Below are 115,343 nucleotides of genomic sequence, written 5' to 3' on the forward strand. Positions count from 1 at the left end.
CATCTTGTCGAACACGGTCGGACGGCCTTCCGGGTCGTCACGGGTGCAGATTTCGCCATCGGGCTTGTTGTACATGATGACGCGGCGTACCGATTCGGCAGCCTCTTCACGCTTGATGACCTTGCCATCAATGGTGATTGCATCGTGCAGGTCGACGCGCTGGCCAAGGGTGGCTTCAACGCCGTTGACCTTGATGCGCTTCTGGGTGATCCAGGCTTCGACGTCGCGGCGCGAGCCCACGCCGATACGTGCCAGCACCTTTTGCAGTTTTTCGCCTGCTGGGCCGATTTCCTGGCTGTCGTTCTGGTCTTTGTCGTTCATCTTAAGCACCTCCCGGTGGGTCGATTCAGGCGTGGCCTGAAGAGTGTTGAAAGCGGGGCTTTGGCCGAATACGTCGGCAAAGGGTCGCGAATCATACGCGCATGCTGCGCGTTGCGCATCAGAGACTAGTCGATAAGCGCCAGGTCAGTGGTCTTTCCGCCGACCGGTGGTGCCCATCCTGTAGGAGCGAGCTTGCTCGCGAAAAACGCAAGAACACCGCCCCCCCAGATTCCCCGCGTTTTCGTTGACGATCTTCGCGAGCAAGCTCGCTCCTACAGGGGGATCGCGTCAGTCTTCTAGCTGGCGTCGCTCGTTCTCGATGGCTTCGGCCAGCGCGCGGGCTTCGTCTTCTTCATCGCTCAACGGCGGTTGTTCGAGGGCGGCGACGGCGGCCAGGAGTTTTTCCCGGGCTTCGGCGACGCCGAGGATGTCTTCCTCGGCCTCGGCCTCTGCTTCAGGTTCAGGTTCAGGTTCAGGTTCAGGTTCAATTTCGACTTCGACCACCGGCTCGGTTTCGACGTTTACCTGGGCGTCCGGTTCGGATGCGCCGTCACGCAACAAGTCGTCGAAGTCGGTCTTGATGCCCTGCTCCATGTCGTCCAGTTCCAGCAACAGGGTGTGGAAGCTGGTTTCGTCCTTTGGCTCCTCCGGCTCGGCGGTGGCATCGGCCAGTTCCTGCAGGCTGGCCGGAACCGGCACGTCGTCGAACTCGAGCACCGGCTCGGCTTCCATCTCGCGCAGTTCGGCGAGCGGCGGCAAGTCGTCGAGGTTTTTCAGATTGAAGTGGTCGAGGAATGCCTTGGTAGTGGCGAACATCGCCGGCTTGCCGGGCACATCGCGGTAGCCAACGATGCGAATCCACTCGCGCTCCAGCAGCGTCTTGACGATATGGCTGTTGACCGCCACGCCGCGCACGTCTTCGATTTCGCCCCGGGTAATCGGCTGGCGATAGGCAATCAGCGCCATGGTCTCGAGCATCGCACGGGAATAGCGCTGCGGGCGTTCTTCCCACAAGCGGCCGACCCACGGGGAAAACTGCTCACGGATCTGCAGGCGGTAACCCGACGCCACTTCGCGCAGTTCAAAGGCGCGGCCATCGCAGGACTTGCGCAAAATCTCCAGCGCCTTTTTGAAGACCGGGGGCTCAGGGCGCTCGGCTTCTTCAAAGAGTTCGAACAGGCGCTCCAGAGATTGCGGCTTACCCGAGGCCAGGAGAAAGGCCTCCAGCAACGGGGCCAGTTCGCGGGGTTCAGTCAGATTCATCGATTCAGCTCTTTATTCGGCTCGCGCCCGCACGTGGATAGCCGCAAAAGGCTCATTCTGGACCAACTCGACCAAGGACTCCTTGACCAGTTCGAGGATCGCCATAAAGGTCACCACCACCCCCAGGCGCCCTTCTTCGGCTGTGAACAGCTCGACAAACGGCACGAAGCCACCGCCCTTGAGGCGTTCGAGCACGTCGCTCATGCGCTCGCGGGTCGACAGGGCCTCGCGGCTGACCTGGTGGTGTTCAAACATATCGCCACGGCGCAGCACCTCGGCCATGGACATCAGTAACTCTTCCAGGCTCACGTCCGGCAGCAATTTGCGCGCTCGGGCCTCCGGGGCGTCGAGCTTGGGCACCAGCACATCGCGGCCCACGCGGCTGAGGCCGTCGATGCCTTCGGCGGCGGCCTTGAAGCGTTCGTACTCCTGCAAGCGGCGGATCAGTTCGGCACGCGGGTCGTCTTCTTCAGCCTCGACGGTTTCCGAACGCGGCAGCAGCATGCGCGACTTGATCTCGGCGAGCATGGCAGCCATCACCAGGTACTCGGCGGCCAACTCCAGGCGCACCGACTGCATCAGCTCGACATAGCCCATGTACTGGCGGGTGATTTCCGCCACCGGAATGTCGAGGATGTTGATGTTCTGCTTGCGGATCAGGTACAGCAGCAAGTCCAGCGGGCCTTCGAAGGCGTCGAGGAAGACTTCCAGGGCGTCCGGCGGGATGTACAGGTCCAGCGGCATTTCCATGACCGCCTGGCCGTACACCATGGCGAACGGCAGTTCCTGTTGGGCGCCGGCCTGGCTGTCGACGGTTTCCACGGCCGACATTCAGGCCTCGACCATAAACGGAGTCGGGTCACCGCAGCCGACACGCACCACTTCCGGCTCGCCGTCGGCCAGGTTGATCACGGTGGAGGCTTTGTTGCCGCCATAACCACCGTCAATGATCAGGTCGACGTGTTTTTCCAACAGGCGGCGCATTTCGTAGGGGTCGTATAGCGGCTCGGCTTCGCCGGGCAGGATCAACGACACGCTCATCAACGGCTCACCCAGCTCGGCCAGCAGGGCCAGGGCAATGGGATGTTCCGGCACGCGCAGGCCGATGGTGCGCTTCTTGGGGTGCAGCAGCAGGCGCGGCACTTCGCGGGTGGCGTTGAGGATAAAGGTGTAGGGCCCCGGCGTGTGGGCCTTGAGCAGGCGGAAGGTGCCGGTGTCGACCTTGGCGAACAGGCCCAATTGGGACAGGTCGCTGCAAATCAGTGCGAAGTTGTGGTTCTTGTCCAGGCCCCGCAGGCGCCGGACACGCTCGACCGCGTTCTTGTCGCCAATCTGGCAACCAATGGCGTAGGACGAATCCGTTGGATAGATCACCACGCCGCCGGCGCGGATGATCTCCACAGCCTGCTTGATCAGGCGCGCCTGGGGATTTTCCGGATGAATCTGGAAGAATTGACTCACGTGTTCTACCTGTTCAGACGGTGGCAGTAATGGGGTCATGCTTGAATCGCCCCCACAAGAGCGGCAAGTCTTCCGGGACGGGGCGATACTCGCCAATCTCGGACCAGCCGCCTGGGCCATGAAAGTCACTGCCGGCACTGACCAGCAGACCAAATTCGCGGGCAAGAATCGCCAGGCTGCCAACCTGTTCGGCGGGTTGATGCCCGTTAACCACTTCAATCGCGTGGCCGCCCGCACCAATATAGTCGCCAATCAGCTTGCGGCGCTTGCTGCGGGTGAAATCGTAATGCCAGGGATGTGCCAGGCTGACCCAGGCCCCGGAGGCCCGCAGGGTCTCGACGGTGTCTTCCAGGGTTGGCCAGTGTTGCTTGACGTCGCCCAACTTGCCGGCGCCCAGCCATTTGCGAAAAGCTTCGGCGCGATCCCTGACAAACCCTTCACGCACCATCCAGTCGGCAAAATGCGGACGGGCCGGCGCGTTGCCGCTGTCACCCAGTTCCTGCTGGATGGCCCGGGCGCCGTCGAGGGCGTTGGCCATGCCTTTAAGGCCGAGCTTGCGACTTATTTCTTCGGACCGCAGCCAACGGCCATCGTGCAATTGGGCGATGGCCTCGACCAGCGCAGGGGCTTTTTGATCGAAGCCATAGCCCAGCACATGAATGGTGGCGCCCCCCCAGGTGCAGGACAATTCCACGCCGTTGACCAGTTGCATGCCCAGGGCATGCGCCGTCTCGCGGGCTTCATCGAGGCCTTCGAGGGTGTCGTGGTCGGTCAACGATAGGACTCGCACGCCTTTTTCAAACGCACGCGCAACCAGTACCGCGGGCGCCAGGGCGCCGTCGGAGGCCGTGCTGTGGCAGTGCAAATCAACATTCACGGGGGAGTGTAACCTCAAGTCAGCTGGCGCTTTCGCTACCAAGGATGTTTGTTATTATGCCGCCACATCCAGCTTCTGGCTCTTACTGTGAAACAATTCATCGACTTCATCCCGCTGTTGCTGTTTTTCATCGTTTACAAACTCGACCCCAGGGTCATCGATCTCGCCGGCCATGAGCTGACCGTCGGAGGCATCTACAGCGCCACCGCGGTGCTGATCATCAGCTCCATTGTGGTCTACGGCGCCATCTTCATCTCCCAGCGCAAGCTGGAAAAAAGCCAATGGCTGACCCTGGTGGCGTGCCTGGTCTTCGGTAGCCTGACCCTGGCCTTCCACAGCGAAACCTTCCTTAAATGGAAAGCCCCGGTGGTGAACTGGCTGTTTGCCCTCGCATTCATCGGCAGCCACTTCATCGGGGATCGCCTGCTGATCAAGCGGATCATGGGCCATGCATTGACCCTGCCGGAGCCGGTCTGGACCCGCTTGAACGTGGCCTGGATCGTGTTTTTCCTGTTCTGCGGCGCCGCCAACCTGTTCGTGGCCTTTACCTTCCAGGACTACTGGGTCGACTTCAAAGTGTTCGGCAGCCTGGGCATGACCGTGCTGTTCCTGGTCGGTCAGGGCATCTACCTGTCGCGTCACCTGCATGACACCGACCCCACCACGCCGAAAACCGAGGATTGACATGCTCTACGCCATCATTGCTACCGATGTTGCCAACTCGCTGGAAAAACGCCTGTCCGTGCGCCCGGCCCATGTCGAGCGCCTGAAAGTGCTGCAAGCCGAAGGCCGCATCGTGCTGGCCGGCCCGCACCCGGCCGTTGACAGCAACGACCCGGGCGACGCCGGTTTCACCGGCAGCCTGATCGTCGCCGAGTTCGCTTCCCTGGCCGACGCCCAGGCCTGGGCCAAGGCCGACCCCTATGTCGCTGCCGGCGTCTACGCCGACGTCGTGGTCAAACCGTTCAAGCAAGTCCTGCCTTGATTCGGGTCGCGCCGAACCTAATCGGTTCGGCGCACTCCTATTTGCTCATTATTCTCGGTAACCTGCCGACAACGTTCTGAATATTCGTGTGGAATCAGGAGTTCCGATGCGCTTACGTCAGTTGTGTCTGTTGGCAGTGTTAATGATCGGGGCTACGGCCCACGCTGAAGAAACCTCGAACACCGGCAGTTCTACGCCCCTGTCCTTGAGTGCCGGCAGCCAGATCACCGAATTGCAGCAACGTTTGAAAGAAAGCGAACGACTGCGCGAAGAACTGAGCAAGCAACTGCAAACGGCCGATGCGGCCCGCGAAAGCGCTCAACTGAGTCGCTTGCGCCAAGAGAACCAACGCCTGGTCCAGCAACTCAAAGAAACAGAGGGTGGCGGCTTGACCCGATGGCTGACCGAGCAACAGCAATGGTTCGTCACCGGTGGGGCCGTCGCGCTGATCGCCTTGCTGTGCGGGATCTTCGCCAGCGGTGGACACCGTCGTCGTCGACAATGGCTAAATTGAGTGAGTCATGAGCGAGCTGCTACTGATAGATGATGACCAGGAGCTCTGTGAGCTGCTGACCAGTTGGTTGGGCCAGGAAGGCTTCCAGGTACGCGCCTGCCACGACGGCTTGAGCGCCCGTAAAGCATTGGCCGACAGCGCCCCAGCGGCGGTGGTGCTCGATGTGATGCTGCCCGACGGCAGCGGCCTGGAGCTGCTCAAGCAATTGCGCAACGACCACCCGGAGCTGCCGGTGTTGATGCTCTCGGCCCGGGGCGAACCGCTGGACCGTATCCTCGGCCTGGAACTGGGTGCCGACGATTACCTGGCCAAGCCCTGTGACCCCCGCGAATTGACTGCCCGCCTGCGCGCGGTATTACGCCGCAGCCACCCGGCGGCCGTGTCGACCCAGCTTGAACTGGGCGACCTGTGCTTCAGCCCGGTGCGCGGCGTGGTCAGCATTGATGAACAGGAATTCACCCTCACCGTCTCCGAAAGCCGCCTGCTGGAAGCCTTGCTGCGCCAGCCCGGCGAACCGCTGGATAAGCAGGAACTGGCGCAGATCGCCCTCGGCCGCAAGCTGACCCTTTACGATCGCAGCCTGGACATGCACGTAAGCAACCTGCGCAAAAAGATCGGCCCGCACCCGGACGGACGGCCACGGATCGTGGCGCTGCGCAGTCGCGGTTACTACTACAGCCTCTAACCCCCCCGCCCCTGTAGGAGCGAGCTTGCTCGCGAAAAACGTCAACGATAATACGGGCGGCCTGAATGCCCGCGCTTATCTTGCGTTTTTCGCGAGCAGGCTCGCTCCTACAGGGTTTTGTCAGTTCGCGACAAAACCCTCTTTACCCAAGCTTTACCCACACCTGACCGCCGCTGACCTTGATCTCCGTAATCTACTCACATCCGGACTCACCGGAATAGAGACAGGAGAATCACCATGCGCAAGACCCTAATCGCTCTGATGTTCGCCGCCGCCCTGCCGACCATTGCCATGGCCGCGATGCCCGAAGGTCCAGGCCCGATGGGCGGCCCTGAAGGCCACATGATGGGTGGCCCGGGCCACGGCGGTGAACACGGCCCGCGTGGCAAGGGTGGCCCATTCAGCCAGTTGGATTTGAGCAAGGAACAGCGCGAGCAGATCGGCAGGCTGATGGGTGACCAATGGCACGCTCGCAAAGACCTGGTCAAAAAGTACCTGGACAAACTCCCGGCCGCTGACCAGAAAGCCATGCAGGATGAAATCGCAGCCGGCAGACAGAAAACCCAGGCCGACATCCGTGCCGTGCTCAAGCCCGACCAGCAGAAAAAATTCGACGAAATCGTCAAGAAGCAAGAACAGCGCCGTGCCGAGTGGAAGGAATTCCAGGCCTGGAAGGCGCAACAGCCGCAAAAAGCGCAATAATGCGTTAGCGTCACTCCCCCAGCCCAGTGGCTCACGCCACTGGGCTTTTCCTGTTTGAGGGTTTCCTGTGCGTTCATTGTTCTGGCGCATCCTGGCCAGTTTCTGGCTGGCCATCGCCTTGGTTGCCGGGCTGTCGATCCTGCTTGGGCATATGCTCAACCAGGACGCCTGGATTCTCAGCCGCCATCCCGGCCTCAATAACCTGGCCGAAGAGTGGACCCAACTCTACGAAACCCAGGGCGAGGACGCCGCCCAAGACCTGCTGCAACAGCGCAAGCGCCAGTACCACATCGACGTGCAAGTGCTCAACGAAAGCGGCGAGCCCGTGGTGCGCGGCACCTTCCCGCGACGCGCCGCCGCCTTCGAGGCCCGGCAGAACGACAGCAAGGACGGCCACCTGCCCTGGCGGCGCCTGACCGCCGAGTACACCAGCGAAAAAACCGGTGACACCTACCTGCTGATCTACCGCATCCCCCACCCGGAGTTGGATGCCTGGCACCGTAACAGCCTGTTGTGGCCGTTGAGCGCACTGGCGATCGCGCTGGTGGTGCTCACGCTGTTCAGCCTGTTGGTGACACTGTCCATTACCCGCCCCTTAAGCCGCCTGCGCGGTGCGGTGCATGACCTCGGCCAGGCCACCTACCAGCAAAACAGCCTGGCGCAACTGGCCAACCGCCGCGATGAATTCGGCGTGCTCGCCACCGACTTCAACCGCATGGGCGCACGCCTGCAAAGCTTGATCGGCAGCCAGCGCCAATTGCTGCGCGACGTGTCTCACGAACTGCGCTCGCCCCTGGCCCGCTTGCGGATCGCCCTCGCGCTGGCTGAACGTGCCAGCCCTGAGGAACGGGAAAAGCTCTGGCCGCGCCTGACGCGTGAATGCGACCGCCTGGAAGCGCTGATCAGTGAGATTCTGGTGCTGGCCCGGGTCGATGCCGACAACGCCAGCGCCGAGGAGGTCGACCTTATCCCGCTGCTCAAGACCCTGCAAAAAGACGCCCAGCTCAGCGCACCGGACCAGGTGGTGCAACTGACGGCCGACGCCGACCTGCATCTCAAAGGCTGGCCGACCATGATCGAACGCGCGGTGGATAACCTGCTGCGCAATGCCCAGCGCTTCAACCCACAGGGACTGCCCATCGAGTTGCAGGCCCAACACCAGGGCGAACGCATTCTGATCAGCGTGCGTGACCATGGCCCTGGCGTCGACGCCGAGCACCTGAGCCAGTTGGGCGAACCGTTCTACCGCGCGCCCGGCCAGACTGCGCAGGGCCACGGCCTGGGCCTGGCCATTGCCCGTCGCGCCGCTGAACGCCACGGCGGCAGCCTGATCCTGGCCAATCACCCCGACGGTGGTTTTATCGCCAGCATTGACCTGCCGCTGGAGCCGGGAGTTGTCACACCGATGTGAGGATCTTCTATAGTGGCCCTTCTCTTACGGAGGGCCTTTGATGACTGACCTGCTGACTCCCATCCAAGCTGCACTCGATCTGCCGCAAACCCCGCTGCCCCTGACCGAGGCCGGCGCCCTGCCCTCGACCTTCGCCGTGACCGACCTGGCCAGCGCCAGCATCGGTGCCGCCGGCCAGGCCGTCGCCCAACTGATCCAGCAACAGACCGGGCGCCTGCCCAGTGTGAGCGTGGACCGACGCCTGGCCTCCTTCTGGTTCTCTTCCTCGATTCGCCCGGTGGGCTGGCAAGTGCCGCCACTGTGGGACCCGGTGGCCGGCGACTATGCCAGCGCCGATGGCTGGAATCGCTTGCACACCAACGCGCCCCATCACCGTGCCGCCGCCGAACGCATACTGGGCAAGGTCGCTGACCGCACCGAAATGGCGAGCAAGGTCGCCGCGTGGAACGCCGCCGAACTGGAACAGGCGATTGTCGAGGCTGGCGGTTGTGCGGCGCAGATGCGTGGCTGGCAAGCCTGGCAGCAACATCCGCAGGGCCTGGCGGTGAATGCCGAAGAACTGATACAGCGTCAGGTCTTCGAAAATGGCACCGACAAACCCTGGCTCGGTTCGGCTGCCCGCCCGTTGACCGGCATCAAGGTGCTGGACTTGACCCGCGTATTGGCCGGCCCCGTGGCCAGTCGTTTCCTCGCCGGCCTGGGCGCGGATGTATTGCGCATCGACTCGCCCACCTGGAACGAACCCGGCGTGGTACCGGAAATGACCCTGGGCAAGCGCTGCGCTCGCCTCGACCTGAAAAGCGCTGAAGGCCGACAGGTATTCGAAGCCTTACTCAAGGACGCTGACGTACTGTTCCACGGTTACCGCGCCGATGCACTGGAACAACTGGGTTACACCGCGGGCGAACTGCAACACCTCGCTCCCGGGCTGATTGACGTCAGCCTCAACGCCTACGGCTGGAGCGGCCCGTGGCGCAATCGTCGCGGCTTTGACAGCCTGGTGCAGATGAGCAGCGGCATCGCTGAGGCGGGCATGGCCTGGAAGCGGGCGGATAAACCAGTGCCGCTGCCGTTGCAGGCGCTGGATCATGCCACCGGCTACCTGATGGCTGCCAGTGCAATCCGGGCCTTGGGTGAGCGCTTGGCATCCGGCCGGGGTGGGGCGGCGCGCTTGTCATTGGCGCGCACGGCGAAATTGCTGGTGGATGCGGGGCAAGTACCGGAGCAGGCCGGGTTGCGTGCCGAAGAGCCAAGCGATCAGGGGTTGGTGGTGGAACAAACAGCCTGGGGTCAGGCCCACCGTTTGCTGGCGCCACTGAGCATTAGCGGCACGCCGTTGCAGTGGGATTTGCCGGCTGGGGAACTGGGCTCCCACCGGCCTCAGTGGTGACTTGAAGATCGCCATCGGGGGCAAGCCCCCTCCCACGCTCGAGCGCATTTCGAAGGAAATACTCAGTCATCCTGTGGGAGGGGGCTTGCCCCCGATGAGGCCAGCACAGCCACTATCAATCCCCGACCCAGCAATGTCCGCAAATGCCGCGCCGATAGAAAACCCACCATGGCCGCCCAGTCATCGGGCGGCTGATACGCCAGCCTCACAACGACAACACCCCGCTATACAGCCCGTACGCCGCCAACCCGGCACCGGCGATCACGCAGCCGAAAATGCCTTTTTCCACATGGCTGAACAAGGGCTGGCCCTGCTCACGCTTGGCCAGCGCGAACAGAATCACCCCAGGGGCATACAGCAACGCCGAGAGCAGCAGGTATTTCAAGCCCCCGGCGTAGAGCAGCCACACGGCATAGCCCAAAGCGATCAAGCCAATCAGCAGGTCCTTGATGCGATGGTGCGGGGCGCCTTCATAGGTTTCGCCGCGCCCGCTCAGCAGCACCGCGTAGGCCGCCGACCACAGGTACGGCACCAGGATCATCGACGAGGCCAGGTAAATCAGGGTGGTGTAGGTGCTGTGGGAAAACAGCGTAATCACCAAGAACAGCTGGATCATCACATTGGTCAGCCACAGCGCATTGACCGGCACCTGGTTGGCGTTTTCCTTTTTCAGGAAGGCCGGCATGGTCTTGTCATGGGCAGTGGCGTAGAGGATTTCCGCACAGAGCAACGCCCACGACAGCAACGCGCCCACCAGCGATACCGCCAGGCCGATGCTGATCAGCAATGCGCCCCAGGGGCCGACAATATGCTCCAGCACGCCGGCCAGGGATGGGTTCTGCAATTGCGCCAGTTCCGGCTGGCTCATGATGCCCAGGGACAGCAGGTTCACCAGCACCAGCAGCGCCAGCACGCCAAGAAACCCGATCACGGTCGCGCGGCCCACGTCCGAGCGTTTCTCCGCCCGCGCCGAATACACACTGGCGCCTTCGATACCGATAAACACGAACACCGTCACCAGCATCATGTTGCGCACCTGGTCCACCACGCTGCCGAATTGCGGATTGCCCAGGCCCCAGATATCACGGGTGAAAATATCCGCCTTGAATGCCACGGCAGCGATCACGATAAACAGCAGCAGCGGCACGATCTTCGCCACGGTGGTGATCTGGTTGATGAACGCTGCCTCCTTGATCCCACGCAGTACCAGGAAATGCACAGCCCATAGCAGCACCGACGCGCAACCGATGGCCACCGGCGTGTTGCCCTCTCCGAACACCGGAAAAAAGTAACCGAGGGTGCTGAACAGCAACACGAAGTAGCCGACGTTGCCCATCCACGCACTGATCCAGTACCCCCAGGCAGACGAGAACCCCATGTAGTCGCCGAAACCGGCCTTGGCATAGGCATACACCCCGGAATCCAATCCCGGTTTGCGATTGGCCAGGGTCTGGAACACGAACGCCAGGGTCAACATGCCCACGGCGGTGATGCCCCAGCCGATCAATATCGCGCCCACTTCGGCGCGGGCGGCCATGTTCTGTGGCAGGGAGAAGATCCCGCCCCCCACCATCGACCCCACCACCAGGGCAATCAGGGCACCCAGCCGAAGTTTTTGGACCGGTTGAGACATGCAGACTCCTGAATCAATAACGTTTGAGCTGACAACCGTGCACTCAACTAATTAACTCAGCGAGTGTAGCGTTTATTAAAGACCGCGATAAAACTGCCACGCTCATAACTCAAGGGCATGACAGTTTTCATAGTTTAGGCTTATTTAGAATTTAAATACGACGAATACTTTGTCGCCTCCAAGCTACTTATCGTCGCCTTTTGGAAAAGTTTGCACATTCAGAAAAAAGGACTAGCTTCAAACGTCCACGCATTGCACTAAAAGATTGACCATACCGCACAGATCGCTCTGGAAAGCGCCTTTGCGAAGAAAAGTGCTGCCCGCGGCTTTTCAGCCTAAGTCATTAATTCACAATGGAATGTGCCAATGATGTGATCTGAGTCAGCTGTTTGAATAGCGCACGGAATTATTCTGTGGTCTCTCTTCTCCTGCATTGGAGTTATGCAATGTCTGAATCTGCCGGAAAACTTCGACTCGGTGCACTGGTTGCACTTGTCGTGGGTTCAATGATTGGCGGCGGGATCTTCTCCCTGCCGCAAAACATGGCGGCCAGTGCCGATGTTGGCGCTGTCCTGATTGGTTGGGTCATCACGGCCGTGGGTATGTTGACCCTCGCCTTCGTGTTTCAGACGTTGGCCAACCGCAAACCCGACCTCGACGGCGGCGTATATGCCTACGCCAAGGCCGGGTTTGGCGACTACATGGGGTTCTCGTCCGCCTGGGGGTACTGGATCAGCGCCTGGCTGGGTAACGTCGGCTATTTCGTGCTGCTGTTCAGCACCCTCGGTTACTTCTTCCCGATCTTTGGCGAGGGCAACACCCCGGCCGCGGTGATCGGCGCCTCGGTCCTGCTCTGGGCCGTGCATTTCCTGGTACTGCGCGGGATCAAGGAGGCGGCGTTCGTCAACCTGGTGACCACCGTCGCCAAGATCGTGCCGCTGGTGCTGTTCGTGTTGATCGCCGTGTTCGCGTTCAAGCTGGACATCTTCACCGCTGACATCTGGGGCCTGAAAAACCCGGACCTGGGCAGCGTGATGAACCAGGTGCGCAACATGATGCTGGTCACCGTGTGGGTGTTCATCGGCATCGAAGGCGCGAGCATCTTCTCGGCGCGTGCCGAAAAACGTTCGGATGTGGGCAAGGCCACCGTGATCGGTTTTATCACCGTGCTGCTGTTCCTGATGCTGGTGAACGTGCTGTCCCTCGGGATCATGACCCAACCGGAACTGGCCAAGTTGCAGAACCCATCGATGGCTGCCGTGCTGGAGCATGTCGTGGGCCACTGGGGCGCCGTGTTGATCAGTGTCGGCCTGGTTATCTCGCTGCTCGGTGCGTTGCTGTCGTGGGTGCTGCTGTGTGCGGAGATCATGTTCGCCGCCGCCAAGGACCACACCATGCCGGAGTTTTTGCGCCGCGAAAACGCCAACCATGTGCCGGCCAACGCCCTGTGGCTGACCAACGCGCTGGTCCAGGTATTCCTGGTGATCACGCTGTTTTCCGCCAGCACCTACCTGTCGCTGATCTACCTCGCCACCTCGATGATCCTGGTGCCTTACCTGTGGTCCGCTGCCTATGCGCTGCTGCTGGCGGTACGTGGCGAGACTTACGAAAACGCCGCGGGCGAACGCAGGAAAGACCTGGTCATCGGCGCGATCGCGCTGATCTATGCGGTCTGGCTGCTGTATGCCGGCGGCACCAAATACCTGCTGCTCTCCGCCCTGCTCTATGCCCCCGGCGCGATCCTGTTCGCCAAGGCCAAGCATGAACTGGGCAAACCGATTTTCACCAACGTCGAGAAGCTGATTTTCGTCGCAGTGGTCATTGGCGCCCTGGTGGCCGCCTATGGGCTCTACGCCGGCTTCCTGACTATGTAATTGTTGCTCACTGGAGGATCTGTAATGACCACGGAAAAAGTGAAGTACGGCGTACATTCCGAAGCCGGCAAACTGCGTAAAGTCATGGTGTGCTCCCCAGGTTTGGCCCACCAGCGGCTGACCCCCAACAACTGTGATGAATTGCTGTTCGATGACGTGTTGTGGGTGGCGCAGGCCAAGCGCGACCATTTCGATTTCGTCACCAAGATGCGCGAGCGGGACATTGATGTGCTGGAAATGCACAACCTGCTGACCGATATCGTTGCCAACCCCGAAGCCCTGGACTGGATCCTGGAGCGCAAGATCACCTCCAACACCGTCGGTCTGGGCCTGGTCGATGAAGTCGGTTCCTGGCTGCGTAGCCTGGAGCCCCGCAAGATCGCCGAGTTCCTGATTGGTGGCGTGTCGGCCGATGACCTGCCGAGCAGCTTCGGTGGCAAAACCATCGAGATGTTCCGCGACTTCCTCGGCCACGCCAGCTTCATTCTGCCGCCGCTGCCCAACACCCAGTTCACCCGCGACACCACTTGCTGGATCTACGGCGGCGTGACGCTCAACCCGATGTACTGGCCGGCGCGACGTCAGGAAACCCTGCTGGCCAGCGCCATCTACAAATTCCACCCCGAGTTCACCAACGCCGACTTCCAAATCTGGTATGGCGACCCCGACCAGGAACACGGTGCCGCCACGCTGGAAGGTGGCGACGTCATGCCGATTGGCAATGGCGTGGTGTTGATCGGCATGGGCGAGCGCTCATCCCACCAGGCCATCGGCCAGTTGGCGCGCAACCTGTTCAAGAACAAAGCCGTGGAACGGGTGATCGTTGCCGGCCTGCCAAAATCCCGCGCGGCGATGCACTTGGACACCGTGTTCAGTTTCTGCGACCGCGACCTGGTCACCATCTTCCCCGAAGTGGTCAGCCAGATCGTGCCCTTCACCCTGCGCCCTGACGAGAGCAAGCCACACGGCATCGATATTCAACGGGAGAAAACCAACTTCCTCGAAACCGTGGCCGCAGCGCTCAACCTCAAGGCCCTGCGGGTCGTCGAAACCGGCGGCAACAGCTTCGCTGCCGAACGCGAGCAGTGGGACGACGGCAACAACGTGGTCGCCGTGGAGCCGGGCGTGGTCATCGGCTACGACCGCAATACCTACACCAACACCCTGCTGCGCAAGGCCGGCGTGGAAGTCATCACCATCAGCGCCGGTGAACTCGGCCGGGGCCGGGGCGGCGGCCACTGCATGACCTGCCCGATCATCCGCGACCCTATCGACTACTAACTTTCAAACCTTGGCCGCCGCTCATAAGGCGTCGGCCCAGGGGATAACCTGAACAGAAGGAGATCCACCATGGCTTTCAATATGCGCAACCGCAGCCTGCTGTCGCTGATGCACCACACCACCCGCGAACTGCATTACCTGCTGGACCTGTCCCGCGACCTCAAGCGCGCCAAATACACCGGCACCGAGCGTCCACACCTGCAAGGCAAGAACATCGCGCTGATCTTTGAAAAAACCTCGACCCGTACCCGCTGCGCGTTCGAAGTGGCAGCCCACGACCAGGGCGCTCACGTCACCTATATCGACCCGGTGTCGTCGCAGATCGGCCACAAAGAAAGCATGAAAGACACCGCCCGCGTGCTCGGCCGCATGTTCGATGCCATTGAATACCGTGGCTTCGAGCAGGAAATCGTCGAAGAGCTGGCCAAGTTTGCCGGCGTGCCGGTGTTCAACGGCCTGACCGCTGAATTCCACCCGACCCAGATGATCGCCGACACCCTGACCATGCGCGAACACAGCGACAAGCCGCTGCATGACATCAGCTACGCCTACCTGGGTGACGCACGCTACAACATGGGCAATTCGCTGCTGATGATCGGCGCCAAGCTGGGCATGGACGTGCGCATCGGCGCGCCAAAAGCCCTGTGGCCCCATGAAGATTTCATCAAGCAGTGCCAGGCCTTTGCCGAAGAAAGCGGCGCGCGTATCACCATCACCGAAGACCCAAAAGAAGCGGTCAAAGGCGTGGACTTTATCCACACCGATATCTGGGTCTCCATGGGTGAGCCGGTGGAGGCGTGGGACGAACGTATCGAGCAGCTGCTGCCGTACCAGGTCAACACCAAGATGATGAAAGCCTCGGGCAACCCGCGCGTGAAGTTCATGCACTGCCTGCCGGCGTTCCATAACAGCGAGACCAAGGTCGGCAAGGACATCGCCGCGCGTTATCCGAACCTGGCCAATGGTGTGGAAGTGACTGAAGAAGTGTTCGAGTCGCCGGCCAACATTGCCTTTGAGCAGGCGGAAAACCGCATGCACACCATCAAGGCGATCCTGGTGTCGGCACTCGCGGATATCTAAACCCTGCTGCGATCCCACTGTAGGAGCGAGCTTGCTCGCGAAAAATTCAAGGGCACCGCGTTCATTCAGGATGGGCGCGTTATCGTTGACCTCCTTCGCGAGCAAGCTCGCTCCTACAAAGGATTACGAGCTCTAGAAGGATTGCATTATGCGCATCGTCGTAGCCCTGGGCGGCAACGCCCTCCTGCGCCGTGGTGAACCCATGACCGCAGACAACCAACGCGCCAATATCCGCATTGCCACCGAACAGATCGCCAAGATCCACCCCGGCAACGAGCTGGTCATCGCCCACGGCAATGGCCCGCAGGTCGGCCTGCTGTCGTTGCAGGCTGCGGCCTACACCAGCGTATCGCCCTACCCGCTGGACGTGCTCGGTGCGGAAACCGAAGGCATGATCGGCTACATCATCGAACAGGAACTGGGCAACCTGCTGGACTTCGAAGTGCCCTTCGCCACCCTGCTCACCCAGGTCGAAGTGGACGCCAACGACCCGGCCTTCCAGCACCCCAGCAAGCCCATAGGCCCGGTGTACTCCAAGGCCGAAGCCGAGCAACTGGCCGCTGAAAAGGGCTGGGCGATCGCCCCGGATGGCGATAAATACCGCCGCGTCGTGGCCAGCCCGCGGCCGAAACGCATCTTTGAAATTCGCCCGATCCAATGGCTGCTGGAAAAGGGCAGCATCGTGATCTGCGCCGGCGGCGGCGGTATTCCAACGATGTATGGCGAAGACGGCAAGCTCAAGGGTATTGAAGCGGTCATCGACAAAGACCTGTGCTCATCGCTGCTGGCATCGCAACTGGAAGCCGATTTGCTGGTGATCGCCACCGACGTCAACGCGGCGTATATCGACTTTGGCAAACCGACCCAGAAGGCTATCGGCCAGGCCCACCCGGATGAAATGGAAAGACTCGGTTTCGCCGCCGGCTCCATGGGGCCCAAGGTGCAAGCAGCCTGCGAGTTCGCCCGCCAGACTGGCAAAACCGCAGTGATCGGTTCACTCTCCGACATCGAAGCCATCGTCCAGGGCAGTGCCGGCACACGCATCAGCACGGCAACACCTGGCATCACCTATCTGTGAAGTAGAGGAGATACGCCTATGGCCACCTTTGAACCCGGTCACTTGCACGTTGAACGTCACGCGCTGAATACCCAGGACTACAGCTACAACCTGTGTATCGACTACGAAATCAGCCAGGACCCAAAGGAAGGCAAGGGCATGCTGTTCAAGCTGCACGGCTCGGTGCAGGGCAAGGACCTCAAGGAAGAGTTCTTCCTGCCCAAGGACCAGGCCTTCGACTTTGCGCGGCATGCGATGAACATCGCGCAGAAATACGGCATGCCGAAGATCGCCGTGTTGAATGGATCGATGCACAAACAGTACGACCAGATGTTCGAGGATGTACGGCATCAACTGGATGTGAAATCCGGCGACCCGATCAAGCCTGAACACTTGGAATAACCCGGTTGCACTGACACAACACTGCTCAAAATGTGGGAGGGGGCTTGCTCCCGATGGCGGTGGACCAGCTGACTGACACACCGCCATCGGGAGCATGTTGAATCGTCGCACCGCCCCTCCCATATTTTGATCTCCATCCGCGCCAAGGCATACTTGCCGCCTCTCGCTCCCCAGAATTGTTAGCGCCCCATGCGTATCCACGTCAGCTTCATCGACCGCGTCGGCATCACCCAGGAAGTCCTGGCCTTGCTCGGTGGGCGCAATCTCAACCTGGATGCCGTGGAAATGGTGCCGCCCAACGTCTACATCGACGCGCCGACCCTGAGTGCCGAAGTCCTTGAAGAGTTGCGCGATGCGCTGTTCAGCGTGCACGGCGTCCAGTCGGTCACCGTGGTCGACATCCTCCCCGGCCAACGTCGCCACCTGCAACTCGACGCCCTGCTGGCGGCCATGACCGACCCGGTACTGGCCCTGGACAGCGCCGGCACGATCCTGCTGGCCAACCCGGCGTTGATCGCCCTGTATGGCCGCGAGCCGGCCGGGGAAAGCATTGCCGAGCTGTTCAATGACCCCGCGTTGCTGGACACCTTGCTGGAACAGGGCTTTCGTTTGCCGTTGCGCGAAATCAACGTCAACGGCCAGACCCTGTTGCTGGATGCCACCCCGATCACCGATGCCGGCGCCCTGCTCACGCTCTATCAGCCCAACCGCATCGGCGAGCAATTGTCTGCGCTGCACCACGACCATGCCGAAGGCTTCGATGCACTGTTGGGCGAGTCCCCGGTGATCCGCACCCTCAAGGCGCGCGCGCAGCGGGTGGCCGCGCTGGATGCACCGCTGTTGATCCAGGGCGAGACCGGTACCGGCAAGGAACTGGTGGCACGCGCCTGCCATGCCATCAGTGCGCGGTACAGCGCACCGTTCCTGGCGCTGAACTGCGCGGCGCTGCCGGAGAACCTCGCCGAAAGCGAACTGTTCGGTTATGCCCCCGGTGCGTTTACCGGCGCCCAGCGCGGTGGCAAGCCGGGGCTGATGGAGCTGGCCAACCAGGGCACGGTGTTCCTGGATGAGATCGGTGAGATGTCGCCGTACCTGCAGGCCAAGTTGCTGCGCTTTCTCAACGACGGCAGCTTTCGCCGGGTCGGCGGTGATCGCGAAGTGAAGGTCAATGTGCGCATCCTCAGCGCGACCCACCGCGACCTGGAAAAGATGGTCAGCGAGGGGACTTTTCGCGAAGACCTGTTCTATCGGCTCAACGTGCTCAACGTCGAAGTGCCGCCCCTGCGCGAGCGCGGCCAGGACATCCTGCTGCTGGCGCGCTACTTCATGCAGCAGGCCTGTGCCCAGATCCAGCGACCGGTGTGCCGCCTGGCGCCCGGCACGTATCCGGCGCTGCTCGGCAACCGCTGGCCGGGCAATGTGCGGCAGTTGCAGAACGTGATCTTCCGCGCAGCTGCCATCTGCGAAAGCAGCCTGGTGGACATTGGTGACCTGGATATCGCCGGCACCTCGGTCGCCCGCCAAAGCGATGGCGAGGTCGACAGCCTGGAACAGGCTATGGACGATTTCGAGCGCAACCTGCTGGAGAAGCTCTACACCAGCTACCCCTCGACCCGTCAACTGGCGAGCCGCCTGCAAACCTCCCACACCGCTATCGCCCATCGCCTGCGCAAGTACGGCATCCCGAACAAGCCCTGAGCCGGGCTCTGCCCACTGCAGGCGCAAGCTTGCTGGCGAAAGCCCCAAGGGTGCTGCGTTCATCCAGGCTGCTTGCGTCATCGTTGACGATCTTCGCGAGCAAGCTCGCGCCTACAGGGTCGCGTTTCAAAAAAGGGTCTGAGAACGACATCCACTGTACTGAAAGCGCTACAGTGGAACGATATCGCTACAACCCTGTTTTTTACGCGCCATGCAAGGCTTTGATCCACATAGGCTTTTTTTAGACGGCCGGACTGTAGCGAAATCGCTACAGGCAAAACGCATAACGTCATAACCCATTTTATTAACCTATTGATTTGTAACGAATTAATAACATTGGCCGCAATATTGCTAAGCAACTCCCCATTATTCCAATCCCGTCCACCAGACGAATCTGGCCCCGAGGAGTTTCCATGAGCGAGTTGCGTTTCACTGAAGATCACGAATGGCTGCGCGCCGAAGCTGACGGCAGCGTCACCGTGGGTATCACCGCTTTCGCGCAGGACGCGCTGGGTGATGTGGTTTTCGTGCAACTGCCAGAGTTGCAGGCCTACGCCAAGGGCGCCGAAGCGTCCACCGTTGAGTCGGTCAAGGCCGCCAGCGGCGTGTACATGCCATTGGACGGTGAAGTGCTGGAAGTGAACGACAAGCTCGACGGCAGCCCGGAACTGGTCAACGAAGACCCGATGGGCGAAGGCTGGTTCTTCCGCTTTAAACCAGCCGATGCCGAGGCTATCGCTAAACTGTTGGATCAGGATGCGTACGACCGCCTGATCAAAGCCAACGCCGAAGCCTGAGGAGCGCGCCATGAGTATCAACCTGAGCACCGCCAACGAATTCATCGCCCGCCATATCGGCCCGCGCCAGGACGATGAGCAGCAGATGCTCGCCAGCCTGGGTTTTGACTCCCTGGAAGCCTTGAGCGCCAGCGTGATCCCGGAAAGCATCAAGGGCACCAGCGTGCTCGGCCTGGAAGATGGCCTGAGCGAAGCCGAGGCACTGGCCAGGATCAAGGCGATCGCAGGCAAGAACCAACTGTTCAAGACCTATATCGGCCAGGGCTACTACAACTGCCATACGCCGTCGCCGATCCTGCGCAACCTCCTGGAAAACCCGGCCTGGTACACCGCCTACACCCCGTACCAGCCAGAAATCTCCCAAGGCCGCCTGGAAGCGCTGCTGAACTTCCAGACCCTGATCAGCGACCTCACCGGCCTGCCGATCGCCAACGCCTCCTTGCTCGACGAAGCCACCGCGGCCGCCGAAGCCATGACCTTCTGCAAGCGCCTGAGCAAGAACAAAGGCAGCAATGCCTTCTTTGCCTCGATCCACAGCCACCCGCAAACCCTCGATGTGCTGCGCACCCGTGCCGAGCCATTGGGCATCGATGTGGTGGTGGGCGATGAGCGCGAACTGACCGACGTCAGCCCGTTCTTCGGGGCACTGCTGCAATACCCGGCCAGCAACGGTGACGTGTTCGACTACCGTGAACTGGCTGAACGCTTCCATGCCGCCCATGCGCTGGTGGCGGTAGCCGCCGACCTGCTGGCCCTGACCCTGCTGACCCCACCGGGTGAGTTCGGCGCCGACGTGGCCATTGGCAGCGCGCAACGCTTCGGCGTGCCGCTGGGCTTCGGTGGCCCGCACGCAGCGTACTTCTCCACCAGGGATGCGTTCAAGCGCGATATGCCGGGGCGTCTGGTCGGTGTATCAGTCGACCGCTTCGGCAAGCCGGCCCTGCGCCTGGCCATGCAGACCCGCGAGCAACATATCCGCCGCGAGAAAGCCACCAGCAACATCTGCACCGCCCAAGTGCTGCTGGCCAACATCGCCAGCATGTACGCCGTGTACCACGGCCCTAAAGGCCTGACCCAGATCGCCCAGCGCATTCACCACCTGACCGCGATCCTGGCCAAGGGCTTGACCACCTTGGGCCTTCAGGTTGAACAAGCCACCTTCTTCGACACGCTGACACTGGCCACCGGCACTCACACCGCCGCGCTGCACGACAAAGCCCGCGCCCAACGCATTAACCTGCGGGTCGTGGACGCTGCGCGACTGGGCCTGTCGTTGGATGAAACCACCACCCAGGCCGATATCGAGACCCTGTGGAGCGTATTGGCCGACGGTAAAGCCCTGCCGGACTTCGCCGCCCTGGCGGCCAGCGTCGACAGCACCCTGCCCGCCGCGCTGCTGCGCCAGTCGCCGATCCTCAGCCACCCGGTGTTCAACCGTTATCACTCGGAAACCGAGCTGATGCGCTACCTGCGCAAGCTGGCCGACAAGGACCTGGCACTGGACCGCACCATGATCCCGCTGGGTTCATGCACCATGAAGCTCAACGCCGCCAGCGAAATGATCCCGGTGACCTGGGCTGAATTCGGTGCCCTGCACCCCTTCGCCCCAGCCGAGCAAAGCGCCGGCTACCTGCAATTGACCTCTGACCTGGAAGCCATGCTCTGCGCGGCCACCGGGTACGACGCGATCTCCCTGCAACCGAACGCCGGTTCCCAGGGTGAGTACGCCGGTCTGTTGGCCATTCGCGCCTATCACCAGAGCCGTGGCGAAGCCCGTCGCGACATCTGCCTGATCCCATCGTCGGCACACGGCACCAACCCGGCCACCGCCAACATGGCCGGTATGCGCGTGGTCGTCACCGCCTGCGATGCCCGGGGCAACGTGGATATCGAAGACCTGCGTGCCAAGGCCATCGAGCACCGCGAACACCTCGCCGCGCTGATGATCACCTACCCGTCCACCCACGGTGTGTTCGAGGAAGGCATCCGCGAAATCTGCGGGATCATCCACGACAACGGCGGCCAGGTGTACATCGACGGCGCGAACATGAACGCCATGGTCGGCCTGTGCGCACCGGGCAAGTTTGGTGGCGACGTGTCCCACCTGAACCTGCACAAGACCTTCTGCATCCCCCACGGCGGTGGCGGCCCGGGCGTCGGCCCGATTGGCGTCAAATCGCACCTCACGCCATTCCTGCCGGGCCACGCGGCCATGGAGCGCAAGGAAGGCGCGGTGTGCGCAGCGCCTTTTGGCAGCGCAAGCATCCTGCCGATTACCTGGATGTACATCAGCATGATGGGCGGTGCGGGCCTCAAGCGTGCGTCGCAACTGGCGATCCTGAATGCCAACTACATCTCCCGTCGCCTGGAAGAGCACTACCCCGTGCTGTACACCGGCAGCAACGGCCTGGTAGCGCATGAATGCATCCTGGACTTGCGCCCGCTGAAAGACAGCAGCGGCATCAGCGTGGATGACGTGGCCAAGCGCCTGATCGACTTCGGTTTCCATGCACCGACCATGTCGTTCCCGGTCGCCGGCACCTTGATGATCGAGCCCACCGAAAGTGAATCCAAGGAAGAACTGGACCGCTTCTGCGACGCGATGATCGCCATCCGCGAAGAAATCCGAGCGGTGGAAAACGGCACCCTGGACAAGGACGACAACCCACTGAAAAACGCCCCGCACACCGCGGCGGAACTGGTGGGCGAATGGAGCCACCCATACAGCCGTGAACAGGCGGTGTACCCGGTAGCTTCGTTGATCGAAGGCAAATACTGGCCACCGGTTGGCCGGGTCGACAACGTGTTTGGCGATCGCAACCTCGTATGCGCGTGCCCTTCGATCGAGAGCTACGCGTAATCAAATGTGGGAGGGGCGGTGCGACGATTCGACTTGCCCCCGATGGCAGAGTGTCAGTTGATAGATCGGGTGACTGACACACCCTCATCGGGGGCAAGCCCCCTCCCACACTTGACCGCGTATGACCTCAAGAACAATAAGAAACCGGAGAACAACTCATGTCGTTAAGCGTGTTCGACCTGTTCAAGATTGGCATCGGCCCCTCCAGCTCCCACACCGTCGGCCCTATGCGCGCGGCCGCTCGATTCGTCGAGGGCCTCAAGCGGGACAACCTGCTGAGCGCCACCGCCGGCATCAAGGTGGAACTCTACGGCTCCCTCGGCGCCACCGGTAAAGGCCACGGCAGCGACAAGGCCGTGCTGCTGGGCCTGGAAGGCGAACACCCGGACACCGTGAACACCGAAACCGTGGCCGCACGCCTGGCGCAGATGCGCAGCGACGGTCGCTTGAACCTGCTCGGCGAACACAGCATTGCGTTCAACGAGAAAGAACACCTGGCAATGATTCGCAAACCCCTGGCCTACCACCCCAACGGCATGATCTTTCGGGCCTTTGACGCCGCGGGTATCCAGATTCGCAGCCGCGAGTACTACTCGGTCGGCGGCGGGTTCGTGGTGGATGAAGACGCCGCCGGCGCCGACCGGATCGTCGAAGACACCACCCCCCTGACCTTCCCCTTCAAGCACGCCAAGGACTTGCTTGGCCATTGCGCCACCTACGGGCTGTCCATCAGCCAGGTGATGCTGACCAACGAAAGTGCCTGGCGCCCTGAGGCAGAAACCCGCGCCGGCTTGCTGAAGATCTGGCAAGTGATGCAGGACTGTGTGAGCGCCGGTTGTCGCAACGAAGGCATCTTGCCGGGCGGCTTGAAGGTCAAGCGCCGCGCCGCCGCCCTGCATCGCCAACTGTGCAAGAACCCCGAATCGGCCCTGCGCGACCCGCTGTCGGTACTCGACTGGGTCAACCTGTACGCCCTGGCGGTCAACGAAGAAAACGCCAACGGCGGCCGCGTGGTCACAGCGCCCACCAATGGTGCCGCCGGGATCGTGCCGGCAGTGCTGCATTACTACATGCGCTTTATCCCGGGCGCGAATGAAGACGGCGTGGTGCGCTTCCTGCTCACCGCCGCCGCCATCGGCATTTTGTACAAGGAAAACGCGTCGATCTCCGGGGCCGAAGTTGGCTGCCAGGGCGAAGTCGGCGTGGCGTGCTCCATGGCGGCCGGCGCACTGTGCGAAGTGTTGGGCGGCAGCGTTTCCCAAGTGGAAAACGCCGCCGAGATCGGCATGGAACACAACCTCGGCCTGACCTGCGACCCGATTGGCGGCTTGGTACAGGTACCGTGTATCGAGCGCAATGCCATGGGTTCGGTCAAGGCGATCAATGCCGTGCGCATGGCCCTGCGCGGCGATGGGCAGCACTTTGTATCCCTCGACAAGGTCATCCGCACCATGCGCCAGACCGGCGCCGACATGAAAAGCAAATACAAGGAAACCGCCCGTGGCGGTTTGGCGGTCAACATTATCGAGTGCTGACGCCCAACTGCGCGCCAGTACGTTTTTCAGGAGCTGAATATGTCCACCGAAACCCTGTTGAAAACCCCATTGCACGCCCTGCATATCGAGCTGGGCGCGCGCATGGTGCCTTTCGCCGGCTATGACATGCCGGTGCAATACCCACTGGGCGTGATGAAGGAACACCTGCACACCCGTGAACAGGCCGGGTTGTTCGACGTGTCCCACATGGGCCAGATCCGCCTCACCGGCGCCAATGCCGCCAAGGCCCTGGAAACCCTGGTACCGGTCGACATCATTGACCTGCCGGTGGGCATGCAGCGCTATGCCATGTTCACCAATGACCAGGGCGGCATCCTCGATGACCTGATGGTCGCCAACCTGGGTAACGACGAGCTGTTCCTGGTGGTCAACGCCGCCTGCAAGGACCAGGACCTGGCGCACCTGCGTGCGCGGATCGGCGACCAATGCAGCATTGAGCCGCTGTTCGAAGAACGCGCCCTGCTGGCCCTGCAAGGCCCGGCTGCGGTGAAGGTACTGGCTCGCCTGGCACCTGAAGTCACGCAGATGACCTTCATGCAGTTCGCCTCCCTGCGCCTACTGGGCGTGGACTGCTACGTGAGCCGCTCGGGCTACACCGGCGAAGACGGCTTTGAAATCTCGGTGCCGGCCGCCAACGCCGAAAGCCTCGCACGCAGCCTGCTCGCCGAAACCGAAGTACAGGCTATCGGCCTGGGTGCGCGTGACTCGCTGCGCCTGGAAGCCGGCCTGTGCCTGTACGGTCATGACATGAACACCGACACCACGCCGATCGAGGCCAGCCTGCTGTGGGCGATCTCCAAGGCCCGTCGGGCTGACGGTGCACGTGCCGGCGGCTTCCCGGGCGCCGATCGCATCTTCACCCAGCAGCAGGCCGGCGTCAGCCGCAAGCGCGTAGGTCTGCTGCCCCAGGAACGCACCCCCGTACGTGAAGGCGCAGAGATCGTCGATGAACACGGCACCGTGATCGGCAGCGTATGCAGCGGTGGCTTTGGCCCGAGCCTGGGCGGCCCACTGGCCATGGGTTACCTGGACAGTGCATTCATCGCGCTGGATACCCAAGTCTCTGCGCTGGTGCGTGGGAAAAAGGTACCTCTTCGTGTAAGTAAAATGCCATTTGTGCCGCAGCGTTACTATCGTGGCTGATTGACTGTTCCTATAAGTAACGCGGTTGCGTTAATGTGTACTAATCTGTAACGCAACCGCCATAAAACAGTGCAGCAACGATAGTCTTTGTTAAAGGAATTAACCTATAACAAGTGACCCATTCTATCGAATAAGTCGCTTCCACATTATTCAACGAAGTGTCATGAGGCCAAGCAAAACCTGGGCTTTTGGCAGGGCTTGTTTTTTCTGCATTAGTTGTCGTAGAGTTTGTCCACTGTGTTTGCATGGGTCGCTTGGAACCTGACCTGGGCAGTAGCCAAAGCTTGCTACAACCCGTTCGACGTCTCTTACTTTCCTGCAACCCAGCCCAGTACTCTTTCATGCGAAGGGGCTGTCATCAATTTTTAGCGTCAAGGAAATAAGAAAATGTCTGAACGTAAGAGCGGTACCGTCAAGTGGTTTAACGACGAAAAAGGGTTTGGTTTTATCACTCCAGAAAGCGGTCCGGATCTGTTCGTACACTTCCGCGCTATTCAGGGCAACGGCTTCAAGAGCCTGAAAGAAGGCCAGAAAGTGACTTTCGTTGCTGTGCAAGGGCAAAAAGGCATGCAAGCTGATGAAGTGATCGCCGAAGGCTGATACTTCCCTGCGACAAAAAGCCCCTGATGTCACCATCAGGGGCTTTTTTATGGGCGCCGCAGGGGCATTGCCCCGTAAAATGCATTTTTTCTCCAGAGAGCCCTGCCATGTCAAAACCCCTGCTGAGCCCCCAAGGCGAGTTCCCCGCCGTTGGCCTGGGCCGTCGCCTGGCAGCGATGTTCTATGACTTCCTGTTGTGCACCGCACTGCTGATCGTCACCGCCTTCCTTTACAAACTGGTGTGGATCGCATTCGTGGGCGAAGCGAAAATGCGCACTCTCACCGAGTCCGGTGCGCTGGACGGCGACCCGCTGCTGTCGACCATTCTGTTCTTTGTGCTGTTTGGCTTCTTCGCCAAATTCTGGACCCATTCCGGGCAGACCCTGGGCATGCAGGTGTGGGGCGTGCGCGTACAGAACGCCGACGGCTCGCGGATCAGCCTGTGGCAGGCGCTGTTACGCTTTGTGGTGTCGATTGCGTCGTGGTTGTGCGTGGGGCTGGGGTTTATCTGGTCGTTGTTCGACAAGCAGAAACGCAGCTGGCATGACATCTACTCGGATACGCAGTTGGTGAGAATTCCGAAGCAAAAGAAATAACTCACTGCCTGCTGAACTCAAAATGTGGGAGGGGTTTGCCCCCGATAGCGGCTCTACATTCAATATTTCTATTGACCGACACACCGTCATCGGGGGCAAGCCCCCTCCCACATTTTTAACCGAGCTCGCTTCGTTTCAGGCGTTACCGGCCAGCTTCAGGCGCGCAGCCTGAGTGAAATCCAGCATGCGCTTGAGCGGCCGCACCGCCTGCGGGATCACCGAAGGCTCGACGAAGATCTCGTTACTGCCCTCACGCAGGCACTGCAAGGTGCGCTCCAGCGTATTCATCGCCATCCACGGGCAGTGTGCACAGCTGCGGCATGCCGCGCCGTTACCGGCGGTAGGCGCTTCGACGAAGACCTTGTCCGGGCACAACTGCTGCATCTTGTAGAAGATGCCGCGGTCGGTGGCGACGATGAAGGTCTTGTTGGGCAGACGCTGCGCCGCGGCAATCAACTGGCTGGTGGAACCCACCGCATCCGCCAACTCGATCACCGACGTCGGCGACTCCGGGTGCACCAGGATCGCGGCGTCCGGGTACAGCGCCTTCATATCTTCCAACTGCTTGGACTTGAACTCTTCATGGACAATGCAGGCACCGTCCCACAACAACATGTCGGCTCCGGTCTGGCGCTGGATGTAGGTACCCAGGTGCTTGTCCGGGCCCCAGATGATGGTCTCGCCGTTATCCATCAGGCTTTCGACGATTTCCAGCGCACAACTGGAGGTCACCACCCAATCCGCCCGCGCCTTGACCGCCGCCGAGGTGTTGGCATACACCACCACGGTGCGCTCGGGGTGCTGATCGCAGAACGCCGAAAACTCATCCACTGGGCAGCCCAGGTCGAGGGAGCACGTAGCTTCCAGGGTCGGCATCAGGATGCGTTTTTCAGGGGTGAGGATTTTGGCGGTCTCGCCCATGAAACGCACACCGGCGACCAGCACGGTCTTGGCCGGGTGGGCGGCGCCGAAACGTGCCATTTCCAGGGAATCGGAGACACAGCCGCCGGTTTCTTCGGCCAGGGCCTGAATCACCGGGTCGCAGTAGAAGTGAGCGACCAGCACCGCGTCCTGAGCTTTCAGCTCGGCGGCGATGGCGGTACGCAGGCCAGCCTCTTCATCGGCACTGAGGACCTTGGGCTGCTTGGCGTCGAGGTGGGCTTGAACCAGTAGGCGTTCGGAAATTTGCGTCATGTTCGCAAGACCTGCAGGCGCAGTTGCGCGAAAGTCGAGTGTACCACCGGCTCTGGAGCCCTTCGGGCGCCGCCGGACGAAGTGAGGGTGTTCATCAAGCACGGGTTAAGGTGAAGCTGGGCAAGGCTACAGAATATCGAATGGTTTCAAAAGCCTAATCTGGCGTTCGAGGCCGTGATAAGCGGGTAAAAAAACGGGAAACACCATCGCTGGTGTTTCCCGTTTTTTTATCTCGCTCAACGCCGACAGGGTTGATTCAGGCCAGGCGACAAACGTCAGAAGCGGTACGCGACCGAGGCACTGGCCTTGCTGTTACAAAAACTCGTCAAGGGCCGCATAAGCCGACCGCAGGAGGGCGAGAATCGCCTCCTCCACGGGGGCGTAGGACTCGGCATCTCACGGACGGCGCATGACACATCGACTTTTTCACAAGACAAAAAAAAACCCGGAAATCCTCACTTGCGTGGGCCTTCCGGATTTTCTAAACCGCCAAAAATGGTGGGTCGTGTGGGATTCGAACCTACGACCAATTGGTTAAAAGCCAACTGGTTTTCAGGTCTCGAAACCAATTGGTTATGGGTCAGAATCTACCCGATTTTCGATGCAGCCTCTAATGAATTCACATTAGAGGCTCTAAACCATGAAAATCACTGCGGTCGTTTCGACCAAAGGCGGCGTTGGTAAAACCACCATTGAGGCCAACCTCGGCGCATTCTGCGCGGACGCGGGCCTTCGCACCCTCCTAATCGATCTGGATCCCGCCCAGCCTTCGCTTTCCTCGTATTACCAATTGGTCGAGGAAGCTCAGGGCGGCATCTATGACCTGCTCGCGTTCAATATCACCGACTCCCTCAAGATCATCTCCAGCACGACGATTCCAAATCTGTCCCTGGTGATCTCGAACGACGTAAATAACCAATTGAACAGCTTGCTCCTGCAGGCACCGGACGGCAGATTGCGACTGGCCAACCTGATGCCGGCATTCGAAGGCTATTTTGACCTGGTACTGATTGACACCCAAGGTGCCAGATCGGCCATGTTGGAAATGGTAGTTCTCGCGTCTGACTTGGTCATATCCCCTCTTCCACCCAACATGCTCGCCGCACGCGAATTCAGCCGTGGAACCATGCAGATGTTGGATGGCCTCCGTGCATATGGGCGCCTGGGTATGAAAATTCCTCCCGTGCGGATCGCAATTAACAACCTTGATCAAACCACCGACGCGCAGGTGATCGAGCAGTCAGTCCGCGAAATATTCCAAGACAATGAAGAAATCAGCGTTTTGGACAGCATTATTCCCACTGCAGTGGTGTTTCGTAGCGCTGCGTCCCAAGGCGTTCCAGCACACCGCCTGGAATATCGCCAGCCTTCCAACCGCAAATCCCCAGCAGCCCTAGTAGTCATCCGGCAATTGGCCATTGAGCTCTTTCCAGAATGGCGCGACCGCTTCGAGGCCATGACCGAAGAGAAGGTGGCAAAATTGCTGAGGGAGGATCGTTGAGATGGCAAAGCCCTCTATCACCGATGCTCGCAGCATTTCTGCAGACGTCATCCTTGAGATTGGCAAGTACTACAGCGCTCAACAATTACGCAGCTTGCAAGCCAAACTTAGTGGTACCGCTCGTGACATCCATTCCCTGACAAGTGGTACGCATCTACCCGGCCGTATAGGCGCTCACTTGAGCTTTGAACAGCGTCAGCTTTTGCAGGACGCCGCGAAGCTTATTGAGTCAGTAAACTCGAACATACGGCACGCAAAGGAGAAGCGCGGCCGCGACGAAAACGTGGCCAAGCGGCGTCAACAAGCACGAGATGCAGAGGCTAAGCGACTGGTAGCTGAAACATATCTGAAACCTTTCGTCCCTGACCCAGCAGCTCTGGAACCTCTCCTCGATATTCTTAAAACAGCGCTGACGCTCAATCGCGCAGACGTTTTCAGGAATGGTTATTCCCCTGGTGAGTTCAATCTCAGGCTCCGTGATTACCTGTCGCCTGCCCGAACACGAAAGCTCATTGGCTGGACCAGCCCAAATGCGTTCTGGATAAGCACGGTGCTCTCCCTGCGCAATGACGTTGTGCAAGCTATCGAGCAGGAGATTGCTTACGACGATGGTTCCAGCGTCCAGGACCGTCTCAATGTGTTGAAACAGAAGGTTTTGGACTGTCGCGCCCAGGTTTACCTCTCAGTGGATGAAGAGGAAACACTGCGTCTTTGGTCAGAGGCACTCTCCCCTCGTGTCCAGCAGGAAGGGGGTGAGTGATGGATAAGCAACGAGTTCTTGAAAAAGTTGCTAAATGCTTTGCACTGGCCAACTCCAACGGTGCATCGCCGAATGAAGTAGAAACAGCGCTTCGTCAAGCCCGAAACCTGATGAAGCAGTACAACCTCGAAGCCATCGAGGTTGCGGCTCATACGGTTGATGAAGCGAGCGTTGCCACACATACCCGCCGGGCTCCACAAGATTGGCTTCACCTGCTCGCTCAGACGTGTGCGCGAGCGTTCGATTGCCAACACATTGCCTACTACAACCCTTTACAGGGCTGGTCCTTCAAGTTCCTGGGCAAAGGTATTTCGCCAGAGCTCACTGCACACGCGTATTCCGCACTGCTTCACCAATTGGTGGCAGCACGCCGTGAGCATGTAGCCCAACAAAAGCGATGCCAACTGAAAACCAAGCGTCGTCGCGGCGCTCTGTTTGCCGAAGGTTGGATAAACGCCGTGAGTTACAAAGTGGCTCAATTCGCCGGCTCTATGGACAGTGAAGCAAGCGAAGCTATCAGCGCCTACTTGGAACACCACCATCCAATGCTGAAAACCTTCGAGATCCAGTCCCGTGAAGCCAAAGGCCACGATACCGGGTCGCTAACCGCAGGTTGGAATCAAGGGCAAAACGTTCGGCTCCACCACGGTGTAGTGAAAACAGGCTACACCGCTCTCATTTCCGGAGGTGGGCAATGACACGTCAATGTCTGTCCCCTCTGGCTAAGGCTACCTTGGAGCATGCGCGCTCCCGATTGGGTTTTGTGCCGGTTCAAAAGCATCATATTTGGAGTGAGGCTGAGGAGCGCATGCTCATTGCCCGCTATCCCAACGAAACGACCCAGGCTCTGGCCGATGAAATCGGACTCAGCGTCTATCAGGTCTATGCCAAGGCCAAACGCCTTGGCATATCCAAGAGCGCTGAATTCCTAAGCAGCAATCTCTGTGGCCGATTTGATGGTAGCTCAGGCACGGACCACCGCTTTGCCAAGGGCATGACCCCTTGGAACAAAGGCGTCAAGGGACTCCCCTCAGTCGGCCGCATGGCAACAACACAGTTCAAGGCAGGAAACCGGCCCGAGAACTGGCTCCCGATTGGCAGCCTGCGCACAACACCAGACGGGTATCAACAGCGAAAAATCACTGACACCGGCTACCCACCAGTTGATTGGCAAGGTGTGCACATCCTGCTGTGGGAAGAGCACTACGGTCCCGTGCCCATCAACCAATGCGTGTGCTTCAAGGACGGTAATAAGGCCCATATCGCTCTCGACAATCTAGAGCTGCTCACACGAGCGGAGCGTATGCGCCGCAACACCATCCATCGCTATCCGGAAGAGCTGAAGTCCGCCATTCGCGCCATCGGCAAACTCAAGCGCACCATTCGTGAGGCTGAACATGAAAAACAAGATTGAGGATCTCCGTAACCACCTGTTCGCCACTATTGAAGGCCTGCTGGATCCAGACAAGCCAATGGAGCTAGATCGCGCCAAAGCCGTGGCCGAAGTTGCGCAGGTGATGATCAATTCGGCCAAGGTCGAAGTGGCGATGGTGAAGGCTCTGGACGCGGTTAGTGGAAGCGGCTTTATGCAGATTGGTCAGGAGCCCTTGAAATGAACCACCTCGACCTCTCCCCCCCCCACTCCGTCGAGGCAGAACAAGGCGTATTAGGCGGGCTGCTGCTCGACAATAACGCCTGGGATCTCGTCGCAGACAAGCTGGAATACTCGGATTTTTTTCGGCACGACCATCGGTTGCTGTTCGGGACTATTGCCAGCCTGGCCGACAAAGCCATTCCATTCGATATCGTGACCGTACATGACGCATTGGAGAATCCCGACGAAGCGGGTGGCCTCGCTTACCTCGGCGAATTAGCCAAAAACACACCGTCAGTGGCCAACATAGAGCACTACGCATTCATCGTACGTAACCGCTCTCAGCTCAGGCAGCTCATGACCCTGGGCTACCAGTGCTCTCGCGAAGCTACAGATCCGCAGGCCGACGCCACGGAAGTTCAGGAGTCCATCGAGCAGCAACTCTTCGCCTTGGGGGAAGGTAAAAGCGCGTCGGAGTTCGTCAACATCAACAAGTGCCTGACGGCGGTCGTCGAGCAAATCGATGAGCACTTCAATGGTGATGTAGTGGTGACCGGCGTGCCTTCAGGTCTGGACGATCTGGACGAGATGACGTCTGGTTTCCAGGAAGCCGACTTGATCATCCTCGGCGCACGTCCGTCGATGGGTAAAACATCTCTGGCCTTGAACTTTGTGGATACAGCGCTGCAGGCAAAGCCTGATCGTACGGTCCAGGTTTTCAGCATGGAGATGCCCGCTAAAGCGCTGCTCTATCGATTGATGGCCATCCTTGGCCATCTCGACCTTGGCAAGCTATTGAAGGGCAAGCTCGATAACGAAGACTGGCCAAAACTGACCGCCGCAGTTTCGCGCATCAATAGCTACGGTGAGCGCTTGGTCATAGACGACTCATCAGGTCTTACACCTGGTGCGATCAGGGCCAAATCCCGCCGTGCGGCTCGCCGGTTCGGCCACCCGAGCCTGATCCTTATCGATTATCTGCAGCTCATGCGCTGCCCAGGTCAAGAAAACCGGGCGAATGAAATCAGCGCTATCTCCCAAGCACTTAAAGCGCTGGCCAAGGAGATGAACTGCCCTGTAGTCGCTCTTTCTCAGCTCAATCGTGAACTGGAACGCCGCCCGAACAAGCGCCCTATCAACGCCGATTTGCGTGATAGCGGCGCCATCGAACAGGACGCGGACCTGATCATGTTCGTGTACCGCGACGAGAAATATCACCCGGAGACCGAACACAAAGGCATTGCAGAAATCATCATCGGCAAGGCTCGTAACGGCCCGACCGGAACGGTGCGCACCGCCTTTATTCCACACCAAACCCGCTTTGCAAATCTCAGTGCCAGCAGTGGCTGGCAAGGGGTTCAGCCATGAAAAATACTCCCGCTATCTCTCATTGGTGCCGTCATTGTGACGGTCACCATCCGATACATCAGGTGAGTGGAGTTGTACCGGCCTCCCCTGACGGTGAAGTGGACGTGCTGATTTGCCCAACCTGCAATAGCTATGACATCGAGGAGCTTCTGGAGGTGTCAGATGCACAGTAACGTCTCCCTTTTCCCAAGCATTCATGCCGGTGCCGGGTTCGAAGCCTCGGCCGTGGTTCACGCTCATAAAACGGGGATCAACCCCGTTGAACTGGACGCTCTTGCTCAATCGATTGGTCGCCTTGCTCGTGACCACAGCACAGTAGTCCCGTTGAGTATGCGAGGCGATCTTCTGGAGTTTCAGGAACTCGGCTACATCGAGGTATCCGAAACAGCAAGCTCAACGCTTACCGTCGAACTGCTCTGCGCAGGTGCGTTGCTCTCAAGCTACTTCTGGTCGGTTTGGGTTCCCCGTCATCTCCAAAGCTGCTCGTTGAAAGTGGCTGTGATGTCCCACCTGCAACATCCAGAGCCAGTTCAACACTGCAGCGTTGTATTCCGCGTGCCAGGCGCACGTGAAGCAACACGTCAATTTCTACATGAGTTGGGTACCAAGTTTCCTGGTGATCAGGCTGAAATCATTGCGATTCAGGCCGGCAACGTTCTGGCAGACAAGGATGTTGACCAATGACCGTCAGCCGTTTACGTGGACAGCACGAGAACCTTCGCTATTTGGTGGAGTTTGCTGAGGCTAACGGCTGGACCGTCTCTCGAACTCACGGTGGCCACATCAAATTCACCAAAGCTGGGCTTGGGTCCATTTACACCTCGTCGACCTCAAGCGATCACCGCTCAGGCCTCAACGCTAAGGCCCGACTTCGTCGCGCTGATCGGACTCAACCTCAACGTACTCAGGAAGCCATCTAATGCCTATTCGTCATTGCATCGTTCACTGGATCGACAAGAAGCCCGACGGCACACCTGCGGTCCTGGATGCCAGCCAACACGAATTGGCGAAGTCGCAAGCCCTAGAAAATATGCTGTCCGACTTCAACGAAGCCTACAACGCAAAACAAGGTAAAGCGTGGGGCTTCTTCCATGCAGAGTCCGGCGCATACCCTTTCAGTGGCTGGCTAAAGATGTACTTCGACGGTAACCAGGACTTCACGCAGTTTAGCCTGGAGGCAGTCGAGCACCTGCAACGATTGATGGAAGAGTCAAATCTGTCCACGGGTGGCCACGTTCTATTCGCGCACTATCAACAAGGCATGACCGATTATGTGGCGATCGCCATGCTGCAACACAGAGAAGGCGTCATGGTGACGGACGATTTGGACGTATCCCCATCGCGTCACCTAGACCTTGGCCAACTGCACCTGGCAGCGCGGATCAACGTGTCCCAGTGGCAGAACAACAAGCAATCCAAGCAATACATCTCATTTATCAAGGGCAAGAGCGGCAAGAAGTTTTCGGAGTACTTTCGCGAGTTCATCGGCTGCCAGGAAGGCGTCGACGGCCCGGGCGAGACCCGCACCCTGCTCAAGGCTTTCAGCGACTTCGTTGAAAGCGAAGACCTGCCGGACGAATCCGCACGCGAGAAAACCAAGACCCTGGTGGACTATGCCAGCAGCCAGGCCAAGCTTGGCGAGCCCATTGGCTTGGAAGAACTGTCGAGCTTGATTGATGAAGATCGGCCAAAAGCGTTTTACGACCATATCCGCAACAAGGATTACGGCCTGTCGCCGGAAATCCCGGCGGATAAGCGCACCCTCAACCAGTTCCGCCGTTTCACCGGCCGCGCCGAAGGCTTATCCATCAGCTTCGAAGCGCACCTCCTGGGCGACAAGATCGAGTACGACGAGGCTTCAAGCACGCTCACCATCAAAGGTTTGCCTACCCAACTCAGTGATCAGTTGAAACGTCGCTGAACATACCCCTGCCCGATAAGTAATGGAGAACGCTATGAGCAATGAAACCAAACGTCAGCTCGAAGAAAAATTCGTAGTCCGCCTTCCGGACGGAATGCGCGAGCGAATCGCACTGCAGGCACGTGAAAACACCCGGTCAATGAACTCGGAAATCGTTCACCGCCTGGAAGCGACCGCGGGGCTTGAAGCCGCTTTGGATCGAGCCCACAAGATCATTGACCAACTGATGGCTGCAGCTCCGGCCAATGAGCAAGCTGGGGCAAGAGTATGAAACCGTCATTGGCACAGACTATGAAAGAAAAGCTGCAGCTTCCTGGATTTGAATCCAAGTCGCCAGCTGCTGCTCGCTTGAGCGACCCCATCGTCGACACACCGATGTTGCTGACATTGGACGATACGCTGCCGTATGACGAAAACCCACGGACCACGCGCAACCCTAAATACGACGACATTAAGGAGTCGATCCGTCAGCGTGGCTTGGATACGCCACCGCCAGTGACCCGTAAGCCTGGTGAGGAGAAGTTCCGAATCCGGAACGGAGGCAACACTCGCTTGGCGATTCTCAACGAATTGTATCGTGAGACTGGGGACGAGAAATTCTTCAGGTTCCACTGCCTGTTTCGTCCATGGGATGCAGTCCGGGGGGAGATTATTTCTCTCACCGGGCACTTGGCCGAAAACGATCTGCAGGGGCAACTGCTGTTCATCGAGCGGGCAATTGGTGTCGATAAGGCAAGAGCGCTATATGAGGAGGAAGCAGGCGGATCGATATCTCAAAGTGAACTCTCTCGACGTTTGAAAGCTGACGGGTATCCGATCTCTCAGCCCCACATCAGCAGAATGCAAGATGCTATTCGCTACTTGCTTCCTGTAATTCCTGCAATGTTGTACTCCGGCCTCGGATTTGATCGAGTTATAAAACTGTTAGGTTTGAGAAAAACCGCCCTTCAGTGCTGGGAGCGTAATTATCAGCAGCATGGAAACGAGCTGCCTCTTGAATTCGAAACAGTCTTCCAAGATGTTCTGTCTCAGTTTGAGGGAGATGCCGAAGAGTTTCTGTTTCAGCGCTTCCAGGACGAGTTGATAGCTCAACTGCAAAAGCCGCTGAATCTCGGGTACGAGAAAATCCTGCTGGAGATTACCCAGAATCAGGACCAATTGCGCAGATCCACACCGATACTCGAACTGCCTCAACCCAGCTTAACCTTGGGTGGTATTCCGCAGGGTGTTAGCTCGACCGAGATCGGTAACCCTCCCTCTCAAAATCCGGCACAACAGTCGCCCGCCCCCCAAACCGGGGGAGCGATTCAAACCAACACAGCACAACAAAAAAGCAAAGATCCAATCAAACCGCAGGTTACGCCACCTCCATTGGCGCACATGAGTCTCGAAGAGCAAAAGAGTCGGCTGGACGGGCACATTGCGAGTCCAGTGACGACTTCGGCAAGGGTCGAAAAGATGAAGCGCGAAGTCGCGGCGCTTGATGGGGAGATTCTGCCTGACTTCGCGGCCAATGCTTTGGTGGCCATCCCGGTTCAAGCCGGTGGACTGAATCCCATTTCTGACCTCTGGTACATCGAACGCGAGATCGATAATCCCGTCACCCTGCGTCAGCATATCGCTCAGTTGGCACGGGAAGTTGCGACCACAGTCAATGCACCTGGTGAATTCCTGGACCTCGACGGAGGGGTGGGCTTTAGCTATCGACATCCAACTGAAGACGTCGAAGTCACCGCTACAGCCCAGCACACTTTGACGCTGCTCCAATCATTGAGCGGCTCAATCGCCATCGCGCTGAAGATGATTCAGCAACAGCCTGAACAGGCTGGTTCACTTGCCGATTTCGAATTTGCTGCAGGTCTCGGCCAGATCCTATTGGGTCAGCCCTATGCCAAGGATCAATCTCCAGAGAACACGAATCGTCTGAGCGATGGCGCGCTGGTGAAGCTCTTTCGAATTATTCGTCTCGCAAGACGTTTGATCGACTTAGAAATCAAGTCAATGGCCAACAACAATCCGAGTTCACCTAGCTGATTGGGTCGATGGCAGGGAGAGAGTCGTATGTCCAAAACACCTATCAATGAAGCCATCCTGTCTCAGGTGCTGCACCACATGCGCAACGGCCAACTCCGTCGCTGCATAGAGATGGGATTGGAGCCCGAAATCTTGGCCCAGCTTCAACAACCTTCGGTGCTGAGCTTGCTGCTTAACACTCCCGTTTCCTGGTGCAGTGTCACGATAGATGGAGACATGGTGAAAAAGCTTCTGACCGGGGCTCAACGATCAGACGAGGAAGTGCGCATGATTGAACGTGCTCTTCGACTCGGGGCAACGACACAGATGCTGCAACAGTTCTTTGGCTTATCCCCCCAGGATGTTGCCCTTCAACGCCTGGTGATTGGCGTAACAGCACGCCGTGGCCGGTGGCGAGAGTTTAGCGAAGAGATGGATGCTCAGCTTTGGTACCGCTGGACCCATCTGATGAAAGAGCATCAGGTTGAGCTGGATGACAGCCTGGCGTTGCTGGACGTGGCCATGCTGGTGGCAGAAGAACTCAATGCTCCACAGGGCGCCGACTCAATTGAAGGCACGGAAAACCTCAGTTTAGCGATAATCTGGCACCGCGTTCAGTCATGGATCAGAGACGGCCTTTATCCGCCTTCGCATCCAAGCGCTGGATTTACAAAAGGTTTGAAGCTGGTGTCATCGGCCAACCATCAGTTGGCCCTACCAGTAGTTACACTGGGGCAAGGTGACAACGACCTATGAAGTTGTCCCGGCTCCCCTTCTCGACACTTCTGGACTCTGCATCAGGGCATCTTGAGGCTCATCTGCGTCAGAAAAAAGAGTCGATGCCCCCGGGGATTGAGGGCTCAGCGCCCTACTCCGGCATTATTTTCAGCGGTAACCCTCATGAGACAGTTCCTCGTCGATTGCTTCTGGATGATCGACTGTCTCCGCTTGAACGAAACGCCTGGCAGGTATTTCGCCTACTGATCAATGACGACGGCCTGACGGCGTTCCCCACCTATGAGCAGCTACGGCCATACCTGGGCATGCTACCCGGCAGACCGGCGTCCCGTGAAACGGTATCAAAAGCCTTGGTCACCCTTCGCCTGACTCGCTGGCTCAGCCTCGGTCGTCGCGTGCGTAATGACCTCAGTGGTCAGGTTCAAGGCAACGTCTACCTTCTTCACGATGAACCTGTAACGCCTGGTGAAGCGCTGGAGTTCGACAAAGACTATCTGCAGTTACTCGCTCAATCGATGGAGCATCAGACCAAGGCGATTCGTGAAGTTGCTGAAATAGCCTGGAAGGAGTTCGCCGCAGATCCGGAGGTTGGTCAGCGATTACCGACTCGGTTGAACATCATCGAAGCTCGCTTGAACAGTCAGCCATGGGTTCAGGCAACAGCCCTTCAGCCTTTGACTGCTCCCGAGTTCGGAATCCGAACTCAGCAAAATATAGCTGCCTCCACACTGAGTTCGGAATCCGAACTCAGTGAATCCAGCGGTAAGCGAATCGCTTTTGAGCTGAGTTCGGAATCCGAACTCAGCCGTAAATCACTGAGTTCGGACTCAGTTCGGAATCCGAACTCATATAGTACGTATACAGATACAAACAAAGATGTTTGTAAAAGCTCTGTACATGTACCGCCCACGTCAGATGACACGGCTGCAGACCTCCTGGATGCCCTGCACCGGCTGCCCACGGATCAGAAACAGAGTGCCCTTGTGGCGTTGCAGAAAGTCCCACCAGAGGTGAAGCCTGCGCTCATCAAGCAATGGGTGCACCGTTGTGACACGGGAGGCGTTCGAAACCCTTTTGGGTATCTGATGACGCTTGTCGCCACGGCGGTACGAGGTGACTTCAACAGCAATTGGAAGCCAGACGACAAACCACGTCTCAACCACATGAACACGGGTAGCCCGTCGACGGGCTCAAGCACCGTTGAAGTTGCTCAACCGGTGAAAGCGATGGTGACTCCACGCAATCCGGAATCGATACAAACCGCCAATCAAACACTGAGCGAGATGCTGCACCTGCTAAAGCCCAATCGGAGCACACATTCATGACTCCGGACGGAAATGTCAGTCAGCCAAGCTATGCCGCCCGCATGGCGCTGACCAGACTTGATACCGGTTATGGCAGAGAGCTGAGTGATTCGGGCCGAATCATTCAACCAGGATCCCAGGTCAGCGGCATAGCCGAGCTGAGTGTTGCTGCCCGCAACACCCAGCCAGGATTCGATATCGGTGGAGGCATTCAGCCAAGTGATGCGGCCCGCATCACCCTGACAGAATCCGTAATCTGTGGTGGCCGTCGGCTGAGTGCTGTGGCCCACACCACTCACCAGGGATCAGATACTCCAGGTGGCAACTCAAAGCTATGTGGGCCACATAACTACCGGCTGGATGATGCGGCCCGCATCACCCTGACAGAATCCGTAATCTGTGGTGGCCGTCGGCTGAGTGCTGTGGCCCACACCACTCACCAGGGATCAGATACTCCAGGTGGCAACTCAAAGCTATGTGGGCCACATAACTACCGGCTGGATGATGTGTCCCGCATCACCCTGACAGGAACCGTGATCTGTGGTGGCCGTCGGCTCAGTGCTGTGGCCCACAACACTCAACAGGGATTCGATACTCCAGGTGGCAACTCGAAGCTATGTGGGCCACATAACTACCGACTGGATGATGCGCACCGCATCACCCTGACAGGATCCGTAATCTGTGGTGGCCGTCGGCTCAGTGCTGTGGCCCACAACACTCAACAGGGATTCGATACTCCAGGTGGCAACTCGAAGCTATGTGGGCCACATAACTACCGACTGGATGATGCGCACCGCATCACCCTGACAGGATCCGTAATCTGTGGTGGCCGTCGGCTCAGTGCTGTGGCCCACAACACTTACCAGGGATCCCGGATCGCTGACGGCAGTCAGACAGACAATGTTGCTTCTCTCCTTCTATATATAGACGCCTCAACAAATCCCCTTCCGTCTGACTATGGATTTAATGCTGCGTCCGTAGCAGCCCAATTGCAGCATGGCCATGTCAATCCTCTTTCCAAGGAATAACTGCACCATGGCTGACAATTACCGGCTCAATATTGGCTCACTACGCAGCGATGTGAAGCTCACCCTTCACACCCATCATGCTGCACGGATCTGGATGGGACGCCCAAAAAACGATCTCAAGGTCGGCATCATCGGATTGTCGGGCTTCTGCACTGTAGTCAACCGCATGTCACGTGGCGCCCAGCAGGATGATCCGTATTCAGACTGGTGGATGATCCAGCTTGAAGAGAAGATCCACGATTCAAAGGAGGCACTCAAAACCATCGAAGATCGTCTCGATACAGCCATGGCTTCCCTCCCCCCGGCCATCAGTATCAGCGAGAACCTGTCCATCCAGCCTGTCAGCCTCCCTCTATACATCGCCAATCCACTCGGCTTCCAAGCCGTGTACCTACTGACCAACTACGACGAAATTGTCAGGCGCATTTTGCTGGCCCAGCACGTCGGTCTGGTCGGTCGTCACGACATGGAAACTTGGATCGATGAAGGCGCTGCCGTGCTGCGCAGACTTTTTGGTCTGGCCCAGATCTATAAATACTCCGGCGCTGCACGCGATGACTTCGCCGCCAACAATGCCAAGGCTGAAGCAGCCCGCAAAATGTATGAGCGTTACGGAGAACTGCCGCAGGACATCCTGGAAGGCACCCGCCGCTCCAACTTTGCTCCCCCCATCATTCGCGGCCAACAGCAATCCGAGGCGAGTGATCACTTTGATGATACCGAGGAAGGCTGATGGTCATGGGCCAGACGTCCTCAGAAGACGGCGTGCTGCAACAGACTGCCTTCCGACCACTGCAACAGGATGCCTTCCAGCGACTGCAACAGGCTGCCTCACTAAAAGGCCTTTTAAAGCCTTTTAAAGGTAAGGGGGAGCTAAGCCAATTTGCCGATCTATGCCTGGTCCAAGAGTCGGGATTAAAAGCACTTGCCCAGGAAGTGCTGAGCCAGGCTCGCCGATATCCATTCACCCTTGTGCCAGTTCGACTGACCGAACAGAACACCCAGGCCGGTACCCAATTTCTGAGATGGCAGCAGGTGACGGACCGCCGAATGGGCGTCGGTGTTTGGGCAGACATGATGGGTTCATCCAGAACACCAGAAACCATGCTGCAGGATTTGTACGCAATGGAACTGCAGCGCATCACGCTGAACATGCAAATGAGCTTGATGCACTCAATTGCCAAACAGGCCGCCGATTGCGCCGAAAAAATGGGCCAGGCAGAGGCCGTGTACACCGCTCGACTGCAGAAGCTCACCAATCAAACGCAACATCCATAACCTCGGAGAATACTCATGTCCACACCCGTACAAGGCTGGGAAGGCAATATCGGCTCCACCCCGGAATTCAAAGAGTTCGCCAACGGCAACAAGGACCCACGGAGGCTCATGCGGGTCAACGTCTACTTCGACAACTCGATTCCGGACGGTAAAGGCGGGTATGAAGATCGTGGGGGGTTCTGGGCGAACGTCGAGTGGTGGCACAAAGATGCTGAACACTACTCGCACCTGTTTCAGAAGGGCATGCGCGTGATCGTTTCCGGCCGAGCCGTAATGGATCGCTGGGAAAAAGATGGGGAGGAAAATGCGGCTCTGAAGGTTCAAGCCTCGCGGGTCGCCATCTTGCCGCACAGGATTGCGAGCGTGACCCTGTCACCGTCGCAGGGCCAAGGCAGCCCGTCACGTGATCAGTCCAGTCCGCAACCTGCCCCTGATTTCGACGACTACCCGGACCCCGACCGTCCGTTCTGATTGCAGGGGCTTAATTTTGGCCCCCCAATCGTGAAGCTCGTGGTGGAGGGAAAAACATCAACGTCTTTCCCTCCCCAATCGTGAAGCCTTAAGGTGTATGACAATGCGGGACGATGATGAGGTGAGGTGTCCAGATGGATGGCTTCTGGTAGCAGCGGATCACCCCACGTTGGGACGGCTGTACTGGCGGTACTGTGATGAGAGCGACGTCAACGCAGCAGACTTCTACGGTATCACCGACAACATTCGACTCGCCTCCTGGATAAAAGCTGGTTGGCGTGATAAAGACGTCTGGGCTGATGACTACAGTGACATGAGCTCATTCGTTGCACGAAGATTCATACAAGAGCTTTTGAACCCTGATCGCTACGACACCAACTATTTCGAACTTTTCAACTGGGATGATGAGTCTGAGGATCTTGAGCTTCATGGCGATTTACACGATTTTCAACGACGAAGTGGTCAGTCCGTTGAGTTCTTCGTGCATTGGCTAAGGGCCACCAACTGGTTCGACATCCCGGCACCTGGCTGCAACACCCTCCCGTAAAAAATCGCGCCAAGCGCGGATCTGCTGGAAGATGAATTTGAGCATCGTGGAGCAACCGCCATGGGTGATAACGCTTTCTTGCCTAAAGCCACTGACAGGCGACGTTGCAACAATCCTCACCTGACGGTTTTTGCCACTGGTGCGGCCGCTGCGCGGAAAGGGCTACGGGTGTATGACTGCCCTTACCAACACCCCGCTATGCGTGCGTCATGGCTAAAGGGCTTTGCCCAGGCACAGCAGCTTTCGCTGGACCTATAGCCGCATAATGCCCTCCCCCACGCACTGACCATTTCCTATTGAAGCCCTACCCGCCTGACGCAACAGTCCCGCTCTGATTATCTGAGAGGGACACACCGTGAAGCTATTGATCATCGAGGCACCTGGTAAGCTGAAAAAGCTCCAGCCAATGATGAAGAAGCTACGCCCAGGGGAAGACTGGCAGGTGGTTGCCAGTGGTGGGCACATCCGCGACCTGCCGGCCAAAGGTCAGGACGACAGCATGATCACCACCGGAGTACGTAAAAACTACACGCCGGTGTACGAGATCCTGGATAAGAGCGCCAGGGCCGTCAAAACGATCAAGGCCGCAGCGAAACAGGCCAGTGAAATTTACCTCGCAACCGACCCTGATCGTGAAGGTGAAAGCATCAGCTGGCACATCCAGCAGGTACTGGCGGTCAAAAACTACAAACGCATTACATTCAATGAGATCACTCTCAAGCGCGTTGAAGAGGCACTGGCCAATCCTCGACAAATCGATCTGAACAGGGTTGCCTCACAAGAATGCCGGCGTGTTCTGGATCGCTTGGTGGGTTACCTGGTCACCCAAGAGTTGCGGCGCCTAATGGGTAAACCTACTTCTGCTGGCCGCGTTCAATCACCCGCCGTCTTTCTGGTAGTTTTGCGCGAGCGCGAGATCCGCAACTTTCAGGTGATCAATCACTTTGGCGTTCGTCTGTTCTTTGCCGATGTAAGTCGGGGCACCATTTGGTATGCCGAGTGGCAACCGGTACCGGATTTCGCAAGCAAGGACGTCCCCTATGTTCAGGATAGCAACCTGGCTCAGCACGTCGCTGGCACTCGAAATGTGGTGGTGGAGTCCTGCGAGGATCGCAAGGCCGAGCGTCATCCTCCCGCACCATTCATCTCATCGACTCTTCAACAGGCCGCCAGCAACGCGTTGAAATGGGATCCGGACAAAACCATGCAGGTGGCCCAGCGCTTGTACGAGCAAGGCGTGATCACTTATCACCGGACGGACAACCCCAATGTTCCGGATGAAGCCATGGCGGATGTTCGAACGGTGGCCAACGCTCTTGGATTGAAAGCCGTAGATGAACGGCGCACGTTCAAAGCGGCCGAAGGCGCGCAGGAAGGTCACCCTGCCATTACACCGACCTATTGGTCCGAAAGATCCGCCGGTGAAAACGATGACGAACTGGCCCTGTACAAGCTGATCTGGGTTCGGGCATTGGCCAGCCAGCTTGAGGCCGCTATCTACGACGTGCGTACTGCGAAACTGCTCGCTGTTGGTCCAGGCGGCAAAGCCCTGCGCTTCACTGCATCGGGCAAAACACTCTGCCATCCGGGATGGATGAAGGTGCTCAAGGGCGATGATACGGATGAAGAGGAAGACGCAGAAGCAGACAACCCTGTGCCAGCGCTCACTCCAAAACAGATTCTTTCGGTCCACAGCGGCGAACTGCTGAAGAAGAAAACTCAACCACCGTCACGCTACACCAAGGCCAGCCTGATCAAAGAAATGGAACGGCGCGGTATCGGTCGTCCAAGTACGTTCGCCTCCATCTTGAAGAACATCACCAGCAAAGGACTGATCGAGGAAAAGAGCCGCAAACTGGTACCGGCGCCTCTGGGGGAGGAAACGATCGCGAAGCTCGAAGGGTTCTTCAGTTTCGTGGAGCTGGATTTTACGCGGGAATTGGAGCGCGACCTGGACAAAATCGCCCAGGGCCAAGACACCTACGGCGCCGTCGTTGCACGTCTGCATAAGCGCCTGGAAGAGGAACTGTCTCAGCAACGTGGTATGCCAAGTGTGCCAATGGCGTCAGCTCCACGCCCAGCCACAGCCGGTGGCGCTTTCAACTGTCCCAAATGCAATCAGCCTCTCGCAAGGCGTCAGAAAAAAGGGGACGGCGGCTATGACTTCTGGGGCTGCACCGGGTACAGGTCCAACGGCTGCAAAGTCAGCTTTCCCTCACTGAATGGCAAACCAGACTTCGATAAACCCAGAGGGGTTTAACTCTTACTACCGAGAGCATAATTCACTGCTAACGGTGTTATGCATTAACGCTGGAACCTACCTCTTCCGTACCTGACATTCCTCTGCGAATAGCGGAGGAGGTCACGGGTGAGCGAACAGAAAAGACAATCGGTGTTGGGACTGCGCATCTTAGCGCCGAAGCTGGAAAAGTTCTCAGATCGCCAGATTGAAGTGGCCCAGACTTGGGCTTTGCATTTTCAGATCTCACCTTCCCTCCTGACCTCGTTCATCGAGCACTACCTCAACTCTAATGTCCACTCCCGCTGCTGGTGTGTGGCATGGGACAGTACCAATGCTCAAACGCGCCAGGTTCTGGCCAGGATCGGCAACCAGCTTCAGTACTTCGACGGCCAGCAATTAATGGCCTGCAAGATCGTAACTAAAGATCGCGTACATAAAAAAAAGCCGTCCGTCCAGGTAGCCCAGCAGCTGCTGCTGAGATTTAAGGGGCGTTGGTTTGCTGATGTGCTTCTGACGTCGTTTTGCAAGTCTGCACGAGCGGCAGCAGTTGCGCTCGCGGTTGAGGATCTGGGTAGTTTTATTCGCAAAGGCTCGGATGCGTCGGTAAGCAACAATCGTTACTTCAACCCGCGCACGCAGTTTTACTTGAAACAGATCGGCAGCACGCTGAAGCAGTATTGCCAGTGCCTGGACCAGGAACTTCTATTCGCTATTCGTTCAGCGCAGTGCCCTTCCCCAAAGCTCTATAACTGGCTGGCTCAAGGGGACCGCGTACGTCGACTACAAGCCCTCAAGGTTCAACCGGTGCTAATCCCTCTCTTAGTTTTGGCCAACCAATGGCCTTGGCCATGGGACGAAGAGCAAAAGATTTTCCTGGAAAGCCCATGGGATGAACTTCAAGAGTTTCGACCTATCTTGCGCGACGACGACTACTGCGTGGAATCCAGGGAATGCCTAGTGGGCCGTATCACGGACGCTGGCCTCCCCCTGAACGACATCTTGGCATGGCTCTTACAAGCTCCAAGAACATCAGTTCGGTACTTGGGCCAACAACGCGTTTTTGATACCGGCAGCGCATTGACGCGAATAAGCCGTGAAGGTCCGGATACTCCGTGGCATCGATTGCTGCTTGGAGCAGCAATGGTCAACCGCCGCCCTTCGACTAAGACGCACTGGAAAACCTTTTTTGCATTGCTGGATAAGATTCCCTATCAACTTTTGGAGCAGACAAAAGACTGGAGCAGGTTGTTCTCAGGATGTCCGACAGAGTGGTCCAACCCTGATTGGCTTCAAATTGCTGATAGGCTGCAAGATCTGAATGATGTTTTTAATAGCGTTGATGAAAGCGACGGACCCGACGCCCGTGACGCACTGCAAAAACTCAAAAGCTTCATAGGTACTGCTACCTATCACCAGATCGCCAACTTAGTGGATGGCTTTCACCTGGCACTGATAGACATACGTGAAGCTCTTGATGCCGCAGATCCCCAAACAAAAGCGGACTCTTCAACGCCCTGGAGGACGCTGCTTAATTCGAACGACACACTTCTCGTAAGCCCGAATGGGCTGCAAATTGTCGAGCTGAAATGCCCAGCGGACCTTGATGCAGAACATCGAGCGCTAGGCCATTGCATTGATGGTTACGACTACAGCGCTTATCGAGGCAACTGCCGTCTTTTTTCAGTACGCGAAAACGGACAATCATTGGCCTCTGCCGAAATCCAAATGGATGAGAGTGCCTGGGGCAAGACACCGGCAAAATTGACTTCTAAACACTTGGTCACGATACAGCTGAGAGGGCTCCGCAATCGCACACCTAGGTCGGGCTCAAGGGTTGACCGGGCTTACCAATGGTTTTGGGCAAAGATCAAATCAGGTGAGATCGAGGTCAACCTGGAATGGCCCGACCACACACTATCCATGCCCCGCTATACAAATCGAAACCGGAAAAAGCTGCACGCTCAAGCGTGCACAGAATGGATCAACCAGCGTTTGAGTAAAACATGAGCCGTCCGCGCCTTTTGAATAGTCGGCCCCATCTGGTCGAGAAGGTTATTTTCGACGGTTATGACTTCGGGATTCTGCTGCAGTACGTCGAGGGGGCCAACCGCCTGTTTCTTGAGCGTGATGGGTTCTACATACGCCGTGCGGAGCATCCTCAACATCGCTACTGGCGAATGCCCAAGGGTAAATTGCTGGATGACCTGGATCTGCTCTTCCACCGTCTGATGGAGTTGACGGAAGGCCGTTTCAACGAGAGCTGGCAGACCTTCTCTGCAAAGCTTGCAGCAGCACAACAATCACCAGACCGGCAAGCATTCACCTGGGGTCTAACGTTTCGAATTGCTCCACTGGCTCAGGGCGGCATTCTGCTGTCGGGCGACTATCACCCTGGAGCCGTCGCGGTATCTCGACGTATGCACGGCGTGTTCCTTGGCCAGTCGAAGTCTTGGCGCATTGATTCGACCGCCGAACTGGTGCGTTCCAACCTCATTCTTGAGTTGGGGCTTTCTGAAGATCAGTTTGAGATCCTGGACACCGTGCAGGAGCTGCTGACCGACGGATCCATTGTTCCGGCCGATGAAGTCACCCGCATCAGCCTCGGAGGTCCGCCGCAAGAGCGCGCAGCCCCAATCGGAAATGAAGAGGTCTCAACAGACGTTTACCTTGCCGCTGTGCCATCCATCCAGCGAACCGAGTTCACTAGCGAGCAAATCGACCAGGCGTTGACGGGGCATTCATTGCTGGACCATCAACCGGCAGGCATCCAGCATTTACTGCAACGAACCAGCGCTTTACTCGCTGATGACATGGGCCTAGGGAAAACACGTCAGGCAATCATCGCCGCGGCTATTCGAGCGGGAAGCAGCCCCATCCTTGTCATCACCTTGTCGACTCTGATTATCAACTGGCAACGTGAGATCCAGATGGTGTATCCCGAAGCCAGAATAGGCCAGCAGGTCTTTGATCCCTCGTTGCAGTGGACCATCGTTAACTACGAGCGCTTGGGCGACTATGTCCTGCAGGCCGGCCATTTTGAGGTGATGATCATTGATGAGGCTCACCGCCTGAAAGAGCCCACCGCAGCGTGGACACGCCATGGCTTCGACATTGCCGCCAAGGTGCCCAATCGCTATTTGTTGACCGGTACGCCCGTCCTGAATCGAGAGTCAGAACTTCACACGCTATTGCGGCTTTCCGGGCATCCCGTTGGGAAGCTGTCACTCAAAGAGTTCTGCGAACAGTTCGCCGGCAGCCCAGAGTTTCGCAAGAACCTTCGAGAGGCGATTGGCGACTGGATGCTTAGGCGCCGCAAAGACGTGCTCACGGAGCTCAAGGGTAAGCAACGGCAGACTTTGCCGGTAGAGCTGTCAGTCGAGGAGCGTCGTGAATACGACCGGATACGCCTTGAAGACAGACCAAGTCTTGCCAGGCTAGGCTCGCTGCGCCAATTGCTGGAGCAGGTCAAGGTTCGAGTCGTCATGGAGCTGCTGTGCGAACTGGATGTGGAAGACAAAGTCATCTTGTTCTGTGAGTTCAAAGATACGGTCGGCACTCTGCGTGCTCAGTGCGAGCAAGCCGGATACAGTTGCGTCACGGTGGTAGGGAGTGACTCCGTCGGCAAACGCCAAAAAGCGATCGATCGTTTTCAAAGCGATACTGACACCCGAGTGTTCGCAGCAACCACCTCTGCCGCCGGTACCGGAAATAACTTGACTGCTGCCAATTATGTGATGTTTCTGGGGTTGCCCTGGACGCCTGGATTACTGGATCAGGCTGAGGATAGAGCCTACCGGAATGGGCAGCTACGCATGGTTGTGGTGAAAATCCCGCTGGTGGAGAACACCATTGATCAGATGCTCTGGCAAATGCTGCTTGATAAACGCCAACTGGCGAGTGACCTAATCGAGCCCGATGCAGCGGCCAAAACTAGATCCGAACTGCTGACTTACTTGTAAGCAATTCAGTAGGCTTTCTCCAAGACTGAATATCACAATGTTATTGGCAGACAGCTTGGTTTAGCGCTCGCATAAAAACCCTAAGACTCAGTTCTCTATTTCCTGCTGCGTCGTCAATGACTGGCTGTCACTGTGCCTCCATCATCAAAGGGGGCCTTTCGGCACATGATCAGGCACTTCACCACACTCTCCCTGCTCGCACTCGTTGCCAGCTGCGCAACCCATACGCCACAGACGCCTAAACCGGCGTTTGATAGCAGCCGTAACCCGGACATGTTGACGCCGGACCTCTACCCCAGCGGCGCCGTGCCTGAAAAAGAGCCCGTCGTGCGCTACGGCCGTTACACCCTGGTCAGTACCTTGCCTGACTCGGGTCAGCGTGACCTGATGGCTCAGATCATTGACATCAGCATTCCTGCCAACATGCACCCCAATGTACGCGATGCTATGCAGTACGTCGTGGACCGTTCCGGATACACGCTGTGCTCGCCCGACACCGGTCACGTCAACATCCTTTACACGCGTCCACTCCCCGCGGCCCAGTACAAGCTTGGACCCATGACACTGCGCAATACGCTGCAAGTACTCGCTGGTCCGGCCTGGCAGGTGAAGGTGGACGAAGTGAATCGCCAGGTGTGTTACGTGCTGCGTCCTGGTTACCAGCTCCCGGAAACATCGCGCACTGCTCCAACCCAAGTGGCAGCCATCTCCGTACCTTCCACTCCATCGGCTGCAGCGACTCCGAAAAACACTACCAGCGGCGAAACGCCCAGCACCGTTGTGGTCGCCGCCGTACCCTCACCGGAGCCGATCAAAACCGCTACTGCAGCACCTGCAGCTGCAACCCCAGTATCTACCCCAGCAGTGCCAGCCAAGGATGGCTCTATTACGACCTCATTCGGGAAAACCACATCGAGCCCGGCAGTCACCTCGCCGCTTAACGCTTCCACCACTCAGCCTGCAAGCATTGAGAAGTTTGGAAACGTTGCCCCAAGTACCTCAGTCGCGTCAAAGCCTGCTCTCGCGGTGGTAACCGCTCCAAAGCCGCTGGCCCAGATATGGACGGCGACCACTGGCTCAACACTTCGGCAAACCGTGGAAGCCTGGGCAGCAAGGGCTAAGTGGACGCTTATCTGGAAGGTCGACGACTTGGATTACCCGATTGATGCACCGCTTCGATTCGAAGGCAGCTTTGAGGATGCTATCAAAGAGATCTTTCCGCTGTACGACTCAGCCCCACGGTCATTCATCGTAGACGGCAGCCCGGCACCACAGCAGGTGGTTTACATCGCAGAGAGGAAAAAATGATGACTGTACGCCTCTGGATTCGAGGCACAGCCTCATTACTGGTCATGGCTCTGATCAGCGCCTGCTCGCTGCAGCGCGTGAATGAGTCGGCCAGCCGTGCCGAAAACGACGCAGCGACCGCCTCCCAATACAGCCGTTTCTTGCGCAATCAGCAACAAGAGCCGGCACGCGAAACCGTCGTTTTCAGCGACAAGCCATGGGTCTCAAAACAACCCCTGGTCGCCAAGCGCGGTTTGCCGCTGGCCATGGATTGCGACATTACTTATCGCCCTTCTTACAACGTTGGGATCGCAGAGGTCGCGAACTACATCACCAGCGAGTGTGGCGTTCCAGTCATCGTGGCTCCAGATGCGATCGATCCAAGCGTCCTGTCCATTCGCAATCAAGGTAACGCAGGATCTAATTCGCCACCGGTAATTGCTCCGCCGGATAACCTGTCCAGTTTCATGCCAGCCGGTGTCATCGGCACCATGCCGAGCAACGCCCGATCTTCGGGTATGGATGGGTTCTATGCACCGCGTACATTCCCAATTAAGTACAGCGGCAAGCTTTCTGGTTTGTTGAATCAGGTGACCGCTCAACAGGGCCTGGCATGGAACTATTTATCCGATGATCGCAGCGTGCACGTCACCTACTTCGATACCAAAACGTTCGATGTCTGGGCCTTTGGTGATGATCAAGTCATCGAAAGCACCGTGAAATCCGGTTTGCTGACATCCACTGGCAGTGGCAGCTCAGGAGGGGGTGGCGGATCTTCATCATCAGGCGCTTCGGGCGAGTCTGGCAGCAACCAGAGCACCACCGTCTCAATCAAGACATCGCTGATCGGTGACATTGAAAAGAACGTCCAAGCGATGCTAAGCCAGCAGCCGCAGGGTCGTATGTTCCTTTCCCGGTCTACTGGGACCTTGACGGTAAGCGATCGCCCAGAGGTTCTTTCCAACGTTTCGAAGTACTTGACCTCCCTTAACCGCAGTATTACCCGCCAGGTGCTATTCAATGTCAAAGTCTTTGAAGTAACCCTCACCGACAAGGATCAAACAGGCCTAGATTGGTCTGCGGTTTACACTAATCTGAGCAGCAAGTGGGGCTTTTCCCTAAAAAATGCCACAACTGGAATTACCACTAATGCGGTCTCCAGCTCGTTCAATGTTTTAGATACCTCCAAGTCACCTTGGGCTGGCTCGAATCTGATCATTAAAGCGCTATCTGAACAGTATCGAGTTTCAAACATCCGTTCGCCCTCGATCACAACTTTGAATTTACAGCCTGCACCTATCCAAGTCGGTAACGTGCAAAGCTATATTGCCTCAAGCTCTACTACCACAACGGCCTCGGTCGGATCGTCCACATCACTGACTCCCGCAACGATCACCAGCGGGTTCAACATGATGTTGCTTCCTCGCATTATCGACCAGGACAACCTGCTGCTGATGGTCACTTTGAGCATGAGCAGCAAACCCACCTTCACCCCGTTCACCAGCAACGGCTCCAGCGTTCAGACCGTCGATTACGACACCAGGAACCTGTCTCCCAAAGTCAAATTGCGCAGCGGCCAAACGTTGGTTCTGACCGGCTTTGAGGAGAACAGCGAAAACGCGACCAAGTCCGGTGTCGGTGATCCTGGATTCTTCGGCCTGGGCGGTAGTCGCATCCGCAGCACGGATCACAACGTGCTGGTCGTGCTGATAACACCTGTTGTTGATAGCGACACTGCAAGCCCTAGCGCCCTGAGTATTCCTGCAGCCAATGATCCGTGGGGCTCTTGCCCCAGCCCTTTGCTGCGTTGCAGCGCATTTAAGGGGTAATTCATGGTCGCGGAAATCGCAAAAAGCACACGCTCTGCACGGGTTCAGGTACTGCTGCATAGAGGGAAATCGTTCGTCACGGGCCTACGCTGGCATCCATTGGGCAGCGTCACCGGCCACATGAAAGAAGCACGGCAGTACGGCCGTGAACACCAGTTAGATATCGTTGCCATTCGCAGGACACCGGCCATCATCCAGGCCGGTTTCGTTGCGCGCAGTGACGAAGTCACAAAAGGCATGTACTCCCTCGCAGCGACGCTCGCTGGTCAATTGGGAGACTCGTGGATTGCGGCCTGGAGAACGGACGCTGACCTCGACCAATACGCCCTTGTCGCTGTGTATCAAGGAGGTGTGATTTCTGGATGCGACATGATCGGCACCGGTGCCGAGGTTCGTCGTAGAGTCGTTCAGCAACGCAGTCGCGGCATCAACTTCGACCAAGAGTACCTGCCCACAGAGTTTGAAATGGGTGGTCAACCACTGGACGTGGAAGAGCTACTGCAACCCTCGCACCTGAAACGCGAATACCGGCTTCGACCACTTGTCTTTGGGCTGTCCAAAGCAGAGTTGGTGCAACTGACGATTGTTGGTGCGCTGATCGCTGCCGGCATCATCGCTTGGGTTCAATGGCAGAGTCATCAGGACCGGATTGCCAAAGAAGCAGCTTTCCAGGCCGAACAACTTCGCCTGGCAGAGTTAGCCAGGCTGCAGCAAGAGTCTGGCGTCGAACAGCTGCCCCAGGCGTTGGAGCACCCTTGGGCTAAACGCCCTTCTGTCGACAATTTTCTGGAGCAATGCAGCCGCGTTATTTATCAACTGCCGCTTTCTATTGCGGGATGGGAATTCACAGACGCGCTTTGCAACGGCGCCCAGGTGGTTTCCTCATACAAGCGTTCCGGCAACAGCACAGCTGACAACCTCATCAAAGCAACCCAGGGACATTTCCCAGGCGGGCCAGCCTTTGACGAAAGCAAATCTCTGGCGCTCCTAAAAATCGACATATCGCTACCTGCTGCTGGTGACGAACCTCTCAAGGCGACTGATGACATGTTGGCGAACTTGTCATCGTGGCTACACAACTTTTCGCAAGAACCCACATTTAAGGAAATCCCTGTGGTGGTTCCAGTAAAGCCCGCAGTGCCAGGCCAACCTGCGCCACCTCCACCGCCACCTCCTCAGTGGAGACAGTTTGAGGTGCGTTATGAGACTGGAATAACGCCGCTGGACGCTCTCACGGGTGCACCCGCTCAAGGCCTACGGTTGAGCGAAATAAAGACCAAATATGAGACTGGCCACCTTCGTTGGACAGTGACAGGTGACCTCTATGCGAAATAAAACTGTGCGTTTTCTCTGTTCGGCAATTGCTATCGCTCCATCACTGGGCTGGACGGCAGAAGCCAATCTCTCAGGCATCAATGTCGGGGAGCTGGCTACCGTTCAGAGTCAGACAATTCTATTTAAAGCCCAAGCTGAGAGAGCAGCAGCTGAGCGGTCAATCAATGGCGAAGACAACCATTCAACCGCTCAGTCTCCAGCCTCATTCGTCCCTCAAGGCCTCCTCCCCCCCCCTATTACCGCCACACGCGCTACCGATACCCAGCAAGAACTGCCTGTCGTTAAAGCCATATTCGGCTCCGCAAGGCGGCTGCGTGCCACTTTGCTCTACAGCAGCGGATTTGAAGTGGACGCTGACGCCTCGTCGCGGGAACTCCCAGGAGGCTACCGCGTGGCGAACCTCACCCTGGATAGCGTGACACTTGAACGTGATGGCAAGCGCTTCCCGCTCGGGTTTTCCAATATTCCACCGGGAAGCGCCTCCAGTAGTAGCAACCCGGTCTCCAGTAGTATCCCGTCAGCCAGCACGCTGCCCGGGTTTATCCAAGGACAGCGGTGAGGGTACGAGCCAATGACGACTTTGACTGAAATACATACTGAAGCGGAACCAGTTCTCGATGAAGCCGCTGCCGCGCTGCTGAATTCACACCAGCAATTGCTCACCGCGCCTGGCGGAGCTTTCGAGCTTAGACCGGAGTTACGTCAGCTTTGCGCATTGACCAGCGATGGAATTCTGTATGTGTCCGCCCAGCACCAAACGGATGCCTATGTCATGGCATTCGAGGATGAGTTAGAACACAAGAATCATCAGTTTGAAGTCAAGATCTGCCCGATGAGCACGATCAAGGCGCTCTACCAGGCGAATGACGACGCCAATGGCAGAGCCCTCTCGACAACCGAAACCAAACGCCAGGCGCAGGTGGTGCAGCTGCTAGGCAAAGCCCATCGGGATAATGCCAGCGATGTTCACTTTGTGGTGGGTCAGGACATCACCAGGATCTTCTTTCGCATCCACGGGCTGTTGTGGGAGGCAGAGCAGCATCAAAGTCAGGTGGGCCTTGAGCTCTGCTCATCCCTCTACAACAGCATGTGTGATGTTGCAAAAGACCACTACCAGCCACAAGTCAGCCAGGACGCACGTATAAAACGATCCTATGTGGATCAACTTGGTCTGTTCGGTGCTCGGGTTGCGACCAGGCCGCTCGTAGAGGGTCCTTTGATGGTTCTGCGTCTGCTGTATGACGACAAAACCAAGATGACCCTTGAGGCCCTCGGTTTTCTCCCTGAGCAAATTGAGGCGTTCAGCCGTATCCGCAGTCTTCCTTATGGCGTGAACTTGGTCACCGGTCCCACAGGATCCGGCAAATCTAAGACTCAGCAGGTCAACTTGAACCTTCTCTATGAAGAGTGTGGTGGCACAAAACACATTTTGACCCTGGAAGATCCACCTGAATATCCAATCATGGCCAACCAGTCCCCGTTGGGCTCAGGGGAGACCTGGAGTGATGGCATCACCAATACGATGCGACTCGATCCGGATGTCTTGGTGTATGGGGAGATCAGAGACCTGGCCTCGGCCCAAGCGGCTTATCGTGGCGGTATGACCGGGCACCTGGTGTCTTCCACTTTGCACACCAATAACTCAGTGGCAGGGCTTCAGCGGCTAATCGACATGGGGGTAGACCGCTACCTTGTGACAGATCCCGCGCTGACGACCAGCATCGTCAATCAATCCTTGCTTCCCGTGCTGTGCCCTCACTGTCGTGTACCTGCCGCTGCTCATCTGGACCAGCTCAACGGTGCATTGGCGCAACGCCTCCACATCCTGGATGCGGTCGATCTGACCTATCTCAAAGGCCCTGGATGCCCACACTGCAAAGGTTTGGGCGTCATTGATCGTACGGTAGCCGCAGAAGCGCTCATCACAGACCTCAATTTCATGCACGTTTTCAATAAAAAAGGGGCCAGTGCAGCACGTCGTTACTGGGTGAAGGAAATGGGCGGCATCACCAAAACTGCCCACACAATCTTCAAGATCAAACAAGGTTTGGTAGATCCACGTCATGCAGAAATGATGGTGGGGCCCTTGGACTTTGACCGGCAAACCCTGGAGCTCGCTCATGATGAGTGACGTCAGAGCGATGCTGAACCGCTGGGCAGAAACCTTCTACGCCAAACAGTTCGGTAAGAACGAGCGAATCCAATTCTATGAAAGCCTTATGGGCATCCATGGGGATGGCGTTTCACTTGAAGATGCCCTGAATACTGTTGCGCGAGCATTCAGTGATAACGGCCAAAAACGGCATCCCGTATCGATTGCCTGTCGTGAAATCGCGCAATCGGTCAAAGGAGGAAAGTCGTTCAGCGTGTCATGCGAAGGCTGGGTGCCTTATGACGAAAACTCTTTAATCGCTTCTGGTGAGGAGACCGGCAACCTGGTGCAGGCCTTTCGAGACTGCGTGAGGATTATTGAAATACGCCAGAGGATCGGCAAGCTGGTGGCCTCAGCCACGGTTTACCCTTCGGTGGTATGGAGCGTTATGGCAGCACTGCTGTATGTGATCGCCGCGTGGATGGTGCCCTCCATGACACGTCGGTCTAACCCCGAAGCTTGGACGGGTGTACCGGCGTTTCTCTACGCCCTATCGAATTTCGTGACCCACTACGGACTGGTGACCCTGATCGCGGTCGTCATCTTCATCCTGGTATCGATCTTCACCCTGCCGGTTTTTTGCGGACTTCAGATCACGGCCGCCAGCCCGTCATGGAAGCTACAGTTGAACAAATTGCTCCAGGTCCTGAGAGTTCGGGCAGAGCGCCTTCCCCCTTGGTCGGTCTACAAGGCGCTTCACGGCTCCATCTTTTTGCTCAACATGGCCGTAATGTTGCGCTCAGGCATCAACCAGCTCGACGCATTGAAGTCGCTGCAGCGCAACGCATCTCCGTGGCTCAAGGAACGGTTGAGCGCCATTCATTACGGCGTCAGTGCCGGCAAGAACTTCGGTACCGCCTTAAAACTCGCGGGCCATGAATTTCCAGACCCCATGGCCATGCATTTTCTTGAAGTGCTCGCCACCCGCAAAGGCTTCGCCGAGTCGATGGAAAGGTTTTCCAACCGTTGGCTGGAGCAAACGCTCCAGCGTGTCGAGGCCATCGCGAAATCGCTTATTGGGGTGTCCTCGATGGCCATGGGAATCATGATGATTCTGGTGGTGATCGGCATCTTCCAGTTGGCCGGCAATGTGACAGAAACGCTTAAATAAACCCAAATGAGGTCGTAAAGATGAGAACAAATACCCGCCAAAACCAACGCGGATTTCTTTCCCTGGACGGGATGTTCTGGCTGATGCTGATCGCCGTGGCACTCGGTTTTATCGTGTTCATGGGGTACAGAACGTTCGGCAGCTCGGACGTCACCATTGAACAGAGCAACCTGGGAACCTTGCTGAGCAATACCAAAAGGCTGAAAAGCACAACCGGGTACGCAACAGCCGGTACCAACCTGGCCCCGTCCTTGATCAACCTGGAGGCCACGGGTGGTATGAGCATTAATGGTAACGCCTTATCCAACCGTTGGAACGGAGCCGTTACTGTGACCAGTAATGGTATGACCTTCACCATCACCGAATCCAACCTTCCAAAGAATGCCTGCATCACGCTGGCTTCCAACATGGCCAAGGACAAACAGACCACGACGGCGATCAACGGTGGTACTGCCATTGCCGGCGAAATCACAGCGGTAGCCGCTGCGACCAGTTGCTCATCGGATGCCAATACCATCGCCTGGACTTCATACTAAGGAGCGCCGAGTGAGCGTTATCTCCGAAGCTCAGTTCGTCGACCTGTATCTGGGCGATGGTTTTGCGGACGCTAAGGGTCTCCCTGGACAAGCGCGAAGAGTTGAGGCGCCCTTAGAATGGCGGGCTGATCTAGAACGAATCCGTCAACTATGCGCAGAGAAGTACGCCGCGACCCTGGATCCGGAGTTTGCGCTGCTCGAAGATGGCGTTGTCCTTCGAGTCACACAGTTGATAGACGTAAACAGCAAGCCGGTTTTTGTCCTCAGCAAGTCGTCGGTTCAAATTCGTCCGCTGGACATGCTAGGCCTGCCCGATCACCTGCAGAATGCTCTGATGAGCGACACGATACGCGGCCTAATCTTCATCTGCGGAGAGATGGGTGCAGGGAAAACCTCAAGTGCTGCATCCCTTGTTAAAGCCCGCCTTGAGGCTTGGGGCGGCATCTGCCTGGCGGTAGAGGATCCACCCGAACCATTTCTACATGGTAGGCATGGAGAAGGTCGGTGCATACAAGTCCCTGTTTCCAGGCGTATGGGGGGCTACGAAGAAGCCTTAGTCCTTGCTCTGCGAACGAGGGCGGACTTTCTGTTTGTGGGTGAGGTACGTGATGGGCCAACTGCTGCGCAAGTCATCCAGGCCTCAATCAACGGTCATCTCATTATCTGTACTGGCCATTCCGGCAGCGTCACGCATGGCATTGAACGCTTAGCAGCCCTAGGCCAGCCCTTGTTGAAAAACGCCCGAGAGCTGCTTTCCAAAGGCCTGGTGGCTGTCATTCATCAGTCATTGTCCATGGATAGTGACGGGGGCCGGCGTTTGACGCTTCAAAGCCTGCTCTTTACGGGCGAGGACGGGCCTAGCATCCGCGAAAAAGTCCACTCAGGAAAGATCACCCTGCTCGGCCAAGACATCGCAAACCAATCTTCGCGGAGCCTCTGGAATGACCAGTAAGAATAAACAACAGGGCTTCTTGAGCCTGGATATGGCAATCGGGTTGCTCGTATTTGGTGTCGTGGTGACCTTGGCGATGGTTTGGCAAATCAAACAAATGGATGCCCAGGATTATCGAATTGCGGCCGATCAACAGCGCACTATTTCAGAGGCCCAGGCCAAGTACCTGAAAGACAATTTCAACGTAGTGCTCGCCAACGCGTCGGCGACCGTGCCAGTGCAAATTACGGTGCCGATGCTCATCAACTCTAATTACCTGCCTGCGGGTTTCAGCTCTACCAATGTTTTCGGGCAGACCATCCTAGGCCTTGCCCGTAAACCCAATCCTAATCAGCTGGAAGCGATTGTGGTTACTACGGGCGGACAGACGCTTCCAGAAATGGGTGTGCGTGCCATTGCTGAAAACCTTGGAGGACCTGGTGGTTTTATATCTACAACCAACCCTAACGTCATTCAAGGCATCCGCGGTGGCTGGCAAGTCGCGCTGAGTAATTACTCCATTACACCTGGGCCAGGCCACACTGCCAGTGCACTGTTTCTCATGGACGGCGCCTTGGCCAACGATTACTTATATCGAAATGCTGTGCCAAACCATCCTGAGCTCAACACGATGAATACTGACCTTGGTATGGGCAACCACAACATTAATAACGCAGGGAGCATCTCCGCCTCTGGCAACGTTACGACTGGTGCCGACGTGACAGCTCGCAACGTCACAGCCACCGCGAATGTAAACGCGGCGACCGCGAACGTCACGGGCGAAACCTACACGGGTGGATGGTTCAGAACTCGGGGCGACACTGGCTGGTACAGCGAAAAATGGGGAGGTGGTATCTATCAGAACAGCCCCGATTGGGTCCAGGTGTACAACGACAAAAACTTCTCAACCGGCGGCCAGCTCTGGGGTGGAAAGATCACTTCAACCGGCAAAATAACGGCCTACGATCGTATTGCCACCAACGAATATGTCTCGGTAGGTGGGCTTGCAACCGAAGGTACAGCGTGCAGTGATCGCACACTTATCGCAAAAAGTGCTGTTGGCATAATCTTATCATGTCAAAAAGGTGTTTGGACTGCAAACAATGGGTGGGAATTTAAATTAATTCAAGGAAGTTGCCAGGCTCCCTACAAGGGAAGTCTAACTTGCACACTCGGCGATACAAGCTGGAAATCGTGTTCCCTTACCGGCGCACTCGGCGTTGGAGACAGTGAGGTCGGATACATCTTTCGCAATGATAGTGGGTGGTTTCTCAACACATCTCGCCTTACTTGGCCGGGACTCTTTTATTGGAGTTGCTTCAAATAATTCAACATAAACGCTCTGCCATTGAGCGCAATGTACGATAGAGAAGTGTGATGAAGAATAATTTGGAGAATGGTGCTCAATATAGTCGAGATGAGCTGCAAAGCTGGTTCGAGACTAGAAGTAGAATATGCTCCACTCCTTTATGGAGTAAGGCACTGCAAGGAAGAGAGACATTTGAAGTCGGCGCTTACACTTACAGTCTCAAACCTACGGCAAATGATAGGTATCTGCTTACCTACGTAGAAACATCCACGATGATTGCTTCCAAGCTACAATCTCGACGTAAAATTCGATTACGCCGACTTCTTTTGACTATAGGATTACTAGTAGCCGTCTTATCCACCTGCGCATATTTTTTGCTGTAATCGTAGGACACAAGCTTTTCACAGTTGATTCAAGGGGGACCAAACGATGACCTTACAATGGGCTATTCTCATGATACTGGTCATCGTCACCGGTATGTGGGCAGAAGATCGATACCAGACTCAAGCAGTTTCGGAATATGCGACGCTTGATTCACTCAGTAGAAATTTTTTAACTTATCGGTCAGCTGCTGCAGGATTTGCACAGTCCAACCCAGGCTTTAGCGGCATACCCAGCGATTCAGTTCTTAACCTCCCGCTTTGGTTTGTCAAACCTTCAGGCGTTTCTTCCTTCATTAATGGTGGCACAGCCTACACCTTTTACAACGACACGGCGCCGGCAGGGATGCCATCGACGCTGGTCGATCTGACTCAGTCGACTACCGTTGGTGTAAATCGCGCGGGAGTGCTTGTCTCCCCGAAAGCGGGAGTGACCGGTATCCCCATTCCATCTGTTGTACCCGACGGTGCCGTCACTGCAGTGAACTGACCAAAGCCCAGGTCAACACTGGCTATGTTGCATATCGCCCAGCCTAACAACATAATGCACGCAACAACGTTTCCACCCCGTTGGCTACTGGCGGTCATCAGTAGCGCCCGGAGATGCGGTTCGCCTCATCTCCATCCCCAAAGCACGCTGAGCTCCGGGAAGGGCGTGCGGATCTGGTTCAAAGCTCTCCCTGTGTCTCCCTGTTCAAGCCAGACACGCAGCCGTCTAACTCGTGAATTGCGAGTTCAAAGGCACATAGAGCTTTGTTGAGGTTCGAAGCACAGTAATCTCAGGGCCACACTGGTGTTGTGGCCCATATTTTTTAAAGCTCACACAAAGGGTAGCCTGATAATCTTGCGAAGGATTATCAGGCTACCCTTTGGTAGCTGCTTTTCCCTGCCGGTGGCCCGCCGGCGAAACGCAGGGCTCCCTTTGTGCGCGGATGCGTGCCTTATGTTTGCTGGCCTCAGCCACGATAATCGGCCAGGTGTAGGAAGTGAGACGTTCAGATCACAGCCCAGGGATCGATGACGCCTTTATCCCACACAGGTGGTATTTTTTTCTGAAAGACGCTTAGTACTACATCCGAGAGTGACTGTTGACCCAGCTACTCTCGGTAGCTTCTCCTGTAAAATTCGATCTGCTTTGACCTCCCCGAAATATCCCTCCCCGCTTGACACATCACTATCCCCCCTTCGATGATATGTACGTGTTTTGCTGACGTCGTCGGCATCATGCCCAGGCAACCAGGATCTTCAAGGTTGCGACACGTCAATCGTGTTGATTCGCCCAAGACCGCTGAGCTTCTGGTAGCGCGGTCGGTCGACAATCGTCGATAGAAGCATCTGATGTTACTCACCTCGCGGGGAATCACTTCCCCGACAGGGCCAGTGCTTTCTCCGCATTTCAACCTGCAGGAGAATCACCATGTCCAAACTCACTTATAACTTCGGTTTTGCACTCGGCGTTGTTGCCCGAGAGTTTTTGCGTGCCATGAAGAAGTCGAACATACGTCCAGCAGATCAGCCACAGGCAAAGTCTCACGTCCAGCTTCCACCACCCTGCATTTCTGACAGCATGGTGCGTGATATGGATCACTTGCCAGCCATGGTCCGTGCCAAAGGTGTTGATCTGAATCTTTGGTACAACGCTAATACTCGTGTGGTCGAAAAGCCGGCACGCAAACCGCGCTCCCGAGGCAAGGCTCAACAGCTGACACCAGCTGTTTGCTAAACCTCTCCTCATTCACCCCAGCAGGGAATCCTCCCGCTGGGGAGGCTTCTCTGAATTTTTCACATGGAGCTTGACAACCAGCAATAGGCTTTTCATGCTGTACCCATGTATAGCTGACGTCGTCAGCAACATGCCCATGTAGTCTGGATCCGAAAGACTACGATGCGGTTTACCGCATTGATCCACTCCTAAGATCGCCATAGCTTCCGGTAGCGCGATCAGTCGACTCAGTCGATGGAAGCACCTTTCCCACCCATGACGGGCCTTTCCCGTCAGGGCAGGCCTCTCAATTTTTGGAGGTCTGATGAAAACCGAACTGGCTCTCTACCAAGCGCTGATTTCGATCAACGTTCCGGAACAGAAAGCAAACGCTGTAATTGATGCTTTGGAGGCTGATATGTTTTCACGTTTGGCCACTAAATCTGACATCGCAGCTCTTCGTACTGACCTGTCAGCTGATTTGAGAACAGAGATATCTCAACTTGAGGTTAAGTTGACTATTCGCATGGGCGTCATGATGTCAGCAACCGCTGGTGTGATGATTGCCGCTATGAAACTCATGCTGCACTAAGCTCCACTGTCTGCTCTACCCACCCTCGCGGGGAATACTTTCCCCCAAGGGCGAAGTGTTTCTCCGCTTTCTGCTATTTCGAAATTGGAGAATCACCATGAGCACTACTCAAACCAACGAAACCAAGTTTTTCGACCTGCACACCACTGGTATTGGTTATCTCAACCGTATTCGTGAAGTGAAACCACGCGGCAAAGGCAAGCCATTCATGGCTGTCACTGTTGCTGCATTACGCGGTTCGTCTGACGACACCGAGTACTCCTACATCGACTGCAATGTCGTCGGCGCCGAAGCTGAAAAGCTGATTCGTCGTAGCCAAGCTGCTGTTGATGCAGGAAAGAAGGTCCTTGTGAGCTTCCGTATCGGTGACATCTGGACCGACTGCTTTATCTATGAAAAGGGCGATAAGAAGGGTCAACCTGGGGCAAGCCTCAAAGGACGTCTTCTTTTTATCGGCTGGATCAAGGTCGATGGCGATACTGTCTACCAAGCCAAACCGAAAGATTCTGCTGAGCCCCTTCCTGCCCAGGATCGTGCTGCTGTAGATGACTCGGATGACAACGGCCAAGGACAGCCAGATCCTGAACAACGTCAATCAGCATGATTGAAATCATGGCGCCCCCTGGGCGCCTTTCAATATTCATATCGAAGGGAACGCCTCCCTTCGGGATTGGTGATTTCCGAACGCTGGAGATAAACCATGATGATGAATCCTCAACGACTGCCGCTGCTGACCGAAATCGGTCTTTTAGCTGCTCAAGCTAGTGTTTACAGCAGGTTGGATAAGCTACTGCCGAGCAACCCGACACTCGATCCCGATGAAGATCCGCGCTACACCCTTACTACTGATCTTTGGTTAGAAGTACTGGATGGGGTGATCACATTGGCAAAGATGGACCATCGAGATGAATTCAATCCCGAAAACAGCCCAATGTTGTCGGAGTTCGGACTTCTCAAGGAATATCGAAGGGCTCGTTGGGAGTTGGAAGATGAGCTTGTGCACCCCGAATACTACTAACCCGCCAGGAAACACTGGCTGACTCTCAAGCTGATTCCAAATCAGCATAAAGACCCATCGGGAAACCATCTCCCGAACGGGCCAGGTGGTTTTCGCACCTGGAGATTTACATGCTTACCACCAATAACCTCGTATCGTCTGACTTGCTCAAACTTCCGGTCGTTCTTACGCCTCGGGCCTGGCAAGAAGCGGTGCATATCGAAAACCCACAGGATGTATCAGTTATCAGTAACCGATTGGGCGATGTAGTCCTGGAGGCCTACCGTGAACTGCATATGCAGCCTGACTGTACACAAATCCATTTCGGGCTCTATCGATTGCTGCCTGCCGGCGACAACTCGGATCGAGTCTGGCTGGACCTAAAACTTGACCGCATAGAATCGCCACCAGGTTCATTCTATCTGTACATCTCACTCAAGGAGGAAACTCATACATCCTGCCCATAAACCTTTCTGAACTCACTGCACCACCCCAAGCCCGACACTGTCGGGCTTTTTTCATTGTGCGAGTAATGCACGTAGCCTTACACCCATGCAGTGTGGAGCTGCCCATGATCAACATCCCAGGCCAACTGGCCATTCGTACCATCAGCGGCCGTAACGGCGAGTTCAACGTCGGACGACTATCAACTTCAATAGGCGAGTTCGTTATCAAAGACGCGCTTCTCGACCAATACGATGAAGGCAAATACAGAGGCGATTTCCTCATCACAGAAATACGCCCCTCGTACTACTCAACCGCTGGACGGTTAGTGGTTGAGATCCGGGCCAAGCTCGAAAGCATGAGCCTCGACGACGTAGACAACTTGACGGCGGAAGACGCTGCCAAGCTTTCACCAAGCGAGCCAGATCCCATAGATGAAGAATCATCTTCAACTCAAACAAAGCCTGCGCGACAGCGCAAAACGCTACCCTTCACGACGGCTGTAAGCAACGTCGATAAACCGTCATCACCAGAGGACGCCCCCTTTGGGATGCCACTTCCCAGTTCGGAAAATGCCACAGAGCTAGACGCGATTCTGTTCGGCACGATCTGGCCACTGGGGGATGCGGTAAAACTTGACACCACCGTTGACCGTCAGCGCCTACGTCAGCAATGCACTCGCCTCGGCGAGCTTGGCTATGTGCTGGACTTCAAGCAACAAACCTGGAACTGCCAATCTCCCACCTTGCGGGAGCTCCACCACCAAGGAAGCACTCCATGAATCCGACTTTTTCAGACATCGGTGAGCACACTCTGCTGACCGTCGAAGACCAAATGACCAACAACGAAGTGTCCGATGATGACGAAATGCGCGAGCACTTCATCGAAATCGGACTGATAGAAACGCAAGCGAACGCTGCCTTACAACTGCGCCCTCTGTACCGGGTCAACCTCTACATGATAGGTCAGTCGCCGTTGTTCCAGGGCGACACGACCACAAGCTTCGATCCACACACCCGCTCATTCAAGCGCGATCGATAACCCACCAACCATTAACCCCGAGGGGCAGTGTCCTGCCCCTTCTGGGCGGGGCCTCCCTCCGATCCGGAGGATGCTCAATGTCCACACCTTCTCTCACACGGCTGTATCAGGTTGACGAATGTCCTGACCTTTACGTCGATGCTTTCGTCTGTGATGAACAACGCAACCTAGTGTTTTTCTCGGCTTGGGGACGTGACACGGCACTGCAGGAGTTCTTGGCCAGACTGACCCTCGGCTCCGCTGAAAACGGTCTGGACCAGTTTCATATCGTCGTCGACGGCCGGAGTCTTCCTGTCTTCCCCAACGTCGACCTGCTGGAAAAACGAACCACCCGGCAATTTCGCGGGACGTTATTCGGCAGCCTGGTACACCTCTGGCTGTTCGACCGGCGCTGCGCGCAGCCCGACCGGGCTAATCATTTCTCCTACGCCCTTCTACAGGACGGGCAATCGCCTCATCAAAAGCTGTGGCCCCTGGTCATGGATACATGCCCATTACCGCTGCTACCGCATTGGCATAACCCAGTTATGGAAGTGCTCACCCAATACGACATGTTGCAGCCCCTACCCGGATCGTTAGGTGCTGTCTCGGCCTGGCGTTTGTCGCTGCAGCTCGACGTTCTTGAACCCGCCCTGGGCGATCTGATTCGCCAAGGGCATCTCTCAACCCACGCTCACTTTTGAGCCTTGATTCAGGAGCCCCATCATGGCCTTGATGTTCCCACGCTTGGCACGCAACTTCGCTCGCAATGGCTACTACCCTACCGACGAAACGACTCTGGAACGGACCCTGCAGGCATTGGCCCCCTCTCCCACCGGCAAAATGCGGATCTGCGATCCATGTGCCGGCGAAGGGGTTGCCCTGGCCGAAGCAGCACATTTTCTTGGGCGAGACCGCACAGACACATTCGCAGTTGAATACGACCAGGAGCGTGCTGCGCATTGCAGGACGCTCCTGGATCGTGTGCTGCATAGCGATCTGATGGACACCATGATCAGCCGCCAGGCCTTTGGCTTGCTCTGGCTTAACCCGCCCTACGGTGACCTGGTCGCTGACCATGCAGGTGCCTCACAGTACCAAGGTAGCGGTCGCCGGCGTCTGGAGAAAATGTTCTATCAACGGGCGCTTCCACTGCTGCAGTACGGCGGGGTGTTGGTGTTCATCGTTCCACACTATGTGCTGGACGACGAACTCTGCAGTTGGCTATGCAATCACTTCACTGAACTGCGGATTTACAATGCCGCTGATCCAACCTTCAAACAGGTGGTGATATTCGGTATACGAATCCGCCGCCAAGACCTGGCTCGACCGCAAGAAGTCAAATACGTACGCGCACGCCTTCAGGCGATTGGCGCCGGGACGTTGAATGCAGAAGTGTTACCTGAGAGTTGGTCTTGGGAGCCCTATAGGGTCCTGTCGTCGACCAGCGAACTGGAGCACTTCTATCGCATCAGCCTCGAACCGGAGCAGCTAAGCGCTGAAGTCAAACAGCTTCGCGGCATGTGGCCAGACTTCACCCTGCACTTTGGTCAAACGGGTGTTCAACCACGACCACCAGTACGTGAGCTGTCCCGGTGGCACTTGGCATTAGCCCTGGCTGCCGGCGCAATATCGGGCGTCGTTACCTCGAAGTCCGGGCGAGTGCTGGTGCTCAAAGGCGATACTTACAAAGACAAGGTTCGCAAGACCGAGTTTACCGAAGACCAGGACGGTAACGTTTCTGAGGTAAGGATCCTGACCGATCGTTTCGTGCCTATCATTCGGGCATGGGACATGACGCCGGGATCTGCCAACCAAGGACGCGTTATCACCATCACCTCTTCGGCGGATCGACAACCTGAAACTGACGAGCCGATTGCACCGGCGGTCTCGGACACCACCTCACGCGTGACGTTTGAAGCTGGACAGTTGGTACTGACCCAATCGGTACACCACCTGGTGGAGCACGGCCATCTCGACCCAAGCACCTACTTGCGACGGCATTTCTCCGGTGACTGGGGAGAGCTGCCCCAGGAAGACTGGAGCAGTAACCAACGAGCCCTGGCTACTGGAGAGCGTCTGTTCTCTAGCTACGACATCGACGCCGAGGATGAAACCCGGCTCTGGATCATCACTGAAGCCGACCGAAGCGTAACAACCTTGTTGCTGCCATCGGACTACTGACCCGCTACCAATAAGGCATTCCCTTATCCAAACCTCAGGGTATTCACCATACCCCTAGGGGTGTCGTGCATGCCCTGTTTATCCTTCCAGGAGAAACAACCATGAACGACCTATCACATACCCCACTTTCACCACTTTCCATCGGTTTGACCGAATTCATCGACGAGTTCGGTGATGAGCTGCTGGACTCACTCAACCGATCAAACCCACCGGTCTACGCCGGTCACATCAACCCAGCACGGCAACGGGTGATGGATGAACTCAAACGTCAGCCCTTTTCAGCTCAGGCCGAAGTGGTACAAGCCGTTGCAGCGTTATTGTTGGATCGTAACGAGCAGGCTGCAGTGATCAACGCAGAGATGGGCACTGGCAAGACCATGATGGCCATCGCTGTAGCCGCCGTCATGCACAAAGCCGGCTATCGCCGCACCTTGATCGTTTCGCCTCCACACCTGGTCTACAAGTGGCGGCGAGAGATTCTCGAAACCATCCCAGACGCACGCGTCTGGGTACTCAATGGACCTGACAGCCTGGTCAAGCTGCTCAAGCTGCGCGACCAACTGAAAGAGCCTTACGACGGGCGGCAGGAGTTCTTCATCCTCGGGCGCGTGCGCATGCGGATGGGGTTTCACTGGCGCTCGGTGTGTTGGCCACGTCATGTGGGGGGCGCCCATCACCTTGCAGGTTGTCCCGACTGCGGACGGCTGCTGGAGGATCAGGAAGGCAACCGGCTAACCGTCGAAGAGTTTCACCAAGAGGAACGCCGTCGTAGCTGCCCTCATTGCCAAGGCCCACTCTGGACGCTGATGCGCCCAGGCAAAGCTGAAAGCGGAACACGCCGAGCAACCATCTTGAAGTCAATGTGCCGGATTCCGACCATTGGCCCGGTGCGCGCTGACAGACTGCTGAACGACTTCGGGGAAGACTTTCTCGCCTCGATGCTGATCGATAACGTCAGCGAGTTCATCAACCTGATGGACGCTCAAGGCAATTTCATCTTCAGCGACCGTCAGGCCAAACGCATGGAACGTGCCATGGCCAACATCGAGTTTGGCTTTGGTGAAGGCGGTTACCAACCCACGGAGTTCATCAAGCGCCAGTTGCCTGATGGGTATTTCGACCTACTAGTGGTGGACGAAGGCCATGAGTACAAAAACAGTGGTTCTGCTCAGGGCCAGGCCATGGGCGTACTGGCAGCTAAAGCACGCAAGTGTGTTTTGCTGACCGGTACGCTTATGGGCGGCTATGCCGACGACTTGTTTTATCTGTTATTTCGGATCCTTACCCGCCGCATGATCGAGGACGGTTATCGACCAAACGCACGCGGCAGCATGGCCCCTGCGGCCATGTCGTTCATGCGGGATCACGGCGTATTGAAGGATATCTACACCGAGCGAGATAACGAGTCACACAAAACCGCCAAGGGAAAAAAACTCTCGGTGCGAACGGTGAAGGCCCCAGGCTTCGGTCCAAAAGGCATCCACCGGTTCGTACTGCCGTTTACCGTGTTCCTGAAACTCAAAGATATCGGTGGGAACGTGTTGCCGGCGTACCAAGAGGAGTTCATCGACATCGCCATGTCTGCAGAACAGGCTTCAGCCTATCAGCAGTTGGCAGGAAAACTGACCCAGGAGCTTCGTCAGGCACTGGCACGCCGAGATACGACCCTTCTGGGGGTTGTACTCAACGTATTGCTGGCCTGGCCAGACTGCTGTTTCCGGCCGGAGATTGTCAAACATCCACGCAGCAAGGACACGCTGGCTTTTGTGCCGTCGATCTTTGCAGATGGGCAACGTATGCCCAAGGAACAGGCACTACTCGACCTCTGCCTCACGGAAAAAGCCAAAGACCGCAAAGTCTTGGTCTACACCGTGTACAGCGGCACTCGTGACACCACTTCACGTCTCAAACGGTTGCTGGAACAGGCCGGGTTGAAGGTGGCGGTGTTAAGGGCGTCAGTCGATACCGCCAGGCGCGAGGATTGGATTCTCGACCAGGTAGATCGTGGGATCGATGTGCTGATCACTAACCCGGAGCTGGTTAAGACCGGTCTGGATCTGCTCGACTTTCCGACCATCGCGTTCCTGCAGACGGGGTACAACGTGTACACCCTTCAACAGGCAGCTCGGCGGTCTTGGCGGATTGGGCAGAAGCAAGCCGTGCGGGTGATTTTCTTTGGCTATGCCAACAGCTCTCAGATCACCTGTCTGCAGCTGATGGCCAAAAAGATCGCCGTGGCGCAAAGCACGTCGGGAGATGTTCCTGATTCGGGCCTCGATTCGTTAAACCAGGATGGGGACTCAGTTGAAATGGCACTTGCAAGACAATTAGTTGCTGCATGACTGTATGGCCACCTCCGGGTGGCCATTTTTATGGACATAAGATGTGATTCATTGATGTCTTGCTACAACTTTCGAAAACTATGCATCCCGGAAAATCTATTTCCTACTGCACCTAATACGCGGGTTTGAGAGGGTGTCTTCGCTTTTGCGCGAGGACGCTTATGAACCTACCACGCCCTTCTCGAACCACTGTGATACTCAGTCTCTGCCTCATCGCCCTGACGGGCATGTTGGCTTATGAACATCATCAACTGTCCCTACTCAGAATCAGCATGTCTACGACTGCTGATAAAGAATCCCTGGATGCAATGCTGACGCGACTGAGCAAAGTCGATGAACGGCTGGACACTGTGGATGGCAAGCAGTGGGTCAGCAACGATGACTTCCGCTCCGGACAACAAGCGCTGTCAAATCGGATCGATGCCGCACAGGCCTATGCGAAGCAAGCAACCGAATCAGTGCAGGATCTCTCCCGTAATGCCGCGTCTTCTGGTGAGCTAGTGGTGCTCAAGGCAAATGTCGAATCGCTCGATGGCCGTGTTCACGAATTAAGCCAAGCCCAGACCAAGCAACCTGCAGTTCCTCCGTCCAAGCCCAAAGCCGCTGTCCGCAAGCCTCGTCCCGCCCAGAAGCCCAATACCAGTGTTATCACACCACAAGCGCCGCCCTTCACCATCGTCGGTATTGAATACAGGGGCGGTGAGCGTTTTTTGTCTGTAGCACCTCCTGGCAGCACGCAGTTAAACCAGATCTACCTCATCCGACCAGGTGATGCCGTGGCGGGTACGGCCTGGCGCCTTAACGGGCTGGACGGCAAATCCGCACGTTTCGATGTGGCCGGAACGCCGCAAACCATAACCGTCGCGCAATAGGACCTCCTTTATGTATGGCCTTCGAACACTCTCAAAGAAAATGAATGCTTCAAACGCCTCGTTGATTATTGGCTTGGCAGCCATTGTGCTGGCTTATGGTTGCTCAGCTGCTCCAGGGCCTTCAACGTCCATCACCAGTACGCAGAACAGCGAAACCCAGAACTCTTCTCAAGGGACCAGCCAGACAGAACTGGCCCGCGAGTGGGGATTAACACCCCAAGAGTGGAGTCGCTATCGCACCGTCATGGAAGGTCCCCGGGGCATCTATTCACCAGGACTGGATCCTCTGACTGCACTGGGTATCGAAGCTAAATCAGCGGAAGAACGCCGGCGTTACGCTGAACTGCAGGTGCAAGCTGAACGGCAACGTATCGACAAGGAACTGGCTTATCAAAAGGCCTATGACCAAGCCTTCGCTCGCCTATACCCCAACGAAAAAGTCATTCAAATTTCAACAGAGCCGCTGTCTCCTAAAATTTCCGGCGCGACAAATGCTCTAAAAGGCTCAGGTCGATTAGCTGTTTTTGTTCAAGACAGTTGCACCAGTTGTATTGCCCGGGTGAAGGACCTTCAGGCTCAGAAACAACCCTTCGATCTGTACTTCGTGGGCAGCCAAGGTGATGACGAGACCATCCGCCGTTGGGCGATCCTGGCTGGCATCGAGCCAACCAGCGTACGCAGCCGCCAGATAACACTGAATCACGATGCCGGCCGCTGGCTTGGCCTTGGGCTCGGCGGCGAGCTACCTGCTGTGGTGCGCGAGGTGAATGGGCAATGGCAGCGACAGTAGTACGCGCCGTATTGGCTGGCTGTTTTATGTTGGCCGCGGCGTTGGCCAACAGTGCGGAGGTTCCTCCACCGGCCTATCAATTGATTGCCCTGCCTGCCGGCGTTCCGTCCGAGGTGCTCTATTCCGTCGCACTGCAGGAGAGCGGTACGCGACTACGCGGCCAAATAGTGCCCTGGCCATGGACATTGAATGTCGCCGGCGCCGGCTACCGGTTTGCGACCCGAAGCGATGCGTGCAGGGCATTGATGCTTGCGCTTCAAACCGCTGGTCCCAGTCGGGTCGACGTTGGTCTAGGTCAAACCAACATAGGTGCCAATGGCCACCGTTACAGCTCTCCCTGCGAAGGTTTGGATCCCTATAAGAACCTCTCGGTTACCGCCCAGATCCTGGCAGAACAAAAAGCCAAGGGGGGTGACTGGATCACTGCCGCCGGCCGGTACCACCGACCGGCTGGAGGTGAACCTGCCGCACGCTACCGCCGTGCCTTTGCCAAACACCTTAGCCGCGTAACCGGTATCAACCTGATGGCGAACAACCCATGAAGAGAATCTTAAGCTTAATGCTGTTGCTGTGTTCGATCTCGCCCATTGTGGCGAATGCCAGCTCATTGATTGTGGTGGAAGACCGTGGCGGCGTTTCCGCCCTGCCCTACTACCAAGACCTGGTACCAGAACCTACCGGCCAGTCTGCACCGTTAGAAAACATCGGAGTGCGCGGTCAAGGGTCGTTTCCAGTGCGCTCAGACCAACTGACACCTGGTCAGGTTCAAGGTCGAGTAATCAATGCGCCAGGCCTGCAACCCTTATTTCTTGTGGGTGACGATGAAAGCTCAAGGGTTTGGCTATCACAACGACTCGAACAGCTTCAGCACCTGAACGCTGTTGGTCTGGTGGTCAACGTGGCCAGCGCCGAGCGATTTGCTGAAGTGCAACGTTGGGGAAGCGGCCTTCAAATGGTACCAGCCCCATCAAATGACCTGGCGCAACGTCTTGGAATCAAGCACTACCCGCTGCTCATCACTGCAACGGCCATTCAGCAATAGGAGGCAAGGATGCCACCACCTCAGTCACTCACCGTGGTGATCAGACAACCGGAAGACCCGCGAACATGCCAGCTCATCTTGGAGCAAGTGAGGTATGTGGTCTGGCTGTATGGCGGTCGTGTGACCTCGACAGAACAAGGTGATGCCATCGCAATGTGCTTGAAATTAGCTGATCGATTGGCTTCACACGAGATATCACAAGTTAGCCAGGAGCTGGACGAACAGTTCCCATTGAAAACCCCCTAGCTATAGAAGGCTCCAACCATGGCTGGTTCTTTCACCATTGAGGCATTGCTTCGTCCTGCCGTCGAGCTTTACACGGTCTGTGTCTGCGCCGCTGCAGCACTGCTCTGTATTTTTGCGCCCTGGGCCTTTGCACTGACTCCCTTATTTGGAGCGGTTTCCGCCTTTGGCTTTTTGATTCTTGGATATGTGCGCCTGAGACAGGCTTTGGTTGTATTGCGGTATCGACGCAATATTCGGCGTCTCCCCCACTACACCATGACCAGCAAGGACATGCCGGTCAGTAATGAACGCCTGTTCATCGGTAAGGGCTTTCGCTGGACTCAGAAACACACCCAGCGGTTGATGGACACCTATCTGCCCAAATACGCCGAGTATGTCGAGCCAACCTCGATCTATTCCCTGGCACGGCGCATCGAGGAGCGGCTGGAGTTCGCCCCCTTTCCACTCAGACTCCTGACCAAAGCCACCTCATGGAACGTAGCGATTAACCCGGTGCGGCCACTGCCGCCAGTGGGTGGATTACCGCGTTTACACGGTATAGAACCCCATGAAATTGACGTTAGCTTGCCGCTGGGTGAACGGGTTGGTCACTCCCTGGTGCTGGGTACGACGCGCGTGGGCAAGACCCGCCTGGCGGAACTGTTTATCACCCAGGACATCAGACGCACCCGTAGCCGAAGCCGGTCTCGGCGCCGCGTTCAGATGGGTCGACGCGTTCAGCCAGTCCATCGTAGCCAGCGCACAGCGGCACAAAACGAAGAGATGAACCTTGATCGGGAGGTGGTGATTGTCTTCGATCCTAAAGGCGATGCCGACCTTCTCAAACGCATGTACATCGAATGCATGCGTGCCGGCCGACTGGACGAATTTTATGTGTTCCACCTGGGTTGGCCTGACTACTCTGCACGCTACAACGCCGTGGGCCGCTTTGGCCGTATTTCCGAAGTGGCGACCCGAATAGCGGGTCAGCTATCAGGAGAAGGTAACTCAGCAGCGTTCCGTGAGTTCGCTTGGCGGTTCGTCAACATCATCGCACGTGCCTTGGTGGCCCTCGGCCGTCGGCCAGACTACGAGCAGATCCTCAAGCACGTGACCAACATCGATGCGCTTTTCATCGAGTATGCACAGAAGCACTTTGCCGAACATGATCCTAAAGCCTGGCAGACCATTGTCGAGCTTGAGGGCAAGATCGATCGCAAGAACCTCAGTTTCGCCATGAAGGACCGTCCACTGCGTGTAGTGGCCTTGGACATGTACTTGACTCAGAAGCGCATATCGGACCCTGTAATGGAGGGTCTGCGATCAGCAGTGCGCTATGACAAAACCTACTTCGACAAAATCGTTGCCAGCCTGCTGCCGCTGCTGGAGAAACTGACCACAGGACGCATTGCTGAGCTGCTATCGCCTGACTACATGGATCTTGAAGATCCGCGGCCCATCTTCGACTGGATGCAGGTAATACGTAAACGAGCGGTGGTCTACGTGGGACTGGATGCATTGTCGGATACCGAAGTGGCTGCGGCCGTTGGGAACTCCATGTTCAGCGACCTGGTGTCAGTCGCAGGTCACATCTACAAGTTCGGTATCGACGACGGTTTGCCCGGCGCCTCCGGCGCCAAGGTGGCGATTAACGTGCATGCCGATGAGTTTAACGAACTCATGGGCGAAGAATTTATACCAATGATCAACAAAGGCGGCGGCGCCGGCATGCAGGTCACAGCCTATACCCAGACCATGAGCGACATTGAAGCCAAGATCGGTAACCGGGCCAAAGCTGGCCAGGTCATCGGTAACTTCAACAACTTATTTATGTTGCGTGTGCGCGAGACCGCCACTGCCGAGCTGCTGACCAATCAATTACCCAAGGTTCAGGTGTTTACCAGCACACCGGCTAGCAGCGCCAACGATGCAATCAACGGCAAGACGGCCTTCACCTCCAACACCCACGACCAGATCCAAAGCGTCAGCGTGCCAATGATCGAGCCGGCGCATGTGGTTGCTCTGCCCAAGGGACAATGCTTTGCCCTGATCGAAGGCGGCAACCTCTGGAAAATCCGTATGCCGTTGCCGGCAAGTGATCCCGACGAGGTGATGCCTAAGGATCTGCAGGCCCTGGTTGAAGGAATGCGTAAAGGATCAGGAACCAACAGCGAATGGTGGCAAGCGCCGGGATATCAGTCACTAAGCGAATCGCTACCCGAAGACCTGGTCGACGATTTCCGCCTTATGGCCAACGACGACAAAGTCGCTTAGCGTAAAGGAGCAAAGCGATGGCCGATATCGCGGAAAAAGCCCAGCAACAGCAGGAAGGGCAAAAATCCTTTCTGGGCATGGTGATCTCAGCGCCCTTCCACTTTCTGGGGGTGATGTTCGGCTCACTGCTGGGCGCCATTCTCGTTGAGTGGCTGTGCATGTACGTGTTTTGGCATGATGCTGGATGGAGGCACGCCCAGCAGATGTTTGAGCATGAACTAGGCTGGCTGTCCCAGGACTTGTTACATAGCGTTGTCATCAAAGAACCGGGGCGCACCGCAACCTGGCTGGCAAAAACGACCTATGATTGGCTGATGGTAAAAAGCGGCCTGCAAGACAGCATTAACTCATTGACCCAATACGCTCGCTCCACGTCGCCGCAGCACGCCGGCATGTTCGACCTGCGCTACGAACTCGGTCGGGTCATGATCAAGTTCCAGGATTACGGCTTGGCCATGCTTTATACCGTGCTCACCTTTTGCGTACGAATGGTCATCCTGACACTGACAATCCCACTGTTTGCACTGGCGGCGTTTACGGGCCTGGTGGATGGCCTGGTGCGACGTGATCTACGCAAGTTCGGCTCCGGCCGTGAGTCGAGCTACCTGTATCACAAAGCACGCGGAACCATTATTCCGCTGGCCATCGTGCCATGGACAATTTACCTGGCTATCCCGATCAGCGTCAGCCCCCTGCTTATTTTGCTGCCGTGCGCGTTGTTATTGGGCGTATCGGTTTACATCACTGTCTCCAGTTTCAAAAAATACCTCTAGGAGCTGCCCATGCAGTGGACACAAGAACAGCAGCCCATCGTCGATTCAACAGCAGAGAAGCTACTGGTCCAAGCCTTCGCCGGCACAGGCAAAACCACAACACTGGTTGGTTATGCCACCCACCACGCCTCGGTGAAAATGCTTTATCTCTGCTACAACAAACCCGTCGAGCTCGCAGCCAAGGGACGCTTTCCTCGCAATGTGGTCTGCAAGACGGCGCATGGCCTGGCCTACGCGGTCTATGGCAGCCAGTACGCCGCCAAACAGACCAATAACTTACGCCTTACCGATATCGCCAGGGCCATCAACACGCAGGACTGGGAGCTGGTACGAGATGTACTGAGTACGCTGAACAACTTCATGGCCAGCGCCGATAACGAACTCGGCCGCGGACACTTTCCAAGGTTTCAGGGACAACGAATGCTCACCAGCGCGCAGGAACGATTTCTGGACAATGCGCTGGCTGTTGCGAAAGCGATCTGGAACCGGATGATCGACCTCCAAGACACGGGAATGTCTATCACCCACGATGGATATTTAAAGCTGTATCAGTTGAGTAAACCTGACCTGAGCCAGCGGTTTAAGGCGATTTTGCTCGATGAAGGTCAAGACGTGAACCCGGTCATTGCCGACTTGGTAAGGATACAGCGCATCTGCAAAGTAACCGTCGGCGACCCTCACCAGCAGATTTACCGTTTCCGTGGTGCCGAAGACGCTCTCAACAGCGATTGGATGGCCGATGCAGAGCGTCACTACCTGACCCAGAGCTTTCGCTTCGGTCCAGCAGTCGCGCATGTGGCTAACATCATACTTTTTTACAAGGGTGAAACTCGAAAGCTGCAAGGGTTAGGCCCCAAAACCCAGGTTAAACGTGCGCTTCCTGAAGACCTACCGCATCGCACATACATCCATCGCACGGTTACCGGCGTCATAGAGAACGCGCTTAGCTTGGTAGCGAGCAATCCAAAGATCTATTGGGTAGGTGGCATCGACAGTTATTCATTGCGCGACCTGGAAGACTTGTATCTGTTCAGCCGCAACCAAAACCAAGCCGTGCAAAACCGTAAGTTGCTGCGCGATTACCGGGACTTCTCGCAATACGTTGAAATTGCCGAGGTGAGCCAAGACACAGAGATGCTGCGATCGATCAAGATCATCGCTGCCTATCCCGATCTGCCTCAGCGCATCCAGACACTGCGCGCTCGGTCAGTAGACAACGAGTTGGATGCCACAATCACACTGACGACAGGGCATAAAGCCAAAGGGTTAGAGTGGGACTTTGTCAGCCTGTATGACGACTTTAGCGCTGACCCTCTGTCCCCCGATATCGATCAGGGGCGTAAAGACGATGAGCTAAATTTACTGTATGTGGCCGTGACGCGTGCAATGAAAATTTTGGCGCTGAACTCGATGGTTTTGTCCATCATGCAGCGCTATGTTGACGCTAGAACACCCAGCACCTCACAACTGATGGATAACAGAATAAACAGTGACAATTCGGTGTCGAGCAGCTAAAAATGTTTGGCCCGTCCGCTCTTGGACTGATACCGATCACCCTGGATCAAGATGTCGGACGGGCACCTACCATAGAAAATGTACAGGGTTCTAAATCTCATTTCTTATTGGCATGACCTGGTGTTTTCGAAAATCTGGCGGCTCCACACACCGAGAGCATCGCCATGAGCCACCGGGCATTTGAATACCATACCGAATTCGCTCCTCTGTACTACCTCGTCCGAACCAAAAAGCTCCTCATGTTCAAGTCCGAAGAACCAACCACCGATCCAGACATTCAAGGATTTCTCCAGGATCCTAACCATCAACAGCGCCTTGTCCAGCTAGGCCGAGAAGGTTGGGAACTGATCAGCGTTCAACCCGTGGTCAGAGGTGAGGTCAAAGTCGGCAATCAAAATGCTCAAGGCTGGGCCTATGGCATCGCTTTACCGACGGGCTACCTGCTGTTCTTCAAACGCACTATTCAAAGCGATTGCTAGGCCCGCTATGGCCTGAAGAAATCCTTGCGCCCCTGAATATGGTTTTCTTGCGGCGACCATAAATAGATCACGGCAAGCTGACGGCAACAGGAATGACTTGAGCCCAGCCGTGATCCAGACACTGCGTTCCACCGCACGTACTCGCCGACTTGCCCTAACAGGTTTGATCGTACTTTCAGGATTCGGCCTGCCTATCTCCCATGCAGCGGCCGCTTCTGCTTCCGAGCAGGCGAACCTGGACGTGATGATCCGCCAGTTGAACGCCCTGGAAGACACCGCACGTCGCAGCGCACAAATTGCTGATGAGCCGGGTAAACGCTACTTCTTCGATTACCAGCGCCTGGCGGGCGACATCGCCCGAATCCGCCATGGCTTGGAGGGCTACCTGACGCCAAGCCGAGCCCAACCTCGCGATCCAGCCGAGCTTTCGGGCCAATACACCACCGAAGGTCGCAAGCCATGAGCATGAACGGTACTCAGGCGTCCGCCTTTCAAGCGGCGAGTGGCTTCCCGGCCTCGTCGAGCTACCTATTTTTCGTCGGCGTGGCCGTGGCCATCATTTTCGTGTGGGGGGCTTGGGCCGTCTGGAGCTGCTACCGGGGATGGGCCACAGGCAACCTTGACCGGACGATTGCTTCGACCTCTTTGGTTCGCATCCTGCTGCTTTGCATGATCCTCACAGCCTTTGTTCTCAGTTGATTTATTGGAGATTCGTTATGACTTTGCATCAACAAACGCGCCGCTTGCTGATCGGCATTATTGCACTTCCACAGTTGGCCATGGCTGCCCTCCCTCAATCTCAGCCGCCCACACGCGGCGAAGGCTCTAACCTGATGCAAACCATGCAGAACTACGCCTTTGATGGTTTTTCTCTGCTCGGTCTGATCATCTGCGCCGTCATTTTCAGCGGGGTAGCGTGGCATGCCTTCGGCACCTATCACGAAATTCAACTCGGCAAGAAGAAATGGGGCGATCTCGGTGCCACGGCCGCTGTTGGTGTGGCCATCTTGGGTGTCGCCATTTTTCTGATCACCAAGGCAACTAACATTCTTTAACGAGCCTTGGCCATGACAGAACTCTCTGACGATGGGACGCTAATTTTCCTACCGGTGCGACTGAACAATCAGCCGGTCATCATGGGCGGCCTCACTGCCGATGAAATGTGGGCAACCCTAGCGATCAGTGCCGGCTCAGGATTGATAATTGGGATTCTGGCAGCAATTTTGACCCATATCTGGGCGCTGATTATCGCCACCGCCATGCTCTTTGCGATCCTTGGGCTGACCCTCTCCAGCCGTTTTTTACGGCGTTGGAAACGCGGCCGACCGGACACCTGGCTCTACCGCCAGATGCAACTGAGCATTGCACGATATCTTCCTACCTGGAACAAGGCCCACCTGATCACACGCACGGGTGCGTGGACCTGCCGTAGAACGGGGGCTCAATGACTTATCGAAAAAAAGTGGACGCCCAACTGTCCCATATCAACAGCCTGCGCCTGGTCATTGGCCTGCTGATCGCCCTGGGGCTGTACATGGCCTATGGCTGGCAGAGCGCACCGCGTGACCTGACTGTTCATGTACCTCCAGATCTACGTTCAGGTAGCACCCGTAAGTGGTGGGATATTCCACCGGAGACGGTATACGCCTTCGGGCTGTACATTTTTCAGCAGATGAACCGTTGGCCCGTTGACGGTGAAACCGACTACGAGGACAACATTACCCGCTTGGAAAGCTACCTGACGCCCAGTTGCAAAGCTTATCTGCAAAAAGACTTCGAACTGCGCCGCAACAGTGGGGAGTTGCGCAAACGCGAGCGCGGTGTATTCGAGATTCCTGGCCGAGGAATTGACGATAAATCAGAACAACATATTGAGCAGCACAGCATCAACGACTGGACGGTCAACTTGGATATCACCGCTGACGAGCACTACGGCGGAGAACGCGTGAAACGGGCACTAGCGCGTTATCCGCTGCACATCATCCGATACGACATTGATCCCGAGAAGAATCCTTTTGGACTCGCCTGGGACTGCTACAGCAGTAACCCTCAGCGCATCGAAGTCTCCGCAGAACCTGCCCGGTCGGGAGGCAAGTGATGATGCGTCGACTGCTGATTATCGGGTTGCTCATGCTCAACTTCTTCGGCATGGCCAACGCCGTCGAGATCTTACGCTGGGACCGAATTCCACTGGCACTGCCCTTGATCGCCGGCCAGGAACGCATTGTTTTTGTCGACCAAAATGTTCGAGTGGGTCTGCCCCGGAATTTGGTTGATAAGCTGCGCGTCCAGAGCACCGGTGGCGCACTGTACCTTCTGGCCAAAGAACCCATACCTCCGACTCGCCTGCAGCTCCAAAATATGAGCAGTGGCGAAATCATGTTGGTGGATATCATCGCTACAGAAGGTAAACCAAATCAGGCCGCGGCCGAGCCTGTAAAAATTGTTTCCGGAGAAGGTCCCTTGCCTCGTTACGGGCAGGCTAGCTCAAAGCCGACGAGCAGCCGCGCTCCGGCCCCCACGTCGGAGCCCAACGTTCAAGACGAGGATCCGCCGACTCCGCGCCGTGAGACGCCTCTGCCTGTGGTCATGACGCGCTATGCCGCGCAGATTCTCTATGCCCCTCTACGCACCGTTGAACCTGTGGATGGTATCGCCCAGGTCAATCTTAAGCGGGGCCTTAACCTCACCACTTTGCTCCCGACGTTGCCGGTCGAGGCCTCTGCATTAGGAGCATGGCGGTTAGACGACTACTGGGTGACGGCAGTGAAACTGCGCAACACCAGCACTCAGCACCTTGCACTGGATCCTCGGGAGCTGATGGGAGACTTCATCACGGCGACGTTTCAGCACCCTTACCTCGGCAACAAGGGTGATGCAAGTGACACCACAACGGTCTATCTGGTGACACGCGGCCATGGCTTGGCCGAATCGTTACTGCCGGCGGCCGTCAGCCAGATCGATCCGAAAGGAGGTCGCCGTGAAGAGTAATCCCCTGGTCAAATTCCTAGTCATCCCTTTCGCGATCCTGGCGTTATTTGTGGTGGTCAAACTATTCAGTAAGGACAGTTCTGAGAAACAGACTCAGGCTCCAGAAACGCTCGTGCTCAGTACGGGTGAAGCTAAAAAGCTTGGCGTTGACGGCGATACCCCCGGCGACACGCTTCGCACCATCGTCGTGGAAAGCAGACAGCTCAAAGACCAGGTCTCCAATGCGTTGAAGAACAATGATGAGCTGAAGCAACAAAACCTTGATCTACAAAGACGTTTGCAGTCGATCAACGACAATGTTGACAGCAAGCTGCAAAACGCCCAGCAAACAATGAAACAGGAGTCACAACAACAAAGCCAGACCATCCTGGATACGCTGCAGCAGCAATACAACACACTGAGTAACAAAGCTGCGAACGCAGGCTCTTCGAACGCTGATTTGCCGATCGGCTTTGGCATTCAGCCTGGTGATGGGCAGGACTTCAAAGGCGCGCCTGGACCGGATGTCGTCTGGATCGAGCCGCAGGACGCAACCCCTGTCGATATCAATGGAAAGCCCATCGCGGCCGGTTCCAATCAAACCGCCTCGGGATTCAACTTCCCAACCTCATTCGGCGAGTCAGTAGACCGTGGGCAAAATGCTCTGCGTACGGGCGCTCAGAACGTTGCGAGTGAGATCTCGCCACAGGAGGCCCGCAAACAGGTACGCAAGGTCTATACGCTGCCACAGAACTCCACATTGATGGGCTCTGTCGCGATGTCAGCTCTGATTGGCCGCGTGCCCATCGACGGTACAGTCAACGACCCCTACCCCTTCAAAGTGCTGATAGGTCCGGACAACCTCACCGCCAACGGTATCGATTTGCCCGACGTTGCCGGCGCCGTGGCCAGCGGAACAGCGTCCGGCGACTGGACTCTATCTTGCGTACGCGGGCAGATCAAAAGCCTGACTTTTGTCTTTAATGACGGCACGGTACGGACGCTGCCACAGCCACAAGAAGAAACGAATGGCAGTCAGAACAGCAATAACCAGAACAATGGCAACCAGAACACCATTCAGGGAGGTCTGGGCTGGATCAGCGACGCCTACGGTATTCCGTGCATCAGTGGCGATCGTAAAAGCAACGCCTCGCAGTACATCGGTTCCCAGGTACTGATTACCGCGGCCGGCGCCGGCGCTGCCTCCCTCATCAAATCTGATGGAAACAGCAGTTCATTTATAAATCCGCAGTCCGGGACCATCGGTTCTGTTGGCGGCTCGGGGAGTGATGCCATGGGCAAGATCATCGGCCAAGGCGTCAATGATGTCTCCAGTTGGGTGAACAAGCTCTACGGGCAAGCCTTCGCGGCAGTGTACGTGCAGCCCGGGGCGAAGGTCGCGGTGCACTTGGATCAGCAACTGACCATCGATTACGAACTCCAAGGCCGCAAGGTCAACTATCGCTCAGGAGCCCGTCATGCCTCGACTTCGCTTGACTAACTGCGGCCTCAAATTAGGTGCATACATCGTCATCTCACTCATTGCCTCGGGCTGCTCTACGAGCAAGGACGAACTACTCCCCCATGGCGACAACACGATGATGGATGTTTGGGATCAAGGTGCCAGTGGTTCAGGCAATAGCACGAGTAACCGTCAGTTGCTCGATGCACGACAGGATCTGCGTAGGCCTTTGCAACCTACCCAGACTGGGACCCTGGACGACACTGCCAAATTCACCCGCACAGCCCAAAACGAGATCTACAGCCAGTTTAAGCGCCTGCCCAATCCGGACCTGGTCATGTATGTCTTTCCCCATCTAGCGGGCTCAGACCCTGCACCAATTCCGGGGTACACAACAGTATTTCCACTGTACCAGCGCGTGCAATACGCCATGCCCGGTGAACGCACGGAGGCCTATTAATGAGGTTTTTTGAGCGGTTTAAAACACGACGTAGCTCAGACCGAGTCGAGCCGGACCTCGCCTCTAATGCTACCGAGCACGTCGACGTGCAGGCATCAGCGACTGAGTCTTTTGAGGCGGCGACCGAGCGGTATTTCGCACGCTTGGCTGCCATGGGCATTCCGTCGCCGAGTGACTGGCGTAACCCAAAGAAAAAACCAGCGACTACCGCTGACGTCGACCGAATGTACGACGTGAATCCCTCTTTCGTGGATCTTCTACCGTGGGTGGACTATCTGCCGGCGGAAAAAGCCATGCTGCTGGAAGATGGCGTGTCTCGTGCTGCGTTCTTCGAGCTGACACCGATCGGCACCGAAGGTCGAGATCCCGACTGGTTGCGCAAAGCCCGGGATGCCCTGGAAAACGCCCTGCAAGACTCTTTCGATGAGTTGGAGACCTCCCCGTGGGTCGTACAGTTGTACGCTCAGGACGAAACCAGTTGGGACAACTACCTGCAGCACCTGCACGACTACATCCAACCCCGGGCACAGGGCAGTGACTTCACTGAGCTTTACTTGAAGCTGATCAAGCAGCACCTGGAGGCTATTTCCAAGCCAGGCGGGCTATTTGAAGACACCAAGGTCAGCCAACTGCCTTGGAGGGGCCAGCAACGCCGTGTCCGCATTGTCGTCTACCGACGCACTCAGGGGGCACAAGCAGACGTGCGCGGCCAAGCACCTGCTCCCTACCTAAAAATCATCTGTGATCGCTTGGTAGGCGGCCTGGCGAACGCGGGCATTAAGACACATCGCATGGATGGTCACGCTATACGTCACTGGTTGATTCACTGGTTCAATCCACGGCCAGACCATTTCGGCCCTGCAGACGCTGATATTCGCCGTTTTTATGAGGTGGTTTGCAAGCAGGTGCCGGTAACGGAGGAAGGCGAGTTGCCGCTGGCCAGCGGGACCGACTTTTCGCAAAACCTGTGTTACCGCGAACCGCTGTCGGACACAGAGAAAGGCTTGTGGTACTTCGACGGTCTGCCCCACCGCGTGGTGATGCTTGATCGTCTGCGGGAAGCGCCCAAGACAGGACACCTGACCGGTGAAACACGCAAGGGTGGTGATGCGCTCAACGCGCTGTTCGACAAAATGCCAGAGGACACCATTCTCTGTATCACCCTCGTGATCACTCCCCAGGACATACTTGAAGGCCACCTGGAGCAGCTTTCACGCAAGGCTGTTGGTGATACCCAAGCCTCAATCCTGACTCGCGAAGACGTCGCTGTTGCCCGCCAGTTGCTTGGCCGCAAGCACAAGCTGTACCGGGGTAGCGTAGCGTTTTACCTACGCGGGAAAGACGACTTGGAGCTGCAGGAGCGCAGTCTGCAACTGAGCAGTGCCTTGCTGGGAGCGGGCATGGAGCCTGTGGAGCCCCGCGATGAGGTCGCCCCCTTAAACTCGTACCTCAGATGGTTGCCCGGCAATTTTGATCCCAATGAGCGCAAAGCACTGGAGTGGTACGCGCAACTGATGTTCGCCCAACACATTGCGAACCTGGCTCCTGTCTGGGGACGGTCGACCGGAACCGGGCACCCAGGCATCACGTTGTTTAATCGTGGGGGAGCGCCGATTACCTTCGATCCGCTGAACAAGCTGGACCGCCAGATGAACGCGCACCTGTTCATCTTCGGTCCTACGGGTTCAGGAAAGTCGGCCAGCGCAACGAATATCCTTAGTCAGATCGTTGCCATCTATCGGCCGCGCCTTTTCATCGTTGAGGCCGGCAACAGTTTTGGTCTGCTGGGAGACTTTGCCAAGAAGCTTGGTTTGACGGTTAACCGTGTCCGGCTCGCACCAGGATCTGGGGTTAGCTTAGCGCCCTTCGCCGATGCTGAAAAACTCATTGAGCCGACCGCGAACGTCAAAACGTTCAAGGCTGATGACCTTGAGGCCTCGGACGAACACCTGGCAAGCCAAACCGAAGACGAACAGCGCGACATTCTGGGAGAGATGGAAATTACGGCCAGGCTGATGATCACTGGCGGGGAGGATAAAGAAGATGCGCGCCTTACCCGGGCTGATCGCAGCGCCATCCGCCAATGCATTCTCAATGCGGCACAAAAATGTGTAGCGGAACAACGCATCGTGCTTCCAGAAGACATCTGTGATGCACTGCGAGAGATGGGGCATGAACCGGGTATACCGGCTGCTCGAAGCTCACGCTTTCTGGAGATGGCAGAAGCCTTGTCCATGTTCTGCATGGGCACTGAAGGCGACATGTTCAACCGCCCAGGTACGCCATGGCCCGAAGCGGACATCACCATTGTGGACTTGGCCACATATGCCCGAGAAGGCTACAGCGCACAGATGGCCATCGCCTACATTTCGCTGCTCAACACGGTAAACAACATCGCCGAGCGGGATCAATTTAAAGGCCGCCCCCTGATCTTCTTCACTGACGAAGGCCACATCCAGTTGAAGGTTCCACTGCTGTCACCCTACTCCGTCAAGATCACCAAAATGTGGCGAAAGCTGGGAGCCTGGTTCTGGATGGCCACTCAAAACGTTGACGACGTACCACCAGAGGCATCGGCCCTACTCAACATGATCGAGTGGTGGATCTGCTTGAATATGCCGCCTGATGAGGTGGAGAAGATCGCACGCTTTCGTGAACTGACCCCAGCTCAGAAATCGATGATGCTGTCCGCACGTAAGGAAAGCGGGAAGTTTACCGAGGGCGTAGTGCTATCCAAAAGCATGGAAATGTTGTTCCGGGTGGTTCCACCTAGTTTGTACCTGGCCTTGGCCATGACGGAACCGGAAGAGAAGAAGCAACGCTACGACATAATGCAGGCCAAAGGCTGCAACGAGCTCGACGCGGCCATTGAAGTAGCAGCAACGCTAGACCGCTATCGCGGTATCGAACCTCACATCATCACTTTTCCCGAGCAAGTCACGGCCTTGGAGCGCCACGTATGAGAACACTGAATTCCTTGACCCAAAACCTGATCGAAAGTCTGACCCAGTTGCTTGAACAGCCTGGTGAGGATGCTTTGCAGACTTTAGAGGTTTGCGCCCCCGTCCTGATAGAAGAACTGCAACAGGTCTTGATACGTGCAGTGGACCGTCGTGACATCGAGTCCCAGCTTCAAACGGCGTTGGCCAACTGGCTTCGGCAGCACCCGCAACCCGAGAACGCGGAGAGCGCGCTTCTTGAAGCCCTGCGCAAACAAGCGCTGCTGTCATCGAAATCCGCGGCAGAGGCTCAGAGCTGATGCGTCTTAGTAGGCGATGGGCAATTCCAGGTCTCGTTTTGGCAGGCGTATCGTTAGTATGCCTTGCCCTCATTAAAAGCGAGGCACAAATACCACAGCACACCGGACCTTGGGTGTTGGGGCCAGCCGATGCTCGCTGGACTGTGACAGAGTTTGCGGATCTTGAATGCCCGTATTGCAAGATCTATACACCGGCTCTGAAAGCCTGGGTTCAGAAGCAGAAGAGCGTGAACTTGCAGTGGCACCATCTGCCACTGGATTTTCACGGTTCGGCCGCGATAAACGAAGCCAAAATCGTCGAGTGCGCAGGAGAGCTGGGTGGCGCGCTGGCATTCTGGCAAGCCGTCGACCAGGTCTTTGAACGAACCCGTAGCAACGGCCTAGGCTTTAATGGTCAGTTGGACGTCAACGACGTTGGTCACCAGGCACTGATGGCCTGTGCTGCAAACAATAAACAGATCTCTCTACGCATCAGTCGGCAGGCAGAAGAAGCGATGAAGTCTGGGGTCACATCGACACCCACTGTGCTGATTAGAGACAACAAAACCGGCAGGTTTCTAAAACTGGAAGGCCCTGCCGATGATGTGATGTTGCTGTCGGCAATTGACTTGTTGATTCAGAAAAAAAACTAGTTGCGCACCTTATTTGCCCCATGTACACACGCGGCCGGCAACTGCCACTCATGTGCGAAAGGTGAAATGTTGGTTGTGTCGAGCCCAGGCGATTTAAACGACCGCCCACGCCGGCGTATAGAGTAGAGCGAGCCAACCTGCAGCAGCCTGGTACGGACCAAAGGAACAAGCGCTGCCTTCCATAGTTGACAAGTGCTTCAGGTCGTTTGCCGCATACGATGCAGGACGCAGCAGTTTTTTGTACCACATACACAAAGCCCACCTTTCGGTGGGCTTTGTGTGTACTGTCGTACATCCCTCGGCGAAATCAATCCTGCTGTAGGTTGACTCCTATCCAAGTGGTTAGTGGAACAATAGTATGGCTAAATGACGGCTTCGTCAACTTCGGCCCAATTTCATGTCTTTCACGTCGCCTGATCTTGCCAAGCAGACTGCCCTTTCCATGCCAAGGATGGGCACCTACTTGACCGCTTGCAGCAACAAGCCTTCGCCGCTGAGCGCCGCCATCCACTTATACGCTTGGAACGCAGCGATTTCGGCTGCTTTCATCCATCCTCTTCATTTCTGTGAGGTTGTGGTCCGAAACGCCGTATCTGAAGCTTTGACTGCTACCTATGGCGCTCACTGGCCCTGGAGCCAAGGTTTTTTTCTGAGTTTGCCTGACCCTGGTGGTTCAGCGTTTAAGCCGCGTCAAGCTCTGTTGGCGGCCAGGCAGAAAGCAGAACAAAGCGCTGGTGGTAACCCGCCGTCTGCGGACAAGGCGATTGCCGAAATGAGTTTTGCTTTCTGGGAGTCCATGTTTACTGCGCGTTACGATCACGGGCTCTGGGATAACCATCTTAAGCGCCTGTTCCCACACGCTCCGGCTGCTCTTCCTTATCACAAGCTACGCGCGGAAATTCGAAACGCCTTGGAGGCGACCCGAAAATTTCGCAATCGCATTGCCCACCATGAGCCCATCTTCGCACGCCAACTCGCGCAGGACTACGCGCTGATATATAGGGTCGTCAGATATCGCTGCGACCAGACTGCTGCCTGGATGTCCCAGACTCAGACGGTCAATGCGGTGTTGGCTACCAAACCCTGACGATCACATCGCGACTTTCATCCGGTCTGCCGGGTACTGACGCATGAACTCCATGCTTTCGCCTGCAGGCGCTTTAAGCTAATCGCCGTAAAGTCCCTGGGGCAGGATCACCACCATGCGTTTTTCATCCTCGGGCTTGTGGTAGTTGCGAATGAACGGGTGATTATCCGAATTGATGGTCAGCATGGTGACGCTGTGTACAGTCACCCCGGTACCGGGATTGCGCCACTGCTCCCACAGGCCGGCGATGCCCATTGTCTCACCGTCTGCCCGCGCAATGCGTGTGGCGATCGCCTTTCCTGATCGCCAGTCAGGCTCATAAATGCGGCCGGGATAATGCAGTGCTACGCTTTTCGCCAAGCCGTACAGAACGACGCTTTTTGACTGGCCGTCTCCGATCGGCAGTTGCACGCAGCCCGTGCCGAGGCCGAGCCGCTGGGGGTGCGGTACCGTACGCGAATCTTAAACTTCGCTCTTGAAAAAAGTCTCCAAGCCCATCAAAACAAATCGAGCGGAAACAAACGCTCCATAAGCATGTATCTTATCTGACTTTTCAGCATTGCATAGATCTACCACAGTCTTGGCGCATAGGCATATAGGCTTTACAGACGACAATTCAGCAGCACGCTGGACGGCAAAAATCTCCATATCGAGACCTTGAACTTTTCGATGAAATTTTTCGATCTGACTAATATATTTACTGTCGGCAATCACTGCCGATCCGCTGGTGAATATGGCCGTCGCAGGGGCAGTATATTTGGTAGGCCGATCGCCGCGAAATTTCTTCTCAAGCTCCTCTAACAAATTTTCATCATCCAGCAAGCTCTCTATATGACCCAAGAAATGTGAATCCGTGGGTACTTGGTATGGTTCATTTTGAAAGCCTTCGTCGGACCATTTTCCGCTTTGATATTCATAAACCATCTTGGACACAAGAAGCTGGCCGAGCTCTGTCTGATCTTTGAAACCGCCGCAAATTCCACTCATAGCAATAATCTTTGGTTTGTAACGATCTATGCAAGTTGCTGCAGTGATCGCGGCATTGACTAGCCCCATTTGCGGCATCTGTATTATTGAACCCCTCTTGCCAGAAATCTCAAAATCCCAGCAGGTGACACCTCCACGATTAACACCCCGACCATTAACAAAGGTAGCGTAAGGTTTACGTTCTTCTTTAAGGGCGCAGAAAATTAAAAAATCAAACCTGAAGCTTTTTTTTAACTGGGTGAGCAAATGGTCGAGGGTAGACTTCCAGCTGTCACTATTCTTGAAGTCCGACAAAATGCAGCCGTGTGCTTCAAATTGTTCTCTAACCTCAGGAAAATCGACAGGATACGAGCTAATAGCGATCATTAAAGCGTCGTTTTTACCGGATTTTATGATTGCCTCCAAAATCGCCTTACCATTTGGTATCGCGGTGCCACCGTCATAGCTGGGTAGCTTGAAATCTATAATAAACAGGCCAATTTCGTGGTTAAGAAACGCTGCGAAGTCTGTCATATTTTGCGCATGTATAATATCTGCTGGAGGAACTCCCTTGACAATAAGATGATCAGTGATGCAGCCAGCCTTACCCGGATTGTCTTCAATTAGTAGAATTTTCAAGAAAGTGATCTCAAGATTGATGTAATTCTTTGAATTGTCGGTTTAGACTTATACGTGTACAAAATTGCACCCACGACCCTTTGAGAATACTTTTCGCTAATTATTTTCGGTGAGTTTTTAAGCTTGACTTTTATTCCACCAATGAAGAAGTCAGGATATTGAGTGACTATGAGGATATTCGATTGCTTTCGATAACCCTTTAACGCACGCAAAACCTCTATACCACCTTGGGCTTGGTCATGTCCTTTCTTGTTGTCACCTGCACTTTCTCCAAACGTGGAGAGAGCCATGTCTAGGATTATTAAGTCATAGTCATTAGACTTGACCTCTAAAACGGCGCTACTCACGCTATCTACCATGACTGGCAGATTACCAAACACCTCTAGAACGCAACTGTTTATCTCGTCTTTCTTATGTATTTCATCTTCAACTAGTAATATTCTCATCATGCGACTCCAACAACGTTGTCCTCACTCACTGTTTCTGAATGCAACGTAAAACTCAATGTCAGCGATCGATTTTCATCATCAGCCTCGCATTTAAGCGTATGAAAGTTTTCGCTTTTTTGGGTAATGAATTTGACTTTTTTTATGCCCGTATATCCCTCAGTTACCATGTCTATGCCTCCTTCAATGGACCGTATCGCTCGTTCAATGCGCAGCTTCGAATCCTCATATTTACTACTTGAAACCACAGACATTATTTGGACGGTCACAACATCTAGGATTTGGTTGGTTTCAGCCTTTTTCGCTGTTACGCAGACATTGACCTTCTGTCCTTCTTCACCGTGGATTAGCGCGTTTTGGAGCAGGACCGCTACGCAGTCATACAGACGATGTACGCTGATACCCGTATATTTATTTTCAAGAGCGCCACCTGTGTAGTCCACAGCCTGAGGACGATTCAAATCGTATAGGATGATGTCACAAAGCTCCCTAACCGAAGCCGAAATGAAACCTGTCTGTGGAACTCTAAACCAGTCAGCTACTTTCATGAACACGCCGCTTACAGCTTCATGTAGCTCCATTTTTAATTGCTCTTCAACACTGCCAAACGAGCCTGAGAAGTGCTTACTAATGCTGCCTGTAGCCTCTTGCAGCAGCTCTGTTTTGATGTAGCGAGCCGCACTTTCTAGCTGGGGGGAGATCTGCTTCCAGCAGAACGATATGACTAAGTCGTTGAGAAGCTGGCTTCCAGCAACTCGAAGGCTGCTCGAAAGCAATCGAATATTTTCCCGAGTCGCGAAGTCTTCTAAATCAACAACCGAATTGAAGAGGGAGGTGGGTGACTTGAACTGCAACCGCTCTTTTCTCAGTTTGTCGATAATGGCTCTAAATTGCGAACGCCATGCATCGGCCGTACGCTTCATACTTTGTCCGGCCATTATCATACGGTAGTCAGATTTATTAAAAACAGCATCAACAGACTCAGTCATAACTCCATCTAATGTGTTATGGCGAATTCGTCGCCCTAAATAGGACTCGATCCCAAATTCAGTATTCAGACAAAATTGATCAAACGCGTCCTTAGCTATCTGCGCGATCATGCCCTCACTTTGCTCGTTTAGCGTTATAAAATATATATCTTCGCTTTCGCCCGATTTATTTTCAATAGTTCTAAGTGTTGCTTGGATACTGGGGTAGGAAGTACGAAACTGTTCAGTGGAAACAGAGGGATTACCATCAAGCCACTTCTTCATGGCAAAACTGTCGACGTACATTCGACTGCTATCGAAATAGCTCTGCAAGGTAGCTAATTTTGATCGAGTCTCGATAGCATCCGCCTCGATAACATAGTCAATACGGTTGAGTTTTTTTCCTATAAGTTTGAGGATATCTCTACGGATTTCGGATGCTTGAGAGGAACTCTTGATAACCTCATAGAGTTTCTCAATAGTCACTTCATCTAGCGAGTCGGCTATGTAGCTAGCGATTTGCGGTGAATCAGTCACCAAGTCATCGATAAATTCAAGTATTAAACCATTGTAGTTCGCTTTGACATGATCTATTAAATCTGACCTAAACTCATAATCTACGTCGGGGTCTATGGATTTTTTTCTAAATAGGGCAAGAGCTAATACTGCTACAAACTTCTGGGTCTCATCTGGAACTATGCTGTAAATGGCTCTCAGCTCAGCTTCGGTCAGTAAAACCTCTAGAGCAAGTGTCTGTTCAAAGATGTATTTAATATCTTCGTCGGACAACGCTAGCAAATTAGTACGTTGCTCGATAAACCTAAGGAACAAAAATGTTCTGTAAAAGGAGTCTAACCTGATGTTTGGAGACTTCCTAACAATAGTCCCTTCATCATTCAGCAGAGCATCCTTATCTTCGTAGAAATCGCGCTCTCCAAATTTAAAATCTTTTACGATTTCAGCTAACAGACGAGCGCCAATCACGCGGTCTATTTCGTTTCGAAATTCAGCCAAATTTGGTCTTTCAAGAAAACATGAGGAGATCCGATAAAAATCAAGAGATCGGTCATTCTCTTCGTCACTATCTAGATAGTGCTCAGGTATCAACTGCGCATCATCCCCGTTCGTTGACTGATGGATGACGGCTTCTAATTCAACCCATATCTCAGTGGTTAATCTAAGTTGCAATTCGCGAGCCTGACGCTTAAAAACGTTGAGGTTCATGATTACTATAACTGCTTGAAGCGTATCGATCAACGATGACTCGGTTGCACGCAATAAATATTTCGCCAAATCCTCGTCATTCAATGGCGTTGGTATGAAATTACTAATTGTATATGATCGTCTAATATCGCCGTCAACCTTGCCAACTAAGGCACTGACACGTCGCTGCGCGATCAAAAAAAGAGATATCCTTGGGCTCAAGTTCTCCATTGCGCTAAAATGAAATGCGGGCTTTTCCTTGTGGCCCATTTCAGCTTCAATATCGCTGATTTTCGCTAATTGTGGAGCGGTCAGCTTCCTGGTCACTCGTATATAGCCTAGCTTGTAAGATAGATAGTTTGAGGCACCATATATCTTGGCCATCAAATATATGAACTCTAGTGCTTCATCAGTGTTAATTTTCTCAAGCTTAGCTAACTGTGCCATGTGCTTCAATGCGGCTGTACAATCGTCTTGCGCTGAATTCAAATAACCACAGGTATATCTTACCTCTTCCTGCCAGTGCAGCGCCGTCAACATTGTAAACCTGAAAAGATCACTGCTCGTCTTCTTTGTCTCACCGGCGATCAACCCTTTGGGGCCCTTTAATAGAGCTCCAATTGTCATAATATCATCGATGGTGTTCCCTTTCCGGATGTCATCAATTGCGCTTTTTATCCTTAACTCTTGAGAAGCGTAACCTCGAAGCAGATTTCTTTTCTTAAGAGACTTAAGGGACGCTACAAGCTTAAAAAAGATCGGGAGACGTAAAGAATTTTTGGCTTTAGTAAAAGACGACATGCTGGCACTTACTCCTTTTTTAGAAACCTGCTATCGAGGCCGTTTTCTTCCTTACCCGGACGATATCAGAAAATTCGGAGCTTACGTAGGGCTTGATGGGTTTGCCGAGCTTGTGGTTTTAGAGAACTTTCCCCGTCCTGCTGGTCTCAGACGCGGTTAAGTGATTTGCCAACCTGGACAACCGTCGGCCACAACCTGCCTATCAAAATGTCTTGTGAAGCCAATGTCGCCAAAGTTCAAGCTTGGCTGGGTCATGTCAAGCACACGAAGGACATGGAATCAATTCGACGTAAGTCCCGTTACTACTACACCTAGCGCACCAGCTCGCCTCGACGCTGCTTTTCTTTCATAACAGGGAATGTTAGACCTTGCCCTGCAACTCCCTCTCAATCTGCGCCAGGTCTTGGGCAAATGCCTGATCGAGCAAACTCGGTTTCTTTTTCCACGGCTTGGTTTCCGGCTCAGGCACGGCCGCGTAAAGCGTCACCGCGTCAGGATGCACCTGCAGATGCTGATCAAGCTGCGCCTGCAGCTGCTGTCGTAGTTCTTCTTTTGTCATTCCATCACGCTCTTTTTTAGTGGCTCAGGGCAGGGCGTAGCCGCTGTCCTGCATTACAGGGCGACAGCCAGGCGGTCGGCCGGGTACTGACGCATGAACGCCATGCTGTCGCCGGCGCCGGCATTCAACCAATCCCCATACAACCCTCGAGGCAGGATCACCAGCATGCGCTTTTCGTCCTGGGGCTTGTGGTAGTGGCGCATGAACGGGTGATCATCCGCATTGAGGGTCAGCATGGTGAAACTGTGCAGGGTCTCCCCAGTACCGGGATTGCGCCACTGCTCCCACAGGCCGGCGATGCCCATTATCTCACCGTCTGCCCGCGCAATGCGCGTGGCGATCGCCTTTCCTGATCGCCAGTCAGGCTCATAGATGGCTGCGGCCGGGATAATGCAGTGCTGCGCTTTTCGCCAAGCCGTGCGGAACGATGGTTTTTGACTGGCCGTCTCCGATCGGCAGTTGTAGGTGCTGCGCACGATTTTGGTGTCCTTGCTCCAGGTCGGGATCAGCCCAAACGCACCTTGCAGCACCTCCACCGGCGCCGGCGATTCGTCGTCGACGTGCTCCACACCGCGAATGAAAGGCCCGCTGTAGCCTGGGTACAGATCCAGCTTGCCCTGTTCAAACAGCTCAACGCCAAATGTCTCGGCCACCCGCTGCGGCGCCGGTGCTTCGTAATGACTGCACATACACACTCCCTCCAGATCCTGACGCCTCAATTGGCGTTGATCGTCCACAACTGGTCAAGCCGGGTGGTGTAGCTCGGGCTCATCAACTCACGGCGCATCGCCCAAGCCGGCGCCGCCGGCACAGCCGCCGCGCGCAGCGTACCGCGTCCCCATCGGTTGTTGATTTCGTCCAGGACGCTCATCACCTTGTCGGCCGCCGCCGGCTGCGTGTGCGCAAACAGATCATCGGTGAACTCACCCGGTTGACGCAGATCCATCAGCAACACTTCGGCCTTGCTGTATCGGAACCCAGGACGGAATAGACGTTCCACGGCCTGCGTCGCAGCCTTGGTGATCAATCGCACGTCATTAGTGGGATAGGGCAGCTCCACCAGCACGCCGTTAGCGTAACGCGCCTCGTCGGGGTTAAACATGCCGGTCCGAATGCTCACGCGGATCTTCTTGCACAGCGAATGCTGGGCCCTAAGCTTTTCCGACGCACGCTGCGCGTAGGTGGCCACCGCCTCTTTGATCGGCTCGATCGTCTCCAGGCGCACGCCGAACATTCTGCTGCAGCAGATCTCCTGCTTGGCCGGTGCGGCCTCTTCCAGGGCCAGGCACGAAGTGCCGGCGAGCTCGCGCACCGTTTTCTCCAGGACAACGCTGAATTTACGCCCGAGCAAGACAGGATCAGCCTTGGCTAGGTCCATGGCGGTGTGAATGCCCAGGGCGTGCATATGCGCCGTCATGCGTCGACCAATACCCCACACCTCTTCCACGGCGGTGTTGCGCAATACCCAGTCGCGTTTGAAGGGGTCGCACAGATCCACGACGCCGCCAGTCTGCGCCTGCAGGCGTTTTGCGGTGTGATTGGCCAGTTTGGCCAGGGTTTTGGTGTGGGCAATGCCCACACCCACCGGAATTCCGGTATGTTTTAAGACTTTGGCACGGATCTTTCGACCGAATTCGGTGAGGTCACCGGGCATGCCGGAGAGGTCACAAAATATTTCATCAATACTGTAAATTTCTGAATCGCAAACCATTGATTCTACAAGGGTCATGACCCTTTCAGACAGCTGCCCGTACAGCGCGTAGTTGGAAGAAAACGCCACGATCCCATGACGACGCAGCGTGTCTTTGATCTGAAAGAAAGGCGCGCCCATTTTCACAAAGGGCTTAGCGTCGTAGCTACGCGCAATCACGCAGCCGTCGTTGTATCTGAATGACCCTAACAGTTAGTTGAGTGTAAGATATTGATTTATAAGCAAATTAACTCCCTAACATTTTTTTGATTATTTTCCTTCGTTCCTGATGGCGATACTCCTCGACTAAGCCTATTTCAGACGTGGCTTCGCAAAGCAGGGCGGCGGATCGCAATCGACGATAGCTTCACTGTATACTTTTGGCTCCGCATACCCCTTGAGCTACAGGAACACCAGCATGACTGTACTCCAAACGCTCTACTGGCAGCCTACGCCGCCTTAGCGCTACGCCCCCTCGCAACAACCTCGCCTCCGCCAGTTTCGCTGGCGGCTGCGTACTGCTGTATGCCCGGTTCTTACACCCAAAGCGCACAGCAAAATAATCCTCACAATTTGAATTCGTATCGACGCGCTCGCCATTTTCCTGGCATGCGTGCGGTGCATTGCTTTGGATATTCTGATGCTACAAACACTCAAACAAACGTGGTTTTCCAACGTCCGTGGCGACGTGCTCGCGGGGATCGTCGTCGCACTTGCGCTGATCCCTGAAGCCATCGCTTTCTCTATCATTGCGGGCGTCGACCCCAAAGTTGGTCTCTACGCCTCATTCTGTATCGCCGTGGTGATCGCCTTTGTCGGTGGCCGCCCAGGCATGATTTCAGCCGCGACAGGGGCCATGGCACTGCTGATGGTGACCCTGGTCAAGAACCATGGTCTTGAATATCTGCTGGCCGCCACGCTGCTGTGTGGCGTGTTGCAAATTGGTGCTGGCTACCTGAAGCTCGGCTCGCTGATGCGCTTCGTTTCGCGCTCGGTGGTGACCGGCTTCGTCAATGCACTGGCGATCCTGATTTTCATGGCTCAGCTGCCCGAGCTGACCAATGTCACCTGGCACGTCTACGCCATGACAGCCGCAGGCCTCGGCATCATCTACCTATTTCCCTATATCCCCAGGATCGGCAAGCTCATCCCATCGCCACTGGTGTGCATCATCGTGCTGACCGCAGTCGCCATGTCGGTTGGGCTGGATATCCGCACGGTCGGTGATATGGGGGAACTGCCGGATACGCTGCCAATCTTTCTCTGGCCTGACGTGCCGCTGACGTTCGAGACGTTGGCCATCATCTTCCCTTACTCGGCAGCGCTGGCCGTGGTCGGTCTGCTGGAGTCGATGATGACCGCGACTATTGTCGACGACCTGACCGACACCCCCAGCGACAAGAACCGCGAGTGCAAGGGCCAGGGCGTGGCCAACATTGCTTCGGGTCTGATCGGCGGTATGGCCGGCTGCGCGATGATTGGTCAGTCGATCATCAACGTGAAATCCGGCGGTCGTTCTCGTCTGTCCTCCCTGGCCGCAGGTGTATTCCTGCTGCTGATGGTGGTGTTCCTCGGCGACTGGCTGAAGCAGATCCCGATGGCTGCGCTGGTGGCAGTGATGATCATGGTGTCCATCGGCACCTTCAGTTGGGATTCGCTGCGCAACCTGAAGAAGCACCCGTTGTCGACCAACATTGTCATGGTCGTCACCGTTGTGGTCGTGGTGGCCACCCACAACCTTGCCTTCGGCGTGTTGGCCGGCGTGCTGCTGGCCGCGATGTTCTTCGCCAACAAGGTTGGCCATTACATGGCGATCAGTTCTTCGCTGGACGAATCCGGCGAGCATCGTAGCTATAACGTCACTGGCCAGGTGTTCTTCAGCTCGGCAGACAAGTTCGTCGCGGCCTTCGACTTCAAAGAAGCCCTGAACAAGGTAACCATCGACCTGAATCGCGCCCACTTCTGGGATATCACCGCAGTTGCTGCCCTGGACAAGGTGGTTATCAAGTTCCGCCGCGAAGGCACCGAAGTTGAAGTGTTAGTGTTGCCGCTGACCGAAAACTGACCCAGTAGAGGCTGTTCTGCCGACTGAAAACTGACCCAGGTGTTCAACTGCTTCTGCTCACTTTTTGAGCAGGAGAACACAGGGTGATCAGCATGGAAATGTTGGGAAAAATCCGGCGGATGTACTTCCGCGACAAGCTCTCGCTGCATCAGATAGCCAAGCGTACCGGGCTGTCGAGAAACACCATCCGAAAATGGGTCAGAGCGCCCGAAGCCACTCAGCCAGCGTACCAACGGTGCGCAACCTTCAATAAGCTCAGCCCTTTTCACGAGACCCTGGAGCAGGCGCTCAAGGCCGATTCGTTCCGGCCAAGACACAACCGCAGGAGCGCCAAAGCGCTTTTCGAGCAGATCAAGGCCGAGGGTTACGACGGCGGCTACAGCCAGCTCACGGCGTTTGTCCGCTCTTGGCGAGGGGAGCAAGGCAAGTCTTTACGCGCTTTTGTACCGCTGACGTTTGCTCTCGGTGAGGCCTTTCAATTTGACTGGAGCGAAGAAGGTCTGCTGATCGGTGGTCTTTTTCGACGTGTCCAGGTCTCCCACATGAAGCTGTGCGCCAGCCGCGCATTCTGGTTGGTTGCGTACCCCAGCCAAGGCCACGAGATGCTATTTGATGCCCATACGCGCTCGTTTGGAGCGTTGGGTGGCGTGCCACGTCGCGGCATCTACGACAACATGAAAACGGCTGTCGACAAGGTCAACAAAGGTAAAGGCCGCACGGTCAACGCCCGGTTTTCCGTGATGTGCGCGCACTATCTGTTCGATCCGGACTTCTGCAACGTGGCCTCTGGCTGGGAGAAAGGCATCGTCGAAAAGAACGTGCAGGACAGCCGGAGGCGAATCTGGCTCGATGCTCAAAATTGCATGTTCCATACCTTTGAGGAGCTGAATGTCTGGCTCGGCCAACGTTGCCGGTCGCTCTGGAGCGAACTGGTGCATCCGCAGTACAACGGGCTGACGGTGGCCGAGGTCTTGGAGCTGGAGCAGGTCGAAATGATGCCAATGCCGACGGTATTTGATGGCTACGTCGAGCGTACCGTGCGGGTCTCCAGCACCTGTCTGATCAGCGTGGCGCGAAATCGCTATTCAGTGCCATGTGAGAGAGTCGGCCAGTGGGTCAGCAGCCGTTTGTACCCTTCGCGGATCGTGGTCATTGCCGACGAAACGGTGATCGCCAGTCACGAGCGCCTCTTTGATCGAGATCAGGTCAGTTTTGACTGGCAGCACTACATCCCACTCATCGAACGCAAGCCTGGTGCATTGCGCAACGGCGCGCCATTTGCTGATTTGCCAAAACCGTTACGGCTTCTCAAACGAGGACTGAGGCGTCACACCAACGGTGATCGAATCATGATGCAGGTACTGGCTGCTGTGCCAATTGCGGGTCTCGAACCAGTGCTGGTGGCGGTGGAGCTGGTACTTGAATCGGGAAGTCTGAGCGCCGATCACATCCTCAATGTCGTTGCCCGCCTGACCTCCACCACACCACCTCCCTGTGTAGAAACCAGCCTGCAACTCAAGGTCGCGCCTGTTGCCAATACGGCACGCTACGACCGGCTCCGTGCGACCGATGAGGAGAATCGCAATGCGTGACCTAATGACTGAACTCAAAGAACTTCGCCTGCACGGCATGGCCAGTGCTTGGGAAGAACTGGTCTCTCAAGGAACAGCGTCGACGGCTTCATCGAAATGGCTGCTGGAACATCTGCTTCAGCAGGAACATGCGGATCGCGCGGTACGCTCGGTGAATCATCAGATGAACATGGCAAAACTCCCCATGCACCGTGACTTAGCTGGCTTTGACTTCAGCGCTTCCAGCGCTGATGCCCGGCTGGTCAGCGATCTATCCAGCTTAGCGTTCACTGAAACCGCGCAGAATGTCGTGTTCATCGGCGGCCCTGGAACCGGGAAAACACACCTGGCCAGTGCCTTGGCTGTATCCGGAATCACGGCCCACAACAAACGCGTGCGCTTCTTTTCCACGGTGGATCTGGTGAATCTGCTGGAGCGTGAGAAGTACGATGGCAAGGCAGGGCGAATCGCCCAGGGACTGCTACGAACAGACCTGGTGATACTGGATGAGCTGGGGTATTTGCCCTTCAGTCAAAGCGGCGGTGCCCTGTTATTTCACCTGCTGTCCAAACTGTACGAACACACCAGCGTGGTCATCACCACCAACCTGAGCTTCTCGGAATGGTCGAGTGTGTTTGGCGACGCCAAGATGACCACCGCGTTGCTGGATCGGCTGACACACCACTGCCACATCGTCGAAACGGGCAACGAGTCCTACCGACTACAACACAGCACCTTGGCCGCGCAGACAAAGATCAAGTCACGGGAACGAAAGCGCAAGGACGGAGATGATGTCGAGGACGATGAGCCATTTTGATCCGCACCATAAATGCCCTGCCGCTTGCGGTGGGGCTTGATGGTCTTGAATCGGAACACTGCTGCTAAGCTTATCCACAATTGCTGGGGCAAAAATCAGCAATCCGTCCTGGGTCAATTTTCAATCGGCAGGGTGGGTCAGTTTTAAATCAGCGCCAACAGTGTTAGGTCTCAACGAAGCGAGCGCCACTATCGTGGATCGATTCGGAGTTCACGATAAACCCGACGCCATTGATCAACTCATGGGCCACTGAGAAGGAGAACAACGATGACCCAAGTAATTGCCTGTATCGACGGTTCCACCTCGGCTCCAGCTGTGTGCGACTACGCAGCCTGGGCCAGTCTGAGCCTGGAAGCCCCGCTGACCTTCTTGCATGTGCTGGATCAGCGCCAGTACCCAGTTGCGGCCGACTTGAGTGGCAATATCGGCCTTGGCAGCCGCGAGCATCTGCTCGATGAGCTTGCTTCCCTGGATGAACAGCGCGGTAAGTTGGCCCTGGAGCAGGGGCGGATCATGTTAACGGCCGCGAAAGAGCGGGCCATGACGGATGGTGTGACCGCGCCGGAGTCCAAGCAACGTCATGGCGATCTGCTGGAAAACCTGCAAGAGCTGGAAAGCGAAACGCGCCTATTGGTCATCGGTCGCCAAGGCGAGTCTAGCGGCGGTCTGAGTCAGCATGTCGGAAGCCAGCTGGAGAGCGTGATTCGTATCATGCACCGGCCAATCCTGGTCACCCCGGCCAACTTCCAAAAGCCCGAGAGCGCGATGCTGGCCTTCGATGGCAGCGCTACTACCCGCAAGGGTGTGGAGATGCTGGCGGCCAGCCCCCTGCTGAAGGGGCTGCCGATCCACCTGGTGATGGTTGGGCCAGTGAACGACGAATCGTCCGCGCAGCTGGACTGGGCGCAGAAAGTGCTGCTCAACGTCGGATTCACTGTTCGCGCCGAGACCCTGAACGGCGAGATAGAGCCTACCTTGCACGCCTATCAGAAAGAGCACGGCATCGACCTGCTGGTGATGGGGGCCTACGGTCATTCGCGCATCCGTCAGTTTCTGGTCGGCAGCACCACGACCAGCATGCTGCGCACCACCACTGGCCCACTGTTGCTGCTGCGCTAACGGCCATGGACGACGCCCTCGATCTTGCCCATTTCAAGACCCTACTGGAACAGCGGGCTGCCGAGCTGGATCGGTTGCTGGAAGACGCTGAGTCTCGCTCGCAATCGGTGGAGTTGGATCAAAGCAAGGTAGGGCGTCTGTCGAGGATGGACGCACTCCAGCAGCAAGCGATGAACGATGCCATCCGCAGTCGGGCGCAGCATGAACGCGTCCGCCTCCAGCTGGCCCTCAAGCGTTGGCACGAGGGCGAGTATGGCTGGTGTAACCAATGCGGCGAGTTGATCGCCTCGGGCCGCCTGGAATTCGATCCGGCCACGCCGTTGTGCATCACCTGTGCGAGCCGCGCCGAGTCGGATTGAAACCATGACAGCTCGTGACGTCAGTCCCAATTAACGAGGCTTCTAATGTATTTGATGGCTAAAAACTGGTTGGGCCGAACACAGAAAACAAGTGCCTGGATGTGGGCACTGCTGTGCTTTGTATTGCTTACCGTATTCCAAGTCCGCACCCATCACCTTGATGATCGGTTGTACTTCTGGATCAAGACCCACTGGCACACCGACGATTGGCAGGAGCGCTCTGTGTGGCTGCCTGACTATCGGGTTGAGCTCGATGCTAAGCCGGTTCCCGGTGTGGACAACAACCTTTCGGGCCTGACCTTCGACCCTGACCTGAACCTGCTATGGGCGGTTACCAACGGCCCAAACGAACTATTGGCCCTCAGTCGTGACGGTGACGTGGAAAGGCGCTATAGCCTGGACGGTTTCCACGATGTGGAGGCGGTGTCCTATGCCGGCAACGGCCAACTGGTAATCGCCGAGGAGCGCCGGCAGAGCCTTGTTATCGTGGATGTCCCCCTCGCCGAAGGCAGTAAGCTTTCTCCCGGTCGCTCATTGAGCCGAGACCAGTATCCAGCTCTGACCTTGGCACTTGGCAAGGCGGACAACAAAGGCCTTGAAGGGCTCGCCTACGACCTGAAAGGTGATCGCTTGTTTGTGACCAAGGAGCGTGACCCTCGCCAATTGCTGGAAGTGGGCGGCCTTCGTGCCAGCCTGGCAGGAGGTTTTTCCCTGCACGTGCGCGACCTGTCCAACTTGGTAAAGGACAAGGTATTTGCCACTGACTTGTCTTCGGTCGTCTTCGATCAACAGAGTGGCCACCTGATATTGCTCAGCGACGAGTCGAAACTGCTGATTGAAATCACCGATGAGGGCAAGGTGGTGAGTTTCCGCTCCTTGGCGAGGGGGTTTGCTGGTTTGCTGAAAGGCATACCCCAAGCCGAAGGCGTAACCATCGACGATGAAGGGTATTTGTACGTGGTCAGCGAGCCGAACTTGTTCTATCGCTTTACCCGCGAGACAGACTGACCAGTCAACAAGCTACAGTCAGGCGTGGCCGGGACGCTTGAACTGTTAGCGTGCGATTTTTACGAATTCTGCGGGTTCCCCATCAGGGCCTAGTTGGGCCCTGGTTTCAGAGGGAGTGCGGTGACCTTACCGTTGGCAACCGCCTTCAGCTGAATCATCTCGAATATTAGTCGCTGGTTAACCGAAGCCAGCCGAGCTACCTCCGCTAAAAGCTGATCATTCTCTGCACGGAGCACCCTGTTCTTTTCTTTCTCGCTCATCAACGCTTGATGCTTAGAGTCTCGCTGGGCTCGCACCGACTTGCCAACGATGTTGCGAATCCTTTCCGCTATGCTTGGGTAAGTGTTATGGATGAGTCCCGGAGTCACACCTGCGGCACGGGCAACGGATGTGATGGAAAGCTTTCCGTCACCAGCAATGAGATCGTCGACGACCTTGTTGAGCGCGGCGAGTGTCTTCGACCTGGAGCGAATAGGAGAGTCAGGGCCCACCGCCTGTCTAGTCATTTGCCGCCTCCTCCATTTCCTCAACTGGAGAAAGGCCAAGGCTGGTAATTACATCTAGTGCAACCTGCAAGTCGCGTTCTGCGCGCTGCCTAACAGCCGGGCCTGCATCCTCAATTTTTATCAGCTCTCGCTGTTGAATGTAGATGTCCTGCCAAGTGCTGGCGAAGACTTCATCGATCACCGAATTTTTGCACCCTGGACACCGTGTGGCTTCGTATAGACCAGCACCTCCGCAGCCCCGCTCTGTGGCGATGCACCAGCCGTGTCCAGTCGCACGAATGTTGGCATGTGGGGCGGTCTGGGCAAGCAAAGCAGCTCTATCCTTGATTGGAATTGCCCGCAATTCCACAATCTTTTCGCCAGCGCCCCCTGCCAGTGGCTGATCATCGAGCCATGATTCGATCAGGTCAATTTTAAACTCTGTCATCTGCTGGAAGATCTCATCAAAGAGAGTCAGGTCTTGCTGCGGATTGGATGCATAGAGTTGGGTCATACTCATGCTGCTGTGTTTGAACTGCCATTTGAGGTAGATCAATGAAGTGCGGCCCATACGGGATTCTACAAAGCATCTTGCATATGTTCGCCTGCATTGATGCGTCCTCAACGGCCAATCGCTTCCAGCGGCTTTAGCTATACGGTCAAACGCAGCATTGGATGCTTGCCCGCTGAGAGCCTCAACATGATGGCTTTCCTGAACTTTCCCTCCTTGTGTGTTTCGTCCCAAAAATAGTTTATTCGCGGCTTTTCGGGCTTTTTCGAGCCTAAGGAGATGTTCAGTTGAATACGAAAAATCCCGATTGCTTGCAAGCTGTCTAATCTCTTCATCCAGCTCTTTTCTGATGGGTGCTGAATATTTTGCCAAAAGACTTAAAGCTTCAATCGTTAGTTCTGGCACAAGATATTCGACTTGGCCTTTACCTGTCTTGTGCTCGACTGTGGTCACCCAGCAAAAATTAATTCCATTTCTTAACTCTTTGCGCCAAGCGCCAACCTCAATTCCAATTGCCTCGTCATTGCGCATGCCGCTAGTGATTGAAACTATATACAGAACAGCATCTCTGCAACGAATTGCCATCCGTTCATCACTAGGATGATATCCAATACCATTGACTGCCAATTCGGCCTTCATCTCCCGGACAATGCTTTCGCAATAGTTGAAAATCCTAGATTGTTCATCATGAGGAATGATATCTGTTCGCCCGACGTTTTTAGTGGCAGCACCCAACCCTTTTACATTCGCGACCCCACAAATCCGCCACAATGTCGAATTACCCCAAGGATAACTCTGAATGGGAAACATCGTGTCGACAGAAAACACCCAAAGAAAATCAATAACCCGTAATCGCCCATACAGCGGGAGAGGCCTTAACTTCAATTCATATTTGCAATGATGAACGTAATTGCTGACATGGATCGGACGGACATCTGCAAAGCTTGAAACTCCTAGATTGTTTAACCAGCGAACAAAAGGCATCACGCTGACGACGGCGAAAGTAGTAATGCCCCGTGCGATAGGAGGTTTGGATCTAGGCATTCCTCTTTTAAACCAAGCATAAGCAACAGCTTTGCAGTCATCAATAAGCGCCCGAGGCATGCCCATATCCCAGTTGATGAATTTATAAGAATGAGCAATATTGGCCTGATCAAAAAACGGGCGAAGATCCCACTGTGCATCGCCAAACCTGCTAAGAACGAAGGTTTCTCCATCTTCATTAACGATAGCGCTGATCACGATTGCATCCCGCTCTGCGGGACTTAGACCATTCGCTGAAACTGGCTGTGCGATGAGGACATCATATGCCTTTAACACCGCATTCGTGGTTCTTATGCTCAAATTTCGCCGCCCAATTTTTTCTTCATGAACTCGATTTTTTTAGCCCAGAACAAGTGCGGAGATGACTCAGCCTGAGCCCTTGCTTGCGAAACCAATGCAAGATCAAACTTCTGGGTGAAATCATCTATCAATCGAATATAGTCAAACTGACGCTTGCGCCATGCGCCCCACTCGTCCGTGAGAAAGTATTCGACTTCTGCATACAAGAATTGTTGGTAGCTGAACAGCCGGTATAAGTCCTCCAAGGTGCCTACAATTGCATAGCTAGGGCAACCGAGGCAGTGGATGAATTCAGAACAATGATTGACGCCATCCTTTGGTGCCAGACTACCGTAAAGGCTATCTTTGCAGCCGCCTGGTGGGGTTGGTATAACGTTTATGCCACGTAGTTTGTCCGGAAAAGCCTCCCCAACAAATGTCGCCCCGTCGACCTTGATCTCATCGTTGATTTTCAAATAGTGATTATCGGCGACACCAGGGGTATGACCCATAACGGAGGAAACTTCTATAATGTCGCCACCGCTCAGTTTCCACAAACGGCTTTCCATAGTCTTTCGCAGCCGACTAAGCGTGACATTTAGCCGATTGCCTTGATCATCCTGAAGCGCATGACGCTCACAAATGCTTTTTGCCGTGACATATAAAGCACCGGGTGTAAGGGTAACGATGTCGTTCGAGCGGCCAGGCTGGCCCGAGCGATATAACCACACACATGAAGATATTTCATCAGGTGCCAGTGCTACGAGTGGCTTAGAAATCTCCAGCGCCTTATTGAGGACTGCCACCCCATCCAGGGGAATAGCACTGTACTCATCTAGCAGATTAGTCTGACGGATTGTTTTGCTCTGTGCGCCTTTACCTCGACGTTTGACGGTAGTAATCAACCTGAGATTAGGAATAAATGGGTGAGGCTGTAGGGCATCCCTTTTCATCTCCAAGAGCGGCGTAGTATTGATTCCAGACCTTGCCGCAGTAATTAGTAGCAATACAGCCATCGCCTCCGCGCCATTTCCAAGGAATGTACCCTTATGGATGGCAATAAGATCTGACTTCAAAGCGCCAATCAGCCTTTGCATTTCACCCAAGGTGAGCGGATCTGCATCTTTAGTGCTCTGCGAATTATTAGGAAATGGATTGAGGGGCAAAAGATCGTCAAGATTAACTTCAATAAATCCATATTCAGCCAAAACAACAACTAACGACTTGAAGCTAGTATAGTAATTCTTGGCTGTCGAGCCGTTAGGGTATTTTAGCCTCAGCCAAGAGACGTATCGATCCAAGTGGCTTTTGGTAAGACTGTTTGGCGTTGCAGGTGGCGACTTGACCGAACCTCCACTCAAGAAATTTATAAAAAATCTCAGCCCGTTCGTAGAGTAACCAATCAAGGTCGTCACTGAGAAGTTTCCTCCTTGTAGCAAAGCTTTGATAACGTGAAGACTTTGAATTGCCCAAGCGTCGAAGCCCAAGCCTAAATATTTCGTATGATCGAGTTGCCTGTGGTTTCTCGGGTTTCTCGGCAGGTCAATCTTGATATCATCTTCGACAGCCTCGAATCCTTTTGTAACCGACCGCATAACCGCCTTGTAGCTTTTTTGCCGAGCCAATGGTGCTACCTCAAATACGCGAAACCGAATCAGTCATAAACATCATGTCAATTTCGTCCTCGTGAGCAAGGACGGATTGGGCTTCAAGCTGGTTTATGAGATGCAAATAGATCATAGTTGTTTGCACATCTGAATGCCCCAGCCTATCTCGGACATACAACAATGGCTCACCTTCAAACTCTTTGCTTTTTCGAAGAGCAAGCAAGGTATAAGTCCCATAGGTGTGGCGTAGCATGTGGGCCCGAACATAGAAACCGCACTTTCTTTCATAGGACTTCATAACGTCCACTACGGAATCTTTTGAATAATGCCTGCCTTCATTAGTCAGCAGCAGCGCGGTAACACGTCCATCACCATTGGACTTACGAACCTCTCGTTGGTGAAGGGAGTAAGACCACATGCTCTCCATCAACGACCATGGCACGTCGATAGTTCTAGGCCGGTCGTACTTGATATGCATGTCTGAAGGATCAAGAGCAACACTGATCATTTGCCTTGGGCGCAGTCCCTTCTTCAACCTGGGGTTGAACACATATTTGAGAGGAAAAGACCTCGCTTCACAGGAGCGAAGGCCGGTACGCACCATGAGGTGGAACAATATCTGGTGGCTTGGATCGGTATCCAGGGCAAGGCATACCTTGACTTGATCCTTGGTCAGGAATTTGGTCAAGCGCTTTCGGTCGCGAACCATCACCGAAACTTTCGTGCTCTCGGCTCCGGGCAGAGCGATATGACTGAGAAGACCGGAATGTTGGGCAACTCTTACCCTTTTCTCACCGAAGGGCAGCACAGTTATCAGGTTGCGCTGCTTAGCCCATCGGTAGAACCTCACGATCAAGGCCAGACGATTGTTCACCGTGCCGGGATCAAGTGCTAATTCTCCGCTCGACCAATCCCTGTACCTCGACAGAGCACTCAGACCGTGAGCCGGGCTTTCCTCGTCCCAGCCCAATCCATTGGCTTCCAGGAAGGCAAAGTAATCGTACAGACGCCGTCCATAGGCTTCCCAAGTCAAATCGCTTAGGGCCTCACCTGACTCGATAAGCGTGTGCCAAAGGAAGGATTGAGCTGGCTCGACTGGCCATCCCTCTGACCCAATCAGCAACGGAAAGCCTTCAAAGGATCGACCTGCTAATGCTAGGTCTTTTGTTGCGAATACCAGCCTCATGCCGCTGCCCTAAAACACTTCCAATGGATTGCCTTATGAAGCCTGGAAACTGCTGTTCCAGAGGGGTTCAGAAGGTGGCGCGGACTCTACAGGATTTACTAACGATTCCCACCCCTCAGATCATTGTTACTGAGTACCACAATGGGCGTGCTGGCCAGATCCGGCCGAAAAACACGCTCACAGCTGGCATAGAAGCTGTTGCAATCTGCCAATGCAAAGACTGGCTGGTCTGGATGGGATGCACCTTTCACGTTCATGATGATCGCTCATGATCGCGCACGCTGTAATTGACCACACCCCAAATCACCAGATCGTCACCTTCCATCACGTATCTGGGCGGAAACTTGGGATTTTCGGCCATCAACACCACTTGGCCATCTCGATGGTGCAAACGCTTGCACACGCACTCGGCATTGAGCGCCGCAATGACGATGTCGCCATGCCGCGCCGTTTTGCTTCTGTCGACGATCACCAGGTCACCGTTGAAAATACCGGCACCCTGCATGCTGTGCCCAGAAATCTTGGCCAGGTACACGTGCGGTGCCCTGATTTCGAACAGCTCATCCAGCGATATCAACCTTTCGAGGTGATCCGCTGCCGGCGATGGAAAGCCGGCAGACACCTGGGAGGAATACAGTGGGAGTGATACACCACCACTGGCAATGGGACCAAGAAGGGTCACGCTCATATACCTGGCCTGAACAAATAACTGTATGGATACACAGTTAACTGCGCCGCGGAAGTCGCGTCAATTTGAGCCGACCAAATGCCCTCCAACCTGAATTGAGCCCTACCGAAAACCTATACCACTCGAACTCCTATTTCTTACTGCACGGAACGCGGCCATCCGGTTTCCTGTACCTGAACTCACTTTAGGTACGGTGCGATGCCCCATATCCATAAGCCTTCCCCCACGACGAAGCATTGGCTTGCTTCCATGGCCTTCACGTTCCTGTCTGCCACAGCACACGCGGAAACGTGGGTCATCACTGATCAGGCACATCCTGTGTCCGTACCTACTGGCGTGCGCATCATTCGTCTCGACGATCAGCAACGCCTCGAAGAGCTGCTGTCTCAACAGCTTCCTAACGATCAACGCCAGGCTGAAGTAACCATTCAGCGTTACTTGGCAAGTCCAGCCGGCAAACGTCTTCAAAGCGACCTGGTTCAAGCACAGCAGGGCATTACAGATGCCTGGAGTGTTGGGGTTGAAAAAATCCCCGCAGTTGTCGTCGACCGCCGCTACGTTGTGTACGGGGAGGCGGACGTGGCAAAAGCCATAGCGCAGATTGATCGAGCTAGGAGCCTGTCACGATGAGACGCTCACGCTTAGCGATCCGCCCACTGTCACTGGCCATCGCCTTCAGCTTGTCCTGCAGCGCATCAGCGGCGATCACTTCGGCCACAATCATTGCTTCGACGCTGTCGCCGACGTGTCTGGAATACAAGGTGGTCGGCATTTGCTATTGGCTCCTCTGCACGCCCTTCGGCTGCAAGGTCAAAACGTCCACCAAAGTTCGTCACTATGTGCCGGACGCTGTGGTGTCGGCCTACTCAAACACGGGAGCCAATCCGTGGATTGAGATGTCACCGCTTGGCTCTCCAAACCCTATGGCCCAAGCCGGTAATGACGGCACTACCAACCACGTCGCCGAAAACAACATGATCAAGTTCAAGGAAGCCGACGTGATCGGCCATCCTGGTGGTGCGGCACTGAGTCAGTTCGCCAGCGCCTCTGGCTATGTCTGCAAAGGCGCAACGTTACCACTTGTCCCCTACTTCCTCAGCACCCTGGACCCCATAGCCTGGCGGTACGGCGTACCTGAAGCTGTATACCCCGAGGCGCTTATCCCAGGGATGCGTGAGGTCGGTAGCCTGCTCACTGCAAGCAGCTGGGGGAATGTCTACCCCCGTAGCGGCTTCCTCAACCAGACCGATGACTACAAGACCGGTGCCGTCATTGCGCAGCGTGCCGGCGACGTGGTCACCCGTTTGGGTCAAGTACATGTCTATCTGCCAATGCTTGCCATTCCCTACCCCGGCTACTGGCCTGCAGGGCCACTACGCGAAGGTGACGCCTCCACCGGCAAGTGGCAGGAACTGACCCCGGTGCTCAATCCCACCTGCGCAACCTTTCCAACCATCCCCCCCAATATCGATGCCCAGGACGGCGGATACGCCTGGGCGCTCTGGCGTCCGTATTCGTGCTGCCAACGTCGTGGCCAGACCTTCCTGGGCAGTACGGACTTCCAATGAACTTCAGTGATCGGAGCACCATATGAAACTCACCCCCTTGGCGATCTGCCTCATCTGCTGTTTTAGCAGCGCAGTAGCTCAATCTGCAGACCCAATCAATGTCTCCTCCTCTGGCAGCGTCATTGGCGACGACGTGCTCTACAACATCGGCGGGGGGAACGCCGTGACAATGGGGAGCGCCGGCAACATGGACAGTATTTCCGTCGGCGGTGGCTGGAACAACAACCTGGTCTGCGGAAACATGAGCATGAGCAACACCCTGCAAAACCAGTTGAATGGTGCCACCTCTGGGTTCCAGAACATCATGAGCTCGGTGGTGCAGAACGCCACCAGCGCCGTCGCCTCGCTGCCAGCCTTGATCCTCCAACGCGCAAATCCAGCGCTGTACAACCTCATCACGAACGGCATCTTGCAAGCTCGATTGGACTTTGACCGGTCCAAAGGCACCTGCAGGGCCATTGGCGAAAAAATGGCGGATATCGCCGGCAATCAAATGGGTTGGGGCAAGCTCGCTGAAGGTCAGGCAATGAGCCAGGCGCTGACGTCAAACACGGACGCAGTCTCGGCTGTGGAGCAGGTCGAAAAGAAAGGTGGCAACGATGGCGTCACCTGGGTTGGAGGTGATCGAGCAGGCGGCTCCGGTCAGAAGCCCATTCGTATCGTGGGGGACGTTACCAAAGCAGGCTACAACCTGCTGAACAAACGTGCGGCCGGTGACACCGGCTCGATAAGCAAAGACAGCTGCAACAATGGCATGGTCTGCAATGTCTGGTCATCGCCCCAGGAAGCCACTACGTTCGCCAATCGTGTGCTGGGAGAACAGCAACAACAAACCTGTGACAGTTGCCCTAAAACGGTGACAGCAGCGGGTGTAGGCCTCACACCACTGATCCAGGAAACCTACGACACCAAGCTTAAGGCACTGCAGGAGCTGCTGACTGGAAGCAAAAGTTTATCGGTCGAAAACCTAGAAGCCGCAAGCAGCAACTCTCTGCCCATCACCCGTGGTGTTGTGGCGGCTCTCAAGGATGAGCGAGATCAAGACGTACTCGCTCGCAGACTTGCCTCCGAAGTCGCGCTGTCGGATGTACTGGAGAAAGCCTTGACCCTTCAACGTACCCTGATGGCAGGTAGCCGAGAACCAAACGTCGCGGCTAACGACCTAGCCGTTCAGGCAGTCGGTCAGCAGAGCTCGTCGCTGCAACAGGAAATCAACAACCTGAAAATGGAGCTGGACATGCGTCAGCAGCTCGCGAAGAACTCACCACTGACCATCATTGAACGCGGCAAAGCTCGGGCCGAAGACTCACGCGGCGTGTTTCCAGGCGATCCAGAAACGGATCGCCTGAATCAGTTGCAATCACCTGCCAAAAGCAAATAGTGAGGTGTAGGCCATGACTGATATTCAAGATCCTGCCGCCGCCCCCAACCGCTCGCTGACTCGACGAGTCGGGCGGGGCATTCTCGTTGTTCTAGGCACTCTGCTAGCCGCTACAGCACTCGTGGTATTACTCAACGCCGTATTGATGAGCATGTTCGACAGTGCTGAGCAATGGCAAGCATGGCGTGTCGACAACTACTGGACGCTGCTCACCTGGCGACTGATGCTTTATATCGCATTGACGGTTGCCTGGCTCAAGCTCAAGGCTCGTTTGCCGCAATCGAGGCGCAAAGGCTTGCTGAAGATCGAGGTCATGGTGGCTTTATTGTTTGCCATGGTTGAGATGAGCAAAGTGCTGTATCAGGGAGGAGGTGTCCAGTGACGCTCTACACCAATGACTATCTGGAGTACTACCTCACCCTGGTGGGCTGGATCATCAACAACGGCATCTGGGACATGATTTCAGATACCGGCCTGTTCGCCCTGCCCTTCTGCATAATCGTGATTCGAGAATGGCTCAAGGTCCGTGGCGAAGGGGCTGATGAGGGTAACAAAGGCGTGCTTTCACTGGCCCGGATCGAGACCAACATCTACGTTGGGTACGTCGTCGTCGCATTCTTCGCAGTCCCGGCCGTCAATGTGAGCTTCGATACTTTGGCGTTCGATCAAAGTAGAGCCCAGCAATGCCAGTACAACTTACCCAAACCAGCTGACACCGGCTGGAACACGACATTCAGCTCTCTGGCTGGAAAGAGTGCGCAGATGCCCATGTGGTGGGCTTTCATGCATGCGCTGTCAAAAGGGTTAACCAACGGAGCAGTCGCAGCCATCCCTTGTGGGACCGACCTGCGACAAGTCCGCATGGAGGTGAACAACACCAAGATCAACAACCCACTGCTGGCCCAGGAAATCGGCGACTTCACCCACGACTGTTACGGGCCTTCACGCGCCCGTCTCTTCATGCGTCAACCAGACATGGGCACTAAAGCCAATGATCCCCAGTTCCTGCAGGACCTTAGTTGGATCGGCTCCCACTTCTTGCTGAACACCTCGGGCTACTACGACACGGACTACTCCAAAACACCCAGAACATCCTGGCCATACAACGCTTCGCGTGATGTGGGGTTGCCACAGGTGAGCGGAGGTGGAGGATATCCAACCTGTAAACAATGGTGGTCCGATAGCGGAGTAGGCTTACGAGATCGTATCAAAGATCAGGTATCTCCTGACCTCATGACAAAAATGCTTGGTTGGGCGAAGTGGCTGTCCCAGGACGAAGTGACCGACTCACTTGTTCGGCAACTGGTCTCGCCTTCGAACCAGGTGAAAGGGGATGTTTATACGGACTACGGTGGGCAAATTAACGGGACGGTGTGGAATGGCGCAGCCCGTGTCACCGGCACCCTAGGGGTAGCACTGGGCTCATTGGCATACTTCCCGGCTATGGACATGGTTCGTCAGGCGCTACCAATGATTATGGCGTTCTTGAAGATGGCGATGGTGATTTGCATCCCGCTGGTACTGGTAGTGGGTGCCTATCAACTGCAGGTGGCCATGACCATGACGGTGGTATTTTTTGCGCTGATCTTTGTGGACTTTTGGTTTCAACTGGCGCGGTGGGTAGACACAACTATCTTGGACGCTCTGTATGGAGCAGGCTCACCCCATTTGTCTTTTGACCCTGTCATGGGACTGAACTCAACGGTCCAGGATGCGATCCTGAACTTCGTCATGGGAGCCATGTTCATCATCCTACCCATGTTTTGGATAGGCGCACTGGGCTGGGCTGGAATAAGTGCAGGCAAGGCGCTGGAGGGGCTCACACGTGGGACGCAACCTGTTGAAAAAGCAGGTTCAGCAGGAGCAGACATTATCAAAAAAGCAATATAATAAACTCAGGAAGTTACGGATCCATTCATTCTGGATAGATCCGTAAGCGGGTTCAATACCTTAAATCACCGGGAAAAATTATCCTCATCAGAAATTTCACCCTCAACATTACCCCATGGGTCTAATGGTTGGCCGAATACGTTTCGCCCGTACGGAGCATCTCGATCCTCAGAATTGCCTATGGCACGTAGTCTGGAAAAGTCTCCTACAACCAAAGCCAGCAAGATTAGCCCAACAGTCAGCACTGCAACGAACGCGTGAGCCAACCATACCCAGGAATATACAGCTAATGCTATTAGGGCAAGACGTTTGACCCAGCGTAAAGTGCGGTTCTCGCTGCACCAAACGATGCGCACCGCACGACCAAGGCTATAGCCCAAGCGGCTTGCAACGGTCTGTGAGGTGTAGGCGGTCATCATGCTTCTCCTAGCCCTCCTTAAACTGGAGGCGCTTTGACATTATTTATAATCCTGATTTCACGCCGCCGCAAGACCAATGGATAAACGGATGCGCCGTCATGCGTTCGCGGACGCCCTACTCCTGCCCACCGCCAAATGGCCCAAAAGGGTAAATGGTCTCTAAAAGCGAATGGAATGGTTCACAAGGGTAAAAGCCCTACCCGAAAGGGCTTGCTACGCAAAAAGGTCATCGCCCTCACCTGCAGTTAGTCGCAACTCCTGGAGCGACACTCAATAAAAAAGGGTTCGGAACCTAGTCGTGCAACTGTTCTGCGCAGGCGAAGTCACCTAAAGCGTCACACTGATGGCGTAACGCCTCTCGAAATACCCTAATGCAGCCGGTGACCTTTTCCCATTGAAGTAAACCCACCAGATAGCGGAAAAGCCAGTCCATGATTCATTGATGGAGCTGGTGATGTTCTCATTTTTCCGCCGCAGCAAACCTTTACCTGCTGCAGCCTCTTCACCAAACGGTTTTCTGAAACCTGCCCAGGGACAGGATCTGCTGGCGACCCCACGGCGTCAAAAATTGCTGGAGAACATCTGGCAGCGTGCTTCGTTATCACGCTCACAGTTTGTGGAGCTCTATCGGCGCCCACTGGAGCGCTACGCAGAGTTGGTCCAGCAGCTCCCTGCCTCGCAGAACCACCACCATGCACACCCAGGCGGCATGCTTGATCACGGCTTAGAGATCGTCGCCTATGCGCTTAAGATTCGACAGACCTACCTCCTACCCATAGGTGCACCACCGGAGTCTCAATCGGCCCAGGCCGAAGCATGGACTGCCGCAGCCGCTTATGGCGCTCTGATTCACGACCTCGGCAAGATTGCCGTCGACGTACACATCGAACTTGAGGGAGGTAAAACCTGGCACCCATGGCATGGCCCAATCAATCGCCCTTATCGCTTTCGCTATGTGAAAGGACGCAACTACCAATTGCACGGAGCCGCTGCCGCACTGATCTACGCGCAGATCCTTTCCTCGGAAATCCTAGACTGGCTCAGCGGCTTCCCCGAAGCCTGGTCGCAACTGATCTTTGTGCTGGCCGGCCAGTATGAGCACGCCGGCATATTGGGCGAGATTGTGGTCAAGGCCGACCAAGCCTCTGTCGCGCAGGAACTCGGCGGTAACCCTGCTCGTGCGTTGTCAGCGCCAAAACAATCCTTGCAACGTCAACTGGCGGACGGTTTGCGCCACCTGGTGCGTGACACGTTCAAACTGAATCAGCCTGATGGCCCCTCAGATGGGTGGCTGACACAAGAGGCTCTATGGCTCGTCAGCAAACCGATTGCCGATCAACTACGCGCTTACTTGCTGACCCAAGGCGTTGAAGGTGTACCCAGCTCGAACGCGCCCTTCTTCAACATGCTCCAGGACCAAGGTGTTATCCAGACCAATGCCCAGGATAAGGCCATCTGGAAAGCAACAATCGACAACGGTCGTGGCTGGCGAAATACCTTCACCCTGCTCAAGCTTTCACCCTCACTGATTTGGAGTGATCCCAACGAACGGCCCACCGTTTACGCAGGCACCCTTGAGGTTGAGGCTGGCAATGCAGTGGATGAGCTGGCGGCGCAAAGTCCCAGCGCTGCTCCAGTGAAAAGCTCACCTCAAGCGGCTGAAGCTAACGCTGCACCAGCGCCATTAACGCCGGCACCAACGGCATCCGCTGATACACCACAACGCCCTTCGGATGATCGCGCTGAATTTGACGCGCTACTGGCACTTCTAAATAATGTCAATGAGCCACTAGAAGACACCCAAAGCAGTTCCATTTCACCAATACAGAGCGCGTCGTCGAAACCCTATGATAGCGAGCCCCTCCACTCTCCTAACCCAGAAGGCGTGCCTGCAGCAACTGATAAAGAAGTCATTGCAATGCCCAGTAACACCGAGCTCGGCCAGGGATTTGTTGAATGGCTTAAACAAGGGATCGCATCTCGGAAAATCATTATTAACGACACCAAAGCACTGGTACATACCGTAGCGGGGACCGCTATGTTGGTGACGCCAGGAATATTCAAGCGCTACGTCCTTGAGTTCCCCCATATTGAACAGCAAGCCAAAGCACAGCAAGTCAACGCTTGGCAGTTGGTTCAACGAAGTTTCGAGAAGCAAAAACTTCATCGAAAAACCCTGAAGAGCCTGAACATCTGGAACTGCGACGTAATCGGCCCTCGCAAATCAAAACAGCTGAAGGGTTACTTACTATTGGACCCCCTCACCATTTTCTCAGAAGTACCTCTCGATAACGCAAGCCTTTCTTTAAAATTAGAATCAATGGAGTCCCAACAATGACCACCGCCTTGCAACTCACGGAGGAATATATCTTTGCGCGTGACCTTCGGCCAGCATCTACAAAGACTTATCTGTCCTCAGCCAAAGCGATGCTCGCACATTTCGGGGCCACCCCAATCGAACAGATTGACCATCGGTCGATCCTCTCGTGGCGAAAGGAGTTTCTGGCAAATGGTAAGGCTAAACGCAGTTGGAATACTTATTCGAGCCACCTACGTACTGTATGGAAATATGCGTTAAAACACGAAATGCTTATACATACGACGGTCAACCCATTCAAAGAAACCTGTGTAACTCCCCCAAAACGCCCTAGCAAAATACTCGATGCAAATTTAATTCAAAGATCTAGGAATTGGCTCGAAACGCTAGAGGCAGAAGAACGCTGCACAAATGAGCGCAGCCAAGTAACACCTGCTTGGTTTTGGCTTGCTGTGTTCGAGGTTTTCTACTACACCGGCATACGACTCAATGCTTTATTGCATTTGCGCTACAAAGACGTCGATCTTGATAAGCAGATGATTCTAATCCGTGGTGAAACAGAAAAAACACATCGAGAGTTCTCTGTGCCCATCATGGAAGGTCTTGCGCCCCACCTAAAACTAATTATGGATAAAGCGAAGCGCGCTGGCTTCACCTCAGATGACCAATTGTTCAACGTAAACCGTTTTTCAATGCATTACCGTGGGCGAGTAATGACGTCGGATCAGGTCGAAGCAATGTACCGTAAGCTAACCCAAAAATTTGGAGCCCGAATTACCCCCCATCGTTTTCGTCATACCTTAGCCACAGATCTGATGAAAGAACCAGATCGCAATATCCATCTCACGAAAAATCTCCTGAATCATTCAAACATCGCGACGACGATGAGCTATGTCGAGGTCGACTACAGCCACATGCGCACGGTCTTGCATGAGCGTAGCGTGATGCAAGGGGCATTAAAGCGTATCCGGCGCGAAGACTCGAGCGGAGCGTCACCACGATCATATGGGACGGTCAGAAGACTAGATAGACCAACTGTGAAGCTGCCCTCTTCCAAAGCCTTGGAAGAAATAGCTATAGCCATGGAACTGTCGACGAATCCAACGCTTAAGCAAGCTTTGAATCACGTAGCTAATTGCTTTGGTGAAATACAGGAACCTCAGAGCGCTCAGGAACATCCGCCTGGAGAAATGAATACCCTAGCTGCTCTCATGTCTTCTGCAATCAGAAGGCCAAGCATGGCATCAGGGTATTCGAGCGCTGCATTAGCGAGACCAACCAAATTATCACCATGACTAACGATCAGGGTTAAGCGCGCCGACGGAGCAGCAGCGCCCTACCGCTTACAAGCACGTATCGAGCATGCCAACGTCGCGTTAGTAGAGGCATCTGCGCGCAAAAAATATGAACGCACAAAAAAAAGGCAAAAAAAAGACGCCTAAATGGCGTCTTTTTTAGCGGAAATGGTCGGGGTAGGGGGATTCGAACTCCCGACATCCTGCTCCCAAAGCAGGCGCGCTACCGGACTGCGCTATACCCCGGCATGTGCAACGAAAAGCCGTTGCACATTGACATCATGCGACAACAAAACTACTGTTTGCCGCAGACGGCTGCATGTCGATCGAGTAGATACTGCTCAACTCCGCCCTACTTAACACACAT

At 55.7% G+C, this 115,343-nt stretch carries 113 protein-coding genes, 1 tRNA gene and 3 pseudogenes (1 of these 117 only partly in view); 94 read left to right on the forward strand and 23 right to left on the reverse strand.

Going from position 1 to position 115,343, the window contains the following annotated elements:
• The 5 genes from rluB to P2T68_RS29250 all read right to left on the reverse strand — a co-directional run.
• Window positions 1-321: the 5' end (the start) of a 23S rRNA pseudouridine(2605) synthase RluB gene (gene rluB / locus P2T68_RS29230; RefSeq protein WP_024077112.1), read on the reverse strand. It extends 924 nt beyond the left edge of the window; the window shows 321 of its 1,245 coding nt (coding positions 1-321); the start codon lies at window positions 319-321; the stop codon falls past the left edge of the window.
• Between the two features lie 288 nt (window positions 322-609).
• Window positions 610-1,584, reverse strand: coding sequence for an SMC-Scp complex subunit ScpB (gene scpB, locus P2T68_RS29235; protein WP_277378655.1), 975 nt, complete (start codon window positions 1,582-1,584; stop codon window positions 610-612).
• Window positions 1,585-1,596: 12 nt separating this feature from the next.
• A complete protein-coding gene (locus tag P2T68_RS29240) occupies window positions 1,597-2,295 on the reverse strand; it encodes a ScpA family protein (protein WP_172831386.1) in 699 nt (232 codons plus the stop codon).
• A gap of 120 nt (window positions 2,296-2,415) precedes the next feature.
• The gene (locus P2T68_RS29245; RefSeq protein WP_024077115.1) at window positions 2,416-3,045 is read right to left on the reverse strand and encodes an L-threonylcarbamoyladenylate synthase; all 630 of its coding nucleotides are present in this window, start codon (window positions 3,043-3,045) and stop codon (window positions 2,416-2,418) included.
• 13 nt (window positions 3,046-3,058) lie between these two features.
• On the reverse strand, window positions 3,059-3,922 hold the full coding sequence (locus tag P2T68_RS29250; protein WP_168232541.1) for a PHP domain-containing protein: 864 nt from the start codon (window positions 3,920-3,922) through the stop codon (window positions 3,059-3,061).
• Window positions 3,923-4,009: 87 nt separating this feature from the next.
• On the opposite strand from P2T68_RS29250, the gene P2T68_RS29255 reads away from it, so the two are divergent.
• The 7 genes from P2T68_RS29255 (at window position 4,010) to P2T68_RS29285 (ending at window position 9,609) form a co-directional block, all read left to right on the forward strand.
• Window positions 4,010-4,606 (forward strand): septation protein A, encoded by a 597-nt coding sequence (locus tag P2T68_RS29255; protein ID WP_069076936.1) that lies wholly within the window; start codon window positions 4,010-4,012, stop codon window positions 4,604-4,606.
• 1 nt (window position 4,607) lies between these two features.
• Complete coding sequence (locus P2T68_RS29260; RefSeq protein WP_024077118.1) at window positions 4,608-4,907, forward strand: YciI family protein; 300 nt, start codon at window positions 4,608-4,610, stop codon at window positions 4,905-4,907.
• Window positions 4,908-5,013: 106 nt separating this feature from the next.
• Window positions 5,014-5,421 carry a translation initiation factor 2 gene (locus P2T68_RS29265; protein ID WP_024077119.1) on the forward strand — a complete coding sequence of 136 codons (408 nt, stop codon included), beginning with the start codon at window positions 5,014-5,016 and terminating at the stop codon, window positions 5,419-5,421.
• A gap of 7 nt (window positions 5,422-5,428) precedes the next feature.
• Window positions 5,429-6,106, forward strand: coding sequence for a response regulator transcription factor (locus tag P2T68_RS29270; protein WP_024077120.1), 678 nt, complete (start codon window positions 5,429-5,431; stop codon window positions 6,104-6,106).
• A gap of 237 nt (window positions 6,107-6,343) precedes the next feature.
• Window positions 6,344-6,808 carry an LTXXQ domain protein gene (locus tag P2T68_RS29275; RefSeq protein WP_277378656.1) on the forward strand — a complete coding sequence of 155 codons (465 nt, stop codon included), beginning with the start codon at window positions 6,344-6,346 and terminating at the stop codon, window positions 6,806-6,808.
• A gap of 67 nt (window positions 6,809-6,875) precedes the next feature.
• Complete coding sequence (locus tag P2T68_RS29280; RefSeq protein WP_024077122.1) at window positions 6,876-8,219, forward strand: HAMP domain-containing sensor histidine kinase; 1,344 nt, start codon at window positions 6,876-6,878, stop codon at window positions 8,217-8,219.
• A gap of 40 nt (window positions 8,220-8,259) precedes the next feature.
• The gene (locus P2T68_RS29285; RefSeq protein WP_277378657.1) at window positions 8,260-9,609 is read left to right on the forward strand and encodes a CoA transferase; all 1,350 of its coding nucleotides are present in this window, start codon (window positions 8,260-8,262) and stop codon (window positions 9,607-9,609) included.
• A gap of 205 nt (window positions 9,610-9,814) precedes the next feature.
• On the opposite strand, the gene arcD (P2T68_RS29290) is transcribed toward P2T68_RS29285, so the two are convergent.
• On the reverse strand, window positions 9,815-11,242 hold the full coding sequence (arcD, locus tag P2T68_RS29290; RefSeq protein ID WP_024077124.1) for an arginine-ornithine antiporter: 1,428 nt from the start codon (window positions 11,240-11,242) through the stop codon (window positions 9,815-9,817).
• Between the two features lie 446 nt (window positions 11,243-11,688).
• On the opposite strand from arcD (P2T68_RS29290), the gene arcD (P2T68_RS29295) reads away from it, so the two are divergent.
• From arcD (P2T68_RS29295) to P2T68_RS29350, 12 genes are all read left to right on the forward strand, one after another.
• Window positions 11,689-13,116: an arginine-ornithine antiporter gene (arcD, locus tag P2T68_RS29295; RefSeq protein ID WP_277378658.1), complete on the forward strand. Its 1,428-nt coding sequence runs from the start codon at window positions 11,689-11,691 to the stop codon at window positions 13,114-13,116.
• A gap of 24 nt (window positions 13,117-13,140) precedes the next feature.
• Window positions 13,141-14,397: an arginine deiminase gene (gene arcA, locus P2T68_RS29300; protein ID WP_024077126.1), complete on the forward strand. Its 1,257-nt coding sequence runs from the start codon at window positions 13,141-13,143 to the stop codon at window positions 14,395-14,397.
• A gap of 69 nt (window positions 14,398-14,466) precedes the next feature.
• On the forward strand, window positions 14,467-15,477 hold the full coding sequence (locus P2T68_RS29305; RefSeq protein WP_024077127.1) for an ornithine carbamoyltransferase: 1,011 nt from the start codon (window positions 14,467-14,469) through the stop codon (window positions 15,475-15,477).
• Between the two features lie 148 nt (window positions 15,478-15,625).
• Entirely contained in the window at window positions 15,626-16,555 is a 930-nt protein-coding gene (arcC, locus tag P2T68_RS29310) for a carbamate kinase (protein WP_168232537.1), read from the forward strand.
• Between the two features lie 18 nt (window positions 16,556-16,573).
• On the forward strand, window positions 16,574-16,936 hold the full coding sequence (locus P2T68_RS29315; protein ID WP_024077129.1) for a DUF5064 family protein: 363 nt from the start codon (window positions 16,574-16,576) through the stop codon (window positions 16,934-16,936).
• A gap of 189 nt (window positions 16,937-17,125) precedes the next feature.
• A complete protein-coding gene (locus P2T68_RS29320; protein WP_024077130.1) occupies window positions 17,126-18,634 on the forward strand; it encodes a sigma-54-dependent transcriptional regulator in 1,509 nt (502 codons plus the stop codon).
• A 413-nt stretch (window positions 18,635-19,047) separates the two neighbouring features.
• Window positions 19,048-19,431: a glycine cleavage system protein GcvH gene (gene gcvH, locus P2T68_RS29325; protein WP_024077131.1), complete on the forward strand. Its 384-nt coding sequence runs from the start codon at window positions 19,048-19,050 to the stop codon at window positions 19,429-19,431.
• Between the two features lie 10 nt (window positions 19,432-19,441).
• A complete protein-coding gene (gcvP, locus tag P2T68_RS29330) occupies window positions 19,442-22,291 on the forward strand; it encodes an aminomethyl-transferring glycine dehydrogenase (protein ID WP_277378659.1) in 2,850 nt (949 codons plus the stop codon).
• Between the two features lie 158 nt (window positions 22,292-22,449).
• Complete coding sequence (locus P2T68_RS29335) at window positions 22,450-23,826, forward strand: L-serine ammonia-lyase (RefSeq protein WP_024077133.1); 1,377 nt, start codon at window positions 22,450-22,452, stop codon at window positions 23,824-23,826.
• A gap of 39 nt (window positions 23,827-23,865) precedes the next feature.
• Window positions 23,866-24,990 carry a glycine cleavage system aminomethyltransferase GcvT gene (gene gcvT, locus P2T68_RS29340; RefSeq protein WP_069076931.1) on the forward strand — a complete coding sequence of 375 codons (1,125 nt, stop codon included), beginning with the start codon at window positions 23,866-23,868 and terminating at the stop codon, window positions 24,988-24,990.
• A gap of 387 nt (window positions 24,991-25,377) precedes the next feature.
• Window positions 25,378-25,590, forward strand: coding sequence for a cold-shock protein (locus P2T68_RS29345; protein WP_024077135.1), 213 nt, complete (start codon window positions 25,378-25,380; stop codon window positions 25,588-25,590).
• A 107-nt stretch (window positions 25,591-25,697) separates the two neighbouring features.
• Window positions 25,698-26,186 (forward strand): RDD family protein, encoded by a 489-nt coding sequence (locus P2T68_RS29350; protein ID WP_024077136.1) that lies wholly within the window; start codon window positions 25,698-25,700, stop codon window positions 26,184-26,186.
• Between the two features lie 135 nt (window positions 26,187-26,321).
• On the opposite strand, the gene nadA is transcribed toward P2T68_RS29350, so the two are convergent.
• The gene (gene nadA, locus P2T68_RS29355; RefSeq protein WP_024077137.1) at window positions 26,322-27,380 is read right to left on the reverse strand and encodes a quinolinate synthase NadA; all 1,059 of its coding nucleotides are present in this window, start codon (window positions 27,378-27,380) and stop codon (window positions 26,322-26,324) included.
• 640 nt (window positions 27,381-28,020) lie between these two features.
• Between nadA and P2T68_RS29360 the strand changes: the two genes are divergently transcribed.
• The 62 genes from P2T68_RS29360 (at window position 28,021) to P2T68_RS29665 (ending at window position 86,095) form a co-directional block, all read left to right on the forward strand.
• A complete protein-coding gene (locus P2T68_RS29360; RefSeq protein ID WP_106118574.1) occupies window positions 28,021-28,881 on the forward strand; it encodes a ParA family protein in 861 nt (286 codons plus the stop codon).
• A 1-nt stretch (window position 28,882) separates the two neighbouring features.
• Complete coding sequence (locus tag P2T68_RS29365) at window positions 28,883-29,641, forward strand: hypothetical protein (protein WP_106118573.1); 759 nt, start codon at window positions 28,883-28,885, stop codon at window positions 29,639-29,641.
• Window positions 29,641-30,339 (forward strand): DUF2786 domain-containing protein, encoded by a 699-nt coding sequence (locus tag P2T68_RS29370; RefSeq protein ID WP_073451670.1) that lies wholly within the window; start codon window positions 29,641-29,643, stop codon window positions 30,337-30,339. The genes P2T68_RS29365 and P2T68_RS29370 overlap by 1 nt, the downstream gene beginning before the upstream one ends.
• A gap of 110 nt (window positions 30,340-30,449) precedes the next feature.
• Window positions 30,450-31,055 (forward strand): HNH endonuclease signature motif containing protein, encoded by a 606-nt coding sequence (locus P2T68_RS29375; RefSeq protein WP_234427181.1) that lies wholly within the window; start codon window positions 30,450-30,452, stop codon window positions 31,053-31,055.
• Entirely contained in the window at window positions 31,039-31,257 is a 219-nt protein-coding gene (locus P2T68_RS29380) for a hypothetical protein (protein WP_056791344.1), read from the forward strand. The genes P2T68_RS29375 and P2T68_RS29380 overlap by 17 nt, the downstream gene beginning before the upstream one ends.
• Window positions 31,254-32,603: a replicative DNA helicase gene (dnaB, locus tag P2T68_RS29385; protein WP_073451674.1), complete on the forward strand. Its 1,350-nt coding sequence runs from the start codon at window positions 31,254-31,256 to the stop codon at window positions 32,601-32,603. The genes P2T68_RS29380 and dnaB overlap by 4 nt, the downstream gene beginning before the upstream one ends.
• Window positions 32,604-32,765: 162 nt before the next feature.
• Window positions 32,766-33,287: a hypothetical protein gene (locus P2T68_RS29390; RefSeq protein ID WP_020303015.1), complete on the forward strand. Its 522-nt coding sequence runs from the start codon at window positions 32,766-32,768 to the stop codon at window positions 33,285-33,287.
• Complete coding sequence (locus tag P2T68_RS29395) at window positions 33,284-33,523, forward strand: type II toxin-antitoxin system HicA family toxin (RefSeq protein WP_020303014.1); 240 nt, start codon at window positions 33,284-33,286, stop codon at window positions 33,521-33,523. The genes P2T68_RS29390 and P2T68_RS29395 overlap by 4 nt, the downstream gene beginning before the upstream one ends.
• Complete coding sequence (gene yejK, locus P2T68_RS29400) at window positions 33,523-34,524, forward strand: nucleoid-associated protein YejK (RefSeq protein ID WP_056791339.1); 1,002 nt, start codon at window positions 33,523-33,525, stop codon at window positions 34,522-34,524. Before P2T68_RS29395 ends, yejK begins: the two co-directional genes overlap by 1 nt.
• A 34-nt stretch (window positions 34,525-34,558) precedes the next feature.
• Window positions 34,559-34,795, forward strand: a complete 237-nt coding sequence (locus P2T68_RS29405; protein ID WP_056791336.1) for an Arc family DNA-binding protein — start codon at window positions 34,559-34,561, stop codon at window positions 34,793-34,795.
• Window positions 34,792-36,558, forward strand: coding sequence for a ParB family protein (locus P2T68_RS29410; protein WP_056791333.1), 1,767 nt, complete (start codon window positions 34,792-34,794; stop codon window positions 36,556-36,558). The genes P2T68_RS29405 and P2T68_RS29410 overlap by 4 nt, the downstream gene beginning before the upstream one ends.
• 27 nt (window positions 36,559-36,585) lie before the next feature.
• Window positions 36,586-37,293, forward strand: a complete 708-nt coding sequence (locus P2T68_RS29415; RefSeq protein ID WP_056791329.1) for a DUF2857 domain-containing protein — start codon at window positions 36,586-36,588, stop codon at window positions 37,291-37,293.
• Window positions 37,290-38,600, forward strand: a complete 1,311-nt coding sequence (locus tag P2T68_RS29420; protein ID WP_020303009.1) for an STY4528 family pathogenicity island replication protein — start codon at window positions 37,290-37,292, stop codon at window positions 38,598-38,600. The genes P2T68_RS29415 and P2T68_RS29420 overlap by 4 nt, the downstream gene beginning before the upstream one ends.
• Complete coding sequence (locus P2T68_RS29425; protein WP_277378660.1) at window positions 38,597-39,607, forward strand: hypothetical protein; 1,011 nt, start codon at window positions 38,597-38,599, stop codon at window positions 39,605-39,607. The genes P2T68_RS29420 and P2T68_RS29425 overlap by 4 nt, the downstream gene beginning before the upstream one ends.
• Before the next feature lie 7 nt (window positions 39,608-39,614).
• On the forward strand, window positions 39,615-40,340 hold the full coding sequence (locus P2T68_RS29430; RefSeq protein ID WP_106118572.1) for a PFL_4669 family integrating conjugative element protein: 726 nt from the start codon (window positions 39,615-39,617) through the stop codon (window positions 40,338-40,340).
• Window positions 40,341-40,345: 5 nt separating this feature from the next.
• Window positions 40,346-40,885 (forward strand): DUF3158 family protein, encoded by a 540-nt coding sequence (locus P2T68_RS29435; RefSeq protein ID WP_106118575.1) that lies wholly within the window; start codon window positions 40,346-40,348, stop codon window positions 40,883-40,885.
• Between the two features lie 15 nt (window positions 40,886-40,900).
• Window positions 40,901-41,356: a single-stranded DNA-binding protein gene (locus P2T68_RS29440; protein ID WP_056791322.1), complete on the forward strand. Its 456-nt coding sequence runs from the start codon at window positions 40,901-40,903 to the stop codon at window positions 41,354-41,356.
• A gap of 103 nt (window positions 41,357-41,459) precedes the next feature.
• A complete protein-coding gene (locus tag P2T68_RS29445; RefSeq protein WP_056791318.1) occupies window positions 41,460-41,903 on the forward strand; it encodes a hypothetical protein in 444 nt (147 codons plus the stop codon).
• Between the two features lie 60 nt (window positions 41,904-41,963).
• Window positions 41,964-42,161, forward strand: coding sequence for a CrpP family ICE-associated protein (locus P2T68_RS29450; protein ID WP_073451677.1), 198 nt, complete (start codon window positions 41,964-41,966; stop codon window positions 42,159-42,161).
• 97 nt (window positions 42,162-42,258) lie between these two features.
• Window positions 42,259-44,163, forward strand: coding sequence for a type I DNA topoisomerase (gene topA / locus P2T68_RS29455; protein WP_106118571.1), 1,905 nt, complete (start codon window positions 42,259-42,261; stop codon window positions 44,161-44,163).
• A gap of 108 nt (window positions 44,164-44,271) precedes the next feature.
• Window positions 44,272-46,152, forward strand: a complete 1,881-nt coding sequence (locus tag P2T68_RS29460; RefSeq protein WP_106118570.1) for a hypothetical protein — start codon at window positions 44,272-44,274, stop codon at window positions 46,150-46,152.
• Window positions 46,149-48,104, forward strand: coding sequence for a DEAD/DEAH box helicase (locus P2T68_RS29465; RefSeq protein WP_106118569.1), 1,956 nt, complete (start codon window positions 46,149-46,151; stop codon window positions 48,102-48,104). The genes P2T68_RS29460 and P2T68_RS29465 overlap by 4 nt, the downstream gene beginning before the upstream one ends.
• A gap of 165 nt (window positions 48,105-48,269) precedes the next feature.
• Complete coding sequence (locus P2T68_RS29470) at window positions 48,270-49,412, forward strand: TcpQ domain-containing protein (RefSeq protein ID WP_106118568.1); 1,143 nt, start codon at window positions 48,270-48,272, stop codon at window positions 49,410-49,412.
• Complete coding sequence (locus P2T68_RS29475; RefSeq protein WP_277378661.1) at window positions 49,412-51,220, forward strand: PilN family type IVB pilus formation outer membrane protein; 1,809 nt, start codon at window positions 49,412-49,414, stop codon at window positions 51,218-51,220. The genes P2T68_RS29470 and P2T68_RS29475 overlap by 1 nt, the downstream gene beginning before the upstream one ends.
• Window positions 51,221-51,223: 3 nt before the next feature.
• Window positions 51,224-52,555, forward strand: coding sequence for a type 4b pilus protein PilO2 (gene pilO2, locus P2T68_RS29480; protein ID WP_106118566.1), 1,332 nt, complete (start codon window positions 51,224-51,226; stop codon window positions 52,553-52,555).
• Complete coding sequence (gene pilP, locus P2T68_RS29485) at window positions 52,545-53,114, forward strand: type IV pilus biogenesis protein PilP (protein ID WP_073451680.1); 570 nt, start codon at window positions 52,545-52,547, stop codon at window positions 53,112-53,114. Before pilO2 ends, pilP begins: the two co-directional genes overlap by 11 nt.
• Before the next feature lie 12 nt (window positions 53,115-53,126).
• Window positions 53,127-54,686, forward strand: a complete 1,560-nt coding sequence (locus tag P2T68_RS29490) for an ATPase, T2SS/T4P/T4SS family (RefSeq protein WP_056791293.1) — start codon at window positions 53,127-53,129, stop codon at window positions 54,684-54,686.
• Entirely contained in the window at window positions 54,676-55,818 is a 1,143-nt protein-coding gene (locus P2T68_RS29495; protein ID WP_056791290.1) for a type II secretion system F family protein, read from the forward strand. Before P2T68_RS29490 ends, P2T68_RS29495 begins: the two co-directional genes overlap by 11 nt.
• A 20-nt stretch (window positions 55,819-55,838) precedes the next feature.
• Entirely contained in the window at window positions 55,839-56,354 is a 516-nt protein-coding gene (locus P2T68_RS29500; RefSeq protein ID WP_032905001.1) for a type 4 pilus major pilin, read from the forward strand.
• Between the two features lie 10 nt (window positions 56,355-56,364).
• Window positions 56,365-57,306 (forward strand): ATPase, T2SS/T4P/T4SS family, encoded by a 942-nt coding sequence (locus P2T68_RS29505; RefSeq protein WP_106118565.1) that lies wholly within the window; start codon window positions 56,365-56,367, stop codon window positions 57,304-57,306.
• Window positions 57,296-58,612 (forward strand): shufflon system plasmid conjugative transfer pilus tip adhesin PilV, encoded by a 1,317-nt coding sequence (pilV, locus tag P2T68_RS29510; RefSeq protein WP_056791284.1) that lies wholly within the window; start codon window positions 57,296-57,298, stop codon window positions 58,610-58,612. The genes P2T68_RS29505 and pilV overlap by 11 nt, the downstream gene beginning before the upstream one ends.
• A gap of 411 nt (window positions 58,613-59,023) precedes the next feature.
• Complete coding sequence (pilM, locus tag P2T68_RS29515) at window positions 59,024-59,464, forward strand: type IV pilus biogenesis protein PilM (protein ID WP_073451684.1); 441 nt, start codon at window positions 59,024-59,026, stop codon at window positions 59,462-59,464.
• A 927-nt stretch (window positions 59,465-60,391) separates the two neighbouring features.
• Complete coding sequence (locus P2T68_RS29520) at window positions 60,392-60,697, forward strand: hypothetical protein (RefSeq protein WP_073451686.1); 306 nt, start codon at window positions 60,392-60,394, stop codon at window positions 60,695-60,697.
• A 304-nt stretch (window positions 60,698-61,001) separates the two neighbouring features.
• Window positions 61,002-61,268: a hypothetical protein gene (locus tag P2T68_RS29525; protein ID WP_056791280.1), complete on the forward strand. Its 267-nt coding sequence runs from the start codon at window positions 61,002-61,004 to the stop codon at window positions 61,266-61,268.
• Between the two features lie 97 nt (window positions 61,269-61,365).
• Window positions 61,366-61,872 carry an STY4534 family ICE replication protein gene (locus tag P2T68_RS29530; protein ID WP_056791276.1) on the forward strand — a complete coding sequence of 169 codons (507 nt, stop codon included), beginning with the start codon at window positions 61,366-61,368 and terminating at the stop codon, window positions 61,870-61,872.
• 96 nt (window positions 61,873-61,968) lie between these two features.
• Window positions 61,969-62,286 carry a hypothetical protein gene (locus P2T68_RS29535; RefSeq protein ID WP_056791271.1) on the forward strand — a complete coding sequence of 106 codons (318 nt, stop codon included), beginning with the start codon at window positions 61,969-61,971 and terminating at the stop codon, window positions 62,284-62,286.
• A gap of 110 nt (window positions 62,287-62,396) precedes the next feature.
• Window positions 62,397-62,732, forward strand: coding sequence for a hypothetical protein (locus P2T68_RS29540; protein ID WP_020302986.1), 336 nt, complete (start codon window positions 62,397-62,399; stop codon window positions 62,730-62,732).
• 104 nt (window positions 62,733-62,836) lie between these two features.
• Window positions 62,837-63,490 carry a DUF3275 family protein gene (locus tag P2T68_RS29545; RefSeq protein WP_106118564.1) on the forward strand — a complete coding sequence of 218 codons (654 nt, stop codon included), beginning with the start codon at window positions 62,837-62,839 and terminating at the stop codon, window positions 63,488-63,490.
• Complete coding sequence (locus P2T68_RS29550) at window positions 63,487-63,750, forward strand: hypothetical protein (protein WP_056791264.1); 264 nt, start codon at window positions 63,487-63,489, stop codon at window positions 63,748-63,750. The genes P2T68_RS29545 and P2T68_RS29550 overlap by 4 nt, the downstream gene beginning before the upstream one ends.
• Before the next feature lie 77 nt (window positions 63,751-63,827).
• Complete coding sequence (locus tag P2T68_RS29555; protein WP_106118563.1) at window positions 63,828-64,433, forward strand: hypothetical protein; 606 nt, start codon at window positions 63,828-63,830, stop codon at window positions 64,431-64,433.
• A gap of 22 nt (window positions 64,434-64,455) precedes the next feature.
• Complete coding sequence (locus P2T68_RS29560) at window positions 64,456-65,913, forward strand: DUF6094 domain-containing protein (RefSeq protein ID WP_020302982.1); 1,458 nt, start codon at window positions 64,456-64,458, stop codon at window positions 65,911-65,913.
• A gap of 101 nt (window positions 65,914-66,014) precedes the next feature.
• Window positions 66,015-68,255: a DEAD/DEAH box helicase gene (locus P2T68_RS29565; RefSeq protein WP_106118562.1), complete on the forward strand. Its 2,241-nt coding sequence runs from the start codon at window positions 66,015-66,017 to the stop codon at window positions 68,253-68,255.
• Window positions 68,256-68,416: 161 nt separating this feature from the next.
• Complete coding sequence (locus P2T68_RS29570; protein ID WP_056791255.1) at window positions 68,417-69,127, forward strand: hypothetical protein; 711 nt, start codon at window positions 68,417-68,419, stop codon at window positions 69,125-69,127.
• 10 nt (window positions 69,128-69,137) lie between these two features.
• The gene (locus P2T68_RS29575) at window positions 69,138-69,917 is read left to right on the forward strand and encodes a TIGR03759 family integrating conjugative element protein (protein ID WP_073451688.1); all 780 of its coding nucleotides are present in this window, start codon (window positions 69,138-69,140) and stop codon (window positions 69,915-69,917) included.
• Window positions 69,902-70,459, forward strand: a complete 558-nt coding sequence (locus P2T68_RS29580) for a lytic transglycosylase (RefSeq protein ID WP_056791252.1) — start codon at window positions 69,902-69,904, stop codon at window positions 70,457-70,459. The genes P2T68_RS29575 and P2T68_RS29580 overlap by 16 nt, the downstream gene beginning before the upstream one ends.
• Entirely contained in the window at window positions 70,456-70,959 is a 504-nt protein-coding gene (locus P2T68_RS29585) for an integrating conjugative element protein (RefSeq protein ID WP_106118561.1), read from the forward strand. Before P2T68_RS29580 ends, P2T68_RS29585 begins: the two co-directional genes overlap by 4 nt.
• Window positions 70,960-71,223: 264 nt before the next feature.
• A complete protein-coding gene (traD, locus tag P2T68_RS29590) occupies window positions 71,224-73,458 on the forward strand; it encodes a type IV conjugative transfer system coupling protein TraD (protein ID WP_056791246.1) in 2,235 nt (744 codons plus the stop codon).
• A gap of 17 nt (window positions 73,459-73,475) precedes the next feature.
• Entirely contained in the window at window positions 73,476-74,231 is a 756-nt protein-coding gene (locus P2T68_RS29595) for a TIGR03747 family integrating conjugative element membrane protein (protein ID WP_056791243.1), read from the forward strand.
• A 9-nt stretch (window positions 74,232-74,240) separates the two neighbouring features.
• Window positions 74,241-75,746 (forward strand): UvrD-helicase domain-containing protein, encoded by a 1,506-nt coding sequence (locus P2T68_RS29600; protein WP_056791239.1) that lies wholly within the window; start codon window positions 74,241-74,243, stop codon window positions 75,744-75,746.
• Between the two features lie 239 nt (window positions 75,747-75,985).
• Entirely contained in the window at window positions 75,986-76,225 is a 240-nt protein-coding gene (locus P2T68_RS29605; RefSeq protein WP_232925740.1) for a hypothetical protein, read from the forward strand.
• A gap of 163 nt (window positions 76,226-76,388) precedes the next feature.
• Window positions 76,389-76,688 (forward strand): RAQPRD family integrative conjugative element protein, encoded by a 300-nt coding sequence (locus P2T68_RS29610; RefSeq protein ID WP_232925741.1) that lies wholly within the window; start codon window positions 76,389-76,391, stop codon window positions 76,686-76,688.
• Window positions 76,685-76,924 (forward strand): TIGR03758 family integrating conjugative element protein, encoded by a 240-nt coding sequence (locus P2T68_RS29615; RefSeq protein ID WP_056791233.1) that lies wholly within the window; start codon window positions 76,685-76,687, stop codon window positions 76,922-76,924. The genes P2T68_RS29610 and P2T68_RS29615 overlap by 4 nt, the downstream gene beginning before the upstream one ends.
• A gap of 17 nt (window positions 76,925-76,941) precedes the next feature.
• The gene (locus P2T68_RS29620) at window positions 76,942-77,280 is read left to right on the forward strand and encodes a TIGR03745 family integrating conjugative element membrane protein (RefSeq protein WP_056791230.1); all 339 of its coding nucleotides are present in this window, start codon (window positions 76,942-76,944) and stop codon (window positions 77,278-77,280) included.
• 12 nt (window positions 77,281-77,292) lie between these two features.
• Entirely contained in the window at window positions 77,293-77,673 is a 381-nt protein-coding gene (locus tag P2T68_RS29625; RefSeq protein WP_056791228.1) for a TIGR03750 family conjugal transfer protein, read from the forward strand.
• Window positions 77,670-78,323 carry a PFL_4703 family integrating conjugative element protein gene (locus P2T68_RS29630; protein WP_056791225.1) on the forward strand — a complete coding sequence of 218 codons (654 nt, stop codon included), beginning with the start codon at window positions 77,670-77,672 and terminating at the stop codon, window positions 78,321-78,323. The genes P2T68_RS29625 and P2T68_RS29630 overlap by 4 nt, the downstream gene beginning before the upstream one ends.
• Window positions 78,323-79,216, forward strand: coding sequence for a TIGR03749 family integrating conjugative element protein (locus tag P2T68_RS29635; RefSeq protein WP_093235602.1), 894 nt, complete (start codon window positions 78,323-78,325; stop codon window positions 79,214-79,216). Before P2T68_RS29630 ends, P2T68_RS29635 begins: the two co-directional genes overlap by 1 nt.
• The gene (locus P2T68_RS29640; RefSeq protein WP_056791222.1) at window positions 79,206-80,696 is read left to right on the forward strand and encodes a TIGR03752 family integrating conjugative element protein; all 1,491 of its coding nucleotides are present in this window, start codon (window positions 79,206-79,208) and stop codon (window positions 80,694-80,696) included. The genes P2T68_RS29635 and P2T68_RS29640 overlap by 11 nt, the downstream gene beginning before the upstream one ends.
• Window positions 80,674-81,117 (forward strand): TIGR03751 family conjugal transfer lipoprotein, encoded by a 444-nt coding sequence (locus P2T68_RS29645; protein ID WP_050513954.1) that lies wholly within the window; start codon window positions 80,674-80,676, stop codon window positions 81,115-81,117. The genes P2T68_RS29640 and P2T68_RS29645 overlap by 23 nt, the downstream gene beginning before the upstream one ends.
• Window positions 81,117-84,080: a conjugative transfer ATPase gene (locus P2T68_RS29650; protein WP_056791219.1), complete on the forward strand. Its 2,964-nt coding sequence runs from the start codon at window positions 81,117-81,119 to the stop codon at window positions 84,078-84,080. The genes P2T68_RS29645 and P2T68_RS29650 overlap by 1 nt, the downstream gene beginning before the upstream one ends.
• Window positions 84,077-84,376, forward strand: coding sequence for a hypothetical protein (locus P2T68_RS29655; protein WP_044275376.1), 300 nt, complete (start codon window positions 84,077-84,079; stop codon window positions 84,374-84,376). Before P2T68_RS29650 ends, P2T68_RS29655 begins: the two co-directional genes overlap by 4 nt.
• The gene (locus tag P2T68_RS29660) at window positions 84,376-85,008 is read left to right on the forward strand and encodes a thioredoxin domain-containing protein (protein ID WP_044275375.1); all 633 of its coding nucleotides are present in this window, start codon (window positions 84,376-84,378) and stop codon (window positions 85,006-85,008) included. Before P2T68_RS29655 ends, P2T68_RS29660 begins: the two co-directional genes overlap by 1 nt.
• 397 nt (window positions 85,009-85,405) lie before the next feature.
• Complete coding sequence (locus P2T68_RS29665; protein WP_052439838.1) at window positions 85,406-86,095, forward strand: hypothetical protein; 690 nt, start codon at window positions 85,406-85,408, stop codon at window positions 86,093-86,095.
• A gap of 3 nt (window positions 86,096-86,098) precedes the next feature.
• On the opposite strand, the pseudogene P2T68_RS29670 reads toward P2T68_RS29665, so the two are convergent.
• The 7 genes and pseudogenes from P2T68_RS29670 to umuC all read right to left on the reverse strand — a co-directional run.
• A pseudogene (locus P2T68_RS29670) lies at window positions 86,099-86,502 on the reverse strand (SOS response-associated peptidase family protein); the annotation flags it as partial.
• Between the two features lie 55 nt (window positions 86,503-86,557).
• Window positions 86,558-87,700, reverse strand: a complete 1,143-nt coding sequence (locus P2T68_RS29675; protein ID WP_106118560.1) for a nucleoside phosphorylase — start codon at window positions 87,698-87,700, stop codon at window positions 86,558-86,560.
• The gene (locus P2T68_RS29680; protein WP_199918362.1) at window positions 87,697-88,149 is read right to left on the reverse strand and encodes a hypothetical protein; all 453 of its coding nucleotides are present in this window, start codon (window positions 88,147-88,149) and stop codon (window positions 87,697-87,699) included. The genes P2T68_RS29675 and P2T68_RS29680 overlap by 4 nt, the downstream gene beginning before the upstream one ends.
• On the reverse strand, window positions 88,146-91,118 hold the full coding sequence (locus P2T68_RS29685; RefSeq protein ID WP_056791216.1) for a hypothetical protein: 2,973 nt from the start codon (window positions 91,116-91,118) through the stop codon (window positions 88,146-88,148). The genes P2T68_RS29680 and P2T68_RS29685 overlap by 4 nt, the downstream gene beginning before the upstream one ends.
• Window positions 91,119-91,479: 361 nt before the next feature.
• Window positions 91,480-91,677: a hypothetical protein gene (locus P2T68_RS29690; protein ID WP_044275367.1), complete on the reverse strand. Its 198-nt coding sequence runs from the start codon at window positions 91,675-91,677 to the stop codon at window positions 91,480-91,482.
• Between the two features lie 53 nt (window positions 91,678-91,730).
• The gene (locus P2T68_RS29695; RefSeq protein WP_044275365.1) at window positions 91,731-92,366 is read right to left on the reverse strand and encodes an SOS response-associated peptidase; all 636 of its coding nucleotides are present in this window, start codon (window positions 92,364-92,366) and stop codon (window positions 91,731-91,733) included.
• Window positions 92,367-92,392: 26 nt separating this feature from the next.
• Window positions 92,393-93,559, reverse strand: a pseudogene (gene umuC / locus P2T68_RS29700) (translesion error-prone DNA polymerase V subunit UmuC); the annotation flags it as partial.
• 448 nt (window positions 93,560-94,007) lie between these two features.
• Between umuC and P2T68_RS29705 the strand changes: the two are divergent.
• The 6 genes and pseudogenes from P2T68_RS29705 to P2T68_RS29730 all read left to right on the forward strand — a co-directional run.
• A pseudogene (locus tag P2T68_RS29705) lies at window positions 94,008-95,414 on the forward strand (SulP family inorganic anion transporter); the annotation flags it as partial.
• Window positions 95,415-95,524: 110 nt separating this feature from the next.
• Window positions 95,525-97,024 (forward strand): IS21 family transposase, encoded by a 1,500-nt coding sequence (gene istA, locus P2T68_RS29710; RefSeq protein WP_115129398.1) that lies wholly within the window; start codon window positions 95,525-95,527, stop codon window positions 97,022-97,024.
• Window positions 97,017-97,820, forward strand: a complete 804-nt coding sequence (istB, locus tag P2T68_RS29715) for an IS21-like element ISPsy20 family helper ATPase IstB (RefSeq protein WP_029241171.1) — start codon at window positions 97,017-97,019, stop codon at window positions 97,818-97,820. The genes istA and istB overlap by 8 nt, the downstream gene beginning before the upstream one ends.
• A gap of 267 nt (window positions 97,821-98,087) precedes the next feature.
• Window positions 98,088-98,939: a universal stress protein gene (locus tag P2T68_RS29720; protein ID WP_028692952.1), complete on the forward strand. Its 852-nt coding sequence runs from the start codon at window positions 98,088-98,090 to the stop codon at window positions 98,937-98,939.
• 5 nt (window positions 98,940-98,944) lie between these two features.
• Window positions 98,945-99,298, forward strand: coding sequence for a TraR/DksA C4-type zinc finger protein (locus P2T68_RS29725; RefSeq protein WP_028692953.1), 354 nt, complete (start codon window positions 98,945-98,947; stop codon window positions 99,296-99,298).
• Window positions 99,299-99,343: 45 nt separating this feature from the next.
• Entirely contained in the window at window positions 99,344-100,306 is a 963-nt protein-coding gene (locus tag P2T68_RS29730; protein ID WP_028692954.1) for an SdiA-regulated domain-containing protein, read from the forward strand.
• Between the two features lie 89 nt (window positions 100,307-100,395).
• Here the strand turns inward: P2T68_RS29730 and P2T68_RS29735 are convergent, their stop codons facing one another.
• The 6 genes from P2T68_RS29735 to P2T68_RS29760 all read right to left on the reverse strand — a co-directional run bounded on the left by P2T68_RS29735 (window position 100,396) and on the right by P2T68_RS29760 (window position 106,106).
• Window positions 100,396-100,812, reverse strand: coding sequence for a TetR family transcriptional regulator (locus tag P2T68_RS29735; RefSeq protein ID WP_079384160.1), 417 nt, complete (start codon window positions 100,810-100,812; stop codon window positions 100,396-100,398).
• Entirely contained in the window at window positions 100,805-102,544 is a 1,740-nt protein-coding gene (locus P2T68_RS29740) for a tyrosine-type recombinase/integrase (RefSeq protein ID WP_277378663.1), read from the reverse strand. The genes P2T68_RS29735 and P2T68_RS29740 overlap by 8 nt, the downstream gene beginning before the upstream one ends.
• Window positions 102,545-102,642: 98 nt before the next feature.
• Complete coding sequence (locus tag P2T68_RS29745) at window positions 102,643-104,250, reverse strand: hypothetical protein (RefSeq protein WP_032904191.1); 1,608 nt, start codon at window positions 104,248-104,250, stop codon at window positions 102,643-102,645.
• 10 nt (window positions 104,251-104,260) lie between these two features.
• Window positions 104,261-105,418 carry a tyrosine-type recombinase/integrase gene (locus tag P2T68_RS29750; RefSeq protein ID WP_028692960.1) on the reverse strand — a complete coding sequence of 386 codons (1,158 nt, stop codon included), beginning with the start codon at window positions 105,416-105,418 and terminating at the stop codon, window positions 104,261-104,263.
• 98 nt (window positions 105,419-105,516) lie between these two features.
• Window positions 105,517-105,675: a DNA-directed DNA polymerase gene (locus tag P2T68_RS29755; protein WP_102643153.1), complete on the reverse strand. Its 159-nt coding sequence runs from the start codon at window positions 105,673-105,675 to the stop codon at window positions 105,517-105,519.
• Window positions 105,672-106,106, reverse strand: coding sequence for a S24 family peptidase (locus P2T68_RS29760; protein ID WP_044275361.1), 435 nt, complete (start codon window positions 106,104-106,106; stop codon window positions 105,672-105,674). The genes P2T68_RS29755 and P2T68_RS29760 overlap by 4 nt, the downstream gene beginning before the upstream one ends.
• A gap of 249 nt (window positions 106,107-106,355) precedes the next feature.
• Between P2T68_RS29760 and P2T68_RS29765 the strand changes: the two genes are divergently transcribed.
• Window positions 106,356-106,736, forward strand: coding sequence for a TIGR03757 family integrating conjugative element protein (locus tag P2T68_RS29765; RefSeq protein WP_056791637.1), 381 nt, complete (start codon window positions 106,356-106,358; stop codon window positions 106,734-106,736).
• Here the strand turns inward: P2T68_RS29765 and P2T68_RS29770 are convergent.
• Window positions 106,717-106,878, reverse strand: coding sequence for a hypothetical protein (locus P2T68_RS29770; RefSeq protein WP_235369475.1), 162 nt, complete (start codon window positions 106,876-106,878; stop codon window positions 106,717-106,719). The two genes, P2T68_RS29765 and P2T68_RS29770, sit on opposite strands and share 20 nt — an antisense overlap.
• Between P2T68_RS29770 and P2T68_RS29775 the strand changes: the two genes are divergently transcribed.
• Genes P2T68_RS29775 through P2T68_RS29790 form a run of 4 tightly spaced genes read left to right on the forward strand, consistent with a single transcriptional unit; the run spans window position 106,829 to window position 110,945 of the window.
• Window positions 106,829-107,674: a TIGR03756 family integrating conjugative element protein gene (locus tag P2T68_RS29775; protein ID WP_236202793.1), complete on the forward strand. Its 846-nt coding sequence runs from the start codon at window positions 106,829-106,831 to the stop codon at window positions 107,672-107,674. The two genes, P2T68_RS29770 and P2T68_RS29775, sit on opposite strands and share 50 nt — an antisense overlap.
• Before the next feature lie 22 nt (window positions 107,675-107,696).
• A complete protein-coding gene (locus P2T68_RS29780; protein WP_106118557.1) occupies window positions 107,697-109,055 on the forward strand; it encodes an integrating conjugative element protein in 1,359 nt (452 codons plus the stop codon).
• Window positions 109,056-109,068: 13 nt separating this feature from the next.
• On the forward strand, window positions 109,069-109,437 hold the full coding sequence (locus tag P2T68_RS29785) for a hypothetical protein (RefSeq protein ID WP_056791174.1): 369 nt from the start codon (window positions 109,069-109,071) through the stop codon (window positions 109,435-109,437).
• Window positions 109,434-110,945, forward strand: coding sequence for a conjugal transfer protein TraG N-terminal domain-containing protein (locus P2T68_RS29790; RefSeq protein WP_056791171.1), 1,512 nt, complete (start codon window positions 109,434-109,436; stop codon window positions 110,943-110,945). The genes P2T68_RS29785 and P2T68_RS29790 overlap by 4 nt, the downstream gene beginning before the upstream one ends.
• Window positions 110,946-111,010: 65 nt before the next feature.
• Here P2T68_RS29790 and P2T68_RS29795 read toward each other — a convergent pair whose 3' ends face one another.
• Window positions 111,011-111,364, reverse strand: coding sequence for a hypothetical protein (locus P2T68_RS29795; RefSeq protein WP_102643151.1), 354 nt, complete (start codon window positions 111,362-111,364; stop codon window positions 111,011-111,013).
• A 454-nt stretch (window positions 111,365-111,818) separates the two neighbouring features.
• Between P2T68_RS29795 and mobH the strand changes: the two genes are divergently transcribed.
• Window positions 111,819-113,702 carry a MobH family relaxase gene (mobH, locus tag P2T68_RS29800; RefSeq protein WP_102643157.1) on the forward strand — a complete coding sequence of 628 codons (1,884 nt, stop codon included), beginning with the start codon at window positions 111,819-111,821 and terminating at the stop codon, window positions 113,700-113,702.
• Window positions 113,699-114,976, forward strand: coding sequence for a site-specific integrase (locus tag P2T68_RS29805; RefSeq protein WP_056791165.1), 1,278 nt, complete (start codon window positions 113,699-113,701; stop codon window positions 114,974-114,976). The genes mobH and P2T68_RS29805 overlap by 4 nt, the downstream gene beginning before the upstream one ends.
• 169 nt (window positions 114,977-115,145) lie before the next feature.
• Here the strand turns inward: P2T68_RS29805 and P2T68_RS29810 are convergent.
• Window positions 115,146-115,222, reverse strand: a tRNA-Pro gene (locus P2T68_RS29810).
• Window positions 115,223-115,343 lie beyond the last annotated feature (121 nt).

Origin of the sequence: Pseudomonas sp. G11 (assembly GCF_029457515.1) — a bacterium.
Classification (GTDB): Bacteria; Pseudomonadota; Gammaproteobacteria; order Pseudomonadales; family Pseudomonadaceae; genus Aquipseudomonas; species Aquipseudomonas gorinensis.

Excerpts from the sequence above, each read along its gene's own strand:
- P2T68_RS29265 (WP_024077119.1), top strand. The coding sequence starts at position 5,014 with ATGCGCTTACGTCAGTTGTGTCTGTTGGCAGTGTTAATGATCGGGGCT.
- P2T68_RS29535 (WP_056791271.1), top strand. The coding sequence starts at position 61,969 with ATGATGATGAATCCTCAACGACTGCCGCTGCTGACCGAAATCGGTCTT.
- gcvH (WP_024077131.1), top strand. The coding sequence starts at position 19,048 with ATGAGCGAGTTGCGTTTCACTGAAGATCACGAATGGCTGCGCGCCGAA.
- P2T68_RS29305 (WP_024077127.1), top strand. The coding sequence starts at position 14,467 with ATGGCTTTCAATATGCGCAACCGCAGCCTGCTGTCGCTGATGCACCAC.
- P2T68_RS29545 (WP_106118564.1), top strand. The coding sequence starts at position 62,837 with ATGATCAACATCCCAGGCCAACTGGCCATTCGTACCATCAGCGGCCGT.
- P2T68_RS29600 (WP_056791239.1), top strand. The coding sequence starts at position 74,241 with ATGCAGTGGACACAAGAACAGCAGCCCATCGTCGATTCAACAGCAGAG.
- P2T68_RS29500 (WP_032905001.1), top strand. The coding sequence starts at position 55,839 with ATGAGAACAAATACCCGCCAAAACCAACGCGGATTTCTTTCCCTGGAC.
- P2T68_RS29580 (WP_056791252.1), top strand. The coding sequence starts at position 69,902 with ATGGCAGCGACAGTAGTACGCGCCGTATTGGCTGGCTGTTTTATGTTG.
- P2T68_RS29275 (WP_277378656.1), top strand. The coding sequence starts at position 6,344 with ATGCGCAAGACCCTAATCGCTCTGATGTTCGCCGCCGCCCTGCCGACC.
- P2T68_RS29760 (WP_044275361.1), bottom strand. The coding sequence starts at position 106,106 with ATGAGCGTGACCCTTCTTGGTCCCATTGCCAGTGGTGGTGTATCACTC.
- P2T68_RS29635 (WP_093235602.1), top strand. The coding sequence starts at position 78,323 with ATGATGCGTCGACTGCTGATTATCGGGTTGCTCATGCTCAACTTCTTC.
- P2T68_RS29805 (WP_056791165.1), top strand. The coding sequence starts at position 113,699 with ATGACCACCGCCTTGCAACTCACGGAGGAATATATCTTTGCGCGTGAC.
- P2T68_RS29770 (WP_235369475.1), bottom strand. The coding sequence starts at position 106,878 with ATGCCGACCACCTTGTATTCCAGACACGTCGGCGACAGCGTCGAAGCA.
- P2T68_RS29375 (WP_234427181.1), top strand. The coding sequence starts at position 30,450 with ATGCTCATTGCCCGCTATCCCAACGAAACGACCCAGGCTCTGGCCGAT.
- P2T68_RS29695 (WP_044275365.1), bottom strand. The coding sequence starts at position 92,366 with ATGTGCAGTCATTACGAAGCACCGGCGCCGCAGCGGGTGGCCGAGACA.
- P2T68_RS29560 (WP_020302982.1), top strand. The coding sequence starts at position 64,456 with ATGGCCTTGATGTTCCCACGCTTGGCACGCAACTTCGCTCGCAATGGC.
- P2T68_RS29435 (WP_106118575.1), top strand. The coding sequence starts at position 40,346 with ATGGGCCAGACGTCCTCAGAAGACGGCGTGCTGCAACAGACTGCCTTC.
- pilM (WP_073451684.1), top strand. The coding sequence starts at position 59,024 with ATGACCTTACAATGGGCTATTCTCATGATACTGGTCATCGTCACCGGT.
- P2T68_RS29645 (WP_050513954.1), top strand. The coding sequence starts at position 80,674 with ATGCCTCGACTTCGCTTGACTAACTGCGGCCTCAAATTAGGTGCATAC.
- P2T68_RS29415 (WP_056791329.1), top strand. The coding sequence starts at position 36,586 with ATGTCCAAAACACCTATCAATGAAGCCATCCTGTCTCAGGTGCTGCAC.
- P2T68_RS29540 (WP_020302986.1), top strand. The coding sequence starts at position 62,397 with ATGCTTACCACCAATAACCTCGTATCGTCTGACTTGCTCAAACTTCCG.
- P2T68_RS29730 (WP_028692954.1), top strand. The coding sequence starts at position 99,344 with ATGTATTTGATGGCTAAAAACTGGTTGGGCCGAACACAGAAAACAAGT.
- P2T68_RS29605 (WP_232925740.1), top strand. The coding sequence starts at position 75,986 with ATGTTCAAGTCCGAAGAACCAACCACCGATCCAGACATTCAAGGATTT.
- P2T68_RS29725 (WP_028692953.1), top strand. The coding sequence starts at position 98,945 with ATGGACGACGCCCTCGATCTTGCCCATTTCAAGACCCTACTGGAACAG.
- P2T68_RS29685 (WP_056791216.1), bottom strand. The coding sequence starts at position 91,118 with ATGTCGTCTTTTACTAAAGCCAAAAATTCTTTACGTCTCCCGATCTTT.
- P2T68_RS29410 (WP_056791333.1), top strand. The coding sequence starts at position 34,792 with ATGAAACCGTCATTGGCACAGACTATGAAAGAAAAGCTGCAGCTTCCT.
- arcC (WP_168232537.1), top strand. The coding sequence starts at position 15,626 with ATGCGCATCGTCGTAGCCCTGGGCGGCAACGCCCTCCTGCGCCGTGGT.
- yejK (WP_056791339.1), top strand. The coding sequence starts at position 33,523 with ATGCCTATTCGTCATTGCATCGTTCACTGGATCGACAAGAAGCCCGAC.
- P2T68_RS29550 (WP_056791264.1), top strand. The coding sequence starts at position 63,487 with ATGAATCCGACTTTTTCAGACATCGGTGAGCACACTCTGCTGACCGTC.
- P2T68_RS29495 (WP_056791290.1), top strand. The coding sequence starts at position 54,676 with ATGATGAGTGACGTCAGAGCGATGCTGAACCGCTGGGCAGAAACCTTC.
- arcD (WP_024077124.1), bottom strand. The coding sequence starts at position 11,242 with ATGTCTCAACCGGTCCAAAAACTTCGGCTGGGTGCCCTGATTGCCCTG.
- traD (WP_056791246.1), top strand. The coding sequence starts at position 71,224 with ATGGCTGGTTCTTTCACCATTGAGGCATTGCTTCGTCCTGCCGTCGAG.
- P2T68_RS29420 (WP_020303009.1), top strand. The coding sequence starts at position 37,290 with ATGAAGTTGTCCCGGCTCCCCTTCTCGACACTTCTGGACTCTGCATCA.
- arcA (WP_024077126.1), top strand. The coding sequence starts at position 13,141 with ATGACCACGGAAAAAGTGAAGTACGGCGTACATTCCGAAGCCGGCAAA.
- P2T68_RS29490 (WP_056791293.1), top strand. The coding sequence starts at position 53,127 with ATGACGACTTTGACTGAAATACATACTGAAGCGGAACCAGTTCTCGAT.
- P2T68_RS29390 (WP_020303015.1), top strand. The coding sequence starts at position 32,766 with ATGCACAGTAACGTCTCCCTTTTCCCAAGCATTCATGCCGGTGCCGGG.
- P2T68_RS29315 (WP_024077129.1), top strand. The coding sequence starts at position 16,574 with ATGGCCACCTTTGAACCCGGTCACTTGCACGTTGAACGTCACGCGCTG.
- P2T68_RS29650 (WP_056791219.1), top strand. The coding sequence starts at position 81,117 with ATGAGGTTTTTTGAGCGGTTTAAAACACGACGTAGCTCAGACCGAGTC.
- gcvT (WP_069076931.1), top strand. The coding sequence starts at position 23,866 with ATGTCCACCGAAACCCTGTTGAAAACCCCATTGCACGCCCTGCATATC.
- P2T68_RS29755 (WP_102643153.1), bottom strand. The coding sequence starts at position 105,675 with ATGAACGTGAAAGGTGCATCCCATCCAGACCAGCCAGTCTTTGCATTG.
- P2T68_RS29380 (WP_056791344.1), top strand. The coding sequence starts at position 31,039 with ATGAAAAACAAGATTGAGGATCTCCGTAACCACCTGTTCGCCACTATT.
- P2T68_RS29320 (WP_024077130.1), top strand. The coding sequence starts at position 17,126 with ATGCGTATCCACGTCAGCTTCATCGACCGCGTCGGCATCACCCAGGAA.
- gcvP (WP_277378659.1), top strand. The coding sequence starts at position 19,442 with ATGAGTATCAACCTGAGCACCGCCAACGAATTCATCGCCCGCCATATC.
- P2T68_RS29630 (WP_056791225.1), top strand. The coding sequence starts at position 77,670 with ATGACTTATCGAAAAAAAGTGGACGCCCAACTGTCCCATATCAACAGC.
- mobH (WP_102643157.1), top strand. The coding sequence starts at position 111,819 with ATGTTCTCATTTTTCCGCCGCAGCAAACCTTTACCTGCTGCAGCCTCT.
- P2T68_RS29565 (WP_106118562.1), top strand. The coding sequence starts at position 66,015 with ATGAACGACCTATCACATACCCCACTTTCACCACTTTCCATCGGTTTG.
- P2T68_RS29655 (WP_044275376.1), top strand. The coding sequence starts at position 84,077 with ATGAGAACACTGAATTCCTTGACCCAAAACCTGATCGAAAGTCTGACC.
- P2T68_RS29620 (WP_056791230.1), top strand. The coding sequence starts at position 76,942 with ATGACTTTGCATCAACAAACGCGCCGCTTGCTGATCGGCATTATTGCA.
- P2T68_RS29395 (WP_020303014.1), top strand. The coding sequence starts at position 33,284 with ATGACCGTCAGCCGTTTACGTGGACAGCACGAGAACCTTCGCTATTTG.
- P2T68_RS29530 (WP_056791276.1), top strand. The coding sequence starts at position 61,366 with ATGAGCACTACTCAAACCAACGAAACCAAGTTTTTCGACCTGCACACC.
- P2T68_RS29575 (WP_073451688.1), top strand. The coding sequence starts at position 69,138 with ATGTATGGCCTTCGAACACTCTCAAAGAAAATGAATGCTTCAAACGCC.
- P2T68_RS29345 (WP_024077135.1), top strand. The coding sequence starts at position 25,378 with ATGTCTGAACGTAAGAGCGGTACCGTCAAGTGGTTTAACGACGAAAAA.
- P2T68_RS29425 (WP_277378660.1), top strand. The coding sequence starts at position 38,597 with ATGACTCCGGACGGAAATGTCAGTCAGCCAAGCTATGCCGCCCGCATG.
- P2T68_RS29570 (WP_056791255.1), top strand. The coding sequence starts at position 68,417 with ATGAACCTACCACGCCCTTCTCGAACCACTGTGATACTCAGTCTCTGC.
- P2T68_RS29370 (WP_073451670.1), top strand. The coding sequence starts at position 29,641 with ATGGATAAGCAACGAGTTCTTGAAAAAGTTGCTAAATGCTTTGCACTG.
- P2T68_RS29270 (WP_024077120.1), top strand. The coding sequence starts at position 5,429 with ATGAGCGAGCTGCTACTGATAGATGATGACCAGGAGCTCTGTGAGCTG.
- P2T68_RS29440 (WP_056791322.1), top strand. The coding sequence starts at position 40,901 with ATGTCCACACCCGTACAAGGCTGGGAAGGCAATATCGGCTCCACCCCG.
- P2T68_RS29450 (WP_073451677.1), top strand. The coding sequence starts at position 41,964 with ATGGGTGATAACGCTTTCTTGCCTAAAGCCACTGACAGGCGACGTTGC.
- P2T68_RS29335 (WP_024077133.1), top strand. The coding sequence starts at position 22,450 with ATGTCGTTAAGCGTGTTCGACCTGTTCAAGATTGGCATCGGCCCCTCC.
- P2T68_RS29430 (WP_106118572.1), top strand. The coding sequence starts at position 39,615 with ATGGCTGACAATTACCGGCTCAATATTGGCTCACTACGCAGCGATGTG.
- P2T68_RS29690 (WP_044275367.1), bottom strand. The coding sequence starts at position 91,677 with ATGACAAAAGAAGAACTACGACAGCAGCTGCAGGCGCAGCTTGATCAG.
- P2T68_RS29680 (WP_199918362.1), bottom strand. The coding sequence starts at position 88,149 with ATGATGAGAATATTACTAGTTGAAGATGAAATACATAAGAAAGACGAG.
- P2T68_RS29585 (WP_106118561.1), top strand. The coding sequence starts at position 70,456 with ATGAAGAGAATCTTAAGCTTAATGCTGTTGCTGTGTTCGATCTCGCCC.
- P2T68_RS29720 (WP_028692952.1), top strand. The coding sequence starts at position 98,088 with ATGACCCAAGTAATTGCCTGTATCGACGGTTCCACCTCGGCTCCAGCT.
- P2T68_RS29360 (WP_106118574.1), top strand. The coding sequence starts at position 28,021 with ATGAAAATCACTGCGGTCGTTTCGACCAAAGGCGGCGTTGGTAAAACC.
- P2T68_RS29665 (WP_052439838.1), top strand. The coding sequence starts at position 85,406 with ATGTCTTTCACGTCGCCTGATCTTGCCAAGCAGACTGCCCTTTCCATG.
- scpB (WP_277378655.1), bottom strand. The coding sequence starts at position 1,584 with ATGAATCTGACTGAACCCCGCGAACTGGCCCCGTTGCTGGAGGCCTTT.
- P2T68_RS29785 (WP_056791174.1), top strand. The coding sequence starts at position 109,069 with ATGACTGATATTCAAGATCCTGCCGCCGCCCCCAACCGCTCGCTGACT.
- pilV (WP_056791284.1), top strand. The coding sequence starts at position 57,296 with ATGACCAGTAAGAATAAACAACAGGGCTTCTTGAGCCTGGATATGGCA.
- dnaB (WP_073451674.1), top strand. The coding sequence starts at position 31,254 with ATGAACCACCTCGACCTCTCCCCCCCCCACTCCGTCGAGGCAGAACAA.
- P2T68_RS29465 (WP_106118569.1), top strand. The coding sequence starts at position 46,149 with ATGAGCCGTCCGCGCCTTTTGAATAGTCGGCCCCATCTGGTCGAGAAG.
- arcD (WP_277378658.1), top strand. The coding sequence starts at position 11,689 with ATGTCTGAATCTGCCGGAAAACTTCGACTCGGTGCACTGGTTGCACTT.
- P2T68_RS29260 (WP_024077118.1), top strand. The coding sequence starts at position 4,608 with ATGCTCTACGCCATCATTGCTACCGATGTTGCCAACTCGCTGGAAAAA.
- P2T68_RS29555 (WP_106118563.1), top strand. The coding sequence starts at position 63,828 with ATGTCCACACCTTCTCTCACACGGCTGTATCAGGTTGACGAATGTCCT.
- P2T68_RS29795 (WP_102643151.1), bottom strand. The coding sequence starts at position 111,364 with ATGATGACCGCCTACACCTCACAGACCGTTGCAAGCCGCTTGGGCTAT.
- P2T68_RS29735 (WP_079384160.1), bottom strand. The coding sequence starts at position 100,812 with ATGACTAGACAGGCGGTGGGCCCTGACTCTCCTATTCGCTCCAGGTCG.
- P2T68_RS29765 (WP_056791637.1), top strand. The coding sequence starts at position 106,356 with ATGGCCTTCACGTTCCTGTCTGCCACAGCACACGCGGAAACGTGGGTC.
- P2T68_RS29445 (WP_056791318.1), top strand. The coding sequence starts at position 41,460 with ATGCGGGACGATGATGAGGTGAGGTGTCCAGATGGATGGCTTCTGGTA.
- P2T68_RS29520 (WP_073451686.1), top strand. The coding sequence starts at position 60,392 with ATGTCCAAACTCACTTATAACTTCGGTTTTGCACTCGGCGTTGTTGCC.
- pilP (WP_073451680.1), top strand. The coding sequence starts at position 52,545 with ATGCGAAATAAAACTGTGCGTTTTCTCTGTTCGGCAATTGCTATCGCT.
- pilO2 (WP_106118566.1), top strand. The coding sequence starts at position 51,224 with ATGGTCGCGGAAATCGCAAAAAGCACACGCTCTGCACGGGTTCAGGTA.
- nadA (WP_024077137.1), bottom strand. The coding sequence starts at position 27,380 with ATGACGCAAATTTCCGAACGCCTACTGGTTCAAGCCCACCTCGACGCC.
- P2T68_RS29660 (WP_044275375.1), top strand. The coding sequence starts at position 84,376 with ATGCGTCTTAGTAGGCGATGGGCAATTCCAGGTCTCGTTTTGGCAGGC.
- P2T68_RS29285 (WP_277378657.1), top strand. The coding sequence starts at position 8,260 with ATGACTGACCTGCTGACTCCCATCCAAGCTGCACTCGATCTGCCGCAA.
- P2T68_RS29475 (WP_277378661.1), top strand. The coding sequence starts at position 49,412 with ATGACTGTACGCCTCTGGATTCGAGGCACAGCCTCATTACTGGTCATG.
- istA (WP_115129398.1), top strand. The coding sequence starts at position 95,525 with ATGGAAATGTTGGGAAAAATCCGGCGGATGTACTTCCGCGACAAGCTC.
- P2T68_RS29525 (WP_056791280.1), top strand. The coding sequence starts at position 61,002 with ATGAAAACCGAACTGGCTCTCTACCAAGCGCTGATTTCGATCAACGTT.
- P2T68_RS29405 (WP_056791336.1), top strand. The coding sequence starts at position 34,559 with ATGAGCAATGAAACCAAACGTCAGCTCGAAGAAAAATTCGTAGTCCGC.
- P2T68_RS29625 (WP_056791228.1), top strand. The coding sequence starts at position 77,293 with ATGACAGAACTCTCTGACGATGGGACGCTAATTTTCCTACCGGTGCGA.
- P2T68_RS29470 (WP_106118568.1), top strand. The coding sequence starts at position 48,270 with ATGATCAGGCACTTCACCACACTCTCCCTGCTCGCACTCGTTGCCAGC.
- P2T68_RS29615 (WP_056791233.1), top strand. The coding sequence starts at position 76,685 with ATGAGCATGAACGGTACTCAGGCGTCCGCCTTTCAAGCGGCGAGTGGC.
- P2T68_RS29780 (WP_106118557.1), top strand. The coding sequence starts at position 107,697 with ATGAAACTCACCCCCTTGGCGATCTGCCTCATCTGCTGTTTTAGCAGC.
- P2T68_RS29365 (WP_106118573.1), top strand. The coding sequence starts at position 28,883 with ATGGCAAAGCCCTCTATCACCGATGCTCGCAGCATTTCTGCAGACGTC.
- P2T68_RS29350 (WP_024077136.1), top strand. The coding sequence starts at position 25,698 with ATGTCAAAACCCCTGCTGAGCCCCCAAGGCGAGTTCCCCGCCGTTGGC.
- istB (WP_029241171.1), top strand. The coding sequence starts at position 97,017 with ATGCGTGACCTAATGACTGAACTCAAAGAACTTCGCCTGCACGGCATG.
- P2T68_RS29750 (WP_028692960.1), bottom strand. The coding sequence starts at position 105,418 with ATGAGGCTGGTATTCGCAACAAAAGACCTAGCATTAGCAGGTCGATCC.
- P2T68_RS29595 (WP_056791243.1), top strand. The coding sequence starts at position 73,476 with ATGGCCGATATCGCGGAAAAAGCCCAGCAACAGCAGGAAGGGCAAAAA.